The organism is Blastomonas aquatica, assembly GCF_014639875.1.
Classification (GTDB): Bacteria; Pseudomonadota; Alphaproteobacteria; order Sphingomonadales; family Sphingomonadaceae; genus Blastomonas; species Blastomonas aquatica.
This window is the reverse complement of sequence record NZ_BMGD01000001.1, coordinates 682,830-795,017: the sequence shown is the minus strand read 5'-3', so window position 1 is coordinate 795,017 and position 112,188 is coordinate 682,830. Positions and strand designations below refer to the sequence as shown.

The 112,188-nt window shown below is 62.6% G+C and carries 110 protein-coding genes, 3 tRNA genes and 1 pseudogene (2 of these 114 running past the window's edge); 55 read left to right on the top strand and 59 right to left on the bottom strand.

The genetic code is table 11. The annotated features are described in order from the left end of the window. The 4 genes from IEW00_RS03705 to IEW00_RS03690 form a co-directional block, all read right to left on the bottom strand. Positions 1-372, bottom strand: partial view of a formate/nitrite transporter family protein gene (locus tag IEW00_RS03705; protein ID WP_229736787.1) — the beginning only. Its footprint begins 420 nt before the window's first position; 372 of the gene's 792 nt are visible here — the first part of the coding sequence; it begins with the start codon at positions 370-372; the stop codon falls past the left edge of the window. A 14-nt stretch (positions 373-386) separates the two neighbouring features. After that, positions 387-2,675 carry an FdhF/YdeP family oxidoreductase gene (locus IEW00_RS03700; RefSeq protein WP_188512968.1) on the bottom strand — a complete coding sequence of 763 codons (2,289 nt, stop codon included), beginning with the start codon at positions 2,673-2,675 and terminating at the stop codon, positions 387-389. 84 nt (positions 2,676-2,759) lie between these two features. Next, positions 2,760-3,629 (bottom strand): formate dehydrogenase accessory sulfurtransferase FdhD, encoded by an 870-nt coding sequence (gene fdhD, locus IEW00_RS03695; RefSeq protein WP_188512967.1) that lies wholly within the window; start codon positions 3,627-3,629, stop codon positions 2,760-2,762. 451 nt (positions 3,630-4,080) lie between these two features. After that, on the bottom strand, positions 4,081-4,887 hold the full coding sequence (locus tag IEW00_RS03690) for a DUF1206 domain-containing protein (protein WP_188512966.1): 807 nt from the start codon (positions 4,885-4,887) through the stop codon (positions 4,081-4,083). A gap of 209 nt (positions 4,888-5,096) precedes the next feature. Between IEW00_RS03690 and IEW00_RS03685 the strand changes: the two genes are divergently transcribed. After that, positions 5,097-7,079, top strand: a complete 1,983-nt coding sequence (locus IEW00_RS03685; RefSeq protein ID WP_188512965.1) for a putative bifunctional diguanylate cyclase/phosphodiesterase — start codon at positions 5,097-5,099, stop codon at positions 7,077-7,079. A 112-nt stretch (positions 7,080-7,191) separates the two neighbouring features. Here the strand turns inward: IEW00_RS03685 and IEW00_RS03680 are convergent, their stop codons facing one another. From IEW00_RS03680 to IEW00_RS17655, 3 genes are all read right to left on the bottom strand, one after another. Continuing rightward, the gene (locus tag IEW00_RS03680; RefSeq protein WP_188512964.1) at positions 7,192-8,556 is read right to left on the bottom strand and encodes an MBOAT family O-acyltransferase; all 1,365 of its coding nucleotides are present in this window, start codon (positions 8,554-8,556) and stop codon (positions 7,192-7,194) included. Positions 8,557-8,622: 66 nt separating this feature from the next. Then, on the bottom strand, positions 8,623-9,558 hold the full coding sequence (locus tag IEW00_RS03675; RefSeq protein WP_188512963.1) for an SGNH/GDSL hydrolase family protein: 936 nt from the start codon (positions 9,556-9,558) through the stop codon (positions 8,623-8,625). Between the two features lie 38 nt (positions 9,559-9,596). Continuing rightward, positions 9,597-9,821 carry a DUF5989 family protein gene (locus tag IEW00_RS17655; protein WP_373282566.1) on the bottom strand — a complete coding sequence of 75 codons (225 nt, stop codon included), beginning with the start codon at positions 9,819-9,821 and terminating at the stop codon, positions 9,597-9,599. A gap of 44 nt (positions 9,822-9,865) precedes the next feature. Here IEW00_RS17655 and IEW00_RS03670 point away from each other — a divergent pair, with 44 nt between their 5' ends. Genes IEW00_RS03670 through IEW00_RS03660 form a run of 3 tightly spaced genes read left to right on the top strand, consistent with a single transcriptional unit; the run spans position 9,866 to position 13,167 of the window. Then, positions 9,866-10,282, top strand: coding sequence for an SxtJ family membrane protein (locus IEW00_RS03670; RefSeq protein WP_188512962.1), 417 nt, complete (start codon positions 9,866-9,868; stop codon positions 10,280-10,282). A gap of 19 nt (positions 10,283-10,301) precedes the next feature. Further along, entirely contained in the window at positions 10,302-12,131 is a 1,830-nt protein-coding gene (locus IEW00_RS03665) for a carbamoyltransferase family protein (protein ID WP_188512961.1), read from the top strand. Further along, positions 12,124-13,167 (top strand): hypothetical protein, encoded by a 1,044-nt coding sequence (locus IEW00_RS03660; RefSeq protein WP_188512960.1) that lies wholly within the window; start codon positions 12,124-12,126, stop codon positions 13,165-13,167. Before IEW00_RS03665 ends, IEW00_RS03660 begins: the two co-directional genes overlap by 8 nt. An 80-nt stretch (positions 13,168-13,247) precedes the next feature. Here the strand turns inward: IEW00_RS03660 and IEW00_RS03655 are convergent, their stop codons facing one another. From IEW00_RS03655 to IEW00_RS03590, 14 genes are all read right to left on the bottom strand, one after another. Then, positions 13,248-14,276, bottom strand: a complete 1,029-nt coding sequence (locus IEW00_RS03655) for an OmpA family protein (protein WP_188512959.1) — start codon at positions 14,274-14,276, stop codon at positions 13,248-13,250. Further along, on the bottom strand, positions 14,273-14,833 hold the full coding sequence (locus IEW00_RS03650; protein WP_188512958.1) for a hypothetical protein: 561 nt from the start codon (positions 14,831-14,833) through the stop codon (positions 14,273-14,275). The genes IEW00_RS03655 and IEW00_RS03650 overlap by 4 nt, the downstream gene beginning before the upstream one ends. A 65-nt stretch (positions 14,834-14,898) precedes the next feature. Continuing rightward, positions 14,899-16,041, bottom strand: coding sequence for a hybrid sensor histidine kinase/response regulator (locus IEW00_RS03645; protein ID WP_188512957.1), 1,143 nt, complete (start codon positions 16,039-16,041; stop codon positions 14,899-14,901). Beyond that, a complete protein-coding gene (locus IEW00_RS03640) occupies positions 16,038-16,604 on the bottom strand; it encodes a chemotaxis protein CheB (protein WP_188512956.1) in 567 nt (188 codons plus the stop codon). Before IEW00_RS03640 ends, IEW00_RS03645 begins: the two co-directional genes overlap by 4 nt. After that, entirely contained in the window at positions 16,601-17,425 is an 825-nt protein-coding gene (locus tag IEW00_RS03635) for a CheR family methyltransferase (protein ID WP_188512955.1), read from the bottom strand. The genes IEW00_RS03640 and IEW00_RS03635 overlap by 4 nt, the downstream gene beginning before the upstream one ends. Beyond that, a complete protein-coding gene (locus tag IEW00_RS03630; RefSeq protein WP_188512954.1) occupies positions 17,425-20,838 on the bottom strand; it encodes a response regulator in 3,414 nt (1,137 codons plus the stop codon). The genes IEW00_RS03635 and IEW00_RS03630 overlap by 1 nt, the downstream gene beginning before the upstream one ends. A 103-nt stretch (positions 20,839-20,941) precedes the next feature. Next, entirely contained in the window at positions 20,942-21,997 is a 1,056-nt protein-coding gene (locus IEW00_RS03625) for an SDR family oxidoreductase (RefSeq protein ID WP_188512953.1), read from the bottom strand. Positions 21,998-22,089: 92 nt separating this feature from the next. Next, a complete protein-coding gene (locus IEW00_RS03620; RefSeq protein WP_188512952.1) occupies positions 22,090-23,898 on the bottom strand; it encodes a hypothetical protein in 1,809 nt (602 codons plus the stop codon). Then, entirely contained in the window at positions 23,895-24,332 is a 438-nt protein-coding gene (locus IEW00_RS03615; RefSeq protein ID WP_188512951.1) for a GtrA family protein, read from the bottom strand. Before IEW00_RS03615 ends, IEW00_RS03620 begins: the two co-directional genes overlap by 4 nt. A gap of 25 nt (positions 24,333-24,357) precedes the next feature. Continuing rightward, complete coding sequence (locus tag IEW00_RS03610) at positions 24,358-26,007, bottom strand: NAD(P)/FAD-dependent oxidoreductase (RefSeq protein WP_188512950.1); 1,650 nt, start codon at positions 26,005-26,007, stop codon at positions 24,358-24,360. Between the two features lie 164 nt (positions 26,008-26,171). Beyond that, entirely contained in the window at positions 26,172-26,654 is a 483-nt protein-coding gene (locus IEW00_RS03605; protein ID WP_229736786.1) for a DUF1810 domain-containing protein, read from the bottom strand. Between the two features lie 138 nt (positions 26,655-26,792). Continuing rightward, positions 26,793-27,056, bottom strand: coding sequence for a DksA/TraR family C4-type zinc finger protein (locus IEW00_RS03600; protein ID WP_188512949.1), 264 nt, complete (start codon positions 27,054-27,056; stop codon positions 26,793-26,795). A 182-nt stretch (positions 27,057-27,238) separates the two neighbouring features. Continuing rightward, the gene (locus IEW00_RS03595; RefSeq protein WP_188512948.1) at positions 27,239-27,613 is read right to left on the bottom strand and encodes a hypothetical protein; all 375 of its coding nucleotides are present in this window, start codon (positions 27,611-27,613) and stop codon (positions 27,239-27,241) included. A gap of 150 nt (positions 27,614-27,763) precedes the next feature. Next, positions 27,764-28,450 carry a Crp/Fnr family transcriptional regulator gene (locus tag IEW00_RS03590; protein WP_188512947.1) on the bottom strand — a complete coding sequence of 229 codons (687 nt, stop codon included), beginning with the start codon at positions 28,448-28,450 and terminating at the stop codon, positions 27,764-27,766. Positions 28,451-28,712: 262 nt separating this feature from the next. On the opposite strand from IEW00_RS03590, the gene IEW00_RS03585 reads away from it, so the two are divergent. Then, the gene (locus tag IEW00_RS03585) at positions 28,713-29,240 is read left to right on the top strand and encodes a DUF892 family protein (RefSeq protein ID WP_188512946.1); all 528 of its coding nucleotides are present in this window, start codon (positions 28,713-28,715) and stop codon (positions 29,238-29,240) included. Between the two features lie 135 nt (positions 29,241-29,375). On the opposite strand, the gene IEW00_RS03580 is transcribed toward IEW00_RS03585, so the two are convergent. Next, complete coding sequence (locus IEW00_RS03580; protein WP_188512945.1) at positions 29,376-30,314, bottom strand: cobalamin B12-binding domain-containing protein; 939 nt, start codon at positions 30,312-30,314, stop codon at positions 29,376-29,378. A 143-nt stretch (positions 30,315-30,457) separates the two neighbouring features. Between IEW00_RS03580 and IEW00_RS03575 the strand changes: the two genes are divergently transcribed. After that, on the top strand, positions 30,458-30,928 hold the full coding sequence (locus IEW00_RS03575) for a BLUF domain-containing protein (protein WP_229736785.1): 471 nt from the start codon (positions 30,458-30,460) through the stop codon (positions 30,926-30,928). 40 nt (positions 30,929-30,968) lie between these two features. On the opposite strand, the gene trmB is transcribed toward IEW00_RS03575, so the two are convergent. Further along, a complete protein-coding gene (gene trmB / locus IEW00_RS03570) occupies positions 30,969-31,664 on the bottom strand; it encodes a tRNA (guanine(46)-N(7))-methyltransferase TrmB (RefSeq protein WP_188512944.1) in 696 nt (231 codons plus the stop codon). A 146-nt stretch (positions 31,665-31,810) separates the two neighbouring features. Between trmB and IEW00_RS03565 the strand changes: the two genes are divergently transcribed. The 4 genes from IEW00_RS03565 to IEW00_RS03550 all read left to right on the top strand — a co-directional run bounded on the left by IEW00_RS03565 (position 31,811) and on the right by IEW00_RS03550 (position 36,969). Next, the gene (locus tag IEW00_RS03565; protein WP_188512943.1) at positions 31,811-33,523 is read left to right on the top strand and encodes a long-chain-fatty-acid--CoA ligase; all 1,713 of its coding nucleotides are present in this window, start codon (positions 31,811-31,813) and stop codon (positions 33,521-33,523) included. Positions 33,524-33,646: 123 nt separating this feature from the next. Then, positions 33,647-34,072 carry a hypothetical protein gene (locus IEW00_RS03560; RefSeq protein WP_229736784.1) on the top strand — a complete coding sequence of 142 codons (426 nt, stop codon included), beginning with the start codon at positions 33,647-33,649 and terminating at the stop codon, positions 34,070-34,072. 50 nt (positions 34,073-34,122) lie between these two features. Beyond that, positions 34,123-35,469 (top strand): TldD/PmbA family protein, encoded by a 1,347-nt coding sequence (locus IEW00_RS03555; RefSeq protein ID WP_188512942.1) that lies wholly within the window; start codon positions 34,123-34,125, stop codon positions 35,467-35,469. Between the two features lie 3 nt (positions 35,470-35,472). Further along, complete coding sequence (locus tag IEW00_RS03550; RefSeq protein WP_188512941.1) at positions 35,473-36,969, top strand: DUF4403 family protein; 1,497 nt, start codon at positions 35,473-35,475, stop codon at positions 36,967-36,969. Between the two features lie 20 nt (positions 36,970-36,989). Here IEW00_RS03550 and fghA read toward each other — a convergent pair whose 3' ends face one another. Together fghA and IEW00_RS03540 are read right to left on the bottom strand one after the other, a co-directional pair. Further along, entirely contained in the window at positions 36,990-37,844 is an 855-nt protein-coding gene (gene fghA, locus IEW00_RS03545) for an S-formylglutathione hydrolase (protein ID WP_188512940.1), read from the bottom strand. Continuing rightward, positions 37,844-38,956, bottom strand: a complete 1,113-nt coding sequence (locus IEW00_RS03540) for an S-(hydroxymethyl)glutathione dehydrogenase/class III alcohol dehydrogenase (RefSeq protein WP_188512939.1) — start codon at positions 38,954-38,956, stop codon at positions 37,844-37,846. Before IEW00_RS03540 ends, fghA begins: the two co-directional genes overlap by 1 nt. Positions 38,957-39,230: 274 nt before the next feature. Here IEW00_RS03540 and IEW00_RS03535 point away from each other — a divergent pair, with 274 nt between their 5' ends. Beyond that, a complete protein-coding gene (locus IEW00_RS03535) occupies positions 39,231-41,255 on the top strand; it encodes a GAF domain-containing hybrid sensor histidine kinase/response regulator (protein ID WP_188512938.1) in 2,025 nt (674 codons plus the stop codon). A gap of 38 nt (positions 41,256-41,293) precedes the next feature. Here IEW00_RS03535 and IEW00_RS03530 read toward each other — a convergent pair whose 3' ends face one another. Continuing rightward, positions 41,294-43,558, bottom strand: coding sequence for an NADP-dependent malic enzyme (locus IEW00_RS03530; protein WP_188512937.1), 2,265 nt, complete (start codon positions 43,556-43,558; stop codon positions 41,294-41,296). A gap of 308 nt (positions 43,559-43,866) precedes the next feature. On the opposite strand from IEW00_RS03530, the gene IEW00_RS03525 reads away from it, so the two are divergent. The 3 genes from IEW00_RS03525 (at position 43,867) to IEW00_RS03515 (ending at position 46,387) form a co-directional block, all read left to right on the top strand. Continuing rightward, entirely contained in the window at positions 43,867-44,646 is a 780-nt protein-coding gene (locus tag IEW00_RS03525) for an enoyl-CoA hydratase (RefSeq protein ID WP_188512936.1), read from the top strand. Positions 44,647-44,776: 130 nt separating this feature from the next. Beyond that, positions 44,777-45,931: an acyl-CoA dehydrogenase family protein gene (locus IEW00_RS03520; protein ID WP_188512935.1), complete on the top strand. Its 1,155-nt coding sequence runs from the start codon at positions 44,777-44,779 to the stop codon at positions 45,929-45,931. Between the two features lie 21 nt (positions 45,932-45,952). Continuing rightward, positions 45,953-46,387 (top strand): acyl-CoA thioesterase, encoded by a 435-nt coding sequence (locus tag IEW00_RS03515; protein ID WP_188512934.1) that lies wholly within the window; start codon positions 45,953-45,955, stop codon positions 46,385-46,387. Here IEW00_RS03515 and IEW00_RS03510 read toward each other — a convergent pair. Together IEW00_RS03510 and IEW00_RS03505 are read right to left on the bottom strand one after the other, a co-directional pair. Further along, positions 46,384-46,965, bottom strand: a complete 582-nt coding sequence (locus IEW00_RS03510) for a YqaA family protein (RefSeq protein WP_188512933.1) — start codon at positions 46,963-46,965, stop codon at positions 46,384-46,386. The genes IEW00_RS03515 and IEW00_RS03510 overlap by 4 nt on opposite strands. A gap of 212 nt (positions 46,966-47,177) precedes the next feature. Beyond that, positions 47,178-47,552, bottom strand: coding sequence for a PRC-barrel domain-containing protein (locus IEW00_RS03505; RefSeq protein WP_188512932.1), 375 nt, complete (start codon positions 47,550-47,552; stop codon positions 47,178-47,180). A 283-nt stretch (positions 47,553-47,835) separates the two neighbouring features. Here IEW00_RS03505 and IEW00_RS03500 point away from each other — a divergent pair, with 283 nt between their 5' ends. Then, complete coding sequence (locus IEW00_RS03500; RefSeq protein WP_188512931.1) at positions 47,836-49,659, top strand: cyclic nucleotide-binding and patatin-like phospholipase domain-containing protein; 1,824 nt, start codon at positions 47,836-47,838, stop codon at positions 49,657-49,659. Positions 49,660-49,682: 23 nt separating this feature from the next. On the opposite strand, the gene IEW00_RS03495 is transcribed toward IEW00_RS03500, so the two are convergent. Then, on the bottom strand, positions 49,683-50,186 hold the full coding sequence (locus IEW00_RS03495) for a DNA-deoxyinosine glycosylase (protein WP_188512930.1): 504 nt from the start codon (positions 50,184-50,186) through the stop codon (positions 49,683-49,685). Between the two features lie 109 nt (positions 50,187-50,295). Then, positions 50,296-50,369: transfer RNA gene (locus IEW00_RS03490), tRNA-Gln, on the bottom strand. A 403-nt stretch (positions 50,370-50,772) separates the two neighbouring features. Here IEW00_RS03490 and IEW00_RS03485 point away from each other — a divergent pair. Continuing rightward, entirely contained in the window at positions 50,773-51,816 is a 1,044-nt protein-coding gene (locus IEW00_RS03485; protein WP_188512929.1) for a Ppx/GppA phosphatase family protein, read from the top strand. Beyond that, the gene (locus IEW00_RS03480; protein ID WP_188512928.1) at positions 51,813-52,619 is read left to right on the top strand and encodes an RlmE family RNA methyltransferase; all 807 of its coding nucleotides are present in this window, start codon (positions 51,813-51,815) and stop codon (positions 52,617-52,619) included. The genes IEW00_RS03485 and IEW00_RS03480 overlap by 4 nt, the downstream gene beginning before the upstream one ends. 83 nt (positions 52,620-52,702) lie before the next feature. Here IEW00_RS03480 and IEW00_RS03475 read toward each other — a convergent pair whose 3' ends face one another. Next, the gene (locus tag IEW00_RS03475; protein WP_188512927.1) at positions 52,703-55,483 is read right to left on the bottom strand and encodes a TonB-dependent receptor; all 2,781 of its coding nucleotides are present in this window, start codon (positions 55,481-55,483) and stop codon (positions 52,703-52,705) included. Between the two features lie 154 nt (positions 55,484-55,637). Then, complete coding sequence (gene pdeM / locus IEW00_RS03470) at positions 55,638-56,354, bottom strand: ligase-associated DNA damage response endonuclease PdeM (protein WP_188513101.1); 717 nt, start codon at positions 56,352-56,354, stop codon at positions 55,638-55,640. 80 nt (positions 56,355-56,434) lie between these two features. Between pdeM and trhO the strand changes: the two genes are divergently transcribed. Beyond that, positions 56,435-57,256, top strand: a complete 822-nt coding sequence (trhO, locus tag IEW00_RS03465) for an oxygen-dependent tRNA uridine(34) hydroxylase TrhO (RefSeq protein WP_188512926.1) — start codon at positions 56,435-56,437, stop codon at positions 57,254-57,256. An 84-nt stretch (positions 57,257-57,340) separates the two neighbouring features. On the opposite strand, the gene IEW00_RS03460 is transcribed toward trhO, so the two are convergent. Next, positions 57,341-58,447 (bottom strand): fatty acid desaturase family protein, encoded by a 1,107-nt coding sequence (locus IEW00_RS03460; protein WP_188512925.1) that lies wholly within the window; start codon positions 58,445-58,447, stop codon positions 57,341-57,343. Between the two features lie 177 nt (positions 58,448-58,624). On the opposite strand from IEW00_RS03460, the gene IEW00_RS03455 reads away from it, so the two are divergent. The 5 genes from IEW00_RS03455 (at position 58,625) to galE (ending at position 64,889) form a co-directional block, all read left to right on the top strand. Beyond that, the gene (locus IEW00_RS03455) at positions 58,625-59,785 is read left to right on the top strand and encodes an N-acetyltransferase (protein ID WP_188512924.1); all 1,161 of its coding nucleotides are present in this window, start codon (positions 58,625-58,627) and stop codon (positions 59,783-59,785) included. A 144-nt stretch (positions 59,786-59,929) separates the two neighbouring features. Continuing rightward, complete coding sequence (locus tag IEW00_RS03450) at positions 59,930-61,231, top strand: UDP-glucose dehydrogenase family protein (protein WP_188512923.1); 1,302 nt, start codon at positions 59,930-59,932, stop codon at positions 61,229-61,231. Between the two features lie 26 nt (positions 61,232-61,257). Next, positions 61,258-62,406 carry a non-hydrolyzing UDP-N-acetylglucosamine 2-epimerase gene (gene wecB / locus IEW00_RS03445; RefSeq protein WP_188512922.1) on the top strand — a complete coding sequence of 383 codons (1,149 nt, stop codon included), beginning with the start codon at positions 61,258-61,260 and terminating at the stop codon, positions 62,404-62,406. 94 nt (positions 62,407-62,500) lie between these two features. Beyond that, positions 62,501-63,886, top strand: a complete 1,386-nt coding sequence (gene pgmG / locus IEW00_RS03440; RefSeq protein ID WP_188512921.1) for a phosphoglucomutase/phosphomannomutase PgmG — start codon at positions 62,501-62,503, stop codon at positions 63,884-63,886. Between the two features lie 10 nt (positions 63,887-63,896). After that, a complete protein-coding gene (gene galE, locus IEW00_RS03435; RefSeq protein ID WP_188512920.1) occupies positions 63,897-64,889 on the top strand; it encodes a UDP-glucose 4-epimerase GalE in 993 nt (330 codons plus the stop codon). 15 nt (positions 64,890-64,904) lie between these two features. On the opposite strand, the gene IEW00_RS03430 is transcribed toward galE, so the two are convergent. The 4 genes from IEW00_RS03430 to IEW00_RS03415 are packed head-to-tail and all read right to left on the bottom strand — an operon-like array spanning position 64,905 to position 70,016. Continuing rightward, positions 64,905-66,323, bottom strand: coding sequence for an alpha,alpha-trehalose-phosphate synthase (UDP-forming) (locus IEW00_RS03430; protein WP_188512919.1), 1,419 nt, complete (start codon positions 66,321-66,323; stop codon positions 64,905-64,907). Further along, entirely contained in the window at positions 66,320-68,146 is a 1,827-nt protein-coding gene (locus tag IEW00_RS03425) for a glycoside hydrolase family 15 protein (protein ID WP_229736783.1), read from the bottom strand. The genes IEW00_RS03430 and IEW00_RS03425 overlap by 4 nt, the downstream gene beginning before the upstream one ends. After that, positions 68,143-68,898: a trehalose-phosphatase gene (otsB, locus tag IEW00_RS03420; protein ID WP_188512918.1), complete on the bottom strand. Its 756-nt coding sequence runs from the start codon at positions 68,896-68,898 to the stop codon at positions 68,143-68,145. Before otsB ends, IEW00_RS03425 begins: the two co-directional genes overlap by 4 nt. 47 nt (positions 68,899-68,945) lie before the next feature. Further along, positions 68,946-70,016, bottom strand: a complete 1,071-nt coding sequence (locus IEW00_RS03415) for a DNA topoisomerase IB (protein ID WP_229736782.1) — start codon at positions 70,014-70,016, stop codon at positions 68,946-68,948. Positions 70,017-70,174: 158 nt separating this feature from the next. Between IEW00_RS03415 and IEW00_RS03410 the strand changes: the two genes are divergently transcribed. Further along, positions 70,175-70,516: a SemiSWEET family sugar transporter gene (locus IEW00_RS03410; protein WP_229736781.1), complete on the top strand. Its 342-nt coding sequence runs from the start codon at positions 70,175-70,177 to the stop codon at positions 70,514-70,516. Between the two features lie 54 nt (positions 70,517-70,570). On the opposite strand, the gene IEW00_RS03405 is transcribed toward IEW00_RS03410, so the two are convergent. The 3 genes and pseudogenes from IEW00_RS03405 to IEW00_RS17575 all read right to left on the bottom strand — a co-directional run. Further along, positions 70,571-70,657, bottom strand: a tRNA-Leu gene (locus IEW00_RS03405). Positions 70,658-70,792: 135 nt separating this feature from the next. Continuing rightward, positions 70,793-71,416 (bottom strand): thioredoxin, encoded by a 624-nt coding sequence (locus IEW00_RS03400; protein WP_229736804.1) that lies wholly within the window; start codon positions 71,414-71,416, stop codon positions 70,793-70,795. A gap of 159 nt (positions 71,417-71,575) precedes the next feature. Further along, positions 71,576-71,671, bottom strand: a pseudogene (locus IEW00_RS17575) (MJ0042-type zinc finger domain-containing protein); the annotation flags it as partial. A 233-nt stretch (positions 71,672-71,904) separates the two neighbouring features. On the opposite strand from IEW00_RS17575, the gene ftsE reads away from it, so the two are divergent. From ftsE to IEW00_RS03380, 4 genes are read left to right on the top strand one after another with little or no spacing between them, the layout of a single operon-like run. Beyond that, a complete protein-coding gene (ftsE, locus tag IEW00_RS03395) occupies positions 71,905-72,636 on the top strand; it encodes a cell division ATP-binding protein FtsE (RefSeq protein ID WP_188513097.1) in 732 nt (243 codons plus the stop codon). Continuing rightward, positions 72,636-73,532 (top strand): cell division protein FtsX, encoded by an 897-nt coding sequence (locus IEW00_RS03390; RefSeq protein WP_188512916.1) that lies wholly within the window; start codon positions 72,636-72,638, stop codon positions 73,530-73,532. The genes ftsE and IEW00_RS03390 overlap by 1 nt, the downstream gene beginning before the upstream one ends. Next, positions 73,529-74,059, top strand: coding sequence for a YdcF family protein (locus tag IEW00_RS03385; RefSeq protein WP_188512915.1), 531 nt, complete (start codon positions 73,529-73,531; stop codon positions 74,057-74,059). The genes IEW00_RS03390 and IEW00_RS03385 overlap by 4 nt, the downstream gene beginning before the upstream one ends. A gap of 2 nt (positions 74,060-74,061) precedes the next feature. Continuing rightward, positions 74,062-74,778 carry a lysophospholipid acyltransferase family protein gene (locus IEW00_RS03380; RefSeq protein WP_188512914.1) on the top strand — a complete coding sequence of 239 codons (717 nt, stop codon included), beginning with the start codon at positions 74,062-74,064 and terminating at the stop codon, positions 74,776-74,778. A gap of 45 nt (positions 74,779-74,823) precedes the next feature. Here the strand turns inward: IEW00_RS03380 and IEW00_RS03375 are convergent, their stop codons facing one another. From IEW00_RS03375 to IEW00_RS03350, 6 genes are all read right to left on the bottom strand, one after another. Continuing rightward, a complete protein-coding gene (locus IEW00_RS03375) occupies positions 74,824-75,795 on the bottom strand; it encodes a ParB/RepB/Spo0J family partition protein (RefSeq protein ID WP_188512913.1) in 972 nt (323 codons plus the stop codon). Continuing rightward, the gene (locus IEW00_RS03370) at positions 75,795-76,580 is read right to left on the bottom strand and encodes a ParA family protein (protein ID WP_188512912.1); all 786 of its coding nucleotides are present in this window, start codon (positions 76,578-76,580) and stop codon (positions 75,795-75,797) included. Before IEW00_RS03370 ends, IEW00_RS03375 begins: the two co-directional genes overlap by 1 nt. Beyond that, positions 76,577-77,266, bottom strand: a complete 690-nt coding sequence (rsmG, locus tag IEW00_RS03365; protein WP_188513096.1) for a 16S rRNA (guanine(527)-N(7))-methyltransferase RsmG — start codon at positions 77,264-77,266, stop codon at positions 76,577-76,579. Before rsmG ends, IEW00_RS03370 begins: the two co-directional genes overlap by 4 nt. Before the next feature lie 9 nt (positions 77,267-77,275). Further along, positions 77,276-79,123: a tRNA uridine-5-carboxymethylaminomethyl(34) synthesis enzyme MnmG gene (gene mnmG, locus IEW00_RS03360; RefSeq protein ID WP_188512911.1), complete on the bottom strand. Its 1,848-nt coding sequence runs from the start codon at positions 79,121-79,123 to the stop codon at positions 77,276-77,278. An 82-nt stretch (positions 79,124-79,205) separates the two neighbouring features. Next, entirely contained in the window at positions 79,206-80,501 is a 1,296-nt protein-coding gene (gene mnmE / locus IEW00_RS03355; protein WP_188512910.1) for a tRNA uridine-5-carboxymethylaminomethyl(34) synthesis GTPase MnmE, read from the bottom strand. A gap of 15 nt (positions 80,502-80,516) precedes the next feature. Continuing rightward, positions 80,517-80,771 (bottom strand): DUF6489 family protein, encoded by a 255-nt coding sequence (locus IEW00_RS03350; protein ID WP_188512909.1) that lies wholly within the window; start codon positions 80,769-80,771, stop codon positions 80,517-80,519. 116 nt (positions 80,772-80,887) lie between these two features. Between IEW00_RS03350 and IEW00_RS03345 the strand changes: the two genes are divergently transcribed. After that, complete coding sequence (locus IEW00_RS03345) at positions 80,888-81,598, top strand: dienelactone hydrolase family protein (protein ID WP_188513095.1); 711 nt, start codon at positions 80,888-80,890, stop codon at positions 81,596-81,598. Continuing rightward, positions 81,595-81,993 (top strand): nuclear transport factor 2 family protein, encoded by a 399-nt coding sequence (locus IEW00_RS03340; RefSeq protein ID WP_188512908.1) that lies wholly within the window; start codon positions 81,595-81,597, stop codon positions 81,991-81,993. The genes IEW00_RS03345 and IEW00_RS03340 overlap by 4 nt, the downstream gene beginning before the upstream one ends. Positions 81,994-82,108: 115 nt before the next feature. On the opposite strand, the gene IEW00_RS03335 is transcribed toward IEW00_RS03340, so the two are convergent. From IEW00_RS03335 to hemE, 6 genes are all read right to left on the bottom strand, one after another. Next, a complete protein-coding gene (locus IEW00_RS03335; protein WP_188512907.1) occupies positions 82,109-82,480 on the bottom strand; it encodes a c-type cytochrome in 372 nt (123 codons plus the stop codon). Next, entirely contained in the window at positions 82,477-83,481 is a 1,005-nt protein-coding gene (locus tag IEW00_RS03330; protein WP_229736780.1) for a Vgb family protein, read from the bottom strand. The genes IEW00_RS03335 and IEW00_RS03330 overlap by 4 nt, the downstream gene beginning before the upstream one ends. 78 nt (positions 83,482-83,559) lie before the next feature. After that, complete coding sequence (locus IEW00_RS03325) at positions 83,560-84,237, bottom strand: TerC family protein (protein ID WP_188512906.1); 678 nt, start codon at positions 84,235-84,237, stop codon at positions 83,560-83,562. A 22-nt stretch (positions 84,238-84,259) separates the two neighbouring features. Beyond that, positions 84,260-85,516 (bottom strand): transcription termination factor Rho, encoded by a 1,257-nt coding sequence (gene rho, locus IEW00_RS03320; protein ID WP_054135170.1) that lies wholly within the window; start codon positions 85,514-85,516, stop codon positions 84,260-84,262. Between the two features lie 352 nt (positions 85,517-85,868). Next, positions 85,869-86,333: a CopD family protein gene (locus IEW00_RS03315; RefSeq protein WP_188512905.1), complete on the bottom strand. Its 465-nt coding sequence runs from the start codon at positions 86,331-86,333 to the stop codon at positions 85,869-85,871. A 55-nt stretch (positions 86,334-86,388) separates the two neighbouring features. Continuing rightward, on the bottom strand, positions 86,389-87,441 hold the full coding sequence (hemE, locus tag IEW00_RS03310; RefSeq protein WP_268235778.1) for a uroporphyrinogen decarboxylase: 1,053 nt from the start codon (positions 87,439-87,441) through the stop codon (positions 86,389-86,391). 282 nt (positions 87,442-87,723) lie between these two features. Between hemE and IEW00_RS03305 the strand changes: the two genes are divergently transcribed. From IEW00_RS03305 to IEW00_RS03260, 10 genes are all read left to right on the top strand, one after another. After that, the gene (locus IEW00_RS03305) at positions 87,724-88,590 is read left to right on the top strand and encodes a pyruvate, water dikinase regulatory protein (protein ID WP_188512904.1); all 867 of its coding nucleotides are present in this window, start codon (positions 87,724-87,726) and stop codon (positions 88,588-88,590) included. 12 nt (positions 88,591-88,602) lie between these two features. Next, positions 88,603-89,196: a Maf family protein gene (locus tag IEW00_RS03300; RefSeq protein WP_188512903.1), complete on the top strand. Its 594-nt coding sequence runs from the start codon at positions 88,603-88,605 to the stop codon at positions 89,194-89,196. Positions 89,197-89,206: 10 nt separating this feature from the next. Next, a complete protein-coding gene (aroE, locus tag IEW00_RS03295) occupies positions 89,207-90,037 on the top strand; it encodes a shikimate dehydrogenase (RefSeq protein WP_188512902.1) in 831 nt (276 codons plus the stop codon). Next, positions 90,034-90,672: a dephospho-CoA kinase gene (coaE, locus tag IEW00_RS03290; protein WP_188512901.1), complete on the top strand. Its 639-nt coding sequence runs from the start codon at positions 90,034-90,036 to the stop codon at positions 90,670-90,672. Before aroE ends, coaE begins: the two co-directional genes overlap by 4 nt. Before the next feature lie 25 nt (positions 90,673-90,697). Beyond that, the gene (gene dnaQ, locus IEW00_RS03285) at positions 90,698-91,399 is read left to right on the top strand and encodes a DNA polymerase III subunit epsilon (RefSeq protein ID WP_188512900.1); all 702 of its coding nucleotides are present in this window, start codon (positions 90,698-90,700) and stop codon (positions 91,397-91,399) included. A gap of 129 nt (positions 91,400-91,528) precedes the next feature. Then, on the top strand, positions 91,529-92,092 hold the full coding sequence (gene hpf / locus IEW00_RS03280; RefSeq protein WP_188512899.1) for a ribosome hibernation-promoting factor, HPF/YfiA family: 564 nt from the start codon (positions 91,529-91,531) through the stop codon (positions 92,090-92,092). Between the two features lie 195 nt (positions 92,093-92,287). Continuing rightward, positions 92,288-92,749 carry a PTS sugar transporter subunit IIA gene (locus IEW00_RS03275; protein ID WP_188512898.1) on the top strand — a complete coding sequence of 154 codons (462 nt, stop codon included), beginning with the start codon at positions 92,288-92,290 and terminating at the stop codon, positions 92,747-92,749. After that, a complete protein-coding gene (locus IEW00_RS03270; RefSeq protein WP_373282576.1) occupies positions 92,742-93,248 on the top strand; it encodes a PaaI family thioesterase in 507 nt (168 codons plus the stop codon). The genes IEW00_RS03275 and IEW00_RS03270 overlap by 8 nt, the downstream gene beginning before the upstream one ends. Beyond that, positions 93,245-93,598: a DUF1491 family protein gene (locus IEW00_RS03265; RefSeq protein WP_188512897.1), complete on the top strand. Its 354-nt coding sequence runs from the start codon at positions 93,245-93,247 to the stop codon at positions 93,596-93,598. The genes IEW00_RS03270 and IEW00_RS03265 overlap by 4 nt, the downstream gene beginning before the upstream one ends. 197 nt (positions 93,599-93,795) lie before the next feature. After that, positions 93,796-94,455: a cell wall hydrolase gene (locus IEW00_RS03260; RefSeq protein ID WP_188512896.1), complete on the top strand. Its 660-nt coding sequence runs from the start codon at positions 93,796-93,798 to the stop codon at positions 94,453-94,455. 210 nt (positions 94,456-94,665) lie between these two features. Here IEW00_RS03260 and IEW00_RS03255 read toward each other — a convergent pair whose 3' ends face one another. The 3 genes from IEW00_RS03255 to IEW00_RS03245 form a co-directional block, all read right to left on the bottom strand. Then, positions 94,666-95,055, bottom strand: a complete 390-nt coding sequence (locus IEW00_RS03255; RefSeq protein ID WP_188512895.1) for a UrcA family protein — start codon at positions 95,053-95,055, stop codon at positions 94,666-94,668. A 401-nt stretch (positions 95,056-95,456) separates the two neighbouring features. Then, positions 95,457-96,482, bottom strand: coding sequence for a sulfur carrier protein ThiS (gene thiS / locus IEW00_RS03250; RefSeq protein WP_188512894.1), 1,026 nt, complete (start codon positions 96,480-96,482; stop codon positions 95,457-95,459). A 73-nt stretch (positions 96,483-96,555) separates the two neighbouring features. Then, entirely contained in the window at positions 96,556-96,933 is a 378-nt protein-coding gene (locus tag IEW00_RS03245) for a MerC domain-containing protein (RefSeq protein WP_188512893.1), read from the bottom strand. Positions 96,934-97,083: 150 nt separating this feature from the next. On the opposite strand from IEW00_RS03245, the gene IEW00_RS03240 reads away from it, so the two are divergent. The 13 genes from IEW00_RS03240 (at position 97,084) to rplL (ending at position 106,532) form a co-directional block, all read left to right on the top strand. Next, positions 97,084-98,169 (top strand): COX15/CtaA family protein, encoded by a 1,086-nt coding sequence (locus tag IEW00_RS03240; protein ID WP_188512892.1) that lies wholly within the window; start codon positions 97,084-97,086, stop codon positions 98,167-98,169. Further along, entirely contained in the window at positions 98,166-98,516 is a 351-nt protein-coding gene (gene cutA, locus IEW00_RS03235) for a divalent-cation tolerance protein CutA (RefSeq protein ID WP_188512891.1), read from the top strand. Before IEW00_RS03240 ends, cutA begins: the two co-directional genes overlap by 4 nt. A 478-nt stretch (positions 98,517-98,994) precedes the next feature. Continuing rightward, positions 98,995-99,474, top strand: a complete 480-nt coding sequence (gene rplM / locus IEW00_RS03230; protein ID WP_188512890.1) for a 50S ribosomal protein L13 — start codon at positions 98,995-98,997, stop codon at positions 99,472-99,474. Further along, a complete protein-coding gene (rpsI, locus tag IEW00_RS03225) occupies positions 99,474-99,989 on the top strand; it encodes a 30S ribosomal protein S9 (RefSeq protein ID WP_188512889.1) in 516 nt (171 codons plus the stop codon). Before rplM ends, rpsI begins: the two co-directional genes overlap by 1 nt. A gap of 240 nt (positions 99,990-100,229) precedes the next feature. Then, positions 100,230-100,305, top strand: a tRNA-Trp gene (locus IEW00_RS03220). Between the two features lie 189 nt (positions 100,306-100,494). Next, complete coding sequence (gene secE / locus IEW00_RS03215) at positions 100,495-100,701, top strand: preprotein translocase subunit SecE (protein ID WP_188512888.1); 207 nt, start codon at positions 100,495-100,497, stop codon at positions 100,699-100,701. A 44-nt stretch (positions 100,702-100,745) separates the two neighbouring features. Further along, positions 100,746-101,282, top strand: coding sequence for a transcription termination/antitermination protein NusG (nusG, locus tag IEW00_RS03210; protein ID WP_054135152.1), 537 nt, complete (start codon positions 100,746-100,748; stop codon positions 101,280-101,282). Positions 101,283-101,536: 254 nt separating this feature from the next. Continuing rightward, positions 101,537-101,968, top strand: coding sequence for a 50S ribosomal protein L11 (gene rplK / locus IEW00_RS03205; RefSeq protein WP_188512887.1), 432 nt, complete (start codon positions 101,537-101,539; stop codon positions 101,966-101,968). 5 nt (positions 101,969-101,973) lie between these two features. Continuing rightward, entirely contained in the window at positions 101,974-102,672 is a 699-nt protein-coding gene (gene rplA / locus IEW00_RS03200; RefSeq protein ID WP_188512886.1) for a 50S ribosomal protein L1, read from the top strand. Positions 102,673-102,788: 116 nt separating this feature from the next. Beyond that, positions 102,789-103,583, top strand: a complete 795-nt coding sequence (locus IEW00_RS03195) for a transglutaminase-like domain-containing protein (protein WP_188512885.1) — start codon at positions 102,789-102,791, stop codon at positions 103,581-103,583. An 86-nt stretch (positions 103,584-103,669) separates the two neighbouring features. Next, positions 103,670-105,193, top strand: a complete 1,524-nt coding sequence (locus IEW00_RS03190) for a hypothetical protein (RefSeq protein WP_188512884.1) — start codon at positions 103,670-103,672, stop codon at positions 105,191-105,193. A gap of 372 nt (positions 105,194-105,565) precedes the next feature. Beyond that, complete coding sequence (gene rplJ / locus IEW00_RS03185; RefSeq protein WP_188512883.1) at positions 105,566-106,081, top strand: 50S ribosomal protein L10; 516 nt, start codon at positions 105,566-105,568, stop codon at positions 106,079-106,081. A gap of 79 nt (positions 106,082-106,160) precedes the next feature. Continuing rightward, positions 106,161-106,532, top strand: coding sequence for a 50S ribosomal protein L7/L12 (rplL, locus tag IEW00_RS03180; protein ID WP_188512882.1), 372 nt, complete (start codon positions 106,161-106,163; stop codon positions 106,530-106,532). A 285-nt stretch (positions 106,533-106,817) separates the two neighbouring features. Here the strand turns inward: rplL and dapD are convergent, their stop codons facing one another. From dapD to queG, 3 genes are read right to left on the bottom strand one after another with little or no spacing between them, the layout of a single operon-like run. Then, positions 106,818-107,672, bottom strand: a complete 855-nt coding sequence (gene dapD / locus IEW00_RS03175; protein ID WP_188512881.1) for a 2,3,4,5-tetrahydropyridine-2,6-dicarboxylate N-succinyltransferase — start codon at positions 107,670-107,672, stop codon at positions 106,818-106,820. Then, positions 107,669-108,343, bottom strand: a complete 675-nt coding sequence (locus tag IEW00_RS03170) for a pyrimidine 5'-nucleotidase (protein ID WP_188512880.1) — start codon at positions 108,341-108,343, stop codon at positions 107,669-107,671. Before IEW00_RS03170 ends, dapD begins: the two co-directional genes overlap by 4 nt. Positions 108,344-108,356: 13 nt before the next feature. After that, complete coding sequence (queG, locus tag IEW00_RS03165; RefSeq protein WP_188512879.1) at positions 108,357-109,502, bottom strand: tRNA epoxyqueuosine(34) reductase QueG; 1,146 nt, start codon at positions 109,500-109,502, stop codon at positions 108,357-108,359. A gap of 40 nt (positions 109,503-109,542) precedes the next feature. Between queG and IEW00_RS03160 the strand changes: the two genes are divergently transcribed. Both IEW00_RS03160 and IEW00_RS03155 read left to right on the top strand, forming a co-directional pair. Further along, complete coding sequence (locus IEW00_RS03160) at positions 109,543-110,526, top strand: ABC transporter ATP-binding protein (RefSeq protein WP_188512878.1); 984 nt, start codon at positions 109,543-109,545, stop codon at positions 110,524-110,526. Beyond that, entirely contained in the window at positions 110,519-111,715 is a 1,197-nt protein-coding gene (locus tag IEW00_RS03155) for an ABC transporter permease (protein ID WP_229736777.1), read from the top strand. The genes IEW00_RS03160 and IEW00_RS03155 overlap by 8 nt, the downstream gene beginning before the upstream one ends. 75 nt (positions 111,716-111,790) lie before the next feature. Here the strand turns inward: IEW00_RS03155 and phbB are convergent, their stop codons facing one another. Further along, positions 111,791-112,188, bottom strand: partial view of an acetoacetyl-CoA reductase gene (gene phbB / locus IEW00_RS03150; RefSeq protein WP_188512876.1) — the 3' portion only. It continues 325 nt past the right edge of the window; the window shows 398 of its 723 coding nt (coding positions 326-723); the start codon falls outside the window, past its right edge — the gene reads right to left on this strand; the stop codon is at positions 111,791-111,793.

The window sequence follows — 112,188 nt, the reverse complement described above, 5'->3', positions numbered from 1 at the left end:
CAACCCGGCGAGCAACAGGCTGCCGACAAGATTGCCCAGCCAGACCACGGTCCAGGCACCCAGCATCCGGCCCGCCGCCAGTTCGCCGGTGGCGACCGGAAGCACCATCAGCGTGTTGCCGGTAAACAATTCGGTGCCGACCACCATCACCAGCATCAGCCCGACCGAAAACGCTACGCCCGAAAGCAGCTGCACCGCGCCTGCATCCGCCATGTTCGATTGCGCGACCAAGGCCGCGATCGAGCCAAAGCCGATGAACATGCCTGCGAGCACCGCGAGCACCGCCATCTGCGCAAAGGGCTTCGTGGCCTTGCCCGCAAGGATTTCAGGTGCCGCCTCGGCGATCGCGTCGCCGACCGGATCTTTATGCACGGTATCGCCGATGATCAGGATTCCGCTTCGAGCCTGACCGGCACAGCCTTGCTGGCCGGGGTTTTCGAGGTCTGGTCGTGATGATTCAGCGCAATCAGCGGGTTGAGTTCGGGATAATAGCCGACGATAGTTCCAGACGGCAGATCATAGGGCACCAGTTCGAAGTGATCGATCTGGCGGTGGTGGCCATCACCCGCATCACCGACGATCCGCACCCGCTGGCCGGCGACGAACCCTGCCGCCTCGATATCGGCCGGGCTGATCAGGATGACATCGCGCTTGCCTTCGATCCCGCGCAACCGGTCGCTATAGCCATAGATCGTGGTGTTGAACTGGTCGTTGGAGCGCACCGTCACCAAACGATACCGCCCCTCTTCATCAGCCACATTGGTAGCCGCCAGCATTTCGGGCGCAGTGAACTGAGCCTTGCCGCTTTTCGTCTTCCAGATCCGTTCACGCGCGCTGTTGCCGCGATAGAAGCCGCCCGCCTCGAACATCCGCGCGTTCATGTCATGGAATTCCTCGTGAAAGGTCTCGGCGATCAGATCGCGGACGATTGCGTAATCGGCAGTCCATGCGTCCCAGCGCACCGCCGGATTGGGCGCAAGCGTCTGCTTGGCGATCCCCGCGACGGTCGCCAGTTCCGACATCAGGTGTTCGCTCGCCGGCGTTCGGTGGCCAAGCGACCCATGCACATGGCTGAAGCTGTCCTCGATCGTCACGGTCTGCGGGCCGCTGGCCTGAATGTCTTCTTCGCTGCGCCCCAGACAGGGCAGCAGATAGGACGTCCGGCCATTGAACAGATGCCCGCGATTGAGCTTGGTGGCGATCTGCACCGTCAGCTGCAGATCCTCCCATGCAGGTTCCACCCGGCCCTGATCGGGGATCGCGCGCAGGAAATTCCCGCCGAGCCCGATAAACGCCTTGGCGCTGCGATCGAGCACGGCCTCGCAGACATCGACCGTCGTCATGCCGGTATCGCGCGGCGGATCGAAATCGAACATTTCGGCAAATTTGTCGAGCGGGACCAGCTCGGGTTTCTCGGCGATCCCGACGGTGCGCTGACCCTGGACATTGGAATGGCCGCGCACCGGGCAGATGCCCGCGCCGGGACGACCGATATGGCCACGCATCAGCAGCAGGTTGAGCAGCATCGCGATGTTCTCGAAGCCATGCACATGCTGGGTCAGCCCCATGCCATAGATGCCGATGACGCGTTCAGCCTCGACATACACCCTGCCGGCTTCCTCTATGTCCGCGCGGCGCAGCCCCGATTCCTGCTCGATCCGCTCCCACGACGTTGCAGCAGCCTTGTCCCGGAACGCGTCGAACCCGGTGCAGTGCTTGGCGATGAACGCCCGGTCAATCAGCGTGCCGCCACGCGCCTCGTCCTGCGCAAACACATATTTGCACAGCCCCATGATCGCAGCGATATCGCCGCCTGCGCGCACCTGCAGGTACTGGCAGCTCAGATCGGTATCGCGGCCGGTCAGCATCTGGCCGGGGCGTTGCGGGTTGGTGAAGCTCAACAAACCCGTTTCCCGGATCGGGTTGAAGGTCACGATCTTGCATCCGCGCTCGACCGCCTTTTGCAGCGGATGAAGAAAGCGCGGGCTGTTGGTGCCGGGGTTCTGCCCGAAAAAGAAGATCGCGTCGCACTCCTCGAAGTCTTCGAGCGTGCAGGTACCGACCGGCGAGCCGATCAGCTCGTTCAGCGTCACAGATGTCGTCTCGTGGCACATGTTCGAGCTGTCGGGCAGGTTGTTGTGTCCATACAGCCGCGCGAACAGAGCATAGAGATACGATGTCTCCAGGCTGGCGCGCCCCGATGCATAGAAAACCGCCGACTTGGGATCGATCGATTTCAGCTCGGACCCAATCGCGGTGAACGCCTCGTCCCAGCTGCATTCGACGTAATGATCGCTGGCCGCATCGTAACGCATCGGGTGCGTCAGCCGCCCGGTCATCTCGAGATCATGGTCGGTCCACGACCGCAGGTCCGATACGCTGTGCTGGCTGAAAAACTGGGGCGTGCAGCGCTGCGAGGTCAGTTCCCACAAGGTCGCCTTGGCACCGTTTTCGCAGAACTCGAACGCATGCGGATGTTTCGGCTTGCCCCAGGCGCAGCTGGTGCACATGAAACCGCCGGTCTTGTTCTGTGTGCTCAGCGTACCCAGCGCACCTGGCGATGACATCTGCCGCGCCATGGTCTGAACCATGCCGCGCATCGACCCCCAGCCGCCCGAAGACCCCTCATACGTGACCGTATCGATGGTATCGTCGTTGCGGGGTTCGTCTGTCATGCTGCTGTATCCTTTGGGGTTCCCTCAATTAAGCTCCAACAGCGCTGAGGTTCCATGGCAGCAACGAGACAATCGGGCTCGGACCTATTTTGCAGCTGTCATTTCGTCAGCAGCCGGAATTGTCGTTGTAAACAGCCCGTGCGGATCGTTGAGCACCAGAACATTGTCTGCGCGCGCCAGCGACACCAATGTCAGCCCGCACGCCTTGCTGCGTTCGACCGCCAGCGACGTGGGTGCAGAGATCGTCACCAGCATCGTGACGCCTGCGATCGCTGCCTTTTCGACCAGCTCATAGCTGCAGCGCGATGACAGCAGCACAAAGCCCCGATCCATCGCGCGCCCCGACAGCAACGCCGCGCCGATCAGCTTGTCGAACGCGTTGTGGCGCCCGACGTCCTCGCGCGCCAGCTCGATAGCCCCTTGCGCACTGCACAACGCCGCCGAGTGGACGGCGCCGGTTTGCCGGTTCAGCATCTGCGCAGCCGGAAGCGCTGCAAGCGCCGCAAAGATCGCGCTTGGCTCGGCTAAGGGCGCCGTTTCGATCATTGGCAGCGGGCGTAGCGCCTGTTCCAGATTTTCCAGACCACAAAGCCCGCAGCCGCTGTCGGCGATGCGGTGGCGGATGCGTTCGCGCACCGCAGCAAAGCAATGTTCGGCGACCCGGATCCGCAGCAGCCAGCCCTGTGCGACTTCGTGCGGGGTGACATCGATAAGATCGTCCAGCGTGGCGACCAGTTTTTCGGTGAACACAAACCCCGTTCCGAACTCGACCAGACCGGCAGGCGAGGCCATCATCACCGCATAGCCAAGGCCGTTCACCTCGATCGCTACGGGCGCCTCCACCGCGATCCAGCGCTCCGCCGAAGATGCAACCTCGGGGCTCAGCCGGATGACGGGATAGGACTGCGCTTGCGCAAGGGCTGGAATCGCTGCGGAATGGGTTGCATCGGTCATCGCAGCGGTGGCTCCTGTTCGGTTCCTGGTACCGCGTCCCCAGGTCTTGGCTTGGGATCACCGCGAGGCAGGGTGTCGCGTACCAACGTTCAGCGCGCCAATCCGTTCAAATCCCGGCGTCCGGCCTTGAAGCGGTGTCAATCGGCCGCTGAATACAGTCAGACGCGCCTCGATGCGCTCGATCCTGCCCGAAGACCTGAAAACCCAGTTGTCCGCCCCTACGCTCACGTCCGACCTCTTCATCCTGCCCGATACGATGCTCGTCGCCCGGCACGCTGGTTCGCTCGGCCCGGTGGCCTGCTCAGCCCGGTGCATGGCTACACGAGCGCAGCATGCCGTCTTTCGACAGGCAGGTCAGACAGATCGACCGGCGCACAGATCATCGCTCAGTCTGCGGCCCTTTCTCGTTTGCGCTATCTCGTCGTCGAAGCCGGAGGAGTTGGTTGATGACCTAGGCGCTGCCCGCTTTTGCCTTCAGCCGGGACACTACGTCCTCGTCGCGAATGCGGCGCCACCGGGCCTCGACAAAGCTGTGCACGCCGAACAGAAACAGGCCAGATGCCACGAGCAGATAGAGCTCGGGATGATCGTTCAGCGACGACAGCGCATCGCCCAGACCCTTGACCTCGCCTGCGGCCTCGAACCAACCGGCGCGGATCAGCGAAATCCCGATGACACTGAATACGACCGCGCGGGCAACAAGTCCTGCCCGGCCAACGGGAACGACCCATTGGGGCGCGCCTGCAGCGACGCCTTCCATGAATTCGGTTGTCCAGGCCTTGGTCGCCTGATGCGCCGCAGCAGCCAGGAAACACAATCCCACCGCGCCCAGGACAGGTCCACCAAGCGGCAGATCGAGCATCATGCCCGCGGCCGCCTGTTCCTGTTTACCGCTTTCGCCCCCCGCCCCACCTGATGCGAGCCGGATCGCCCCAAAGGCCATGAGGAAATGGGCGATCCCGCTGGCAGCATAGCCAATCCGGATTGCGATGCCCTTGGCATCGTCACCCTTGCCTTCGGAGTCCATTGCCGCGCCATACAGCCTGTAGGCACCGTAAAGCGCCAGGCCGAGCGCAAGCAGGCCGAGCAGAACTGATCCGCCCGGCATATCCTGCACTGACCGAAATACTCCCTGTGGGCTTGCGTCGGATGCGCCTGCACCGGTCAGCGCGATATAAGCGAGCAAACAATAGACCACGCCGCGTGCAAACCATCCGGCGCGCGCAAAAGTCTCAAGCCGCCGCAACTTGTCTATCATGACTTTCCCTGCTCCTGTAGAAGCAAGCTTACGCGTTCGCGTTCGGGCAGTTCCAGACCGGAAACCGCGCTTGGATCCCGACCATTGCATCCGCCTGGGGCCCATGACCGCGACGAACCGCAGCATGCTCTTCAGAATTCGGTAAGCACTTCGCGATATGCGCAAGGCTGGTTATGTCACATATTCTGCAACTTTCAGGCGTGCGGGCGATGCGAAAGGTCTTTCATGACCTGTTTGCGCTTGAAATCGACGATGCCGAACTCGCACGTGCGCAGTTCCGTTCGTTTTCGAAGCAGATGCCACTCCTATATTTGATCCTGATCTGCAATACTGCGGCGGTCATGGTGGCTTTTTTCAGGCCATCGATGATTTTTCAGACATTTATCATGCCGGTGATCATCTGCACGATTGCCTTGGTTCGGGCGTCATGGTGGTGGCGGCAGGATGGTGCAAAGCTGTTCTCGGATGCGGAAATCGCCTTGCAGATTCGGCGGACCTGCACGCTGGCGGTCATCATGACTCTGACGATCGAGTTCTGGTGCATGTGGATTTACAGCAGTGGCGATGCCTATTCCCGGGGCCACCTCACCTTCTTCCTGGGCTTGACTCAGGTCAGCACCGTGTTCTGCCTTATGACCATACGAGCTGCGGCAATGCGGGTGGCGGCAACCAGTACGCTGAGTTTTGTCATCTTCTTCAGCATCGCTGATCAGGGCCAGATGATGGCCAAGGCCATCGTGCTGGGTTGCGTCGGGGTGGGCATGATGATCGTCACCCACCGCTACAACATCGATTTTTCGAAGCTGATCTGCTCGCAACGTGATCTGCGCAACCGGCAGGCAGAAACCGAAAAGCTGAGCGAGGAAAACCGCAAGATAGCACTGACCGATGCGTTGAGCGGGTTGCCCAACCGGCGCCAGCTGCTGGCCAAGCTCGATCGGATCGATGACCAGCAGAGCGATACGCTCGATGGACTGGCGGTGCTGTTCATCGATCTGGATGGCTTCAAGGACATCAACGACACGCACGGGCATCAAGCCGGTGACAGCCTGATCCGCAGCCTGAGTGCCCGCATCGATCACCTCTGCCCGCCGCATTCGATGCTCGCGCGGGTGGGCGGAGACGAGTTCGTCATCCTGGTCGAGACCCCCGGCGCTGCCGCTGTTGCCAAATCCATGGCCGAGAGCATCAGCGACGAGATTGCGCTCCCCGTACTGGTGGACCGGCATATCCTGCAGGTCGGCGCCAGCATCGGAATCGCCACCAATGCCGATGGCACCTGTTCCTCGCATGAACTACTGCGGCGCGCCGATACCGCGATGTACCATGTCAAGACCGGCACAAAGGGCAAGATTGCCTTTTACACATCCGCATTGGATCGCGGGCGGTTGCGCCGAATGGCGATCGAGGCGGAGATCAGCACAGGGCTCGCCAACAATGAGTTCGATGTCGTCTATCAGCCGGTTGTCGATGCGCACTCCGGCAAGATCGTGGCCACCGAGGCGCTGATCCGCTGGCCTCGCCGGGCGGCAGGAGCGCTATCGCCGCAGCAGTTCATCGAGGTCGCTGAGGCGACCGGTCAGATCCATCCCCTCGGGATGTTCGTACTCGAGCGTGCCTGCCGCGACGTCGGTCCGCTGCGCGACATCACGCTGAGCGTCAATGCGTCGCCCGCGCAGTTTCGAGACCCCGGCTTTCTGCGGCAGGTAGCGCATGTGCTGGAGCAGACCCGGTTCCCTCCTCAGCGGCTGCAGCTTGAGATCACCGAGGGATATCTCCTGTCGCAACCCGAAACCGCGATCCGGACGATCAAATCGTTCAAGGCGATGGGGCTGTCGATCGCGCTCGATGACTTCGGAACGGGCTTCACCAGCATTCATTATCTGCGCACATACGGCTTCAGCCATGTGAAGATCGACAAATCGCTGCTGGCGAACCTCAGTCCCGACAGCAAAGCGTCGCTGCTGGTGGCCGGAGCGATCAATCTGGCACGCGGGCTGGATATGGAGGTCACCGCAGAGGGTGTCGAAACCCATGAACAGGCAGCCTTGCTCCGCGCAGCCGGATGCGACAAGCTGCAGGGCTTCCTGTTCGGCCGTCCCATGTCGATCGGCAACCTGCGCGCAATTTACGCGCGCAGCCGCAAAGACCAGCCGCCATCGCCGATGCCGCAAGGGCTCAGGGCGGTTTGACCCAGGCATCGCGCCGATGCGCCTCCCGGTCCACCAGCACCTGCTCGGCCTTCAACCCCCGGATCACATTGCAGGCGTCGGCAGCGGCTCAGCGAAATTGCGGACCGACGTTTTAAAAGTCGAAGTAATAGAAGCTTTCCGGGCGGCCTGCCGCGATGATGGCGCAAGCGATGGTGATCGAAAGCAGGATGGGGATCGCCAGTGGTGCCGGCACGCGCGCTGCAGCAGCAACGATCCGCGGTGCCTGATCGAGATGGTGGGTCGCGAAGACCACTGCCGTCAATGCCACGACCATAGTGGCACCTTCAGGCCAACCGCCCCAGCCCCGCAAGCCCAGCATTCCCGAATAGATATCGACGGCAGCCCCCAGATCGGGTGCGCGGAACATGACCATCGTGACGTACCATGTGACCATGGCGATCATGATGAAGCTCCAGCGCGCTGGGCCGCGTGCATTGCGCGCAATCTTTGAATAGCCCGTGGAGCCTTCGACCGCCATGATGCACCCTTGGACGAGGCCCCAAAGCACGAATGTCCAGGCAGCCCCGTGCCACAATCCGGATATCGTCATGGTAAGCACGATCGACAGATAACGAGCGATGTGCAGCAGCCGGGCGTGGAGCGGGCGGAAAAGATAGTCGCGCAGCCAGAAGCTGAGCGTCATGTGCCAACGCTGCCAGAGTTCGGTCATCGATGTGGCGCGATAGGGCGACCGGAAATTTTCTGGGAGCGCAACGCCCAGCATGCCGGCCAATCCCAGCGCCATATCGGAATATGCACTGAAATCGCAGTATATCTGCGTCATGAACCCGAGCGTCGCGATAGCGGCTTCCGCGCCGGTGGTAGCGCCAGCTGCGGCATAATGCCGATCCACGATGGTCGAAATGGGATCGGCGATCATCACCTTCTTGAGCATGCCGACAGTGAAAAGCGCGAGATTGGGTGAAAAGGCCTTGGCGTCAAAACGGATCGCCGGAAGCTGCGGCACCAGATCGTTCGAACGGAGAATCGGACCAGCAATCAGCTGGGGAAAAAAGGAAATGAAAAGCGCCGTATCCCGCAGGCTGGCGGGCCGGATATCCTTGCGGCGTGCGACATCGATAAACAGAGCGATGATTGTGAAGGTGACAAAAGAAATGCCCAGCGGGAGCGGCCAATCCATGCGGGGTGTATGCAAGCCCGTGGCATCCTCAACCGTTTCAAGGATGAAGTCGGTATATTTGAAGACCAATAAGGGGATCAACGCTGCGACAACGATCAGCCCAAGCCAACCGCGATTTCGTGCAACCAGATGCGATCCTGCCCATCCCAGCAGGATCAAGCCAAGCAGCACGATCAGAAACGGGGGATACCACCAGGCGTAGAAAAAGAGGCTGGCACCAAGCACGTATTCCATTCGGACTGCGCGCGGGATCACCAGCAGCCCTGCAACGAACACGGTGAAGAAGATCAGAAAATTGGGGAGTTGGAACAGCATGGGCTACCAGATGCGAATGGGAAGGCCGGGATGCTGCTTGGTGTCGACAGGATCCACCGCGCCTTGCTAGTCAACAGTGAGGAGCGGCAAAAGGCGGTCTGCAACCAAGGTGGTCGCTGCGGCATTGAGGTGGACGTCCTGCTCGGTCACCCAATATTCCTCCGCCGACTTGCCGAGCAATGACGGCCGCAGGTCGACGAACGTCCAGCCGTGCTTCACAGCCTCAGCGCGCTGTATCTCGGTGATGAACTCGAACGGATAGTTCTGAAGGTCGTGCATTTCGGGCACTGCTGCCAAGATAACCCGGTATCCCCGGGCGCGGGCGAGTGCGGCGATCTGATCGAACCCCTTGTGCATTGCCGCAGCCCCAGGGCCGGTCGTCCATTCCTTGCGCACCGCCGCAACCATGTCATCGCGACCGGAGGCACCGCTCGTCAGCGTTGCGGCATAGGTAAACAGGATCGCACTCAGTGCGCTGTTGCGCAGGATCGGGTTGCGCGTCGGTGCCGGTTGCTGGATCGGCGCGCGAAACGATGTGAGCAGGATCACGGTGTCGACCGGAAGTCGCGCATTTGTGCGCGCCCAGTGCGCCGAGATCTGCGACAGGTTCATGTTGCCGACGCCGTCGTTCACAACATCGACATCGTCCGGGAGCGCGGCCTGTAATTGGCCACGCAACGATTCCGTATCCGAAAGACCCCAACCAAGCGCCAGTGAATCGCCGATGATGGCGATGCGTCGGTGCGCATCTGCCTTGGGCTCGGGACCGCGCATGCCAAGGCTGTTGATCGATATCTCCACGTTCTGCAGCTGCGCGGTTCGGTTCGGAACATGTTCGTGACCGATCGCCGGATCGTCACTTGGACGCTTGAGCAGCTTGGCATAGCGCCACATTTCGACGACATAATTGCGCTGGTCCGCCGTCGATATCCGCACAAGTGCTTCACCGGCACCGATCGCCAGGACCACACCCAGCAGCAACAGGCCGACGGTGCCCGCCATCCTGCGGAGTGGATGGGGTTTAGAGCCGTCCGGCAGCATCAGAAAATGGCGTAGACCAACGGTGCCCAGGCGGTTCCCTCTGAAACAGCCAGCACGCCAACGAACAAGACGAACAGCAGAAGGAACGGTATGAAAATCAGGCGTGAACGCTTGGCGAACAAAAAGCCGAACAGATCTCTAAAAAAAACCAACAGCCTAGCCTCCCGAGCTGGGCGCGCAGTACCATGCGGCCTTGTGATCGACAAGCGCGTTCGCCCTGACATCAAATTCCTCCCCTCATCTGATCGTGTATGCTAGGGGCCGCGCGATGGTTCGCGACGAAAACACCCTGGCCGAGGTTCGGTCACCCGGTTCTCCCAAGGCATTTGGCATCACCATGGCGCTGGTTGCGTCAGGATTTATGGTGCTGCCGCTGTTTGCCGGCCGCCAGCCCAATATGTGGCTGGGCGCTTTGGTCATCGGCCTGGCTGCGATCAGTTGGCTGCGCCCGGCGCTGTTGGCACCTGCGAACCGGATCTGGCTCGCCTTCGGGCAAAAGCTGCACAAGCTGACCAGCCTGATCATCCTTGGCGCAATGTTCTTCCTGGTGGTGACGCCGTTGGCGCTAGTGCTGCGTGCGGTCGGGAGCGACAGGCTCGCGCTGAAGCGTGCGCCGGCTTCGCAGTCGTATTGGGTAGAGCGCGATCCGGCTGGCCGGAAAGCGAATTTCGACCGGCCGTTCTGAGCTTGGCCGGAGCCTACGAATGACAAGCATACTCGGAATTTCCGCCCTGTATCACGATAGCGCGGCCGCGCTGGTGACCGATGGCCGGATCGTCGCTGCGGCGCAGGAAGAACGCTTCACACGTGTTAAGCAGGACGCCAGCTTTCCTGCTAACGCGATCCAATACGTCCTCGCCGAAGCAGGCATCAGTGGATCGCAGATCGATCATATTGTCTTCTACGAAAAGCCGTTCCTCAAGTTCGAGCGGCTGCTGGACACCTATTTTGCGTTCGCGCCCTCTGGATTTCGTTCCTTCCGGGAAGCCATGCCAATCTGGGGGCGCGAGAAGCTGTTCCAACGCAGGTTGCTCGGCAAGGCTCTCGGCCGGATCGACCCTGCGATGGGCGATCCAGAGAAGCTGCGCTTCAGCGATCATCACCTCAGTCATGCAGCATCAGCCTTTTATCCATCACCGTTTGAATCTGCCGCGGTGCTGACAATGGATGGCGTCGGCGAATGGACCACCACCTCGGCAGGTGTGGGGAGCGGTTCCGACCTTCGCATCGACCGCGAGCTGCGCTTCCCGCACTCGCTGGGTCTGCTCTATGCGGCGTTCACCTACCATGCCGGCTTCAAGGTCAATTCGGGCGAATACAAGCTGATGGGCTTGGCCCCCTATGGAGAGCCGCGCTTCGCGCAACGTATCTTGGACAACCTGATAGACCTGCGCGAGGATGGGTCGTTCCATCTCGATCAGCGTTATTTCAATTATTGTACAGGCCTTACGATGACGAACGCGCGGTTCGACGCGCTTTTCGGTCGCGAACGGCGCGAGCCTGAATCGCCCTTCGAGCAATTTCATGCCGACATGGCCGCATCGATCCAGCAGGTCACCGAACTGGCCGTCGTCCGCATGGCACGCGATCTTGCCCGCAGAACCGGCGAAAACAATCTATGCCTTGCCGGCGGTGTGGCGCTCAATTGTGTCGCCAACGGAAAGCTGATTGCCGACGGAGCCTTCGAGAACATCTGGATCCAGCCGGCGGCGGGCGATGCCGGGGGCGCTTTGGGCGCTGCGCTTGCCTATTGGCATCTTGAGCTTGGTGGCGAGCGACCCCAGCCCGAAGCGCATGCGATGCGGCACGCTTATCTGGGGCCGGGCTATTCGGGCAGCGAGACCCAGACCGCGCTCGACGCTGCAGGCGCAAGATATGAGCTGCTGACCGACGATCTCGTCGTGGATCGGACAGCGCAGGCGCTTAAGGCCGGAAAGGCCGTGGGCTGGTTTCAAGGACGAAGCGAGTTTGGGCCGCGCGCACTGGGCAACCGCTCGATCCTCGCCGATCCGCGCGCTCCGGACATGCAGCGGCGGCTCAATCTGAAGATCAAGTTCCGGGAAAGCTTTCGCCCGTTCGCGCCCGCCGTCCTCGCCGAGGATGCCGGCGACTGGTTCGATCTTGGCGAGGAATCGCCTTTCATGCTGATCACCGCCCCGGTGGCACAGGCGCATCGAACGGCCCATGCCGAACACCGGCGGGACCTGGCGCACGGCCTCAATACGCCACTGTCGGATATCCCGGCGGTCACCCATGTCGACTTCTCGGCGCGCGTCCAGACCGTCACGGCGGACGACAACCCCCGGTTCCATTCATTGCTTCTTGCATTCAAGGCACACACGGGATGCCCGGTGCTTGCGAATACCAGCTTCAATGTGCGCGGAGAGCCAATCGTCCAGAGCCCCGCAGATGCATTTCGCTGCTTCATGGGTACGGGCCTCGACGTCCTCGTCGTGGGGAATTGTATTATGGAAAAGCACCAGCAGGACACGAAACTGGCGCAGTCCTATGCCGAGGAGGTTCCGCTTGACTGATGCCGAGCACACCGCCGCCGAGCACGCACCGCCACCCAAGCGGGGCGCATTGGGTCGATACGGCATGTGGGCTGCACAGGCGCTGATCGTCCTGGCATTGCTCGACGGGCTGGTCGACCTGGCCTATCCCGCCGCACGCACAATCTGGCGTGCGGCCATGCCTTCGGCGGCTGATGTGGCATCGCGCCCCGCTGGCTGGACGAATTACCGCGAGCGGTCCGTTGCGGGTCTGGGCAAGATCGTGGAACCGGTATCGGGGCCGGGGCTGCAAGTCGATGCATTGGGCGTGCGTTCCACCGGAACGCCCCGGCGAGACGGCGCGCAAGGCATTCTGCTGGGATCGTCGCAGGCTTTTGGGCATTATGTGGCGGACGATGCCACCCTGGCCGCCGCGATCGAACGCAGCCGGGCTGACATCAACGTGGCTGTGATCGCGGGGCCAGCGCGGACCACTGCCCAAAGCATGCTGCACTGGCGCCATCTGGCGGCCAGGATAGATGCGCCCGACTTCGCCATCTTTCTGTTCAGCAATGTCGAGCTGTACCTGGCGTGTGAGCCTGTCTCGGCGCAGTCGGAGCATGAGCCAGCACTGATTGCGATCCCCAAGCGCATGCTCCACCGCATCGGGGCCATACCGAAGGAATATCCGTGCGCAACACCCGAAGCGCGCACCGCAGTCGTCGAACAATCGCTTTACCAATTGCGGGCTGCGCTGGAGTACGGGCGTCAACAGAACACGCAATTTGCCGTGGTGATCGCGCCGCTCCTGTACGGAAACGAATCGAATGCGGCGGGTTTGCGGGGCTCGTTGGACACGGATTTTTTCAATAGTCTCGATCTCACAGTCCGCGAGTTTCGCGCGCGGATCGCGGCTGAGAATCTGCCTGGCGTGATCGACCTGTCGGCCGCTTTCGATGGTAACGGCGACGCTTATTTCTCCGATAGCTCAAGCCATTTCAGCCGTGCAGGCGCAGACGCATTGGCTGCAAGAGTAATCGAGCGGCTTCCCGACACCTTTTTCGAGGCCAGTCGCTGAAAAATCCGCCGGTTGTCGGTCGAAACCCTATTCAAGCTCGCCGCAGTCCGTCTGTGGCTGAAGGCTCGTGCCGACCCGGTCTACCCCGATCCCGCTGCAGTGCCGCCTTGCGGTAGGATCACCTCGACCCGGCGGTTGCGTTGACGGCCCGCCTCATCGTCGGATCCGTCCGCCCCCGCATTTGCAGCCACCGGACGGGTTTCACCCAGCCCCAAGGTTCGCATGCGATCGGCCGGGACGCCCTTCTCGGCGAGATAGGTTTTTACCGCTTCAGCGCGCGCCAGCGACAGGCGCTGATTATAGGCATCATCGCCTCGGGAGTCGGTGTGTCCCTCGATCATGATGACGCCGCCTCCATTTGCACTGATCAGCTCCGCCAGCTGGCCCAGCGTCGCACGTGCATCCGCCTTGATCGATGCCTTGTCGAAATCGAAGGTCACATCGCCAGGAAGCGAAACCAACGTTCCGCGATCGGTTTCGACTGCGCCAAGTTCCGATTTGAGCGCTTCTACCGCGCGAAGGTCGCTGGACCCCTGGGTGGTGCTGCCCAGCGTCGATCCCGTGGTGCTCGCCGGGCCAAGCCTGGTCATCGGGATCGGGCGCAGGTTGGACATCGCCGAGATTTCCGGCGCCGAGCCGCCGCTTCCCGAGACGGGAAGGCTGATCTGAAAGCGCGGATTGTTCGAATAGCTTTCCAAACTGCCATTCTCGTTCAGGACAAGGGTGATATTTCCGCTGCCCGATGCAGCGCCTTCGAAGACAAGGGTCATGTCCGTTGCCCGTGTACCCGGAACGGCCAGGGTCGTATTGCCGGAGGGCGGCACGAGCAGCAGCTTTTCTCCACCATCGCCCAGAACATAACTGTTCTCACGCCCCTGGTTGAGCCGAATTTCGCGATCGCGCCCATTGATGACCGTCAGATCGACCGCAGTGCGCTCGCCATCGATCCGGATTGTCCTGACATTGAGAACCACGCCGGATGGATGGGCCTCCTGGATATCGACCGGCGTACCGTCACCGCCGCCCAATATCCCGCCGTCACACGCGGAAACCATGACCGAGCCCGCGAGCAATGCAGCGGCCACGCTGACGAACGAGCGCTCCGTCATGATACCGCGCCGGTCAGCGGCAGATCGATCCGGAAACCGGGGGTAGATGTGTGTTCGTTGTCCGCAGAGGCGTTTTCGTTGAGGATCAGCACTGCGCTTTGCACCGGAGGCAGTCGCCCAAGAAACACCAGCTCGCCCTCGAAGGTCTGGCCGGCAGGAATACTGACCTTGGTGTTGTTGGCGGGCGGCGAGAGATAGAGCCGTTCGCCGCTGTCGAGCACGATATAGCCATTGCGGTTATTGAACCGGTTGAGCTCGATGGCCCGGTCTCGACCATTGAGCACCCGGATCCCGATAGCTGTTTCCATCTGGCGCGACTGGATCGAGGTCAATTGCAACACGACGCCATTGGGATGCGCAGACTGGAGGTCGATCGATTGCTGTTCACCGCCCTGCCAGAGCGATCCGCCATTGGTTCTGCCCGGCTGGGGTTGCGCAGCCGCCGGTGCGGGCGTGTCGGGGTTGGATGCCGATGGATCGCTGGCAGGGTCTGACCCGCAACCTGCCACAAGCAGGATTGGCAGCGACAAGAGCATGAGTTGCAGGGGACGTTTCATGGGCTGGTGATCTCCGCGCAAATTGATAATTCAACCAACGCGTTACCTATATATTGGTTCAGTCGTCATCCGTCCGCCAGTGGCAACCGGACCTCAAAGGTGCTGCCTTCACCCGGCGCGCTGTGCTTGAGCACAATCTGCCCGTTGTGAAGCTCGACCAGCTGCTTCACCAGCGCAAGTCCGATGCCGAGGCCCTCCTGGCTCATCCGGCCACCCAGCGCGATCTGTTCGAAGATACCGAAGATCCGGTGCTGCTGATCGGGGGCAATACCGATCCCGTTGTCGGCGACCTCGATCACCGCGCTTGTGCCCGCGACGCTCACGAACACACGGATATCGCCGCCATCGGGTGTGTATTTGCTCGCGTTGCCGATCAGGTTGCCGATGATCTGGGTGAGGCGGGCGTGGTCGGCGTGCAGTTGGACAGGATCATCGGGAAGGTCGAGATGCAGCCTGTGACCCGCAGCATCGATGGCAGGGCGTGCCGTCTCGACGGCGAACGCGAGTACGTCCTGCAGCACAACTCTGTCTTTGCGCAGCGAGATCTTGCCCTGTTCGATCCGCGAGATATCCAGAAGGTCCTCGACCAGGCGGGTCATATGGCTGAGGCTGCGGTTCATCGCGTTGCGGATTTCAAGCGCCGCATCGGTCCCCTCGCGTCTCTCGAGCAGGCGCAACCCCGCGATCAGCGCCATGATCGGGTTGCGCAGCTCGTGCGCCAGTACCGCAAGAAAGCGGTTCTTCTGCGCATCGGCCGCCTGGAGAGATTTGCCAAGCTCGGCAAGCTCGTCGCGCTGCGCGGCAATCTGCAGCCGTTGTTCGTACAGATCGTAAAACACGTTGGCTTTCGACCGCAGGATATCGGCCTCGATCGGCTTCTGGATGAAGTCGACCGCGCCTGCCTCATAGCCCCGGAAGCGCCGCGCGGTGTCGCCTGTTCCGGCAGTGACGAAGATGATCGGTATATGCCGCGACCGCTCGTTGCTGCGCATGAACTCGGCCAGCTCGAACCCGTCCATTCCCGGCATCTGCACATCAAGCAGCGCCAGCGCATAATCATGGACCAGCATCAGCTCGAGCGCAGCCTCGCCGCTGGCCGCGGTATGAAAGACAAGCCCATCGCGCTTGAGCAGCGCCTCGAGGGCAATCAGGTTGTCCTCAAGGTCGTCGACCAGCAGGAATTTGATCTGTCCGTCGGTCACCGTCATGGGGCTGCCAGCTCTTGCAAATAGGTTGTGATCTGGTCGAAACTCATCGCCCGCGCCGAGGGGCATTGTTCAAGCGCCGCTGCGGGCATCGTCGGCACTTCGGCGGTCTCGGGCGCCTCCACGATCGCGACACCACCTGCCGCGCCGATGGCTTTGAGGCCCTGCGCCCCGTCATGGTTCGCGCCGGTCAGCACGATCCCGGTCAACGCCGGACCAAAGGCATCGGCTGCGGTCTCGAATAGCACGTCGATCGCTGGACGCGAATGGTTGACCGCCTCTTCGGAGGACAGCGAAATCGATCCATCGCCTTCCACCAGCAGGTGATAGTCGGCCGGCGCAAAATAGATCGTCCCGCCACCCAGCACCTCCTTGTCCTCGGCTTCCTTGACATCGACCGCGCACTTCGCGCCGAACAGCTCGACCAGCGCATTGTCCCTGCGGCGCGGCACATGCACGACCACCAGCACCGGGATCGAAAACCGTGCGGGAAGCGCGGGAAGGATCCGCGACAGCGCCTGCACCCCGCCTGCCGATGCTCCGATGACGATGGCCCTGGGAGTCACGGCGTCGTCCTCTGATAGATTTTTTCATCCCCGACGAACTCGGAAAACGAACCGGCGTGCTCCGAGAACCGCAGGCTTTCCTTCGAACCGATCCCGAGAAACCCCCGGCGCGCGAGTGAATCATGAAACAGGCCGATCGCGTGATTCTGAAGCTCGCGGTTGAAATAGATCAGCACATTGCGGCACGAGATCAGGTGCATCTCGCCAAAGACCGCGTCGGTAACGAGGCTGTGATCGGAAAACACGACCTGGCTGCGCAACGACTTGTCGAACACCGCGCGGCCATAATCGGCGGTATAGTAGTCCGACAGCGACGAATGACCACCCGATTTGCGGTGATTTTCGGTGAACAGCCGGATCTGGTCGAGCGGGTAGACCCCGGCTTCTGCCGCCTGCAGCGCGGTGGGGTTAATGTCGGTCGCGTAGAACAGCGTCTTGTGGGCAAGCCCTTCCTCGCGAAACAGGATCGAGAGCGAATAGAGTTCCTCGCCGTTGCTGCATCCGGCGACCCACACCTTGAGCGAGGCATAGGTCCGCAGATGCGGGATGACCTTTTCCCGCAGCGCCCGGAAATAGGACGGATCGCGGAACATCTCGCTGACCTGGACGGTGAGGTAGTTCAACAACCGCGGGAGCATCGTCCGGTCGTGCAGCACGTCCGACTGCATCGCCGAGATGCTGTCATAACCCAGCTGGCTGCGCGCATGGAGCAGCCGCCGCTTGATCGATGCCCGGGCATAATTGCGAAAGTCGTAATGGTAATGCTGATATACCGCCTGCAGCAGCAGCTCGATCTCGATGTCTTCGATGGTTTCGGTCACTATCTCGGCATCCAGACGCGGACGAGCGACAGCAGTTTGTCGACATCAATGGGCTTGGCCATATAGTCGTTGGCGCCCGCATCAAGGCAGTTCTGTTGATCGTCGGGCATTGCCTTGGCGGTCAGCATGATGATCGGCAGCTTGCTCCATTTGGACGCGTTGCGGATCGTGCGGGCTGCGGTCAACCCGTCCATCACCGGCATCATCACATCCATCAGCACCAGATCGATCGTCTTGCCGGCCTCGCCGTCAGCCGCTTCGAGCGCATCGAGCGCTTCCTGTCCGTTGCGCGCGATCTGGATCACCACCCCGCGCGGTTCGAGCACGCTGGTCAGCGAATAGACGTTGCGGACATCATCCTCGACGATGAGGATCCGGCGGCCTTCGAGTGCGGCATCGCGATGCCGGGCCTTGGCGATCATCTTGCGGTGTTCGGGCGGGAGTTCGGCGACGACCTGGTGCAGGAACAGCGAGACCTCGTCGAGTAGGCGCTCGGGCGACTTGGCGCCCTTGATGATGATCGAGCTCGAATAGCGGCGCAATCGCTGTTCCTCGTCGGCGGTCAGGTCGCGGCCGGTATAGACGATCACCGGCGGGAAGGCCTGCTCGCCATCCGCGCTCAATCCCTCGAGCAACGCAAATCCTGAGGCATCAGGGAGCGAGAGATCGAGCACCATGCAATCGAAAGACTCGTTGCGCAGCCGGTCGAGGCAGTCCGCGGCCGTTCCGACGCCCACGGTCTCGACATCCTGCGCCTTGAGCAGCTGGCCGACCGCATCGCGCTGCACCTCGTCATCCTCGACGATCAGCACGCGGCGCATCCGCGAGGCAAGCTTGGCCTGCAGCCCTGCCAGCACCTCGGCCAGCTGGTCGCGCCGTGCCGGCTTGCCCAGGAAACCGATCGCTCCCAGCGCCAGCGCGGTCTGGCCCTGGTCGGCCCCCGAAATCACGTGGATCGGAATGTGGCGTGTATCGTCGGTGTGCTTCAACTGATCGAGCACGGTGAGGCCTGATTGGTCGGGCAGCCCGATATCCAGAACGATCGCATTGGGTTTGTACTCGCGCGCGATCGCGATCGCCTCCTGCGCGGTCCCTGCGACGATGCACTGGAAACCCATCTCGCGTGAAAGATCGCACATGATCGAAGCAAACGTCGTGTCGTCCTCGATCACCAGCAGAAGCTGCTTGCCGTCGATGAGCGCGTTGCGGTCGTCTTGGGTTATCTGCAGCGAGGATGGCAGCGCAGCCTTGGAGCGCGACTTGACCGCCGGGGCTGGCGCAACATGAGACGCGGCTGCGGCCATCTGCCGGGCAGGTACCAGCGCCGGATCATACTCGACAGGGATGGTAAAGGTGAAGCAGCTCCCCTCGCCGACCTTGCTTTCCAGCCTGATCGCTCCGCCGAGCAGACGGGCAAGCTCGCGCGAAATCGAGAGGCCAAGCCCGGTCCCACCATATCTCCGGCTGATCGTTCCATCGGCCTGCTGGAAAGCCTCGAAGATGCTGTCCTGCTGTTCCTGCGCGATGCCGATACCGGTGTCGGCAACCGCGATGGCAACCCTGTCGTCGCCCGCGCGCGCCAGCGTCAGGCGCACGCTTCCGCGTTCGGTGAACTTGAGCGCGTTCGACAGCAGGTTCTTGATCACCTGTTCGAGCCGCATGCGGTCGGTTTCGATCATCGGTGGGCAATCTGGCGCCACGATGATTTCGAGCGCCAGCCCCTTCTCGTCGGCGATCGGCTGGAAGACCTTCTGAATGTCGCTCGCCAGCCGCTGGGTCGATACTGGGGCGGGCTGGATCTCGATATGCCCTGCCTCGATCTTTGACAGATCAAGGATGTCGTTGATCAGCACCAACAGGTCGTTGCCCGAGGAGTGGATGGTGCGGGCGAACTTGACCTGTTCATCGGACAGCTGGCCTTCGGGATTGTCTGCCAGCAGCTTTGAAAGGATCAGCAGCGAGTTGAGCGGGGTGCGCAGCTCGTGGCTCATATTGGCAAGGAAGTCGGACTTGTACTGGCTCGCCTGTTCGAGCTCGCGCGCCTTGAGCTGGAGCGTTGCCGAAGCGGTCTCGAGCTCGTCGCGCTGCGCCTCGAGCGTCTGCGCCTGCTCCTCGAGCTGGCTGTTGGTCTGTTCGAGTTCGACCTGCTGCAGTTCGAGCCGGGCCTGGGTTTCCCTCAGTGCAGCGCCCTGCTCTTCCAGCTCTTCGTTGGAAACACGCAGCTCCTCGCTTTGCGCTTGCAATTCGCCCGCCTGTAGCTGGGTCTCTGCCAGCGCTTCCTGGAGCCTCGAGCGGAACCGCGCCGAACGCAGCGCGATGCCGATCGCACCTTGCGACTGGTCGAGAAGGTCGAGCACCAGATCATCGACCGGGTCGAAAAAGCCCAGTTCGATGACCGCATTGACCACCTCGTCAGCCTTGGTCGGCGCGATAACGAGATGACGCGGCACATCCTGGCCAAGCGCCGAGCCGATCGTGAGATATCCCGGCGGCACGTCGTTGATCACCACCGGCGCACCGTCTGCCGCCACCTTGCCCAGCAGGCCTTCGTTCAAGGCGAAGTGCTGCGCAACATCCGCATCGGCTGGCACGCCAAACATGTTTGCGCGCTTGAAGCTTCCGTCTTCGCCCTTGAACAGCGCGCCTGCGTTGCTGCCTGTTTTCCGGGCGAGAAAGGCGAGGATCGCGGCTGCAAGATCGGCGATGGTCTTGTCGCCCATCATCGCCTCACCCAGCTCGACCTGCGCCTCCTGGAGCCATTGCTGCCGCTCGCGGCTGCGCATGTTGCGCACCAGCAGCATGAAGATCGCGATCGTCAATGCAATGCCGCTGAGGCTTGTGCCGATGGCGCTGAGAATGGCGGTTCGCGACGCGCTGGCCATCTCGCCGATGTGAACTTCGCGCAGACGCAGTTCCTCGCGCGTCATTCCGGAAATCTGCGCCCTGATCGCGTCCATCGCCGCCTTGCCGCGATCCGATTCCACCGCACTGATCGCTGCCTGCACGCCGCTTGCGCGACGAAGCTCGATCGTGTCCGACAATTCGCGCAGCTTGCGGTCGATGTTGCGCTCCAGCACGGCGAGATTATCTTTCTGGACCATGTTGTCCCGGGTGGCATTTCCAAGGACGACCAGCTTTGCGCGCGCCATGGCAACACCCTCGACATAGGGGTCGAGATAGCTTTCGCGTCCGGTCAGCAGATAGCCGCGCTGCCCGGTTTCGGCATCGAGCGTGGCAGCGAGAAGGTCGTCCAGCGTGGTGAGGACGGTATGCGTCTGACGAATTTCGCCCTCGCTCGTGCGCATGTTCGCAATGTTCAGATAAGCAAACCCGGCACTGATGACGAAGAAAGCGATACCAACGACCAGACCTATGGCGGACCACTTGCTTGCCAGACCGTTGGCCTTGGTCATATCTCGGGGTTTCTTCACTCTGGTGGTTCTCGCGAGGGGCAATGGTATGTTCCTAGCGAAGGAACATGGTCTTGTTCAAGCGCACAGAAGATCTCGGCGTGCGTCAGGGGATAAGCCGCTCGGCGCGAAGCTGCTCGAACAGCGCGAAGAACGCATCGTCGGTCGGCTGATAGGCGGTAAAGCCCAGCCGCCGGCTTTTGGACATATCGGTCACCACCTCGATCGGGCGGCCCAGATCGGCATCGGTATGCCATGGCGAGGCCAGACGCCGAAGATCGGGTTCCACGAGTTGCTCACGCCCGGCGATCGCGGACCAGACCGCGTCATCCTCGGCCATCTGTTCGGCGAGCGGCCGCACGGTCCCGTCGAAGGGCGCTGCCTCAAGACCGAACCACTCGGCGATGCGGCTCCACATCCATTCCCAGCGAAACACATCGCCGTTGACGATGTTGAACGCCTGGTTATGCGCTGCAGGCTGCTCGGTAGCCCACAAAAGATGGCGCGCGAGCTGGCCGGCATCGGTCATGTCGGTCAGGCTGTTCCATTGCGCGGCAGAGCCGGGAAAAGTGAAAGGCCGCCCGGTCTCCCGGCACAGCGAGGCGTACACCGCCAGCGTGGTGCCCATGTTCATCGCATTGCCTACGGCCTTGCCAATCACGGTGTGCGGGCGGTGGACGCTCCAGGTGAAGCCATCGCGCTTGGCGGCGGCAAACAGCTCATCCTCCTGCGCGTAATAGAAGTTCTCGATATCGAGCCGCTCCTGATCTTCGCGAAACGGGGTCTGCGGCAACGAGCCTTTGCCATAAGCCTCGAACGGGCCGAGATAGTGCTTGAGCCCGGTCACCAGCGCGACATGCTGCGGGGCTGCGGGCAAGCCCTTGAGCAGGTTGCGAACCATCGCTGAATTGATCTGGATGTTCTGCTTTTCTGTCTCCTGCCGAAGCCAGGTCGTGATGTAAACCGCATCAGGGCGGATATCCTTCAGCGCCTCCTGCGTGGCTTGCGCATCGAGCAGATCGGCTGAAACCGGGCGAACCCCGGTCTGTTCGCTTCCCTTGCGGGCGAGGGCGTAAACCGTCCATCCCTGCTCCACCAGAAGCGCAGCGGTCGCGCTGCCGCCAATGCCGGTTGCACCAGCAACCAAAGCTGTCTTGTTCATGTCAGAATTCCTGTGGGGGAGTTTTTGAAGGATCAGACCGGTTGAACGCCCCGGACGCCACTTGGGTCCGCCACGCCGCATCGAACGTGCGGTTACGGCTGCAAGACGGCGCGCGCTGCCGCAGGCGCATCGGGGAGAATGCGCCACACCCGCAGGTTACCCTGCCCGACAATTTGCACCGGCTCAAGCCAGGCAGGAGGCTGGCCCGCCTCCAGCAGCGCTGCAAGACTGGCCGACCCGCCTGCTGATCGGTAGATCGACATTTCAGCTGCGTCCAGACACACGACGACATAGTCGGCATCATGCGCGGCCATGCGTTCGCGCGCATGCGACGGATCATGAATAAAGGCGTCGATCACATCGCGCATCCCCGCCTCGGCGCGGTGATGGCTGGAGGCCACGATGCTGTGATGGGTTCCCAGCAAAAGACCAGGACCGATGTCCAGCGGTGCAAACAGCGTCGCTGCAGACAGGCGATTGAGCAGCCGCGCATTTTGGTAAATGTCGCAATCCTGGTTTGACGCTGTCGGCTTACCCTGGGCCTTGCCGGGTGCAAACAGCGGTTCAAGAACCGGGTTGAGCACGCCCGGCAGGAACGCGATGTACAGGCAGGCGGCTGCAACGAGCTTTGCAGGTAGCCCGGTAGCGCTTTGCCAGCGCGCCATCATCCGGGCGGCAAACCACCCTAGCGGGACCGCGGATAGCATTCCGGCAAAGGCGACCGAGCGGTATGTGACCAGGCCTCCGATACAGGCCAGGCCCAGCAGCACGGCATATTCGCTCCACCATGCGCGCAGATTGCGCTCGCTGCGGATTGCCAGGTGCAGCGTCACCCCCAGCGCAAAGACGCATTGCACCACCGCAGGCATGGCTTCGACAAAGGGCTGGTGCCAGATGGGCATGCCTTCGGAGACCTTGAGATACCAATAGTCACGCACCAGCGGATCGAGCCCGGCAAATGGCGGCGCCAGACAGCGCGGCGCTGACCAGCCGATCAGTGCGATCCCGGCGATAGCGGTGACGGCCAGCCCCGCCAGCAGCACAGCGCGCGACGACACCTGCATTGCAGCGAGTGCCGAGACACCCGTCGCCATGACCAGGAAGAAACCGAGGTGCGGCGGCGAAACGGCGTCACAATGGGGTGCAAGGTCCGCTAGGCCGCGGGTCAGCAGGAAGATGAGCACGAGGCCGCCTGCGAGCGATTGCAGATAGCGCGCAAGCCCCGCGCGGTGCCGATGATCGCGCATCCAGCGCCAGGTCAGCACCAGGCCAAACCCCGCCGCCATGACAACCGTTTCGAGCGAGACCATCAGACCTATCGCCATCGCCAGGCCTGCGATCATCGCGCCGCGTGCGGGGTTGCGCATGGCGATCGCCCACAATGCGACCGCGACCGTCAGCACCTGCCAGCCGTGATGATCTATACGCAAGGGTTGAAACTGGCCGGGAAGCAGCGGCAATACCGCAAAGGCTGCACAGGCAAGGATCGCAGGGAGCAGGCCAAACCTGTCCAATGCGATCTTGCCCACGGCCAGCATGGTCAGCAATAGCAGCAGCAAAGGCGTGATGAAGGCTGCAGCAATCTCGGCAGTGGGCATCGGCAGGACGAGCGCCAGCACCCAGATCAACCCGGCGATCGGCAGGTCAACGAGCCGCGACCAATGCATCAACGTGCCCTCGGGCGGGTTGAGGCGATACTGGTAAAGGTCAAACCAGCCCTGACCCGCCAGCAGATCGCGCACCTGCACAAGACGCATCGCATCATCCCCATCGGGGAAACGCTGGGCACCAATATGCGGCGATGTCAGCACGATCAGCGCGCTCACCATAGCCCATGTCAGCACGATCGCCAGCAATGGCCAGTTCGCCATACGCCAACCCGTGATCTGATCCCGCGTCATCGACGACCGTCTTTGAAAACCACCTGCGAGCGCACAAGATAAACCACAGCGAAACTCACCGCGATGGCCACAAGCTTGGCGGCACGCGGGTCCAGTCCGGCGCGGTCGGCCAGAATGACGATCAGCGTCGTCAGCGCAAGACCCGCCAGCGCCGAAATGACGAACAGCGATTTCTGCACCAGCCGGCCGCGCCCGCCGGCCGCGACAGTGTCGTTAAATACGGCCCGGCTCGACAGGAGCCAGTGCGCGATGATTCCCAGCGAATAGCCAAGCGCGGCGGCGGGACCTGGCGCAATTCCAGCCCCAAGGCAGCCAAGAAACACACCCACATCCACCGCCAACGCGCCGATGCTGACGGCAAGATAGCGCAGTACGCGAATGTCCGCGCACCGGAGGGCGCACTGGACAGCCCATTGGGCCAGAGGCCGGATCATGGCTGTCACCACACCCTCAAGAAATTCAGGCCGACTTGCGCAGGGGCTGTGCTGGCTCGGGGTCGGCTGCGATCCGCTCGGGTACCCCGCGCAGGCTGGTCAGCGCTGCCACCTGATCTTGGCTGAGCGGGCGCGTTTCAGCTGCATTGCGTGCTGGCAACGTGGCGTGATCGCCTTCGCGTCCCGCCTCATGATATTCCGCATCCTCGTTGACGCACCAGGTGTCGTAAACCCGCTTGCCTGCCAGGATATTCTCGGACGTCAGCATCGCAGTCATCATCGCATGATCCTGATTGTTGTAGCGGTGCATCCCGTTGCGGCCGACCAGATGCAGCGTCGGATGCCGGTCTTCGAGTTCGTGACGCATAGCGGCAACATTGGCGGCATAATCCTCGTCGTAAACCGGGTACGCCTTTTCCTGGCGCACCACCGTCCCGCCGATGACCCTGGCCGGATCGACCAGCCCCAGAATCTCCATCTCGCGCGTGGCAAGCTCCACCAGCTCGGCATCGGGTGCAGACCAGAGGCCATCGCCCTCGAAGCAGAAATACTCGAGTCCCACGCAGGCGACCTTGGGATCGGGTACCATTTCGGGCGACCACGAACGGAAGTTCTGCACCCGGCCGACCTTGACCTTGCTGTCGTGGATATAGATCCAGTTGTCTGGGAACAGGTCCTGGCTGTCGATCATCAACGCCACGGTGATAAAATCGCGAAAGCGCAGCCGGCTCGCCTCGAGCGTGCTGGCAGGCAGCGGATGGAGCCGTTTGGCAAGTTCAGGCATCGGCGCTGAACTGATGACATGCGCAGCGCGAATGCGCACCTTGCCGTCTGCGCCATTCGCGGTCATCGACCAGCCGCCCTGACCATCGCTGGCGAGGCGATCGAGCGAATGCCCCATCAGCACCGCGCCCTTGCCGCTGGCGACGATCTTGTCGCGCGCCGCCTCCCACATCATTCCCGGCCCCAGCCGCGGATAGCGGAACGTCTCGAGCAGCGTTTTGACCGACTGCCCGTCATTGGGTTTCCTGTTCAGCCCCAGGCTGCGCTTGACCCCGTCGATGACCGCGCCCCACAGCGACAGGCCCTTGATACGCTGGGCGGCCCAGTCGGCGCTCATTTCGTTGCAGGGCATCCCCCACACCTTCTCGGTGTAGGTCTTGAAAAAGATCGAATACAGCTTGTTGCCGAACTGGTTGGTCGTCCAATCCTCAAAGCTCCTGACCTCGCCGATCGGGAAGGCCTTGCGCCACAGATAGCTCGCCATGCACGACGTCGAGCGCAGGATACCCAGATTGCCCAGCGCCTCGAACGCGCGCAGCGGGTAGGAATAGAATTTGCCCTCGTAATAGATCCGGCTCATCCGCGGACGCTGGATGAAATCATCGGGCAGGATCTCATCCCAAAGATCGACGACGGCCTGCGACTTCGAGAAGAACCGGTGGCCGCCGATGTCGAACCGGTAACCCTCGTGCTCGACCGTGCGGCTAATGCCGCCGACGTACACCGCGTCCTTCTCGATGATGACAACCCGCTTGCCTGCCTTGGTCAGACAATAGCCAGCGGTCAGCCCTGCAGGCCCCGCGCCAATGATCGCGACATCAACATCCCACGCGCCCGCCTGGGCGGGCGATAAATCAGCACAATGCGGTGTTTCGGACCCTGTTGGCGTCATGCAAGCCCCCTGTTCGCGACGAGAGGCCAGAAAGAACCGGTTGGCCCTGCACTCCGCACATACCGGGTTGAATAAAAATGGTTATTTAAGAGTTAACGCGCCGCTATTTTAGCCGAACGGACGGTCATCGAACGCTCTCGTTCCGCTGTTCCAAATCAGCCTGTTCAGGCTGTGCCTGAACGTCCGCCACGCTCCAAGTTGGCGAGGATATCGAGAGTCGCGAGGTCGTGCTCTGCGTCAAACCAGCGGTTGAGGGCTGCGTGAAATAACACCCCACCGCCAGCTTGTGCAAACAGGGTGAGACAAGACCGCAGCTTCACCGAATCAACCGCGCCGAAAACATCGTCCGGGCTGGATTGCGGGAGATCCTGCAAGGTTTCGACGCAGCTCTTGAGCCTTGGCCCCAGCACCGGGTGCGCAAGATAAGCCCGCGCTTCGTCGAGCGAGGCAATGGCATAACACTGGGCCGTGGCGCTTCGGCCCAAACCTGCAATCTGCGGAAAGATGTACCACATCCAGTGACCGCGCTTCCTGCCACGCCGAATTTCGGCGATGGCAGCTTCGAAGACGTTCGACTGAGCCGCGACAAAGCGATCCAGATTATGGGGCGAACTGCTGATGGGCTCGAAATCGGGGGCGTTGGCCAACAAGGGGCTCCTAGCAGAACAAGTTTTGCAGCCTGCGTCTGACGCATTTACAAGCGACCACAAACAACACAGGTCAGCAAAACCCGCAGATTCTCGGTTTGCAGTATGCCCGGGTGTTCTGCGCGGCAATCATGGGTGTCAGCGCAGTTGGCTGTCCTTGCTGCCTCGGCGGTTGATCCCGACCGACCGCAAAGCCGAATCGCGGACCGTCTGACAGTCGATGCACGTGCGGCTGCCCGGCAATGCCTTGCGCCTGGCTAGTGGAATATCGTCTCCGCAATCTTCGCAATAGTCCAGGCCATTGCCTTCGAGCAGGTGTGCCCTGGCGAGTGCCACTGCATCGGTTACGGTATCGTCGATCTGATCTTGTATGGCCCCATCGGGGGCCCAGCCATTGGCCATTGCGCTTTATCCAATTATTGTAGCGTGCGACGCTCGGGGATCTGGCCAATATAGGTAAGGTGCTGCCTTGGACCAAGACGGGAGCAAACGCCGTGGTCCAAGGCAGCTATCGCCTGATTGCGCAACGAACGCGCACAGGGGATCGGGTTAGCAGAGCCGGGATCCCGGATCCGCCTTACGGATTATTGCGGTGGCGTGCCGCCACTGCTCGTGCTGGTGGTCGAGCCGGTACCGGTTCCGGTGCCGCTCGTGCCTGACGAACTGGTGCCGGTGGTGCCACCCGGTCCGGTCATGCTGCCCGATGGGTCCATCGTGCCGGTCGAGTTGCCAGACCCGTCGGTTCCCATCGTACCATCATTGCCCGTCATGCCATCACTCCCGACGGCGCCATTGCCGTTGGTTGTCGGGGTCTCTTCAGGCGCCATCATGGCGTCATCTTCAGCCGTCATGGAGCTGTCGTCGATTCCGGTTTCGGTGGTACCGTCGCCGGGTTCGTTGCTGCAAGCAGCGACTAGGGCAAGAACGGGCAGGCACAAAAGAATTGGTAAGCGTTTCATATACAGTCTCCATCAAACGTGGTGACCCTTCGACGCGATCGCACAATGAAACGTTCCGGTATGGGATGCGATTGGAGCCCGGACTTGACGCAGGCTAACGATTTCATGCTGCAATCGATACCGTGAGCGGAGCAATCGGCGATCAGACTATCAGGATAACGCGATCAGGTTCTCAGGCGTTGCCCGCGCTTCATCGTTGAGATAGCTGCCTGTGTACGCGCAGGTGGAGGCAAGTTCGGAAAAGTCGGGTATTGTGAGCTTGCGTCGTTGCAATTGCAGCAGCTTGATCCGCTTCATCTGGCGGAGCGTCCTGCACACATGGACCGCCGACATCCCGGTGAAGTCAGCAAGATGCTGCTGTGACAACGGGAAGGCGCATTCGCGGTTCGTGGTTCTGCCCGATCGATCGATGCGAAGATAAAGCTCGCAAAACAGCTGTGCCAGTCGCTCGGATGCCGAGCAGCGGCCGAGCGCGACCATCCAGGCCGCCTGTGCTTCCAGCCGCTGCAGCGAATCCACTGCCACGCAATGGGAGAAACCGGCATCGGTGCCAAGCCGCCCCTCCATCGCCTCGCGATCAATGGAAATCGCCGTGATCGGTGTGAGCGCTCGAACGGCCTGACCCGCCTCGGCAGAAACCAGCCAGCTGAGGTCACAGAGGTCGCCGGGTAGATAGAACTGCGAAATATGGCGCCGCCCGTCCGGCATCAAAGTGTAGCGCGCAGCCCAGCCCTCCTGCAGCAGCAGCACTGCGCCGGGTCGTTGGCCACACCGCACGATAAAGTCATGGCGCTTCAGACGCACCACACTTCCGGATTCACGAATGAGTTCGGTCATGGACGTGAGGCTGTCTGTTTGCGTTGGCATGGGCGATCCTTTTCTCCCTCGCCAGCAATTGTAAAAGCCTTTGCGCAGGCAGACTTTAACGCAGATTGGTGAAATACATATTTGCACCGACACAAAGCCTCGGTCGTTCGCACCCCAGGACCAATAATGCGCATGGAGCGGAGCAAAGCGAAAACGTTAACCTCCGCTAACTCGCGGAACGATCACAGTTTCCAGCCCTTGATGCTTCATCTCATATCCAAAGGGAGCAGAAATGGTCACGACCAAAGAAACGATCGACACCTGGCTACGCGACGCGCATGCCACTGAAACCCAGGCAGAAACGATGCTGCGCGGAACAGCGGGCCGCAACTCTGACTATCGGGCATTCAGTGAAGCTCTGATTGCCCAGGCCGACAAATGCGATGGCAACGCGCGATCGATCGAGGCCTGTCTAATTCTGCGTGGTTCGAACACGTCGACGGTCAAGGATGCCGCAGCAAAGGTGGCAGCTGTCGGGCAGACCTTGAGCGGCATGGTAGTTGGCGATGAAGTCATCAAGGCAGCGATTGCCACCATTACCTTTGCGCGCATGCAGGCTGCCGCTGCACGCGCTCTGGTGGCTGCAGCTACCCAGGAAGGCGACACGCAGACCACCAACAGCTGCGGCGAGTTGCTCGATTCACAAGAAGCCTTCGCCTCCGAGATCGACAGCATGCTGCCGGAGCTTACGACGGCGTATCTGATGCGGGAAACCGACAGCACCCCAAATGAACCAGCAACTGCCGGGCAAACGTCTTAACGGCGCGAGCCGTTGACCGAACACGTCAGGACCTCCTGCCTTTCGTGCTTCACACCTTAGAGCCGCTGACCCGAGGGTCGGCGGCTCTTTTTTGCATGTAACACTCGTCTGCTGCTTGCGCGGATGCGGTGGCGGCTATGCCGGCAGCCCGGTGGAAACCGAAACGTCGAACAGCATCTGGGCCGTCACCACGGCGGCCGGGGCGTTTGGCGCGGTGGCGTCTGCGCCCACCTCTTGTGCCAAGGCAGGATTTTCCGTGAACAAGGGCCCCCCAACCATGATGCCGATCGTGGGGTTTTGGGAGTGTTTGCGAAGTTGGACGATGGTACCTTTCAAGCTTTCCATCCGTTCTTCCGACGCCATCGTCAAACCTGCAACGGCAAACCATTTGCGGCTTGCCAGTTCTGCAAGCTCGTCTGCCGTTGCGGACAGTTCGGTCTGAACCTCCCAGCCAGCAGCCAGCAAAAAGCGTTCCACCATCGTGACCCCGAAGGAGTGCTGGTCGCCCGGTGTCATGGCCATGAGCACCTGGCGGCGCTGGTCCAGTGCCGGAACCTCATGCGTGCTGTTGAAACTTGCCAGGAGCTTCTGCAGCCGGGCCACTCCCAGCGTCACGTCGATGAAATCACACTCATCCCGGTCCCACATTTCGCCCAGCAGGCGGGCGGTGGGCTCAAGCAGTTCAATGAACAACGTTTCCATCGAAAGCCCGCGTTCGCGCAGAATTGCGACATAGGCAACTGCAGCCTCCAGATCGCTGCCCAGAACGATGTCGGCAAGATCGGAAATTTCGAGTCGGCCCGGAGCCAAAGCCTTGATCAGCACTTCGACCGCCGGTGCATCGATGACGACGTCGGTATGAAGGCGCAGCAATTGGGGAATCACGTTGGTCGATATGAGCCTGGCCAGCTTTGCCTGACGGGCGGCAACATCATCGCGGCGGTAGATTTCCGACGCTATGAAATGCGTTTCGAGCCGGTTAAGGCCCTGGCGATCTATCGCCGGAAACGCAGCCTTCACTGCCTGCCCCATGATGCTCCCCTCGTTGTTGCCGACCTTGCGCTCGGGATGCACAGAACATCACAATGAGGCACGTCTGTCGAGGACTGATCGCCCACCAGGCACAATCGTCCTGTAATGATCCGACAGGCCGTTATCGTGCGACGCAAAAAGCTGTCATTGCTCCAGCTTAATTTGACCAAATGGCAAACACACGCGTGCTTGATCCGGGATATTCAAACCCGTACGCTCGAATCATGGAGGCTCAATCGCCCATGCTGACACAACTGATCTACATGTCGCAGCCGTTTGGCTATGATGGCGCGACCCTCTCGGGGATATTGTCGAGCGCACGTCGCAATAATCCGCGACTGGGCATTACCGGGGCGCTGATTTGCCGCCACGATATCTATCTTCAGTTGCTCGAAGGGCCGCCTCAATCGGTGGATACGCTTTTTCAGAGCATATCGTCCGACGACCGGCATCTTGCCGTCACGCTTCTGCACCGCGCAGACGTTGACCATCGCCTGTTTCCCGAGTGGGCGATGCTGCATGATCCTGCCCATTCATGGCACTGGTCGCCCGATGAGGTCGCCAGCGGCGCCATTACCGAGGCATCACCCGAGGTTTTGAGACAAGTCTTCCAGCAAGCCGCCGCAGATACATCCGTCGCCGCAAGGCAGATCTGAAGCGCCAGTAAAGCTTTTTTCGGCCCTGCCGAACCGAGACTTATTTGCGCCTGTATCTAAAGTACCAGACTTCGTGCCCCTGCGCGCGGGCCTTGGCCTCATAGCGGGTTTCGGGCCAGCCGCCGGGCCGGGTGAGGAAGTCCCTGGGGGCCTGGCACAGCCACTCGAACGCCGGGTGGTCGTTCATCACCATCATCGCGTGCGCGACATAGATCGGGTGGTCGGTGCCGAAGCGGAACTCGCCGCCGGGTTTCAGCTTGGCGGCAATCAGATCGACCGGGCCGGAGTTCATCATCCGGCGCTTGGCGTGGCGCGCCTTGGGCCAGGGATCGGGGTGGAGCAGATAGACGAAGCTCAATGATCCGTCGGGGATCCGCTCGAGCACATCGATCGCATTGCCCATATGCAGCCGGATGTTGGCGAGCGTGTTCTCGCGGATATGCTGCAGCGCGCCGACGACGCCGTTGAGAAACGGCTCTGCGCCGATGAAGCCGTGATCGGGCAGCATGTCGGCGCGATAGGCCATGTGTTCGCCCGAGCCGAAGCCGATCTCGAAGTGCAGCGGGCGGTCATCACCGAACAGACGCCCGGCGGTGATCTCGCCCTCTTCGGGCACGGTGATCTGCGGTAGCAGTTTCTCCACCAGCTCTACCTGGCCCAGGCGCAGCTTGTGGTTCTGCTGGCGGCCATACAGCCGCCGCACGGATACGGGGTCACCGGGTTTGTAAGCGGTCATGGGGCCAAGCGCTTAGCAAGCGACGCCCGCGATGCAAGCCGGTATCGGCCCGCGCAGGTGCGATTGGCGTTTTCTATCGGTCCAGTGCGACGGTCTGAATGGGTTGCGGGTTGTGCAGCACGCAGCTCTTATTTACAGCCATGTCAATGACTGACAGTGCCCTGCCCGCCTCGCCCATATCCGCATCGACCGATCAGCCGATCTGGACGACGCACTACAATCACCCCTGCGCGTGGGACCAGCAGTTCGAGCCGCTGTCGTTGCCCGACATGCTGTTTCACACTGCCGGGCGCAAAGGTACTGCGCCGCTGCTCGATTTCATGGGCCGCAAATTCAGCTATGCCGAAACCGCGCAGGGCGCGCGCCGCGTCGCCAAGGGGTTGCAGGCGCTGGGCGTCGGCAAGGGCGACCGGATCGGACTGTTCCTGCCCAACGTGCCGCATTATGTCGCGGCCTATTACGGCGCGATGGCAGCGGGTGCGACGGTGGTCAATTTCTCGCCGCTGTATACCGCCGACGAGCTGGCGCATCAGGTCGCCGACAGCGGTACGACGATCCTGTTCACCCTGTCTGCCGCAGCATTGCTGCCCACCGCTATCAAGGTGCTCAACCAGTCAGGTCTCGAGCGGCTGGTGGTCGGATCGGTCGCAGGCGCGCTGCCTGCGGGCAAGGCGCTGTTCTACCGGTTGTTCAAGGGCAAGGAGGTTGCCGAGCGGCCCGACGACCCCCGGATCACCAGCTTTTCGTCGCTGATCGACAATGACGGCGCGTTCTCGCCGGTGCCGATCGATGCGATGCATGATATCGCGCTGTTTCAATACACCGGCGGCACCACCGGCACGCCCAAGGGCGCGATGCTGAGCCATCAGAACCTTTCGGCCAATGCGCGACAGGTCAACGCGATCGATCCGCGCAAGGACGATAGCGACGACCGTATCCTCGGCGTGCTGCCGTTCTTTCACGTCTTTGCCAACACCTGCGTGCTCAACCGCACCGTGCTCAACGGCGGCGAGATCGTGATGCTGCCACGCTTTGATGCGGTCGCGGCGTTGAAGGCGATCAACCGTACCAAGGTCACCGCGCTGCCCGGCGTGCCGACGATGTATCAGGCGCTGCTTGACAATCCGCAGATCGACAAGACCGATTTTGCTTCGCTACGTGCCTGCATCTCGGGCGGCGCGCCGCTCGCCGCCGAGGTAAAGGCGCGGTTCGAGCAGGTGACGGGCGCCAATGTCGTCGAAGGCTATGGCCTGACCGAAAGCAGCGGGGTCGTCTCCACCAATCCCTATGAAGGGCTGAACAAGCCCGGCACGATCGGCCAGCCATTGCCCGGCACGACAGTGCGGCTGGTCGACAAGGAAGACCCGACCAAGGATGTGGCCCTTGGCGAGCCCGGCGAGATCATCTTTGCAGGACCGCAGGTGATGTGCGGCTATTGGAACCGTCCCGATGCCGATGAAGAGGTGTTCATCGGCGATTTCCTGCGCACCGGCGATGTCGGGGTGATCGACGAAGACGGCTACATCCGCATCGTCGACCGCATCAAGGACATGATCTCGGTGGGCGGGTTCAAGGTCTTCCCCAGCCAGATCGAGGCGGTGCTTTACCAGCACCCGGCGGTCAAGGAAGCGCTGGTGATCGGCATTCCCGATCCCTATCGCGGCGAAAGCCCCAAGGCGTTCGTCGCGTTGCAGGACGACGAGACCATCGACGGACCGGCGCTGGTGGCGTGGCTCAACCCGCAATTGGGCAAGCACGAACGCGTCGCGGCGATCGACATCCGCGAGGCGCTGCCCAAGACGCTGATCGGCAAGCTCGACCGCAAGGAACTGCGCAGGGCCGAAGGCATTGCGGCATAATTGATCACGATCAGGTAGATTGACGTAACATTAACGTCTCTTGCCAAGCTGTCATCGCAATGACACACTCTTTTGTGTGCAGTCTGGCCTGAAGGTAGGTCGCAGAGTCTGCATGAGGCAATCATGGAGGACATGATGACCAATGCGATCGAAAAGCGGTTCGAGGCCGCACGCTACAATTCCACGATGGCCAAGACCGCCCTACCTCGAACCGGCGCACCCGAAACCCTCTGGGAAAGGCGGATCAGCAATCATGTCGCGTATGCGTTGCTCGCTTATACCGGACTGCAGATCTTCGTGGTGATGGGCGCGATCAAGGGCGAGGGCATGTCGATCCTTCCCTATCTCGGCCTTGTTGCGCTGGTCGGCATCGTCATCCCAATCTGCCGCCGGGTTGAAAAACGCTGGCAGGCGCTGTCACGCAGCGATCGCTCCGAAGCCAGCCTGACCCAGATCTATTCGAGCGACCGGCTGGGCATCTGGCTGTTCGCCATCGGCTTTCCGTTCGCGTTCGTGCTGGTGGTCAAGGGGTTGGCCGCGCTGTTTTGACCGGTGGCGGTTTGATTGACCACGCATCGCGCGAGGCCTACACGCACCTGATGCAGACCCCAACCCAAGCCAGAGACCTGGCGCAAGATCTGGTTGCCCGCGCGCTCGCCGCCGGTGCCACCGCCGCAGATGCGGTTTTCGCCTGCGATGCTTCGACCGATGTCCAGATCCGGCTGGGCGCGCTCGAAGATGTCCAGCGCTCCGAGAGCGCTGCAATTGGCCTGCGCGTGTTCGACGGCAAGCGCTCTGCCAGCGTCTCGGGCGCCGATGTCACCGCTGCAGGCCTTGCGACCCTGGCCGAGCGCGCGGTCGCGATGGCGCGGCTGGCGCCGGAAGATGCCTATGCCGGGCTTGCGCCTGAAGAGCTGCTGGCCCGCGGGCCGCTCGAGCCGCTCGATCTCGATGACGGGCTTGATCCCGACCCCGCCCTGCTGCGCGATCTGGCCGAACGGTGCGAAGAGGCTGCGCGCGCGGTCACCGGCGTCACCAACTCCGAAGGCGGGTCCGCCGGCGCGGTGCGCTCTGTCATGGCGCTCGCCACCAGCCACGGCTTTACCGGGAGCTATGGCGGCAGCCGTTATGGCATTGGCGCGAGCGTGCTTGCAGGCGGCGAAAGCGCGATGGAACGCGATTCGGCATCGCACACCGTGCGTTTTTTGAGTGACCTTGAATCGCCCGAAGACATTGGCCGCCGCGCAGGCGAGCGCGCCGTCGCGCGATTGGGTGCCGGCAAGATCAGCAGCGGCGCGATGCCGGTGGTGTTCGATCCACGCGCGGGTGGATCGCTGATCGGTTCGCTGATTGGCGCGATCTCGGGCGGTGCGATCGCACGCAAGACCAGCTTCCTGCTCGACAAGCGCGGCACGGCCATCTTCGACAGCGCAGTGACGATCCTCGACGATCCCCACCGCCCCCGTGGCCTGCGCTCGCGTCGCTTCGATGGCGAAGGGTTGCCGACGCGTCCGCAGCGGCTGATCGATCAGGGGGTGCTGACCGGCTGGCTGATGGACAGCGCCGCTGCCCGCCAGCTGGGCGAACAGCCGACCGGCCATGCCGCGCGCGGCATCAGTGGCGCGCCCTCGACCGGCCCGAGCAACGTCCACATGGCCGCCGGGCGTGAGACGCCTGCCGCGCTGATGGCGGGGATCGGCACCGGGGTCTACATCACCGAGCTCATCGGTATGGGGGTTAACGGCGTGACCGGCGATTACAGCCGGGGTGCGAGCGGGTTCATCATCCGCGATGGCCATCTGGCCGAACCAATCAGCGAGATTACGATCGCGAGCAACCTGATTGATATGTTCGCCGCGCTGATCCCGGCGAACGATCTGAGCTTTCGCTATGCGGTCAACGTCCCCACTCTGCGGATTGACGGCATGATGGTCGCGAGCAGCTGAGCGATGGCGCGGGTGTCTCGGCGCAAGGCGGGGCTGGGAATCGTCTTGGTCGTTGTTGTACTCGCAACGACCTTACTGCTCACCTATTGCGGGGGGTGGGATAACAAGGGCCGCCCACCGCGCACCGACGACCGCATCGAGGTCCAGCCTTCGCCGTCGTTGGTCACCGTGCCGGTAGAGGCCGAATTGGGTGACCTGGCCCGTGCGATGGAGCGGCTCTTGCCGCGTGTGTTGTGGCAGATCAACGAGGCTGATCAGGTCTGCATCGACAGCCAGGGCGTGGATCTGGGCATCGCCACGGTCAAGACGCCCAAGATCAAGTGCAACATCGTTGGCGAGGTGACACGCGGCCCGATCACTGTGGGCGGCTCGGGCCAGGAGCTGCGCTTTTCCTTTCCGCTCACCGCCGTGATCCATGCCGAAGATATTGGCGGCATCCTGAAGCGCGAGACCGCCACCGCCACGGCCATGGCGCATACCGCGATCAGGCTGGATCTGGATACCGACTGGACGCCGCGCGGCAGGGTTGCGCTCAGCTATGATTGGGTCAGCGAGCCGCATGTCGAGTTTCTCGGCCAGAGGATCGACCTGACCGGTCCCGCCGAGCGCGAACTGGCTCCCGTCATCGCCCGGTTGGAGCGCGAACTGCCCGGTGAACTCGGCCGGCTGGGTCTGCAGCGCCAGATCGGTGAGGCCTGGGCCGGCGCGTTCACGTCTGTCGTGCTCAACGAACGCAACCCCCCGGTGTGGATGCGCATTACCCCGCGAGAACTTCAATATGGCGGCTATGAGGTCACCAATGGGCGCCTGCGGCTGCGGTTAGGAATGCGTGCGCTCACCGAAACGTATGTCGGTTCTCGCCCGGCCCCACGCGAGGCCACCAAGCTGCCACCGATGGCGCCGCTCGAAGGCCAGCCTGGTGAACTTTCGTTTTTCCTGCCGGTATTCGCCGATTACCGCGAACTCGAGCCGGTGCTGATGCGCGCGCTTCAGCGTCGTTCGGCCCGTCCATTCGATGTTCCCGGCCTCAACCCGGTCTATGCCCGGTTCAAATCGGCGGAAATCTATGGCACCGAAAGAGGACGCATCGCAGTAGGGCTGACCTTTTCGGCGCAGGAGCAAGGCAGCAAGACCCCGACCTCTGGCACCGTTTGGATGACAGGAAAACCGGTCAACGCAGAGGATTCGAGGGAAGTGGGATTCGAGGATTTCGAGGTCACCGGCACCACCGACATGACGGGGGGCGACCTCATCCTCGATCTTGCCAATGCGCCCGGTGTCGCGCAGATGATCGCGGGTCTGCTCGCGCAGAATTTCGAGCGCGATTTTGCCGAACTCATCGGCAAGGTCGATACCGCGATCGCAACCCAGCGCACTGGCGACGTCATTATCCATGCCAACCTGAGGCGCGCGCGCACCGGCCAGTTGCAGGCAGCAGGTGCTGGACTTTTCCTGCCCGTCTGGGCCAGCGGTACCGCATCTGTCACCATCGCGCGCTGATCACGGCACATAGACCGGGGTTACCCCGCAGCGAGCCGCTCGGCGTGCCAGCGCAGATGGTCTTCCATGAAGGTCGAGATGAAATAATAGCTGTGGTCATAACCCGGCTGCATCCGCAGCGTCAGCGCGATCCCTGCCTTCTCGCACGCCTCGGCCAGCAGATGCGGCTTCAGCTGGTCCTCGAGAAAATTGTCAGCCTCCCCCTGATCGACCAGCAGATCGGCAATGCGCGCGCCATCCTCGATCAAGGCTACCGTATCGTGCTGACGCCAGGCCGCACGATCTTCGCCCAGATATCCGCCCAGCGCCTTGTGGCCCCAGGGAACCTGCGACGGCGCTGCGATCGGCGCGAACGCCGAGACCGCCTTGAACCGGTCAGGATGTCGCAATCCGATGGTCAGCGCGCCATGGCCGCCCATCGAATGCCCCATGATCGACTGGCGCATCATGTCTGCGGGGAAGCAGTCACCGATGATCTCGGGCAGTTCCTGCGTGATGTAGCTCCACATCCGGTAATTCTTGGCAAAAGGCTCTTGCGTCGCATCGACATAGAAGCCAGCCCCCAGCCCAAAATCATACGCGCCGTCGGGATCATCGGGCACACCCTCGCCGCGCGGGCTGGTATCGGGCGCGACGAAGATCAGCCCGAGCTCGGCGCAGGCGCGACGAAACTCGCCCTTTTCGGTAACGTTGGCGTGGGTGCAGGTGAGGCCCGAGAGGTACCACACCACCGGCATCGTCTGATCGGTTGCGCAATCGGGGACGAACACCGAAAAGGTCATGTCGGTACCGGTCGTCTCGGAGGCGTGACGCAGCACCGCCTGCTCGCCGCCAAAGCATTTGACCGACGACAGCGTTTCCACCGGGACCGCCATCAGAACACCACCACGGAACGGATCGACTTGCCCGCATGCATCAGGTCGAACGCGGTGTTGATCTCTTCCAGCCCCATCACATGGGTGATCATCGGGTCGATCTCGATCTTGCCGGTCATGTACATGTCGACGATCTTGGGCACATCGGTGCGGCCCTTGGCGCCGCCGAACGCGGTTCCGCGCCAGTTGCGTCCGGTGACCAGTTGGAACGGCCGCGTGGCGATTTCCTTGCCCGCTTCGGCCACGCCGATGATGATGCTGGTTCCCCAGCCGCGATGGCACGCCTCGAGCGCGGTGCGCATCACCTCGGTGTTGCCGGTGGCATCGAAGGTGTAGTCCGCGCCGCCATCGGTCATTTCGACGATCCTGGCGACGACATCCTCGCGGCTCATCCCCTTCGAGTTGAGGAAATCGGTCATTCCGAACTTGCGGCCCCATTCCTCGCGATCGGGGTTGATATCGACCCCGATGATCCTGTCCGCGCCCGCCATCCGCGCGCCCTGCAGCACGTTGAGGCCGATGCCGCCCAGCCCGAAGACGACGATGTTGTCGCCGACCTGGACCTTGGCGGTGTTGATCACCGCGCCGACGCCCGTCGTCACGCCGCAGCCTATATAGCAGGCGGGCTGGAACGGCGCGTCCTCACGGATCTTGGCGACCGCGATCTCGGGGAGCACCGTGAAGTTGCTGAACGTCGAGCAGCCCATGTAATGATAGATGGTCTGGCCCTTGTAGCTGAAACGGCTGGTGCCATCGGGCATCAAGCCCTTGCCCTGCGTCGCGCGGATCGCGGTGCACAGGTTGGTCTTGCCGCTGAGGCAGCTTTTGCACTGGCGGCATTCCGGCGTGTAGAGCGGGATCACGTGATCGCCAGGCTTGACCGAGGTTACGCCTGCGCCAACTTCGCGCACGATGCCTGCACCTTCATGCCCCAGCACGCTGGGGAACAACCCCTCGCTGTCGAGCCCGTCGAGCGTATAGGCATCGGTGTGGCAGATGCCCGTCGCCATGATTTCGACCAGGACTTCGCCGGCCTTGGGGCCTTCCAGGTCGAGTTCGACGATTTCGAGCGGCTTCTTCGCTTCAAAGGCAACGGCGGCGCGGGTTTTCATGAAGGCAGGCTTTCGTGATGGGGAAGGTATCTGCCTGGAGCTCTAGCATCGCTGAGCAAGCGCGTTAAGGCGCAAGTTCGCGCAAGGCTTACGGCGAGCCCGGCGGAGCGGCCTCGGTCACGGTCAGCACTGCCAGCGACACAGGTTGCGTCACTTGGACGCGACGCATTGAAAGTGCGACAAAAACCGGGGTCATGCTGGCTTTGGCAAGGCTTGGGCCTATATACACTCACAACCGGCGGGCAGGACCACCGCCAGACAACCGGACAGGCGCATGCTGCTCAATCTTGGCACTACCATCTTCAGGGGCGATGATGACGCCGCGCGGGTCGGCGCGCTGCGCGCCTATCAGCTTGGCCCTGATGATACCGACAACGCGCTGTATGCCGATCTGGTTGCCATCGCCCAAACATTGGCTGGCTGCGAAACGGCATTCATCTCGATCGTCGAGGAAGATCAGCAATGGTTCAAGGCCTCGCGCGGCCTCGCGCTTGCTCATGCGCCTCGGTCGATCGCGTTCTGCGACCACGCGATCCGCTCGCCCGAAGTCATGGTGGTGCTCGATGCCGCCGCCGACCCTCGCTTTGCTGACAATCCGCTGGTCACCGGGCCGCCGAACATCCGGTTCTACGCCGGTGCACCCATCATCAATGGCGACGGCTTTGCCCTGGGCACGCTATGCCTATCGGACAGCACCCCGCGCGAACGGTTCGATGAGGCGCCGCTGCTTGCATCGCTGGCGCGGCAGGTGTCGGCTTTGTTCGAGTTGCGCAAGCAACTGATCCACCAGCAACTGGCCGCCGATCTGGCCGCCGACCAGCGCGACCGGTTGTGGGACTCGTCGCTCGACATGATGCTGATCACCACCACCGATGGTGCGCTGGTGGCAGGAAACCCGGCCTGGGAAAGAGCGTTCGGCCCGGTGCCCACCGATGGCACCGCGCATGTCAGCGACTATTTTGTCGATCACGCCACCAGCCAGATCATCGAACTTTCCAGCGGCCAGAGCGAAGTCCAGGCCGAGCGCGAAATGCGCGGCGCTGACGGGCAGACGATCTATGCCAGCTGGAGCCTGGCGCGCGAGGGTGACCTGATCTTCGGCATCGCCCGGGATATCACCCGCACCCGCGCTGCCGAAGCGCAGCTGGCGCAGGTCCAGCGGGTCGAATCGATCGGCCAGTTGACCGGCGGGATCGCGCACGACTTCAACAACCTGCTGACGATCATTTCGGGCAACCTCGATATCGCGCAGAAGCGGATCACCGCCGGTCAGATCGATCGCGCCGAGCTTGCGATCGCCAATGCTCGCGATGGAGCCACCCGCGCCGCGAACCTGACCCAGCGGCTGCTGGCCTATGCCCGCCGCCAATCGCTGACCCCGACGCGAATCAAACCTGCAGACCTGATCCGCGATCTGGTGCCGCTTGCATCGCAGGCTTTGGACGAGCGCCACCAACTCAATGTCGAATGCCCCGATAGCCTGTGGCCGATCACCGTCGATGCCAGCCAGCTGGAAAACGCACTGCTCAATCTGGTGGTCAACGCGCGCGATGCGATGGAAGGTCGCGGGGAAATTACCATCCATGCGGTCAACGCCGAGCGGACCGCGATGGATGCCGATGACGGACACGATGCCCCGCCCGGCCGCTATGTCCGCTTCTGCGTCAACGACACCGGCAGCGGGATCGCCCCCGAGGTGGTCAAGCACATCTTCGAGCCGTTTTTCACCACCAAGGATATCGGCAAGGGCACCGGTCTGGGTCTTAGCCAGGTCCAGGGTTTCGTCGCGCAATCGGGCGGGTTTGTAACGCTGGATACCGCGCCGGGCGAAGGCACCACGGTCATCCTGTGGCTACCGGTTGCCGAAGACACACCCGCAGATCGCGCCGATGGAGACGTATCGGGCAGCGCCGAGCCTGCGTGCCAAGAGGATTGCACCATCCTGCTGGCCGAGGACAATGCGGCATTGCGCGCGCACGTGTGCGATGTGTTGCAGGAGGCAGGCTTTAAGGTGATCGAGGCCGAGGACGGCCAGGCCGCGCTCGACCGGGTCGCCGCCAGCGGTGTCCGGCCCGATCTGCTGCTGAGCGACGTTACCATGCCGCGGATGGACGGCAGGACGCTGGCCGCCGAGGTCCGCAAGGCGTGGCCTGAGCTGCCAATCGTGCTGATGACCGGCTATGCCGGTGGCACGCTGACCAGCGATTGCCCGCACAACCTGCTGATCACCAAACCGTTTGCGCCCGACGATCTGGTCGCGTTGATCCGTAAGACGCTGGCCGCCGCGCCGACCAACTGATCGGCGCGGCTGTATATCGTTAGCAAACGCTGGCGGTGTCAGCCCACCACGCCAGCCGAAGCCAGTAACGCCAGCGTCAGCAGGTCGCCTGCGGTCGATGACATCGCGGCGATCTGCACCGGCTTTTCCATGCCGATCAGCATCGGCCCGATCATCGCATCACCGCCCAGTTCGCGCAGCAATTTGGCTGACAGGTTGGCCGACTGCAGTCCGGGCATGATCAGCACGTTGGCCGGGGCCGACAGGCGGCAGAACGGATAGTTGGCCATCAACTTAGGGTTGAGCGCAACATCGGGCGACATCTCGCCTTCATATTCGAAGTTGACGCCTTTCTGGTCGAGGATGGTCACCGCGCCGCGGATGTTGTCCAGCCAGCGGCCCGATGGATTGCCGAAATTCGAATAGGACAGAAACGCAACGCGCGGTTCGTGGCCCAGTCGCCGTGCGACATGAGCAGTATTCTCCGCGATGCAGGCCAGTTCCTCGGCATCGGGACGTTCGTTCACCGTGGTATCGGCGAGGAACACGGTGTGGCTCTTGCCGACCATCACATGGATGCCAAACGGGGTTTCGCCGGGCTTGGGATCGAGCACGCGGCGGATCTCGCGCATCGACTGGCCGAAGGTGCGGGTGATGCCGGTGAGCATCGCGTCCGCCTCGCCCAGATGCAGCAGCGCTGATCCGAAGATGTTGCGGTCCTGGTTGACCATGCGCTTGACATCGCGCTTGAGGTAGCCGCGCCGCTGCAGCCGTTCGTACAGCACATCGACCATGCGTGGCACCAAAGGCGAGTTGACCGAATTGTGAACCTCGAAGGCCATCGGATCATCGACCGCGAGTTCCTTGAGCTTGTCGCGCACCCGCTGTTCGCGCCCGACCAGCACCGGGGTGCCATAGCCGCCATCGCGGAACTGGATCGCGGCACGCAGCACCACTTCCTCTTCGGCCTCGGCAAACACCACGCGCTTGGGGTTGGCGCGCGCATCGCTGTACACCTGGGTCAGCACCGCCGTGGTCGGGTTGAGCCTGCTCTTGAGCGAATGACGATAGGCCGCCATGTCCTCGATCGGCTTTTGCGCAACGCCGGTATCCATCGCCGCCTGCGCCACCGCTGCCGAGACCCGCTCCATCAGACGCGGATCGAACGGTGCAGGGATGATGTAATCGACGCCGAATTTCTGGGTCGCGCCGCCATAGGCTGCGGCGACCTCTTCGGGCACCTGTTCGCGCGCCAGTTCGGCGATTGCCCTGGCCGCCGCGATCTTCATCTCCTCGTTGATCGCGGTCGCGCGCACATCGAGCGCGCCACGGAAAATGAACGGGAAGCCCAGCACGTTGTTGACCTGGTTGGGATAATCCGACCTGCCGGTAGCGATGATCGCATCGGGGCGCGCCGCCTTGGCAGCGGGCGGGGTGATTTCAGGATCGGGATTGGCCATCGCGAAGATGATTGGCTGCGGCGCCATCTTCATCACCATCTCGGGTTGCAAGGCGCCTGCGGCCGAGAGCCCCAGGAAGATGTCCGCCCCGTCGAGCGCCTCTTCGAGCGTCCGCCGGTCGGTCTTCGCGGCATGCGCGGACTTCCACTGGTCCAGATCGTCGCGGCCCTGATAGATCACGCCCGAACGATCGCACATCAGCACGTTGTCGTGGCGCACGCCCATCGCCTTGATCAGCTCGGTGCAGGCGATCGCTGCTGCTCCGGCGCCATTGACCACCATCTTCACATCGGCAAAATCGCGGCCCGTCAGGTAGCACGCGTTAAGCAGGCCAGCCGCCGAAATGATCGCGGTACCATGCTGGTCATCGTGCATCACCGGGATGTTCATCCGCTCCTTAAGCGCCTGCTCGATGATGAAGCACGCGGGCGCGCCGATGTCTTCGAGGTTGATCCCCCCAAAGGTGGGCTCGAGCAGTTCGACGCACTCGATGAAGCGCTGGACGTCCTCGGTGTTCACCTCGATATCGATCGAATCGACATCGGCGAAGCGCTTGAACAGCACCGCCTTGCCCTCCATCACCGGCTTGGAGGCGAGAGCGCCCAGATTGCCGAGGCCCAGGATCGCCGAGCCGTTGGAGATGACTGCGACCAGATTGCCCTTGGCGGTGTAATCATACGCCTTGGAAGGGTCTTCGGCGATCGCGCGGACAGGAACTGCAACGCCGGGCGAATAGGCGAGGCTGAGGTCACGCTGGGTTGCCATCGGCTTGGAGGCGATGATCTCGATCTTGCCCGGACGCCCTGAAGAGTGAAAAAACAGCGCCTCGCGCTCGGTGAACTGGACGTTTGTTTTTTCGGTCATCGACAGGCCCTTATCTGGCGGTCGCCCGCCGACGCCCGCTGGTGAATTTCGTGGTGTTGTTGCCGGTTACCGGCCAGATTGTTTGAAGACGCCCCGGATGCAATCCATAGCCTTGGCGGGCGGACTTGGGCAAGCTTTTGCGCCGTTTTATGTTGCGCAGCATCCTCGCCCCAGCGACCGGCGCCCGCAATCGCTTGGGCTTACGGCCTTATCCGGCGGCGCGGGGCGCGTAGCGGCTGTAGTGAGAGAGCCTTGCCGATGCAGGATGCGCCCGATAGCCTGAGCGTGTTGCTAAATGAGGATTGCATATGCCGTTGATTTTGACTGAGATCGCAGACGGCGTAGCCGTCGTCACGCTCAACCGTCCCGAAGCGATGAACGCGCTGTCCGCTGCTTTGCGCGCCGAGCTGGCCGACGCGATGCGCGCGGTTGCCGATGATGACCGGGTCCGCGCGGTGGTGCTGACCGGCGCGGGAACACGCGCCTTTACCGCCGGGCTTGACCTCAAGGAGCTGGGCGCCAGCACTGCCGGACTGGGTGCGGCCAACGCCACCGATCCACGCGACAATCCGGTCAAGGCGGTGGAACAGTGTGCCAAGCCGGTGATCGGCGCGATCAACGGGGTCGCGATTACCGGCGGGTTCGAACTCGCCTTGGCGTGCGACGTGCTGATCGCGTCCGACAACGCGCGTTTTGCCGATACCCATGCCCGTGTCGGCATCATGCCGGGCTGGGGGTTGTCGCAGAAGCTGCCGCGGATGATCGGCCTGTCCCGCGCCAAGGAATTGTCGCTCACCGGCAATTTCCTCGATGCTGCAACCGCCGAGCGCTGGGGGCTGGTGAACCGCGTGGTGGCGGCTGATGCGCTATTGCCCGAAGCGATCGCATTGGCGCACGATATGGCCGGCATCGATCCGGTGATGGTCGCCGCCTACAAATCCCTGATCGACGATGGATATGACCTGCCCCTTGCCAATGCGCTGGCATTGGAAGCAGAACGGTCGGCCGCTGCCAACGGCCAGGTTTCGCCCGATGCGGTCGAGCAGGCGCGGATCGCGGTGATGGCGCGGGGGCGCGATCAGGCTTGAACAGGGCAACCAGTGCAATGTTAACCGATCGATTAAATAGCGATTGACGTTCACGTCAACGCGGCGCTAGACCTTGTGAGGTGCTGCGCGGCATGAATCGCGCGCAAAAAGATGAACCGGAGAGATGCCCATGTCGCTCGATGCCCTTGCACGTACTGCGTATAACGAAGATCACCAGGCTTTCCGCCAGACGGTCCGCCGCTTCATGCAGGAAGAGGTCGCCCCCAATGCGGCCAAGTGGGACGACGACAAGATTGTTCCACGTGAAATCTGGCCCAAGGCGGGCGAGCTTGGCATGCTGTGCCCCACCGTGCCCGAAGAATATGGCGGCCTGGGTCTCGATTTCGGCTACAACGCCATCGTCAATGAGGAAGCGGCCTATTTCGGTGGCTCGCCGCTCGGCTTCTCGCTGCAGTCGGATATCGTGGTCAACTATCTCGTCCAGTACGGTTCCGAAGAGCAGAAGCAAAAGTGGTTGCCGCGTCTGGTTTCGGGCGAGACAATCACCGCAATCGCGATGACCGAGCCGGGCACGGGCTCTGACCTTCAGGGCATCCGCACCACCGCGAAGAAGGATGGCAACCACTATGTCATCAACGGATCGAAGACCTATATCACCAACGGCCAGAACGCCGACCTGATCCTGGTCTGCGCCAAGACCGATACCGAGGTTCAGCCCGCCTGGAAGGGCGTGTCGATCATCCTCGTCGAAGGCGACCGCGAAGGCTTTGCCCGTGGCCGCAACCTCGACAAGATCGGCCAGGATGCCGCCGATACCTCGGAGCTGTTCTTCAACGACGTGCGCGTGCCCATGACCAACTGCCTGGGTGAAGAGGGCAAGGGCTTCATCTATCTGATGAGCGAACTGCCCCAGGAGCGCCTGTCGATCGCCGTCAGCGCGCAGGCCTCTGCACAAAAGGCGTATGACGACACCGTCGAATTCGTGAAGGACCGCAAGGCCTTCGGCAAGACGGTGTTCGATTTCCAGAACACCCGCTTCGTGCTCGCCGATCTCAAGACCAAGCTGCAGGTCGGATGGGCGCATCTCGACTGGGCGCTCAACCGTCACGCGACCAAGGAACTGACCGCTGTGGAAGGCGCTGCCGCCAAATTGTGGCACACCGAACTGCAGTGGGAGGTCATGGACAAGTGCCTGCAGCTGCACGGCGGCGCCGGTTACATGAACGAATATCCGATCGCCCGGGCCTGGCGCGGTGCGCGCGTCACGCGCATCTTTGGCGGCACCAGCGAAATCATGAAGGAGCTGATCGGTCGTTCTCTTTAAGGGCGGACCGGAACCTACCCTATGCCCAAATCAGAAGCCTGGCAGCGCGATCCGGAAAGTTATCCGTTCAGCACGGTTACCGAAACGCGCTTCCAGGATCTGGACCCGCTCGGCCATATCAACAATGTCGCGATGGCGGCCTTGTTTGAAAATGGCCGGGTGCGGTTCAACCGCAATCTGGGGCTGGAACGCCGTCAGCCTGGCGAGCGCTGGCTGATTGCCTCGGTTTCGATCGATTACGTCGCCGAGGCGCATTTTCCCGATCCGGTCGAAGTCATGAGCGGCATCGGGCGCGTGGGAACATCAAGCTGGGACATCTTTTCCGCAGCGTTTCAGGGCGGGGCGTGCGTCGCCACCTGCGTGTCGACCCTGGTGCTCACCGACAAGACCGGATCGATACCGATCCCTGATCCTCTGCGTCAACGATACCAGGAGCTGATGGTCCGTCGCGGTTAAAGGACGAATTTCAGCGCGACGAAACCGCCGACGAACAGCACTCCAACCACCGAGGTTGCCAGCGCGAAATGCCGGTCGATCCAGTCCTGCATCGGCTGGCCGAATTTCCACAGCAGCGCCCCGACGAGGAAAAACCGCGCCGAGCGCGCCACAATCGAGGCTGCGATCAGCACATACAACGGCATCGCGGTCGCGCCAGCCGCAATGGTGATCACCTTGAACGGCAGCGGAGTAAATCCCGCCAGCAAGACGATCAGCCATCCCTGCTCGTTGAACGAGGCCTTGAACGCCTCGAACTTGTCGCCCAGCCCATAAAAATCGAGAATCGCAGCGCCGATTGTCTCGAACAGGAAAAAGCCGATCGCATAGCCCAGCAGCGCGCCCAGCACCGAGGCTACGGTGCAGATCAGCGCATACTGAAACGCGCGCTGCGGGCGCGCGAGGCACATCGGCGCCAGCATGACATCAGGCGGGATCGGGAAGAAGCTCGATTCAATGAAGCTGATCGCGGCGAGCCAGTAAGGCGCCTTTTCGTGCGCCGCCTTGGCGAGCGTCCAGTGATAAAGCCGTTTGAGCATCGACGAACCAACCTTGCAAAAAGGAGCGCTGCCATCTGCGGATGCAGACGGCGGACAGGGCGCCGCGCCGCTTATGACCAGCGCCGCCTTGAACGCAAGGCCTTTGCTGCCGGTGCATTCTGGCGACCGACCACGCCCACCATGACGAAGCCGGGCCGGAAAGCGTGTGCTCCCCGGCCCGGTTTTAATCTATGTGACGATCTGTCTGAGGATCACCAGTAAGGTTTAACCGCCCAATAGTCATAGACGCTGGTCTGATATTCCGGGTTGGTCGCGCGGTCGCGATCCGAATCCGAGAAGCTGGGGGCGTCCTTGAGTTGGTCTGCGGTCACGTTGACCAGATAGCCGCCGAGTTCGGTTTCATAGCTGAGCTTCGACCAGGGCAGGCTGTGCAGTTCGCTGCCGATGCCTAGGAAGCCGCCGACCGAGATGATGACGTCGGTAACGCGGCCTTCGCTCTTGCTGATCAGCATGTTGGTGACTGTACCGATCTTCTCACGGTCGCTGCCATAGACTGCGGTACCATCGACCTGATCGCTGGAAATCGATTCGTTGCCGCGTGCGAGTGTGGAATCGTGCGTGTTCATAGGAATGATCCTTCTGCATGTCCGCCTGTCGCCTCGCCCGGATCTGGCCGGTGTAGAAGCGTGCTGACCGAGCCAAGAGGCGGTTTGGGGGCGGCCCGGCCAGCCCCCCACCAAAGGTTGAAACACGAAACGGTTGCTCGGCTGATCGCAAAGCAAGAGAACCCTGCCGATGGGCTTCTGTTTTGACAGCCACTGCGCTAAACCCACAACGTCACCGAGACGCCAAGTGCCAGCAAGTGCGGCGATATCGCCTCAGCACATCTGCAACCAGACAGGGGTGGGAATGGGGGAGGCTGACGAACTCAACGCAGATGGACCGCTGCGCGACTGGATGCAGTCGGGCCTGTTCGCCAATGTCGATCAGGCTGCGATCGATGCGCTGAGCCGCCAGGCCCGGCGCCATGACGTCGCCGCGGGCGCGACGCTAGTCAGGCAAGGCGATACCGCCGATACGCTTTACTTTCTCGAAACCGGCCGCCTCAGGGTGCTCATCGAAACCCCGGCGGGCAGCAAGGCAGTGGCGCAGATTGAGGCGGGCGAACCGGTAGGCGAGCTGGCCTTTTTCGGCGGCGGCACCCGCACCGCGACGCTACAGGCCAGCCGCGACAGTGTCGTGATGGCGCTCGACCGGGCCTGCTATGACGCCGTGGTAGCCGCCTATCCGCAGCTTGTCCCCGCGATCCTCACCGCGGTAACCCAAAGGCTCGCTGCCGTCACCGCCAAGACCCCGCCGATGGAGGCGCGGCTGCCGCGTGTCATCGCGGTGGTTCCTTGCGGCAGCAGCCGTATCGACCCGGCGTTGCTCGATCGGCTTGCCAACGCCATCCGCCGGACGATCCCCGATGACCGTCATGTCATGCTGGTGCGCGAGAGCAATGCGCCCCCCGGGGCTGCAAGCGCCTATCAGGCGTGGCTGCGCGAGCAGGAGGCCCGGCGCGGGTATCTGCTGATCGATGCCAGTGGAGACCCCGAATGGGGCGCGCTGGTCTGCCGCAATGCCGACGGGCTGCTGATGATCGCTGATTCCACCGCAGCCAGCGCGCTCACCCCACTCGAAATCGCCGGTTGCGCCGCGATTGAACCGCCCAACCGGACGTTGCTGGTGGTACGTGACCGAACCGACCAGACGATCAGCGGAACGGCGACCTGGCTGGCAGGGCGCGATCCGCATCTGCACCACCACGTCGCGCACGACAGCGAGGCAGATTTCGAGCGGGTCGCACGCTTCTTGACCGGCCGCGCGGTCGGACTAGTGCTCGCAGGTGGCGGCGCGCTGGGCTGCGCGCATCTCGGCATCGTCCGCGGCTTGCAGGAGGCTGGCATCCCGATCGATCTGATCGGCGGGACCAGCGCAGGCGCTGCCATGGGCGGCGCGATCGCGCAGGGGCTGACGGTGCCGCGCACGCTCGACCAGATGGAAGCGATGTTCATCGATGCCAAGGCGATGCGCCGCTTCACCGTACCGATCCATTCACTGCTCGATCCTGCGGTGTTCGATGCCGAGCTCGAGCAACGATATGGCAACGCCGACATCGCCGACCAGCCGATCAACTTTTTCGCGATCTCGACCAACCTGTCGACCAACGACCTGCACGTTCACCGGCGCGGGCCGTTATGGCATGCGGTTCGCGCCTCGGGCTCGCTGCCGACGATCCTGCCCCCGTTCATCGACGACCATGGCAATATCCTGGTCGATGGCGGGGTGCTGGACAATGTGCCGGTCGTGACCATGCGCGCGCTCAAATCTGGCCCCAACATCGTGGTGACATTGGGGGAGGCAGGCCAGACCTGGCGGATCAAGGCGGCGTATCACTCGCTGCGGCGCAGGGGCCAGCTGATTCGCGACCTGTTGCTGCGCCGCAAGTCAGACAGTGATTTCCCGTCGATCGTCGAGATCATGCAGCGATCGATGGTGGTCGCCAGCCGGATTGCCTCGCGATCGATGCTGCGCGATGGCGATATCCTGCTCAGCCCGCCGATCGTCCAGGGTATGCAAATTCTCGACTGGCATCTGGGCCGCAAGCAGGCCGAAGAGGCTGCGCGCTATGTGGCAAACGAGGTTGCGGCAAATTCCGCGCTTGCAGCCTTGCAGTCGCCCGAACGCTAAGCGCAGCGCCCCGCATCAGCTATTCACGCAACCGGTGGCGCCAGATACGCCGCCAGCGCCTGCCAGCGGTCCGCCTTGGCGGCAAAATTGAGCGTATAGGCTGGGCTGCTCGATGGCAGCGCGAGCAACGGCAGCTCTGATGCTGCCAGTTCGCGCATTGCCAACCGTGCCGCCAGCGCGCCGTTGCACGCCACCGCACGCAGGTCCGGCAGTTCTGTGATCAGCGTGGCGAGCGGGTTGCGAACCGCCTGCTGGATATCGCCATCCAGGCTGGAGGCGCGCCGCGCGGTAGCGATGACGTCCCACAACCCGATCCGGTGCCGTGCCAGCACGCCAAGCCGGTCATCGTACGCCAGCCCCTGCAGCGAATCGCCCGTTACGCGCTCCATCAATCGCCAGAACTGATTTTGCGGGTGCGCATAATATTGCTGCGCCGCCAGCGAACGGTTGCCCGGCAGGCTGCCCAGCACCAGCAAATGGCAGGGCGCGGGAAACACCGGAGGCAATCCGGTGACTAGAGGGGCCATAGCCAGGGTCACCAGGCGCACCGTGCAGCGAATCGCAGCGCGGCACCAGACCGCTCAGCGAAAATCTGCCGATTCCGCAGGCTGGCGGGGGTGATTGCAAGGATGAGGATGGATGCCCCCCGAGGATTCGAACCTCGATTAACGGAGTCAGAGTCCGTGGTCTTACCATTAGACGAAGGGGCAATGGAGCGCCCGCCATTAAGCGTGTCGACAAAACCGGTCAAGACCCAAAACGTACAGATTTGGCGGCATGCTTGCGCGTTTGCCGCAAATTGGCTAACCTTGTCTTCAAGTACCGGCGATGCGTGGGCGTTTTGGCTGCGCGGGAGCACCGGATGAGAAAAAAGAGCAACTTGGCATGGTGGAGCGATCGACACCGTTGCCGCAGGCTGAACCGTTGGCGTCACACTCTGTCGATCCAGAGTCAGCCCCGGGGGAACTGGCGAAACCCGCCATCAGTGGCCGAGACGCGGCAGGACAGCGCAGCACGAAACAGGCCGATCCGGGTCATGGCCTGCCCGGCGGATCCCACAGCAACTCCCACGGCAGCAAACCAACCGGTGGTCGCAGCGCCACGCGCGGCCGGATGGCCGACCGGAGCAGCTGCAACACCCGCCGGGCGTACGCAGCGATCGATCTGGGCACCAACAACTGCAGACTGCTGATCGCCAAACCGGCGGCGGACGGCTTTGTTGTCGTCGATGCGTTTTCACGCGTCGTCCGGCTGGGCGAGGGCCTTGGCCAGTCCGGTCGGCTGAGCGATGCCGCGATGGACCGGGCGGTGGCTGCGCTTTCGATCTGCGCCGACAAATTGCGCCGCCGCCATGTTGCGCTGGCGCGATCGGTCGCGACCGAAGCCTGCCGCAAGGCGAGCAACGGTCCTGATTTCATCGAGCGCGTGCGCCGCGAAACCGGGATCGTACTCGACATCATCACCGCCGAAGAAGAAGCGCGTCTCGCGGTGCTGGGATGCCACATCCTGCTCGAGCCAGGCGATGGCCCCGCGCTGATCTTCGACATCGGCGGGGGCTCGACCGAGCTGGTGCTGGTCGACAGCTCGGGTCCCGTCCCCGATATCCTCGACTGGCTGAGCGTGCCCTGGGGCGTGGTGACACTGACCGAAAGCGAGACTTTCGATCCCGAGGACGCTGCTGCGCGCGATGCGGCCTATCGCCGGATGCGCGAGCGGGTGATGGCGGGCTTTGCACCGTTCGCTGCACGCCTGCCGGTATTGCCCGACGAGGAACGCAGGCTGCTGGGGACCAGCGGCACCGTGACCACGCTGGCCAGCCTGCACCTCGATCTGCCATGCTACAATCGCGATGCCATCGACGGGTTGATCGTTCCGTCGAGCTCGATGCGCGCGATCAGCACAAGGCTGGCCGGGCTCAGCCTCGACCAGCGCCGCGAATTGCCCTGCATCGGCAAGGAACGCGCAGATCTGGTGGTGGCAGGTTGCGCCATCCTCGAAACGATTCTCGATATCTGGCCGGCGGTACGCTTGGGCGTTGCCGATCGCGGCATCCGCGAGGGCATATTGCGCGCACTCATGGGCCGCGATGCGCCGCTGACCTCTGCCCCGGCAGACCCGGCCATTCACGGACACGCAAATCACGGAAACAAGGCATGAGCAGCGGTAACGACGGCAAGAATGGCGGCGGCAAGAGCGGCGGCGATACCTCGGGCAGCGGGGGCGGCAAAAAGGTCCCCGGTTCGAGCGCGCGCAAGCCCGTCGGGCGCTATGGCGATGCGCTGCATCAGCGGGTCAAGACCGCCAAGGGCCGCACCGCCTCGTCCAACCGCTGGCTTTCGCGCCAGCTCAACGACCCGTATGTGCGCAAGGCCAAGGCCGACGGCTATCGCAGCCGCGCCGCCTACAAGCTGGTCGAGCTCGACGAAAAGTTCTCGCTTGTGCGCAGAGCACGCCACATCATCGATCTGGGAATCGCGCCGGGCGGCTGGGCACAGCTAATCCGGAGGATCAACCCCAAGGCGGCGGTCGTGGGCATCGATCTGCTGCCGGTCGATCCGATCGAGGGCGTGACCATCTTCGAGATGGACTTCATGGCCGATGCAGCGCCGGACACATTGATCGAGGCCCTGGGCGCACAACCCGATCTGGTGCTGTCGGACATGGCCGCCAATACCGTCGGCCACAAGCAGACCGACCATCTGCGCACGATGGGCCTGGTCGAGGCCGCCGCGCACTTTGCAGTCGAGCATCTGGCCGAGGGCGGCGCGTTTGTCGCCAAGGTGCTGGCGGGCGGCACGGACAACGAACTGCTCGCCTTGCTCAAGCAGCATTTCAAATCAGTCAAGCACGCCAAACCGCCTGCCAGCCGCAAGGGCAGCAGCGAATGGTATGTCATCGCGCAGGGCCGCAAGCCGCGGGTGGCGGCCCCAGCCAGCGCGAGCGATACCGACGACGTATAGCCTCCGCTCGCAGCTCACAGCAAAAGGCCCCGCTTGCGTCCTGCAAACGGGGCCTTTTTGTTGGGTTGGGTTGGGTTGTCAGATCAGAAGCGGCTGCGCAGCGTCACGCCATAGGTGCGCGGTTCACCCAGAAACGCCGAGAAGATCTGGCGATTGCCTGGGAACTGCGGGTCGACGAAAGGAGCCGAGGTGCCACCAGCCTGGAACGGGCTGTTGAACGCGACCTGGGTGAAGTCTTCGTTGAACAGGTTCTGCGCCCAGAGCTCGATCGCCCACTTCTGGTCGGGTCCGCGCAGGCCGACACGGGCATTGACCATCACGAAGCTGGGCTGCTCCTTTTGCGGGAACAGGTCAGAGCCGGTGTTGAAGCCTTCGGTCACGCGGGTATCGACATAGACAAGACCCGAAAGGCCGCTGTCGCCGATATCCGGGGTCCAGGCCATCGATCCGGTCAGCGTCAGTTCGGGGGCGTTCGACAGATTGTCGCCCGGGAGCAGACGCAGCGCGGGGTCAAGCGGGCTACCATTGCGGTTGCCCACCAGATTGTTGCGATATTTGGTCTGGGCATACGTGACGCCGCCATTGATGGTGAAGTTGCGCGCCGGGTTGATCGATGCCTCAAGCTCGACGCCCTGCGCCACCACGCCATAGGTCGTATCGCCCGGGGCGCAGGCACCGGTCAGCGCGGCATTGGCGTTGAAGTTTGAACCTGCCGGCGACAGATTCTGGTCGCGATCGGCGCCGCCCAGATCGGTCGAGCAGCCATTGACGGTCTGCACCAAGAACACGGTTCCGTTGAACGTGTTGAGCTGGAAATTCTCGAACTGCTGGCGGAAAACAGCAAGGTTCACGGTCAACGGGCCGCTCGAATATTTCACGCCCAGTTCGAAGGCATCGACGATTTCCTGGTCGAACTGCAGGTTGCGGACCAGTGCCTGGGCACCGCCAACCGCAGCGAAGGTTGTGGTGGGAATTGCACCCAGCGGCGCAACGATCGGGCCCTTCAATGCCGAACGGTCTAGGTTGAAGCCACCTGCCTTATAGCCGCGCGAGGCGCTGCCATAGATCAGCAGATCGTCGGTGGCCTTCCACGACAGCACCGCTGTTCCGGTAAACTCGTTCTCGCTGCGGCGATCGTTGATCGACACACCGTCAAGCTCGGCGGTCGAATTGCCCTGGCACGACAGGCCAATAATGCCGCCTGCAACCGCAGCCAGGCCAGGATTGGTCAGAAACGGGGTGAGCGCTGCCTGATTCTGGACGCAGGCAACGTTGTCGTTGCTGAATGTCGCGTTGAAGCGCTTGCGTTCGTTGGTGTAGCGCAGACCCAATGTCAGATCGAGCCGGTCGGTGATGTGCACGATGTTGTGCGTGAAGAACGCATAGTTGCGGCTGTTCTGGAAATACCGGTCGCTGATCGAGCCGCGATTGTTGATCCCGTCAAGCCGGTCGAGCGCACCAAAGATGATGGGAGACGCTGCACCGAACAGTTCCGGGCGCGCCGCGACGCAACCGGGCGACGTCGGCGAATACAGGCCTGCCAGACCGCCGCCAGAGATCAGACGGCAGCTTGCAAAGCGACCATATTGATTGCCGAAGCGCAGGTTGTCGCGAACGGTCAGATCTTCGTCTGCGTAATACGCGCCGACCAGCCAGTCGAGCTTCCCGTCGAACGCCTCGCCCTGCAGCCGCAGTTCCTGGGTAAAGGTCTTGAACTGGCGGAACTGGGCATCCTCGTCGTCACCGCGATAGAGGATATCGACCGCACTGTAATCGATGTCGCCAGCCTGGCTGTTCTTGTATTCGCGGTAGCCGGTGATCGAGGTGAACGACGCGCCGCCCATATCCCAGTTCACCTCAAGCGAAACCCCGCCATCCTTGGTGCTGCCGTTATAGTTGCGGCCGGCGGTAACGTTCGCCTGGCGATTGAAAGGGTTGTTGAACGAATTGAGCGGCTGGCCAAGATCACGCAGCACGTTGATGATGTTGTTGCCGTTGGCCTGGAGCGGGGACACCGGCGTCGACGGGTTGTTGAGGTCGCCGATCAGGGGGTTGAAATCGCGGCCGAGATAAACCGCGCCGCAGCAGCGTTCGTCGCGGTTGGTGTAATCGGCGATGAAGCGGAACGACACGTCGTCGGTCGGCTCCCACAGCAGCTGGCCCTTGACGAAATAACGATTGCGGTTGTTCAGATCGATGTCGTTGGTGACGTCCTGAAGGAACCCATCGCGCCGTTCAAACACGCCATCAACGCGCGCGGCCAGATCCTGGGTGATCGGACCAGTCAGGCCGGCCTGCAGGCGAACATTGTCATAGTTCCCGTAAGTCGCTTCGCCAAAGCCGCCGAATTCGAATTCCGGCCGTTTGGAATAGATCGAGATGATACCGGCAGAGGCGTTGCGGCCAAACAGCGTGCCCTGAGGTCCGCGCAGAACCTCGACCCGCTCGATTTCGCCCAGTTCATTCAGGCCGATGCCCGAACGCGAGCGATACACGCCATCAATGAACACCGCGACCGAGCTTTCGAGACCCGGGTTGTCGCCGACGGTGCCGATGCCGCGGATACGCGCCGAGCCGTTGGCTTCGTTGCCGGTCGACGACACAAGCAGCGAGGGTACGACCTGGTTGAGCTGGCGGATGTCATTGGCGCCGGTATTTTCGAGCGTTTCGGCGTTGACTGCCGACACCGCGACGGGAACATCGGAGAGCAACTGCTCACGGCCCTGCGCGACGACGACGATGGTGTTGCTGTCGTTGATGCCTTCGCCTGCCGCCTCTTGAGCGAGGGCTGGACTGGCCATGGCGACGAGGCCGGCGGAAAGCATGAGGGACACACGGCTGGAATTGCCGAAACGCTTGGGCATATCTCTCTCCTGATATTGGTATTTCCGCGACGGTCATTTTGCCGTCTTGACGCTTACGTTAAACCAAATCGGCCCTAATTCCAGCGATTGCGCGGGTCCCACGCAAAAATGCAGGGGATTGTCGCAAAAACGCAACACCCAGCCAGAAAGCGCCTTAGCCGCGCAAATCTGCCGTTTTTTGCAAGTTGAACGCCAAGGCCTTGCTTTCCGTAGCGACAACCGCCTGGGGGGTGTCACCCATGACCCGCAAAATGGCAGGGTCGCCTGCGTCCATCCCTCCGGTCAACGAGCCGAAGGCGGGCAGGATCAGCCGCTTCGAACAGCGCACAAAGCAGGGCCGCGAGACCATCCGGCCGCGCAGACGGACCCGCAACCGGGGATGAAAATGGCCTGAGAGCTCGGGCGCGCTGCTATGTGATTCGGCGCTAGATCCAGCGCAAGTTTCGGCCCAGGTTTCGGCGCGGTGGCGCAGCGCCAGCCCGCCCAGCACCGCCTCGTCCACGACTTGTCCGCCAAAGCCCGCATCGAGCTCGCTGTCATGGTTTCCGGTGATCCAGTGAAGGGCGACACGCTGCGACAGGCTTTCCAGCCGATCGGCGAGTGCACGATCGAGCCGCTGCGCGCCCCGGCTGTCGTGGAAATTGTCGCCGAGGCACCAGAGGCTGGTGGCTCCGCACGCCGCGATCGCGGCTTCGAGCCGGTCTAGCGTCGCGGCGCTGTCATAAGGCGGCAGCATCTGCCCCGAGGCTGCATACCAGCTCGCCTTCTCGAAATGCAGATCGGCAACGAACAACGCCCGCTGTGCCGGCCAGTACAGACCGGCGCGGTCGACGATCGTGAAATCCTGTCCGGCGAACGAAAGGTGAACCATGTCCTCGCCATGCCGCAGTGTGGTCCGGCTTGCAAGCAGGACCATTGGCATCGGGGGGCGCAGTGGCTTATGGGCAAGCTATGACCGACTTTGCCGACCTTGCCGACTATCCCGTGACCGTTGCCGCGCTGTATCACTTCGCGCGGATCGAGGACCCTGCCGCTGTGCGCACCCCGGTGGAAGCATTGTGCGCGCAGCACGGGCTGTGCGGAACGCTGCTGCTGGCGCATGAGGGCATCAACGGCACGATCGCAGGACCCGCCGAGGGTGTCGAGGCGGTGATTGGCACTATCCGGAGCCTGCCGGGGTTCGACGCGATCGAGGTCAAATATTCGGGCGCGCGCTCCGCGCCTTTCCGCAGGATGAAGGTGCGGCTGAAACGCGAGATCGTCACCATGGGGGTACCGGACATCGACCCCGTCCACGGCCAGGGGGCGTATATCGATCCAGCCGACTGGAACGCGCTGATCAGCGATCCCGATACCGTGGTCATCGACACTCGCAACAGCTTCGAGGTCGAGCAGGGCAGCTTTGCCTATGCGATCGACCCTGGCACCGAGCGGTTCAGCGAATTTCCCGCGTGGTTCGATGATCAGGCCAAGGACTTGCGCGAATCGGGAAAGAAGATCGCGATGTTCTGCACCGGCGGCATCCGCTGCGAGAAGGCGACGGCCTATGTCCGCGCGCAAGGTTTCGACGAGGTCTACCACCTCAAGGGTGGCATTCTCAAATATCTCGAGGAAGTGCCTGCCGACGAGTCGCTTTTTTCGGGCGGCTGCTTCGTGTTCGACGAGCGGGTGGCGTTGGGTCAGGGACTTGCGGTGCTGGGCGATCCGGTCGCGCCCGAAATGGTGGATCGCAAACGCAAGCCCCGCAAACGGGGCGTGGGTTCGATCGACTGACCGTTCTCCGGCGAAAGCCGGAGTCCAGGAGTCAGATAGTGCTGCAGCCGCCCTGGATTCCGGCTTTCGCCGGAAAACAGCAGACTATCGCGAACTGTTGGTGCGAAACGTGCTGCGAACGAGCCGACCGATCAAACCTGACAGGCTGCGATAGTTCGCCAGCGCATACGTCGATGAACCCAGTTCGCGCGACAGCCGTCGGTGCGCCTCGGGCAGCGCGTGATAGGGCACGCCGGGCAGCAGGTGGTGCAGCGCGTGATAGCGCAGGCCCACAGGCGCCCACAGTTCGGGCAGCAGCCCGGGCGGCGGCACGTTGACGCTGTCGAGATATTGCGCGGTGACGCTCATCACCTGCTCCTCGTTCTCCCACAGATGCGCGACGAGGGTACGGATCTGGTTAAGCACCATCGTCCCCGATGCGACCGCAAGGCCGATCAGGAAGGCGCGCATTGGGATGGTCCCGGTCGCGACCAGCGCGATCAGGCTCATCGCCCACGCGCTCGCCAGCACCTCGAGCACCAGCCAATGGCGGCGCGCCCGACCTTCGGGCATTACCCGGCGGAAGGCAGGGTTGATCACCAGTCCCGAATAGCGCTCGACGACGATGCGGCGCAGCGGCGCGATCAGCGCCGACAGCGGCGAGAGCACGCCATAGCGGATGATCAGGCCGACAGGTCCAAGCGCCGCGACCGCAACGAATAGCGGCACCGTCCACGGCTTCATCAGCGCGAGCGGAAGATATTCAGGATCCTTGGCGGTGCCATAGCGGGTGCGCTGATGGTGCAGATTGTGCACGCCTTCGTACATGAAACTGGGGATCAGCAGCGGGATGCCTACAAAAGCGTTCCACCCGGCGTTGAAGCCGGGGACCGCATCGGGCCGCAAATGGGTGAGTTCGTGGATAAAGCTGCCGGCGCGGTACAAGGCCAGAACCGCGATCACGCCGCTGAGCAGCGCAAGCGCCAGGCTTGGCGCCAGCACTGCCCCGGCAAACGCACCATAGCCGATCGCGACCGAGGCCAGCAGATCCGTCCAGTAGATCGCCGGACGCGCTGCGTTGAGATCACGTGTCAGCGTTGCGGCTGCACGGATCATCTGCATGTCATCGGGAACCTGTCCGACAACCCGAGCGCTGGTCGTACCGTGCGCGCCGGAACCATCCGCGCCGGTCAAAGGAAAGCTGCTTGCCATAAATATCCTGCTTGTGATTGCCTGTATTAGCCTGATCAAGATGGCAGCAACATGGCAACATCTGGCCCGCATTTCCTTGACACAGATCACGGGCAGACGACAAAGAACGCTTCGAACAGGGCTTGGTCCGATCGAGGCGCGGCCTGATCAAGGTGTGGCCCATACAAGGAAACGGTGTTGACGAACCCAGGTGAAATAAGGGTCAGCCCGGTCAATGACAAGGCGGGGCTCAAGGCATTCATCGAAATTGCCTATACGCTGAATGCATCGGACCCGAACTGGGTGGCGCCATTGCGCGCCGAAGTGCGCGAGATGTTCGATCCGGCGAAGAACCCGTTTTATGGTCATGCGACCGTCCAGCCGATGATCGCATTGCGCGGCGGCAAGGTGGTGGGCCGGATTTCTGCGCACATCGACCACCTGGCTCTTGCCCAGCCGGTCGAACAGGGCATGGGCCCCGGCACCGGCAATTTCGGCATGTTCGAGGCGGCTGACGGTGACGTGGCCGCGGCGTTGATCGCAGCTGCCGAAAGCTGGCTGCGCGAGCAAGGAATGACCCGCGCGCTGGGGCCGATCAGCCTGTCGATCTGGGATGAGCCGGGGCTGCTCACCTCCGGATTCGAGACCCCGCCGATGGTGATGATGGGGCATCACAACCGCGCCTATCGCGGCTGGATCGAGGCGGCAGGCTATAGCGTCGCCAAGAAGCTGCTGACCTATGAGCTGCCGATCGTCGAGGGGTTTTCGCCGCTGATCCAGCGGATCGTCGCCACTGGCCGCCGCAATGAGCGGATCCGCCTGCGCAAGGTCGACAAGAGCCGGTTTGACGAGGACGCCGCGATCATCCTGGAGATCCTCAACGAGGCCTGGGGCAACAACTGGGGCTTTGTGCCGATTACCGATGCAGAGGTTGCCTATATCGGCAAGAAGCTGCGCCCGCTGGTCCGCGAGGACCTGATCATGATCGCCGAATATGACGGCAGGCCGGTCGCCTTCCTGATGACGCTGCCAGATATCAACGCCGTGATCGCGCCGCTCAAGGGATCGCTGCTGCCGTTTGGCTGGGCCAAATTGCTGTGGTGGCTGCGCAACTGCCGCTCGCCCAGCGTGCGGGTCCCGCTGATGGGGGTGCGCACCGAACTGCAGAACTCGCGCCTTGCCGCGCAGATGTGCTTCATGATGATCGAGACGATCCGGGTGGAGGCTGTCGGCAAATATGGCGCGGTGCGCGGCGAGCTTGGCTGGGTGCTGGAAAACAACCAGGGGATGGTCGCGATCGCCGATGCGATCGACAGCAAGGTCAACCGCGAATACCTGATCTACGAAAAGGCGCTCTGATCAGGGTGGAGCGCGGCTTCGGCCGTTCAGATCATTGCAACATTCTGCCGCTATCAGGACGCATCGTGACCCGATCCTTGAAAATTTGACGCCCGCCATGGCGGCAACTAGACGGGGCAAAGACGCTCTGGAGCTTTTCCTGACATGAAGATTGCAATGATTGGTTCGGGCTATGTCGGCCTGGTATCGGGCGCCTGCTTCGCCGATTTCGGCCATGACGTGGTGTGTGTCGACAAGGATCCGGCCAAGATCGAATCGCTGCTTGCCGGCATCATGCCGATCTTCGAGCCGGGCCTCGAATCCTTGGTCGCCAAGAACGTGCGCGCAGGACACCTGTCGTTCTCGACCGATCTGCCCAGCAGCGTCGCCGATGCCGATGCGATCTTCATCGCGGTGGGCACGCCTTCGCGGCGCGGCGATGGCTTTGCCGACCTGAGCTACGTCCGCGATGCCGCGCGCGAGATCGCCGAATCGATTCAAAAGCGCTGCGTGATCGTTACCAAGTCGACCGTTCCGGTGGGCACCGGCGACGAGGTCGAGAAGATCATTCGCCAGATCGCGCCCGATGCGCAGTTCGAGGTGGTCTCCAACCCCGAATTCCTGCGCGAGGGCGCCGCGATCGGCGACTTCAAGCGCCCCGACCGCATCGTCGTGGGCACCGAGGTCGAATGGGCGCGCGACTATATGCGCGAGATCTACCAGCCGCTCTATCTCAACGAATCGCCGATCCTGTTCACCTCGCGGCGGACGTCCGAGGTGATCAAATATGCGGCCAACGCGTTTCTCGCGACCAAGATCACCTTCATCAACGAGATGGCCGACCTGTGCGAGAAAGTGGACGCGAACATCCAGGACGTATCGCGCGGGATCGGGCTCGATGGCCGCATCGGCTCGAAGTTCCTGCACGCTGGCCCCGGCTATGGTGGCAGCTGCTTCCCCAAGGATACGCTGGCGCTAATGAAGACCGCGCAGGACCATGAGGCCCCGCTGCAGATCGTCGAGGCGGTGGTGCGGGTCAACGACCTGCGCAAGCGGGCGATGGCGCGCAAGGTGATCGCGGCGATGGGCGGCGATGTCGAGGGCAAGCGGATCGCGCTGCTCGGCCTGACCTTCAAGCCCAACACCGACGACATGCGCGATGCGCCCGCAATCGTGATCGCACAGGGGCTGATCGATGCCGGTGCCGAGGTCGTCGCCTATGACCCCGAGGGGATGGAGGCCGCCGCCGCGCTGATGCCCGGGGTAACTATGGCCAAGAACACCTATCAGGCGCTCGATCAGGCCGATTGCGCGGTGATCGTCACAGAATGGGATGTGTTCCGCGCGCTCGACCTGCCCCGTGTGCTTCGCACAATGCGCGGCGATACGCTGGTCGACCTGCGCAACATCTACAAGCCAGAGCAGGTCAAGGCTGCGGGCTTCACGTATGTCAGCGTCGGTCGCTGAAGCCCGATCGACCGCAGGAGACAGCGATGGCCAAGCGCATCATGGTGATCTTCGGCACCCGGCCCGAGGCGATCAAATTGTTCCCGGTGATCGCGGCGTTGAAAGAGGCTGACGGGCTCGAGCCGATCGTTCTGGTCACCGGCCAGCACCGCGAGATGCTCGATCAGGTGCTCGAGATCGCAGGATTGGTCCCCGATCATGACCTCGCCTTGATGCAGCCGGGGCAGAGCCTCGACGAGATCAGCGCACGGCTGCTCACCGGCATCGGCGGCGTGCTCGATTCCGAAAAGCCCGATATGGTGATCGTCCAGGGCGATACCGCGACCGCAATGTGCGGTGCGCTCGCGGCCTATTACCGCAAGCTTCCCGTCGCGCATGTCGAGGCCGGCTTACGCTCGGGCAACATCTATCACCCCTGGCCAGAAGAGGTGAACCGCAAGATCATCGGCGGTTTTGCCGATCTGCATTTCGCCCCGACCGAAACCGCCGCCCATGCGCTGCGCCGCGAGGCGGTGGCCGACGACAAGATCCTCGTCACCGGCAACACCGTGGTCGATGCGCTGCACTGGGTCACGGCCCGGCTGGCCGAGGATCCGTCGCGCGCGGCCGTGATCGCGCCGGTCGAGGCGCGCTTTGCCGGTAAGCGGATCATCGGCGTCACCACCCACCGGCGCGAGAATTTCGGCAGCGGTATGGACGATATCGCGCATGCGATTCGTGACCTGGCGGCGCGCGACGATGTCGCGATCATCTTCCCGGTGCACTTGAACCCGCAGGTGCGCGCCGCGATGCTGCCGATCCTGGTCGGGCTGGACAATGTCGCGCTTCTCGAGCCGCTCGACTATCTCAACTTCACCCGGCTGCTGCAGATCGCCGACCTGATGCTGACCGACAGCGGCGGGGTCCAGGAGGAAGCGCCCGCCTTGGGCAAGCCGGTGCTGGTGATGCGCGACACCACCGAGCGGCCCGAAGGCGTCGTTGCAGGCACAGCCAAGCTCGTCGGTACCGACCGCGCGACGATCGTGGCCGAGGCGACCCGGCTGCTTGATGATTCCACAGCTTATGCCGCCATGGCGCAGGCGCACAATCCGTTTGGCGATGGCCACAGTTCGGGCCGGATCGCCCGGGCCATCAGCGGTTGGTTCAGCGCGCCGGAGCGCCACCAATCCAATTGAGTTTGCCGCGCTTTGCCGATAGTGCCGCAGCAACGGTTCGCGCCCCAAAACGTCTTATGGCTGACACGCCTGACATTTCCGGAAGACCATCCCCATGACCCATCAGTTCGATCCCACGACGTTGCGCGAATACGATATCCGCGGGATCATCGACGAGACACTGAGCGACGCCGATGCCTATGCGATCGGCCGCGGCTTTGCGACGCTGATCGCGCGCGCGGGCGGTACCTGCGTCGTCGTCGGCTATGACGGCCGGGTGAGCTCGCCGGTGCTCGAAACCGCGCTGATCAAGGGCCTCAACGACAGCGGCATCGATGCGATCAGCGTCGGCATGGGCCCCACCCCGATGCTGTATTACGCCGAGGCGGTGCTAGAAGAGGCGGATGGCGGCATTCAGATAACCGGCAGCCATAATCCCGCCAATTACAATGGCTTCAAGATGGTCTTTCAGGGCCGTCCGTTCTTCGGCGCGGATATCCGCAAGCTGGGCGAGATGGCCGCGAGCGGTGATTGGGACGCCGGCACCGGGACCCGGCGTCAGATCGACATTCTGGACCGCTATATCGACCGGCTGGTCGAGGATTTCGGCGGCACCGCGGCACGGGTCGGCTGGGACTGCGGCAACGGCGCAGCGGGCCCGGCGGTGGAACTGCTGGTCAAGCGTCTCCCGGGCGAGCACTTCACACTGTTTACGGAAGTCGACGGCAATTTTCCCAATCATCACCCTGATCCCACCGAGGAAAAGAACCTCGCCGACCTCAAAGCGCTTGTCGCCGAGAAGAACCTCGATTTCGGAGTGGCTTTCGATGGCGATGGCGACCGGATCGGCGCGATCGACGGCCAGGGCCGCGTGATCTGGGGCGATCAGCTGCTGAGCATTTACGCCGAAGCGGTGCTGAAAGACATTCCCGGCGCGACGATCATCGCCGATGTGAAGGCCAGCCAGGCGCTGTTCGACCGGGTCAGCGAACTGGGCGGCGAGCCCTTGATGTGGAAGACCGGGCACAGCCTGATCAAGTCCAAGATGAAGGAAACCGGATGTCCGCTGGCGGGCGAGATGAGCGGCCACGTCTTCTTCAAGCACCGTTATTACGGCTTTGACGATGCGCTGTATGCTGCGGTCCGGCTGATCGAGGCGCAGACCCTGCTCGGCAAGTCCGTAACCCAGTTGCGCGGCGAGATGGCACCGATGATCAACACCCCCGAGATGCGCTTCCAGGTCGACGAGACCCGCAAGTTCGCAGTGGTCGAAGAGGTGCTCGCGCGGCTGTCGGCCAGCGGCGCGACCGTCAACGCCACCGATGGTGCGCGGGTCAATACCGATGACGGATGGTGGCTGCTGCGTGCATCGAACACGCAGGACGTTCTGGTCGCTCGCGCCGAAGCCCGCGATGCCGCAGGGCTCGAGCGGCTGATGGCGCAGATCGACGAGCAGCTCGCGGCCTCAGGCCTCGTCCGCGGCGAGCAGGCCGGGCATTGAGCACCAGACGATGACCGCTCCCGACAACTTCAAGCGCGATCACACCATCCTCGTCACCGGCGGTGCGGGTTACATCGGCAGCCATGCCGTGCTTGCGCTGAAGGACTCGGGCTGGAAGGTCGCGGTCATCGACAATCTGGTCACCGGTTTTCGCTGGGCGGTGCCCGATGATGTGGCATTTTATGAAGGCGACATCGCCGATGGCGACCTGGCGGCCCGGATCATCGCTGAGCAGTCGATTGGCGCGATCCTGCATTTTGCAGGCTCCGTCGTGGTGCCCGAATCGGTCAGCGATCCGCTAAAATACTACAGCAACAACACCGTCAAAAGCCGCGCATTGATCGAAGCGGCGATCACTGGCGGCGTCAAGCACTTCATCTTCTCATCGACCGCAGCGACCTATGGCACCCCCGAAGGCGATGGCCCGATTGCCGAATCCGATCCGCAGGTGCCGATCAATCCTTATGGTACATCCAAGCTGATGACCGAATGGATGCTGCGCGATTGCGCCGCGGCGCATGATTTCAATTACTGTGCGTTGCGCTATTTCAATGTTGCAGGCGCCGATCCGCGCGCGCGCGCGGGCCAATCGACAGCCGGGGCGACGCATCTGATCAAGGTCGCGGTCGAAGCGGCCTTGGGCAAGCGTGAGACGGTCGCGGTATTCGGCACTGATTTCGACACGCCTGACGGCACCGGGGTGCGCGATTACATCCATGTCAGCGATCTGGCGCATGCGCATGTGCTGGCGCTCGAGGCACTGATCGCCGAGCCCGCGCAATCGCACACGCTCAATTGCGGCTATGGCCATGGCTATTCGGTGATGGAGGTGCTCGATGCGGTCGACCGGGTCACCAATCGCAAGATCGAGCGCGTGCTCTCGGGCCGCCGCGCTGGCGACCCCGCCTCGCTGACCGCCGACAACACCGCGATCCGCACGCGTTTCCGCTGGACGCCGAGCTACGACGATCTCGACACCATCGTCACCCACGCGCTCGCCTGAGCGCAAGCTGGGCGGTTAGGGCTTGCTCGAAGCCAGCGCAAGCTTGGGACGGCTTTCCTGAGGTTCCTCGCCCGATAGCGCCTCGATGAACTTTTCGCTCCACCAGCGCACGTCTTCCTCGATCACCGACTTGAGCATTGCCGCGTGGCGCTCCTTGCGCTCTTCCAGCGGCATCGTCAGCGCACGGGCGATCGCGTCGGCCATGTCCTCGCTGCTGTGCGGGTTGATGATCAAGGCAGCATTCAGCTGCACCGACGCGCCGGCAAAACGCGACAGCACCAGCACGCCAGGGTCTTGCGGATCCTGCGCGGCGACATATTCCTTAGCGACGAGGTTCATGCCGTCGCGCAACGGCGTGACCAGCCCGACCCGCGAGGCCCGGTAGATGCCAAACAGCTCTTCGCGGGCATAGCCCTTGTTGACATAGCGCACCGGAACCCAGTCGATCGAGGCGAACTCGCCGTTGATCCCGCCCGACAGGCTGTTGAGATCGGCGCGGATCTGCTGATAGCTCGCGACATCGCCGCGCGAGGGCGGCGCGATCTGCAGCATGAAGACCTTCTCGCGCAGGTCGGGCCGGGTGTTGAGCAATTGCTCATAAGCCAGGAACCGCTCCTGCAGACCCTTGGAGTAATCGAGCCGGTCGACCCCGACGATCACCTGCCGCCCGACCGCGCTGGTGATCAGCCGCTGCTCGGCCTGCAGCGCAGCCTCGGTACCTTGGGCGGACATGAATTCGGTCGCATCCAGCCCGATCGGGCAGATCAGCAACCGGGTCATCCGTCCATCAAGATGCGCAAATTCCCCCTCGATCCGGGCATTGAGATGTGTGGTGATGTAGTCGATGAACGAATCGCGCCATTCGGCGGTGTGAAAGCCGATCACGTCATAGCTCAGCAGGCTGGCGACCAGCTCGCGATGGTTGGGCAGCGAGACCATCAGGCTGGCGGGAGGCCAGGGGGTGTGCAGGAAAAAACCCAACCGATTGGCAAAACCCCGGTCGCGCAGGCCCTTGCCCAGCGGCATCAGATGGTAATCGTGCACCCAGATCAGGTCGTCGGGCTCGAGCAACGGAGCCACGGTGTTGGCGAAGCGCGCGTTGACCCGCGCGTAGCCGCCTGCAAAATCGCGCGCGATCTCGGTCAGGTCGAGCCGGTAGTGAAACAGTGGCCACAAGGTGCGGTTGGCAAAACCGTTGTAGTATTCATCGATGTCCTGGGCTTCGAGGTCGATCGTCGCAGTGGCCACGCCTGCTTCGCGCCGGAATGTGATCTGGCCGGAGAATTCATCGGTTTGCTCGCCCGACCAGCCGAACCAGATTCCGTTGCTCGTCCGCAGCGCTGCCGAGAGCGCGACTGCCAGACCGCCCCGGTTGGAGTTTTCGCCGGCCTGCGCGGCCTGCACCCGGTTGGATATGGCGATCAATCGGCTCATCGTGCGTCGCTCCAGGGCCGCGAGAGCATGCCTGCGCACTGGATCAGCCCAACCAGTGAATAGGTTTGCGGATAGTTGCCCCACAGAGTGCCGGTGCGGGGATCGATATCTTCGGACAGGAGCCCGGCAGGCGTCCGCCGGCTCAGCATTTCCTCGAACAGCGCTCGGGCATCGCGGTTGCGCCCCGTCGCATGCAGCGCCTCGATCAGCCAGAAGGTGCAGACGTTGAACGCGGTTTCGGGCAGGCCGAAATCGTCCTCCTCGGCATAGCGCAGCATATGGCTCCCCCGGCGCAGGCCCTCTTCGATCGCCGCCAGCGTGGTGATGAAGCGCGGGTCATCTGCCTGGACGAACTTGAGGTCGAGCAGCTGGAGCAGGCTGGCGTCGAGCGTCCGTTCGCCCAGCACCGCCGAATAGTGGTCACCGTCGTGGCTCCAGGCGTTCTGGTCGATATGGGTGCGGATCGTGTCGGCGCGATGCTGCCAGAACTTTGAAGCATCGCTGCGGCCGATCGCGTTGGCGGCATTGGCCAACCGGTCGCACGCGGCCCAGCACATCGCGACCGAATAGGTATGGACATGCGCACGCGTGCGCAACTCCCACAGCCCGGCATCAGGCGTATCGTACATCTTGAATGCGCGGTGGCCGATCGCCTCGAGCGCCTCGAAATCCTGCACCGTGGCGGTACGCAGCAGCCGCTGGTCAAAGAACGCCTGCACGCTCGACAGGACGATCTGGCCATAGGCGTCGTGCTGGATCTGCTCGTAGGCCTGGTTGCCGCAGCGCACCGGCCCCATCCCGGCATAGCCCTTCAGCGCGGGCATGATGTGTTCCTCGATCTGCGCCTCGCCGCCGATGCCATAAAGCGGCTGGATATGCCCCCCACGCGCGGCATCGACGATGTTGCGCAGGTAGTGCAGGTATGATTCAAGGACGTCGAGCGCGCCCAGCCGGTTAAGCGCTTGGACGGTGAAATAAGCATCCCTGATCCAGCAGAACCGGTAATCCCAGTTGCGCCCCGAATCGGCGTGCTCGGGCAGCGATGTCGTGAGCGCCGCGACGATCGCCCCGGTCTGCTCGTACTGGCACAGTTTGAGCGTGATCGCCGCGCGGATCACCGCCTCCTGCCATTCGAGTGGCAGGTGAAGACCGCGGACCCAATGCTGCCAGGTCGATACGGTCTTTTCGAGCATCGCCTCGAGCGTCGCGCCCAGATCGGCGTCGAACCCCTCATCGGGGCCGAAATAGAAATATAGGTCGCTTTCAACCCTGAACATCGTCTCGTCCCTGATCCACCCCAATGGGGCATTGCAGGTCAATCGCTGGGTATGGTCATCGAGGATATAGCGTATGTGATTGGAGCCCGACGTCTGCACCGGCTTGCCTGCGCCCCAGTTGTGCGCCGGCCGCAGTCGCACGGTGATCCGCGGTGACCCGCTGATCACCCGGATGATCCGGGCGATCGCCATCGGGCGGAACATTCGGCCATGGCGCTGATAGCGGGGCATAAAATCGACGATTTCGATAGCATTGCCGCCCTCGCTGCTCATCCGGGTGACAAGCACCGGCGTGTTGCGGATATAACGCTGCTCGATCCGGCTGCAGCCCTCGAGCAAAATGTCCCAGAAGCCGTGATCCTCTTCGGGCTCGAGCAGCGAGCAAAACACCGGATCGCCATCGAAACGTGGCAGGCAGCCCCATGTGATCGCCGCCTTGGAATTGACCAACGCCGCGATTTCGCAATTGCCGATCGGCCACAGGTTCATGCCATCGGGATCGACGAAGCCGGAAGTTGCCAGGCCGGGTTCGGGCACAGCGCTCATGCGGCAATCTCGCCGATCCGGGTGAGCACAGAAGCGACATCTGTGAGTTGCTCGTCGGAATGGTCTGCGGTGCGCGGCCCTACGCTGATCGCGGTTCCACCCAGCGCCTGAACCGCGTGAAATGCGGGAATATCGGTCAGATCATCGCCGATGAAGATCGGGGTGCTGCCCTGAAAGCGATCAAGCGCCATGATGGCGCGCACAGCATCGCCCTTGTCCGAGCCACGCGGTCGCAGTTCGAATACCATATCGCCTTGCTGCACCAGCAGATCGCACTCCTCGGCCATCGTTGATGTCCATGCCGCAACCCGGCGCTTGTGGTGCGTGCCCAACCGATAATGCACCGCAAGACCAAAGGTTTTCTCCTCGATCACCACCCCCGCGGTATCGCCGAACTGTGCTGTCGCGAGGGACGCAAGCCGGGTGAACAGATCGGTATGCACCGGACCGTCCACAGCGCCTTCGACCTTGAGCTCCTGGCCGTGGCTCCCGGCAATCACCATATCGGGCATCGCGCCCGGCCATAAATCTTCGAGCTGTGCAAGCGACCTGCCGCTGACAATCGCGACCCTGCCATCCAGCCGTCTGGATACCCCAGTGATCACATCGACCAGTTCGGGGCCGACTTTGACCGCGTCGGGCGTGCTGCGGATATCGACCAGGGTTCCATCGAAGTCGATCAGCAGCGCGGTGCGCATATGGGGCCGCCGTTCAAGGTCGATGGTGGTAATCTGCGCAGGGCTGTCTCGCACGCGTAAGGGTCTCCCGATGGCTGGTGTCCGATGATGAAGGATATCTCCTACCCACGCTTTGTCGTCGGTTTCGTTCCTTGTTTTCCTTGGTTTTCGGCGGCTCGCAGCAGGGCTAGCACCTGCTCCTCGGCATCTTCGCCGGCCATTTTGGCAAACAGCGCCTGGTCGATGCTGTAGGTATCGAACACCGCTGGATGGATATAGGATTTGCGGCAGATCGTCGGTGTGTTCTGCAAGGCCTGAGATGCTGCCAGCACTGCCAGCTTGATTGCGGCAGCAACCTTGGGAGGCTCTTCGAGCTGATGCAGTTCCGCCAGCGCGACCGCTGCGGTCACCGTACCGCTCCAGGTTCGGAAATCCTTTGCTGAGAAATCTTCGCCGCCGATCTCGCGCAGATACCCGTTGATGTCGTCCGACGTGATCGCGCGGACGGTGTCGCCATCGAGATAGCGGAACAGCTGCTGGCCGGGCAGGTCCTGAAGCCCGCGGATCACCCGCGCCACGCGGCGGTTGCGCAGTGAAACATCCCATTTGCGCCCGCCCTTGCCGGCAAAACGAAAGCGGATGGTCGATGATTCGAGCGAGACATGGCGATGACGTAACGTCGTCAGCCCATAAGATCGGTTCTGCTGGGCATACATCGCGTTGCCAATCCGGATCGCGGTCGAATCGAGCAGCAGGATGATCGTCGCGATCACGCAGCGCCGCGATGTGCTGCGCGCGCGGAGATCGGCATCGAGCTGGGCGCGGATCGCCGGCAGCGCTGCGCCAAACAGCGCCAACCGTGAAAACTTGGCCTGGTCCTGCGCGGCGCGGTAATCGGGATGATATCGATATTGCTTACGATTGCGTGCATCACGCCCGGTCGCCTGGACATGCCCGTTGGGCTTGGGGCAAATCCACACATTCTGATAGGCAGGTGGGATCGCCAGCATTCGGATGCGATCGAGCGTCTTGTCATCCTTGATCAGCGCACCATCGGGCCGATGATAACTGAACCCACGCCCGCGCTTGACCCTTGTGATCCCGGGCGTGTCATCCTGCGTATAGACCAGGCCGCCTTCAAGCACCGGCACCGCTGCGGGATCGCCGAGCCCATCCTTATCGTCTCGCGCCACCGTATCATCACTTTCACATGCTGCCCCATATCACTTCGCCGGTCAGAGCGTTGATTCCGGTGGGCAGGTACCATTATTGGCACTCTACGCGCGTCATCGGGCAACGCTCCCGCGCGGTAAGCCACGCGCGTCTGGCCCGGACGCATATTCTGCAACCGATGCACGAAACCCGCAGCGCGCAGGCGCGTACAGCCGATATGACAATCGACTGGATTAGCGTGGCAGGAACCATCGGAGCGGTGGCATCGGTTGCCAGCTTCACCCCGCAGGCGTGGAAGATCATCCGCGACCGGTCGACCAAGGGCCTGTCGCTGGGCATGTTCGCGCTGACCTGCCTTGCGTTTGCCGCCTGGACGACGTTTGGCGTGCTCAAAGGCGAATGGGCGCTGATCATACCCAACACGATCTGCCTGGGCTTCGCGCTGTTCATTCTGGGCATGATCGCCCTTCCTGAACGCAAGACCGAGGAAGTCGCCGAAACGCTAGACCCGGTCACCTGACCAAGAGTTTAGCTCATATCCGGGGTGTTTGGCGGATCATTCCGGCCGGGTGACTGGTGCGGTCAAGAAGACTCGAACTTCCACGGGCTTTCGCCCACAACGACCTCAACGTTGCGCGTCTACCAATTCCGCCATGACCGCACAGTCCAGCAATTTTGCGGGATTTACGACGGAACAAAGCCCGCCTGCCCGCTTGGCAGGCCGCGCCATTAGCAAAGCGCTTGACGCATAGCAACACGGATTATCCCGAAGCGGTGGTCCCGCGACAGCGGGTGGTCAACGGCGCTTGGCCCAGGCGATCTCTGCGGAGCTTGCTGAGCGCGGAACATCGACCATGGCCTGCCGGAAATCGGCCGATTGTCCGGGCTGCAACGTATCAACTGGCGGGTTGATTATCCAGTTGAACACCACCCGGTCCTGGGAATCGCGCAGCACCACCAGCATCGGCGGTACGTCCTGCGCCGACTTGCTGAGATTGCGGATCGTGCCCGAGGCCGAGAAATATTCGGTACCGTTGGGCAGCGTCCGCCGCTCTTGCTTGGCTGGGGGGAAATCGATCTGGAGATCAGGTTCCACCTCGGCAAATGGCAAAGTGTAGTCGGTCACTACCCCGGGAAGCCCGAAGGTATAGATCGCCGCAGCCGTGCCAGATGCCACCAGCGCAAATGCGACCGCGCCAATCATCCAAAGTTTCGCCGGATTGCGACGCGGGCGGAATGGCGGCTCGTGGCTGAAGCTGCTGGGACGCTCAGCCAGCGCATCATCGGCATAGCTTGCGACGATCGGACGGCTAACCTGCGGTACGGGCCGCGGCAATGGCGGCAGATTGGGCTCGGGCTCAGGCTCGGCGGCGAAGGGCGCGGGAGCCGGGGTTGGCGCAGGATCCGGGGCGGCTGCCACGGTAGGTGCAGGTTCAGGCTGAGCAACAGGCGCGGGTGTAGGCGTGGCTGGAGGCGGTGGCGGTGGCGCAGCAGATTCGGCTTGAGGCGCAGCAGCAGGCGCAGGTTCGGGTGTTTCGGCAGGGCGCGCGATATCCGGGCCGTGCTGGAACCAGCTATGGGAGCATTTGGCGCACCTGACCGATCGGCCGTCGATACCGATGGCAGTGTCCGGGACCGCATAGCGGGTGTTGCACGCGGGGCACGCAATAATCATGCTCGGTTTCTAACCACGCCGGACGAATCGCCGCAAGGGCCTTGCATCGCCTGCAACCTCGCGCTGGCTCTTTTTCCACCGGAGTTTGGCCGCACTGTCGATTTTTCAACGGGTTGGCCTTGGGACAACCCGCGTTGTCCGTTGGTGCCGAACAGCCGATCCTGAGTCGATGCGCATTCCGGTTGCCTGCCGCAGCCACCGCGCGCTATCGCCATGCGATGAACAGCGCGTCCATGGATAGCATCGTCCAGTTCGAGAATGTGGGCCTGCGCTACGGCACCGGGCCCGAGGCGCTATCCGACCTCAGTTTCACGCTGTTTTCCGGCCAGTTCTACTTCCTCACCGGCCCCTCGGGCGCAGGTAAATCGTCGCTGCTCAGGCTGCTGTATCTCGCGCAGCGCCCCAGCCGCGGGATGATCCGATTGTTCGACAGCGATCTGGTGACGTTGAGCCGGGACCGCATGCCCGGATTCCGCCGCCGCATCGGGGTCGTGTTTCAGGATTTCCGGCTGGTGCCGCATCTTTCGGCGTTTGACAACATCGCGCTGCCGTTGCGCATCGCGGGGATGCGCGATGCAGATCTCGCCACCCCGGTGCGCGAGATCCTCGATTGGGTCGGTTTGAGCGCGCGCGGCGATGCGCTGCCTGCAACTTTGTCCGGCGGCGAGCAGCAACGTGTCGCCATCGCCCGCGCCGTGATCACCCGGCCCGACATATTGGTAGCCGATGAGCCCACCGGCAACGTCGATCCCGAAATGGCGGTCAAACTGCTTCGGTTGTTCGAGGCGTTGAACCGGATGGGCACCACGATCATCGTCGCGACCCACGATATCCACCTGATGACCCGGATCAAGCGCGCGCAGATGATGCGGCTCGAAGGCGGGCGTTTGTTCGACCCGACCGGTGCCTTGCGTTATCCGCCCAAACCCTCCGATCTGCGCGGTTGGGAAGAGGACAAGGGCTGATGCTGGGCGCATTTTTCCCCACCCGCCACGATCGCAGGCTGATCCCGCAGGCACGGCTGACCGGGCCGATGCCGTGGGTGATCGCGGTGATGCTGTTCCTCACTTTGCTCGCAGCCGCTGCCGCGCTCGCACTGGGCAGCGCGGCAGACCAGATCAACGCCGATCTTGCCGGGCGCGCTACGGTTCAGATCGTCAACGCCGACAGCGATGCCCGTCAGCGCCAGGCCAGCGCCGCAGAGGCGGTGCTGCGCTCCGATCGTGCAGTGGCCGTCGTCACCCGGGTCAGCGATGCCGAAGTACGGTCGCTGCTTTCTCCCTGGTTGGGCAGCAGCGCGTTGAGCGACGACATCCCCCTGCCCAGCCTGATCGATGTCGATTTCCGCCGGAACGCGAGTGACGCAACACTCGGCCGATTGCGCGATGCGCTGGCTGAAGCGGCACCCGATGCACGGATCGATGCGCACGGCCAGTGGCTGCGCCCGGTGTTCGAACTGATCGGCACGCTGCGCTGGCTGGCGATCGCGCTGGTTGTGTTGCTGGCGCTGGCGAGCATAGCCTCGGTGATGCTGTCGGCGCGCAGCAGCTTTGCCGCGCATGCCGAAACGATCGATATCATGCACCTGCTGGGCAGCACCCATCAGCAGATCGCGCGGCTGTTCCAGCGCCGGATCGCGCTCGACGCGGCGCTGGGCGCATTGATCGCCTGCCTGCTCGCTGCCCCAGTGCTGTGGCTACTGGGCCGGGCGGCAACGAGGCTCGACTCGGGGCTGGTATCTGCCGGATCGTTCGGGCCTTTCGACTGGCTGTTGCTTGCAACCGTGCCGATTGCAGGTATTGCGCTTGCAGTGGTTACCGCGCGCATGACGGTGCTTGGAGCGCTCAGGAAAAAATTGTGATTGTCCGCCTTTTGTCATCGGTGTTGCTCGCGTGGATCCTGGGATTTGCCTGGTTTGCGATCCTGCTGCCGCAGCCGCTCGGCGCGTTGCAGACCGATGCGGTGGTGGTGCCGACCGGGGGCCCCTTGCGGATCGACCGCGGGCTCGAGGCGCTGCGCAACGAATGGGCAGACCGCATGTTGATCTCGGGCGTCGATCGCGATGTCCGCCCGGCCGAACTCAGCGCGCAATATCCCGGATCCACCCAGCTGTTTGATTGCTGCGTCGACCTTGGCTTTCGCGCTTATGATACCCGCTCCAACGGGATAGAAACGGCACGCTGGGCCGAGCAGCGCAAGGTGACATCAGTTCGGTTGGTCACCACCGACTGGCACATGCGCCGCGCCGAATACGAGCTGCAACGCGCACTTCCAGACAGCATCGCGATCTACACCGATGCGGTGGCAAGCAAGCCCAGCCTGATGACGTTGTGGCGGGAGTATAACAAGCTGGTGGTGCGCTGGCTCGCGGGGCTGTTCGGGGTTTGACGATGCGGACGCTGCTCGCCCTGATCCGAACGATCCTGTTCGCCATCGCCTTTTACGGCGGATCGGTGCCGATCGTGATCGTCGCCTTCATCATCCTGCCTTTTTCCGAATACCGGCTGCAAAGCATGGCGCGGTTCTGGGGGGGCTATCATTATGCGTGCGCGCGCATCCTGCTGGGGATCCGCTCGCATGTCGATGGCACCATCCCGCCAGGCCAGGTGCTGTACGCAATCAAGCATGAGAGCTTTTTCGAGACGATCGAACTGCTCCGAATCTTCAACCGCCCGGCCGTCGTCGCCAAGATCGAGCTGTCGCGCATTCCGCTGTGGAGCCAGATCGCGCGGACCTATGGCATGATCTTCATCGATCGGGCGGGCGGCGCGGTCGCCCTGCGTGCGATGATGACCGAGGTCCGCCGCTTCGTCGCAGAGGGCCGCTCGATCGTGATCTATCCCGAAGGCACCAGCACCCCGCCCGGCGAACAGCCGCCGCTGCAGGCAGGCTTTGCCGGACTGTACAAGCTCGCCAAGCTGCCGGTGGTGCCGATCGCGCTCGACAGCGGGCATTTATACCCCCGCCGCGGCTTCATCAAATATCCCGGCGTCGTCACCTACAAGTTCGGCGAGATCATTCCAGCGGGCCTGCCGCGCGAGGAGATCGAGGCACGGGTGCACGCGGCGATCAACGTGCTCAACGACCCGAGCCGGAACCAACACTAAGCGCCACCTGTGCGCCGGCAAAATTCCGTTAAGGCATTGTAAGTATTAAATAATTTCGCCTGACAGCCGTTGGCAGATCAGATCTAGTTGATCGAGGTTACCATAGCGCACGGTCACGCTGCCACTGCGCTGGTTGGCATCGGTCATGATCTTGACCTTGAGCCCAAGCAGATCTTCTAGGTGCCGTTCGACCGCAGCAATATCGGCATTGCTCGCTGATTCATCATTGCCCTGTGCCTTGCGCCGCGCGCTGGGTGGCTTGCCTGACGCATCGCTGCGCGCGCGGCGCACCAGCTTTTCGACATCGCGCACCGACAGCCCGCGATCGACGACATCGGCGGCGATGCTCTCGGCATCGGGCACGTTGATCAGCGCACGGGCATGCCCCATGCTCAGGCTCTTTTCCGCGATCATCTTGAGCACCGGCTGAGGCAGCGCGAGTAGCCGCATCAGGTTGGCAATGTGGCTGCGCGACTTGTCGACCATCCGTGCGACCTCGACCGGGGTATAGCCCTGATCGCCTACCAGCCGCTGATAGGCCTCGGCCTCCTCGACGGGGTTGAGGTCTTCGCGCTGGATATTCTCGATCAACGCCAGTGCCAGCGTATCGGGGTCGCTGAGCTCGCGGATGATCGCAGGGATCTCGTGCAGCCGTGCGCGCTGCGCCGCGCGCCAACGCCGCTCGCCCGCGACCAGTTCATAACCTCCGCCTTGGCGCGGGCGCACGATCACGGGTTGGATGACACCGCGCTGCGCGATCGATCGCGCCAGGTCATCTAGCGCTTCTTCATCGAACCAGCGCCGCGGCTGACCGGGATGCGGGCGGATTTCCGACAGCGGCAGCGTCCGCAGCCCGGTCACCGGAGCGCCGGGCGCAGATGTACCATCCTCGCGCCGCACCAGCGGCTCTTCACGCACCGCTTCGCCGAGCAGCGCGTTCAACCCACGGCCGAGGCCGCTGGGACGCTTGCGCCCGAGAGCCTTTGCGACATCGGGCAGATCGTGTTCGTCGGCCATCAGGCGGCTTCCTCTTCGACCCGGGGCATCCGGGAAATGAACTCTCGCGCCAGCGCGATATAGGCTTCGGAGCCGACGCAACGGTGATCGTAGATCAACGCGGGCATGCCATGGCTGGGCGCTTCGGACAGGCGGACGTTGCGCGGGATCACCGTGTCAAACACAAGCTTGCCCAACACCGCGCGGACATCGTCGGAGACCTGATCGGTCAGCCGGTTGCGTCGGTCATACATCGTCAGCACCACACCGATGATCGACAAATCGGGATTGAACCGCTGCTGCACGCGTTCGACCGTCTGGAGCAACTGGCTCAAACCCTCGAGTGCAAAAAATTCGCACTGGAGCGGGACCAGGACCTGATCGGTCGCAACCAGCGCATTGAGCGTCAGCAGGCCCAGCGAGGGCGGACAATCGATCAGGCACACCTGCCAGCGATCCTGATGGGCGCTGTCCATCGCCATCTTCATCCGGTGGGTGCGGTGATCGAGATCGACCAGCTCGATCTCCGCGCCCGACAGATCGACCGTGGCAGGGACGATATCGAGCCCCGGGATCTGCGTCGGGACGCTGCACTGCTCCAGCGAGCTTTCATTGGTCAGCAGATCGTAGCTCGAAAACTCGCGGTCGTTGCGCGCGATTCCCAGCCCCGTCGATGCATTGCCCTGGGGATCAAGATCGATCAGCAATACCTTGAGCCCGGTCGCTGCCAGCGCGGTGGCCAGGTTGATCGCGGTCGTGGTCTTGCCCACTCCACCCTTCTGATTCGCAACCGCAATGCGGATCATGACCTGCTCCTGTTTCTGCGCGACGGCCGCTGGGCGATGGTGCGCTGCGGGTGGATCTGGGGAATGGTTCCGGTTCCAACGAGAATCGCAGCGTCGGGGTCGGTCAAACTTCGTTCCACGTGAAACAGAGATTGCCATGCCGGCAATACGCTTTCCAGTTCGCTGCGCGCATTTCGGCCCTTTGGTAGCAACCATCGCGTGTTTTCTGTGGAAAACCTTGCGGCACCTTCCAACAGTCGCGGCAACGGTGCGAACGCGCGAGCCGAGATGACGTCAGCGGTTACCGTCGGCATCCGTTCAAGCGGCATGCCTGCTACGTCAACGCGATCACTCAGGCCCAGATGCTCGATCGCCCGCTCAAGATAAGCGATCCGAAGCCCGCGTGATTCGACCAGCGTGACCTGGCAGGGCGCGATCAGTGCAACGACGAGTCCAGGAAATCCCGCGCCGCTGCCAAGGTCGATCCAGCGGCTAGTTGGCGTTGGCGAGGCAAACATCAGCAACTGGGCGCTATCGACAATATGCCGCTGCCACATCTGGTCCAGGGTCGATGCCGAAACAAGGTTCTGCCTCTCGGCCTCTTCGCGCACGAACACGTTCAGGCGCTCGAGCTGGTCCATTGTTTCACGTGAAACACCCCAACCCTCGGTCAGCCACCGCTTGGCGCTGATTTCGTCGGTGATCATGACCATGGCTCAGGCCGCACGGCGGCGGGCATGGACCAGGATCGCCGCGAGCGCCGCAGGGGTTACCCCTCGCACACGCCCAGCCTCCGCCAGCGTTTCGGGTTGGGCCAAGGCCAGCCGTTCGACCATCTCGTTCGACAGCCCGGTGATCGCGCGATAGTCGATATCCGGTCCCAATGCGATCCGCTCGTTGGCGCGCAGATCGCGGAGCTCGGCGTCCTGTCGCGCGAGGTACGGCGCGTAGACCGCATCTTCCTCGATTTCGGCAATCAGGTCATCGGTAAGACCGGAATAGCCTTCGATCATTGGCGCCAATGCACCCAGCGAAATGGACGGGAAGCGCAGCCAGTCATAAAGGGTTTGCCGGGTACCATCCGCCTTGACCGGGAGCCCCAGCGCGGCAAGCTCGGCGCAACTCGCGGTTCGCTCGAGCTGCCCCAGCATCGCAGTCTTGGCGTGCTGGCGCGTCTCGAACCACGCCCTGCGCGGTTCGCTGACACAGCCGTTGCCAATCGCGAGGTCAGTGAGCCGATCGGACGCATTGTTGGCGCGCAGCCTTAACCGATACTCTGCCCGCGCGGTGAGCATCCGGTAAGGCTCGGTCACCCCCTGCAGCACTAGGTCGTCGATCATCACCGCAAGATAGCTGGTCGCCCGATCCGGCAATACAATCTCACGCCCGAGCACGTTGCCTGCTGCTGCTATTCCCGCAACCAGACCCTGCGCGGCGGCCTCTTCATACCCCGTGGTGCCGTTGATCTGGCCCGCGCAGTACAATCCCGGCATCGCGCGCACCTGCAAGTGATGATCCAGGGCGCGCGGATCAATATGATCATATTCGACAGCATAACCCGGAACAACGATCTCGGCGCGTTCAAGCCCCGCCATCGAGCGAACGAAAGCGAGCTGCACATCTGTCGGCAGCGAGGTCGAAATCCCATTGGGATAGACCAGATGCGTATCGAGGCCCTCGGGTTCGAGAAACACCTGATGGCCGTCGCGATCACCGAAGCGATGGATCTTGTCCTCGATCGACGGACAATAGCGCGGACCCTGCGCCCCGATAGCGCCGCTGAACAAGGGCGAGCGATCAAGATTGGCGCGGATGATATCGTGCGTCCGGAGGTTGGTCCGGGTCATCGCGCAGAAGACCTGGGACACGCTGCGACCCTTGCTCAAGGGTGACATCGTCCAGCCATCGGTATCGCTCGGCTGCTCGTCGAGCCGCGCCCAGTCGATCGTGCGTCCGTCGATCCGCGGCGGTGTCCCAGTCTTCAACCGCGCCATGGGAAGCTCTGCACCACGAAGCTGCTGCGCGAGGAGACTGGCACCCGGTTCGCCGATGCGACCGCCCTCAAGCCGTTCCTCGCCGCGATACAGACGCCCACCCAGAAACGTCCCGGTCGCAAGAACGACCGCGCCGGCAGCGATGCTCGAGCCATCCGCCAGATCGACACCGGTCACGTTGCCATTTGCAAGACGCAGCGCAGCGACTTCGCCCTCGACAATCGCCAGATGGGGTTCGGCCGCCAGCATCCGCTGGATCGCAGCTTTGTACAATTTGCGGTCGGCCTGCACCCTGGGGCCTTGCACCGCGCTGCCCTTCGAGCTGTTGAGCATGCGGTAATGGATCGCGGCTTCGTCGGCTGCGCGCGCGATCAAGCCATCAAAGGCATCGACCTCGCGCACTAGGTGCCCCTTGCCGAGACCACCGATCGCAGGGTTGCACGACATCGCGCCGATCGCATCGCGGGTGAAGCTCACCAATGCCACGCGCGCGCCCATCCGCGCGGCCACCGCGGCAGCCTCGCACCCGGCGTGACCGCCGCCGACAACCAGAACATCGAATTGCAACATGCACCGCGCATAGCGCAGTTGGCGGATTCGGTCGAGGGATTCAGGTGGTACTACGCTCCGCGCGTAGCGGCAGCACCGATGTCTATTTGCCGATGCAGAAGGCGCCGAACAGTGCATCGAGCATATCCTCGACATGGGTGCGACCGAGCAGCCGATCGAGCGCCAGCCTGGCCATCCTCAGCGCTTCGGCGCGCAGCAACAGTTCATCCTCCCCGGCTGCCTGACGCAAGGCATCCGTACATTCCGTCAACAACCGATGTTGCCGGGCATTGAGCGCCACATCGCCAGCCGCCGGTAACAGTGTCCGAGCAGCATCAACCAGATCGGCGATCAGCGCATCCAACCCCTCCCCCGTGCGGGCCGAAATCCGGTGCCGGGGCTGCGTCTTTGTTTCACGTGAAACATCGGCCTTGTCGATCTGCGTTTCGATCTCCCAGGCGGTCCGTCCACCCTGCCCCTGCGGCCCGAGCCAAAGCACGATATCTGCGCCAGCCATTGCATCGCGCGCGCGGTCGATGCCGATCGCTTCGATGACCTCGGCTCCCTCATTGCGCAATCCGGCCGTGTCCGTGAACACGAACGGCACTCCGCCCAAGGCAACCGGGACTTCGATCAGGTCGCGGGTCGTTCCTGCGATATCGGAGACGATCGCCGCCTCGCGTTGCACCAGAGCGTTGAGCAATGTCGACTTGCCGCTATTGGGTGGTCCCGCCAGAACGATGCGGATGCCGTCGCGCAGGCGTTCGGCGCGGGGTCGCGCCAATGCCTCGCCGATCACCAGTCCAAGCGCAGCTATGCCCTGCCCTGTTGTGTCTGCCGCATTCGGTCCGACATCATCCTCATCCGAAAAATCGAGCTCGGCCTCGACCAGCGCCGACAGCCGCAGCACCTCGTGCCGCCAGCCTTCGACCTGACGCGACAGATGGCCGCTCGCCATCCGGATCGCGGCAACCCGCTGGGCTTCGGTTTCGGAAAACAGCAGATCGGACAGACCCTCGGCCTCGGCCAGATCCATCCGCCCGTTGAGAAACGCCCGGCGCGTAAACTCGCCAGATTCGGCCAGACGCAATCCGGGTATGCGCGCCAGCACGGTTTCCACCACCCGGACCACCGCGCGGCCGCCATGCAGATGCAGCTCGGCGAGATCCTCGCCGGTCGCAGTTGCGGGGCCCGGGAACCACAGCACCAATGCGCGGTCGAGCAGAGTGCTGTCGTCGGGATCATGAAGCGCGCGCAAGGCAGCGCGGCGCGGGGGTGGCAGTCCCCCGCACAGCGCTGCCAGCGCATCACCGGCCTGTCGGCCGCTTATCCGGATAAGGGCGATGGCAGCAGGCGGCGCGCCGCTGGACAGCGCAAAGATCGTATCGCCTGCGCGCATAGTATCAGATGCGGATCAGCTGCCGCTCTTGGGCTTGCCGCTGGCACCCGATGCAGCGGCTTCCATGATCTGCTGGAAGAAGCGCAACCCCATCTCGCCCATCGGCGCGATGTTCTTGGCCATGGTCTGCAACTGATCGACGTTGCTGGTGCCCTTCATCGCGTTGACGACACCATCGACATAGGTCTTGTTGACATCCGAGACGTCGGGAAGCCCAAGGAAACGGCGCATCTCTTCGGGGGAGCAATCGACTTCGACATTCACTTTCATGGCATTCCACCTTGTTGCAGCGCAAAGGCCCCCAAGCCCCAGTTTCACGCTTATCAGCCCTGCCAAAGTGGGTATAAATGGCCACCAAAGCAAATGAATTGATGATGGAGAGTATAATGGGTTCGACGCACAGCATCCAGACCTTCGACCACGAAGCCGAATTCGGCGCGTATGTGGCAACCCCCGAAGGCACGCCGAAGGCCGCGATCATCGTGATCCAGGAGATCTTCGGGGTCAACGAAGGCATCCGCAAGAAGTGTGATGGCTGGGCCAGCCAAGGTTATCTCGCAGTCGCACCGGATCTGTTCTGGCGGATCAAGCCGGGAATCGAACTCAATCCCGATATCGAAGTTGAGCTTCAGGAAGCATTCGGCTATTTCGGCAAGTACGACGCCAATGACGGCGTCAAGGACATCGAGGCGACGATCCGCGCAATCCGCGCCGGGATCGGCGAACTGGGCGGCGTGAGCAAGGTCGGCGCGGTTGGCTACTGCCTGGGCGGCAAGCTGGCGTTCATGGTCGCAGCCCGCACCGATATCGATGCCAGTGTCGGCTATTACGGCGTGATGATCGATCAGATGCTCGATGAATCGCACGCGATTGCCAATCCGCTTATGCTGCATATCCCCACGGCGGATCATTTTGTAGGGCCCGAGGCGCAGGCTGCGGTGCATGCCGGGCTGGACGATCATCCGCGGGTGACCTTGTACGACTATGAGGGGCTCGATCACGGGTTTGCTGCCGAAATGGGCAATCGCCGCGATGAGGCAGGCGCGCAGCTCGCCGATGGCCGGACGGTGACATTCTTCGCCGAGCATCTTGCATGAGCGCGGCACAGGCAGGGGTCGCCGCCTGGCATGATTACATGCACGGCGGATCCGAGCCCGAAAAGCTGAGCGCGATGCTCGCCGACGATGCGGTGTTCCATTCGCCGGTGGTGCACACGCCGCAGGAGGGCAAGGCCAAGGTCTTCGCCTATCTCCACGCCGCATCGCACGTGCTGGGCAATGACAGCTTTCACTACGTCCGGAAGATTATCGATGGCGATAATGCGATGCTCGAATTCGCGCTCGAACTCGACGGTATCCAGGTCAACGGGGTCGATATCATCCGCTGGAACGACGATGGCCAGATCGTCGACTTCAAGGTGATGGTTCGCCCGATGAAGGCGATGAACAAGGTCTGGGAGAAGATGGGCGAGATGCTGGCGAAGGCAGGTTAGAATAAACTCTGCGGCCGTCATTCCCGCGAACGCGGGAATCCCGCTTGAGCGCAACGTTGGCTAGAAAACGGGACCCCCGCGTTCGCGGGGATGACGACATGGATAACCAGTGTGGTTACCTCTCTCCCAGAATATACGCGACAATCGCCGCACGCTCGTTGGCCTTCTTCAGCCCGAAAAAACCCATATCGGTGCCAGGCACAACTGCTTGCGGATCGGTGAGAAACCGGTCCAGAAGATCGGGCGTCCAGCGTGGGTTGGAGCTTGCGAACTTCCTGAAAGCCTTGGAATAATCAAAATCGGAATCGGAAGCGATCGCGCGGGCGGAGAGGCCTGCGAGATTGGGGCCGCTCAGCCCCTTCTCGCCCCTCGTGACCGAATGGCAGCTATAGCAGCGTTGGAAAGCACGCTCACCTATCTGGTTATCACCTTGTGCGAAAGCCAGCGTTGGAACCACAAGCATCACTGCGCCCAGCCAACGGATCATTTGCCGTCGGTCCGCACCACCATCATCCGCTCGGTGCCCGATTCTGGCAGCATCACCTCGCCCTTGCGACCAAGGATCTGACGGACATTGGCGCCCTCGCCGCTGCCGGGATAGCGCGCGGCGAATTTCTCGGTTCGCGGGTCGAACACCCGGGTGGAATTGTCACCGAAATCGCTGACCCACACCATATCGCGCTCGTCGACATAGACCGCATAGGCCTTGGGCGCATTGCCGGGTAGCTGCCAGGTCTTCCAAGCCTTGGTCGAGGGGCGGTAGCGATAAAGCTCGCCACTGTTCCAACCGGTAATCCACAAATCACCCCGGCTATCGGACCACACCCGGCGAAGGCCCGCGCCCGGGGTCGGTGGTTCGATTACGCTGATCTCGCCGCTGGTGCTGTCGATTTTCGCGAGGTGGCTGCCGGCAAGCGAGACATACCACACCGTACCATCTGGCGCGGTGGCGATGCCATAAGGGCCGCGGCCCTTGGGATCCTTCCAGACGTCGACTTTGCCGGTCGTCGCATCGACCCGGCCATAAATGCCGTTTTGCCCGGTGAACCAGTGCACGCCCTTGCCATCGAACGCGCCGGTATTGAGATTGGTGTAGCCGGTGTCCTCAGGCAGTTTCCAAACATCGATCTTGCCGTCTGCCGGATTGTAACGAACAATTGCGTTCTGCCCGCCATCGGTGATCCAGGCCATGCCATCGGGACCCTGGATCACGCCATGCGGCGAAGATTCAGGTCCAAGGGGCACCTGCACCACCTTGCCGGAGACCGGATCGAGGATGCCGAGCGCGCCCTGGCGCTGCGCGGTGTACCAGATCTTGCCGTCTGGTGCGGGTGCGACGTCGTGCGGACGCGATCCCTTGGGAAGTTCGAACAGGGTGACGTTGCGACCAATCTCAGCCGATGCGGCGATTTGAGTGCTCGGCTGAGCGCTCACCATTGTTGCCCCCAGCGCAGTGAGCGCGACGGTAGCCAGCAATATCCGTATCATTGGCGGTTCCTCCCCATGCATTTTTCCTATGCTAACAGGGACCAAACACTTTCGGGGAGGAAATGTTTCACTGAGCGGTCAGCTGAAAAGGGTGGTCACTCCAACCGTGGGATCGACAAAACCGTCGTAGATCATCTTGCCCGCGACATACAGGATGACCAGCAGCCCCAGATAGGCAATCCAGCGGAAACGCTCGATATACTTGGCGATGAAGTTCGCCGCGATACCCATCAGTCCAACTGCGAGAATCAGGCCGACGATGAGGATTCCTGGGTGTTCGCGCGCTGCACCGGCAACGGCCAGAACATTGTCGAGGCTCATCGACACGTCAGCCACTGCAACCGCCCAGGCGGCTGAGGCGAAGCTTTTGGCAGGCCGAACGCCGCTGTCCTCGTCGCCCTCGATTTCGGGCGATCCCGGCGAGCCTCCGGCAGGCTGAAGTTCGCGGTACATTTTCCACGAAACCCACAGCAGCAGCAGGCCGCCGGCAAAAATCAACCCGACGATCTGCATCAACTGGGTCACCACCAGGGCAAAAGCGATACGCAGGACCAAAGCGGCGATGATGCCGATCAGGATGACCTTGCGGCGCTGATCAGCGGGCAAGCCCGCCGCGAGCGCGCCGACAACAATCGCGTTGTCGCCGGCCAGCAGGATGTCGATCATCAGCACCTGACCGAACGCAAACCACGCCGCAGCGTCGCCCGCGAAAAGGCCGCCAAAGTCCATAACGATGTGTGACCAGATATCGCCCATCTGCGTACTACCCTTTAGACGCTTACTGGTTCATCGAGTCGAAGAAATCTTCGTTGGTCTTGGAATCCTTCATCTTGTCGAGCAGGAATTCCATCGCATCGATCGTTCCCATCTGCATGAGGATGCGGCGCAGCACCCACATTTTCGACAGGATGTCCTTCTCGACCAGCAGCTCTTCCTTGCGGGTGCCGGATTTGCCGACATCGAGCGCAGGGAAGATGCGCTTATCCGCGACCTTGCGGTCGAGCACGATTTCAGAGTTGCCGGTGCCCTTGAACTCTTCGAAGATGACCTCATCCATGCGGCTGCCGGTGTCGATCAGCGCGGTGGCGATGATCGACAGCGAACCGCCCTCCTCGATGTTGCGCGCAGCACCGAAGAAGCGCTTGGGACGCTGCAGCGCATTGGCATCGACGCCGCCGGTCAGCACCTTGCCCGATGACGGGACAACGGTGTTGTAGGCACGACCCAGACGCGTGATCGAGTCGAGCAGGATGACGACATCCTTCTTGTGCTCGACCAGTCGCTTGGCCTTTTCGATCACCATTTCGGCGACTTGAACGTGACGCTGCGCAGGCTCGTCGAAGGTCGAGGAGATAACCTCACCCTTCACGCTGCGCTGCATGTCGGTGACTTCCTCGGGCCGTTCGTCGATCAGCAGCACGATGAGGAAAACCTCGGGATGGTTGTCGGTGATCGCCTTTGCGATGTTCTGCAGCAGAACCGTTTTACCCACGCGCGGTGGGGCCACGATCAGCGCGCGCTGGCCCTTGCCCTGCGGGCTGACGATATCGATGACACGCGCCGACTTGTCCTTGACGGTCGGGTCGAGCGTGTCGAGCCGCAGCTTTTCATCAGGATACAGCGGGGTCAGGTTGTCGAAGTTGACGCGGTGACGGACCACATCGGGATCGTCGAAATTGACTGCGGTCAGCTTGGTCAGCGCGAAATAGCGCTCGCCATCGCGGGGTGCGCGGATCTCGCCTTCGACCGTGTCACCGGTGCGCAGGCCGAAGCGGCGCACCTGGTTTGGGGAGACGTAGATATCGTCGGGCCCGGCGAGATAGTTCGCCTCGGGGCTGCGCAGGAAACCGAACCCGTCGGACAGCACTTCGATGGTGCCGAGGCCCATGATGAGCTCGCCATCGTCGGCCAGTTCCTTGAGGATCGCGAACATCAGATCCTGGCGGCGGAGCGTCGATGCGCTCTCGACCCCCAGCTCTTCGGCCATGGTGACGAGTTCAGCGGGGGTTTTCTGCTTGAGTTCTTTAAGATGCATGAGGTGCAATAGTCCGTGAAGAAAAGGTGCCGCAAAAAAATCAGACGGCAGTCATGGGAAAATCTGTGGGACGCCCAGCCGGTAATCCGGTCACTGGTGGATAAGGGTCGTCGACGGTCCCGGACGGGACGGTGACCGATCTAGGCGGGGCTTGCGGGAAAGTCAATCAGGGCTGCGGTGAGGTGAGGGGGGAGGGTTGAGCGATAGATATCTCCCCTACCGCTTTCGCTACGGCCTCCTCTTTCAATCCCCTGCGCAGGCAGGGGTCCTTCTCCGAAGCCTGCATCCAGGCGCACCGGCAGGAGATGGGCCCCCGCCTTCGCGGGGGAACAGGAAGTTCAATATTGAAAAATCAGAACGGCTTGACGATCACCAGGATCACGATGATGGCAGCAGCGATCCCCGGAACCTCGTTAATTAGCCGCAATTTCTTGCCGGTCATCTTGCGCTCGCCTCTTGCCAGCTTCTTGGCATAGCCGATCATCCAGCCGTGATAGCCGCTCAAGAGCAGCACGAACAGCAGCTTGGCGTGGAACCAGCCTTGCGCAAACGCACCGATCTGCACCGCGAGTACCAGCCCGAGCAGCCAGACGACGATCAGCGAAGGGTTGAGGATGATCTTCTTGAGCTTGGCCTCGCGCTCGACCCAGAGCGCCGCCTCGGGCGAGCCGGCGGCGGCTTCCTGATGGTAGACGAAGAACCTGGGCATCATGAACAATCCCGCCATCCAGAAGATGACGAAAATGAGATGCGCCGCTTTGAGCCAGAGATAGAGCATTGAAAGGACGTAATCCGTTGTCAGGAGGAGCTCGTTCATGGTGCCATGCCGTGTGCGCGAGCAGGAGACCCCACTCGCTCGTTAGGCAGCGCGATTATGCGCCCTGCTTCACCAGTGTAAGCAGTGCGTGAACATGTTCAATGGGCGTCTGCTGCAATATGCCATGGCCCAGGTTGAAAATGTGCGGCCGCCCCTCGAAGGTGCGGATGATATGGCGGACCGCACTTTCCATCTGCTCGCCGCCTGCCAGCAGCGCCAGCGGATCGAGATTGCCCTGCACTGGCATGTGCGCAGGGATGTTCGCTGCGGCCCAGACCGGATCGATCGTCTCGTCGAGGCCGAGCGCATCGACGCCGGTTTCGCGGGCATAGGCGGCCAATTTTTCGCCTGCGCCCTTGGGGAAGCCGATGACGGGAATGCCGGGGCGTGCCTCGTGGATGGCAGCTGCAATCCGCGCGTTGGGTGCAATGACCCAGCGCTCGAACTGCGCCGGCGAGAGCGAGCCCGACCAGCTGTCGAAAATCTGCACCGCATCGACCCCGGCATCGATCTGGCCGATGAGATAGGTGATGGTCAGATCGACGATCGCGTCGATCAGCACCTGGAAAGCCTGCGGATCTCTGTAGGCATAGGCGCGGGTAGCGTGCTGGTCCTTGCTGCCCTCACCGTTGACCATATAGGTCGCGACCGTCCAGGCAGACCCTGCAAAGCCCAGAAACGCCTTCTCAGGCGCAAGATCGGCTTTGACCAGGCGTACGGTCTCGTAGATCGCATCGAGCCGCTCATGGGCCGGAACAAGGCTCTCCAGCGCATGATCGACCAGAGTGGGAGAAAGGTGCGGACCTTCGCCGACCAGGAACTGCAGGTTCTGGCCCATGGCGTATGGCACGATCAGGATATCGGAAAACAGGATCGCAGCATCCATCTCGAAGCGCTTGAGCGGCTGCAGCGTGATCTCGGCGGCGGATGGGCTGTCGTATACCAGCTCGAGGAAACCGCCCTTCTCTGCCCGCAATGCGCGATATTCGGGCAGATAACGCCCTGCCTGGCGCATCATCCACATCGGTGGCGTTGGATGAACCTTACCTGCCAAGCACTCTAGCAGCGGCGCGTTGCGCACTGCGGTCTGAACTGTATCCCCGCCCATACTTTATCTTTTAACCTTTAATTAGGAATCTGTTGAAGAAGGCCGCTTGATAACCGGCATGACGCTTTCTTGCCTTATGTATCGACAGATTGACAGTCGGCAAATGGCCATGGTGCAACGAGTCGGAAAATTTATCCCGCTTATCAACACCCTGTCGATAAGCTTGTCAGCTGTGGACAAGGTGCCGCATGAATTTGCTCCTAGGGGGGAGCGTTTGTGTCCCCGGTTTTGCCCACAACATCATGCCTTGATTTATCCCCGCACAACCCACAGACCATCGCCATGAGCCGTCTCCACCTCCATCTGCTGTCGGATTCCACCGGGGAGACGCTGGAAAACATCGCCAAGGCCGCGCTGGCCCAGTTCGATGCGGTCGAGATCATAAAACACTTCTGGCCGATGGTGCGTTCAGAAACGCATCTTGATCGCATCCTCGACGAGGTCGCGGCCAATCCCGGGCTGGTGCTGTTCACTTTGGTCAATCCCGATATCCGCGCCAAGCTGGAGCGTCGCTGCCGGGTGTTGGGCCTGCCGACGGTGCCCGCGCTGGATGCGGTGAGCGATGCGCTGTCCAATCTTCTGGGCCAGGCGGCCAAGGCACGTCCGGGGCGCCAGCATGTGCTCGATGCGGCCTATTTCGCGCGGGTCGAGGCCATCCAGTTCACCATCGCGCATGACGATGGGCAGAATTGGGAGAACTGGGAAGCGGCCGAAATCGTGCTCGCGGGGGTGTCGCGCTCATCCAAGACACCGACGTCGATCTATCTTGCCAACCGCGGCTACAAGACCGCCAATATCCCGATCGTGGTCGAATCCCCACCGCCCAGGTCGCTGTTTTCGCTCAACCGGCCGCTTGTCGTCGGGCTCACCACAAACCCCGAAAGGCTGATTGCGGTGCGCCGTAACCGTCTGTTGTCCTTGAATCAGGCCCCGGAAACCGACTATGTCAATGATGACAAGGTCAAGGCAGAGCTTGCTTTTGCCCGACGGATGTTTGCCGATAATGGTTGGCCGGTGATCGATGTGACCCGCAGATCGATCGAGGAGTCGGCGGCCGCTATCATCAACCTGTTCAACGCCCGCGAAACAGCGCGCGAAGGCAGGAAGCAGGCAGGGCTGGCAGAAGGGTTGGCCGCAGATGAAGCGTAAGGACGAAATGACATGCTGATACTCGCATCGCAAAGCGCATCGCGGCGGACGATGCTGGACAAAGCCGACGTCCCGTTTTCCGTCGTTGCGGCGCACATTGATGAATCGGCGATCCGTGCCTCGCTGCACGCGGAAGGCACGAGCCCGCGTGACATCGCCGATGCACTGGCCGAAGCCAAGGCGATGCGCGTCGGCACCAAACGACCCGAGGCGATGGTGCTGGGATCGGATCAGATCCTGGAAACCGAAAGCGGCGAAATGCTCAGCAAGCCGCAGACCCCCGAGGATGCCATCCGTCAGCTTGAAACGCTGTCGGGCAAACCGCATCGGTTGTGGAGCGCAGCGGTCATCGTCGAAGGTGGTCGACCGATCTGGCGGCATGTCGATAAGGCGGTGATGCACGTGCGCCCGCTGGGCAGCGCTTTTGTGCGCAACTATGTGGATAAGCACTGGGAATCGATCGGATACACCGTGGGTTGCTACGAGATCGAAGGCGCAGGCGCCCAGCTTTTCAGCCATATCGATGGCAATCATTTCGCCGTGCTCGGAATGCCGCTGCTGCCCCTGCTCGGCTTCCTGCGCGAGCGCGAGCTGATGCCATCCTGAGCTGCGCGGCATGAGCTCCACCACCGGCGGCGCAAAGCCCTATGCCGAGGTGATCGGTGATCCGATCGCGCACAGCAAATCGCCTGTGATCCACTCCTTCTGGCTCAAGCAGCTGGGGATGGACGCAGATTATCGCGCCGCGCATGTCACGCCCGACGCGCTGGGCGCCTATATCGAAAGCCGCAGGTCCGATCCGCTGTGGCGCGGGTGCAACGTCACCATTCCGCACAAGCTCGCGGTGATGGAGCATGTCGCCGATCCCGGCGATGTCCGCGCCAGCATCGGTGCGATGAACACCATCGCGCGTGACGACAAAGGCGACCTGTTCGGTACCAACACCGATGCCGGCGGATTTTATGCGCCGCTGGGGCAAAGCGATTTCACCGGCGCCGACGTCGCGATTATCGGCGCGGGCGGTGCTGCGCGCGCGGTGCTGTTCGCGTTGTCGCGAATGAATGTCGCCAGCGTGACCATCCACGCGCGCAATGCTCTCAAGGCAATGGGACTGCTCGCCAGCTTTGGGCTTAAGGGCCAGGTGCGCGGGATGGAAGATCCGCTGGGTGATGTCGGCCTGCTGGTCAACACCAGCCCGCTGGGGATGAAAGGCTTCGATCCGCTCAATGTCGATCTGTCGCCCTTGGCGCAAGGCGCGGTGGTGTATGACATCGTCTACGCCCCGCTCGAGACCGCGCTGCTCAAACAGGCGCGGACGCTGGGGCTCGATACCGTCGACGGGCTGGAAATGCTGATCGGACAGGCGGCGCTGGCGTTCGAGATCTTCTTCGATGTCGCCCCGCCGCGGACCCATGATGACGAACTGCGTGCACTGCTGAGCGCATGACCGCGCACGTCAAGCGGCTGCCCCCTCACCATCGTCACCGCCCGATGGTGCTGGGCCTGACCGGGTCGATCGGCATGGGCAAGTCGGCGGTCGCCAAGATGCTGCGCGCCGAGGGCGTTCCGGTGTTCGATGCCGATGCCGAGGTATACCGGCTGCAGGGGCCGGGCGGCGCGCTGCTGCCGCGGATCGAGGCGGCTTTCCCGGGGACCACCGGAGCGAACGGGGTCGACCGGGCAAAGCTCGGCGCGGCGGTGTTCGGCAATCCGGCTGCACTCAGGACGCTCGAGCATATCGTCCATCCCGCCGTCGGCCGGTCGCGCGCGGCGTTCGTCCGCGCCCATCGCGCGCGTCGGATCATCGTGTTTGATATCCCCTTGCTGTTCGAGAAAGGCGGGACGCAGAACGTCGACGGCATCATCGTCGTGTCCGCCGCCTTGTGGCAGCAGCGCCAGCGTGTGCTCGCCCGGCCGGGAATGACTGCGGCGCGGTTGCGGCACATCCGCCACCTGCAGATGGCGGATCATCACAAACGCGCGCATGCCGACTGGGTCATCCCCACCGGAGGGACCAAACTGGCCACGCGACAGGCTGTGCGAAAGCTGCTGGGGAATTTGCGGTCGTCTCTTGCGCGCTGATCAAATCAGGCCAATAATGACTGAAATGAGAGAGATTATTTTCGATACCGAAACCACCGGCCTGTCCCCCGACGAAGGACACAGGATGGTGGAAATCGGATGCATCGAGATGGTCGGAAGGATGGCCACGGGCCGCACCTTCCACGCTTTCTTCAACCCGCAGATACCGATGCCGCCCGAGGCCGAACGCGTGCATGGCCACAGCGATGCCTTTCTGGCGGACAAGCCGCTGTTTCACGAACGCGCCGAGGATCTGCTCGCGTTTCTGGGGGATGCGCAACTGGTCGCGCACAACGCCGGTTTCGACATGCGCTTCGTCAACGCCGAACTGGCGCGGATCGGTATCGCGCCGATTCCGATGGCGCGGGTGGTCGATACTGTTGCGATGGCGCGCTCGAAGTTCCCGGGATCGCCTGCGAGCCTGGACGCGCTGTGCAAGCGTTTCGGGGTCGATCGCAGCCACCGCGTGCTGCACGGTGCGCTGCTCGATGCCGAGCTTCTGGCGCAGGTCTATATCGAGCTGACCGGTGGACGGCAGATCGGCCTGGGGCTTGCCGATGACAGCGCCGAGGGCCAGGCCAACCCCTCTGCTCGCCCCAACCTCTTCCCTGCGATCCAGCGTCCGCACCGCCTGCCACGCCAGTTCTCGGCCAGTGCAGCCGAGCTAGCCGCGCATCAGGAATTTCTTGCCAAGATCAAGCAGCCGCTCTGGCTGTCCAAGCGTTAGTCCCTCAGCCTTCCACTGAAAGGAGGTCAACTCACCATTTCCTCGAACACCCCGGGGCATAGTCCTGGGGATATCTGTCCGGCCCGTCGCGGCCCCACGCTGCGGCTGGCCATTATAATGGAGAACAACATGGACATTCGTATTTCAGGTCATCAGGTCGATACTGGCGAAGCGCTCAAGGTGCATGTCGAGGACCGGCTCAATGCGATTGTCGAAAAGTATTTTTCCAAGGCCATATCCAGTCAGGTCACCTTCGGGCGAGGGCCGCACGATCAGTTCCAGTGCGATATCGTTACCCATGTGATGCAGGGCCTGATCCTCAAGGGACAGGGCACCGCGCAGGACGCACATGTCGCCTTCGATGGTGCTGCCGAAAAGATCGACAAGCAGCTGCGCCGCTATATGGGCCGCCTCAAGGGCCGCCAGGAGCAGGTCCAGCACGCGTTGGCCGAGGAAGAAGCCGCCTACACCGTGTTCGATAGCGGGAGCGAGGAAGACGAAGCGGGCGATTTCCCCGTGGTGATCGCCGAAACCCGGGTCGATGTTCCCGAGGCGACCGTTTCCGATGCGGTGATGATGCTTGATCTGCGCAATACCACCGCGCTGTTCTTCAAGAACACCGGCACAGGCCGCCACAATATGGTCTATCGCCGGGCGGATGGCTCGATTGGCTGGGTCGAACCGCAGAAATAAGCCGTTTATTGCACGCCCATGCACTGTGCCGCTTGGTTTTTGCGGCGATCTGGTGCATGGGCGCCCCAGACAGGCGTTGGCGGGATGGGGTCAGAACCTCCCCGGCGGGAACGACGCTGGCCCTGATGGACATTCATGCACGCCGCCTCCGGCAACGACTGGGGCGGACGCACAGAACCGAGAACTTTGATTATCATGGCGTGGTTCGAACTCGACAAGCAGGCGGTGCTCATTTCTGCGCGCGTCGCCGACAAGCAGCAGGCGCTGGAACTGGCCGCCGAACAGTTCGGCCATTGTTATGGTTTGGATGCCGATCAGGTTCTGGCCTGCCTCCTCGAGCGCGAACAGCTGGGCTCGACCGGGTTCGGTCGGCGTGTCGCCATTCCGCACGGCAAGATCGACAAGCTCGATCACTCGGTCGCAGTGCTGCTGCGACTGGGCAAGCCGATCGATTTCGGTTCGATCGACAATCTACCGGTCGATCTGGTGATCGCGCTGATCTCTCCGATCGCGACCGGGGCGATGCATCTCCAGGCACTGGCGCACATCTCGCGGCTGACCCGCGATGAAAAAACCCTCGCCAAGATCAAGGGTGCTGACGATCCCGATGCGATCTTCGCATTGGTGACCGCCGAGCTGGATCGTGACGCTGCCTGATTCAGCGGCTATTGGCGCTCCTGGTACCGGGGCTGAGGCGCATTTTCGGGCGCTGGAACGGCTTTACGCCGCCGCTGCCATCAACCGGCTGTTCCCCTCGCGGCTCACTATCACCGGTGCAGGACGCGCGCGGATCGATTTCGATGTGACTCCCGAGCATTTTCACGCTGCCAGCGCAGCGCACGGCACGCTCTATTTCAAGATGCTCGACGACGCGGCGTTCTATGCGTGCAATGCGCTGGTCACCGATCGCTTTTTGCTCACCACCGCCTTCAACCTGCACTTTACAGCACCGGTACGCGCGGGCCCGGTTTATGCCGAGGGCCACTGGGTCAGCGGCAAGCGGCGGGTGTTCGTTGGCGAAGCGCGGCTGGTGGACAGCTTTGGCGAAGAGATAGCGCGCGGGACCGGCACTTTCATGCGCTCGCACATCGGTCTGTCGGGGCTTGAAGGTTACAGCCCGCCGCAGCCGGATCCGCACAAGGATGCACTTGCGTGATCGAACCGAGGCTAGCGGCGCATATGCGGATCGAGGCGCTGAAGCGGCTGACACAGGCCGTTGGTGGATTTGCGACCTTGCTGGCCAAGGGTGATCCGGTCGCCGGCGCGATTCTGATTACCCGCACCGTGCGTGGGGCAGAAAACGGCGTGATTGAGGGGATTTCGGGGCTCGATGGCGGCGTCCAGTGGCAGGAAATCTGGGACGAAGACCCTCAGACCATCGCAGCCAAGGGTACGCTGGCGGACTATATAGCGCGTCGGCGGGTCAGAGACCCCGATATATGGGTGATTGAACTGGATATCGCCAACCGCGCACAGTTCGACGCGATAATAGGTCAGCTTGGTTGACTCGTTACGCCGCCTGACAGAAGGGCGCGTTCACCAGAAACGCGCAGGCGGCCAGCCGGTTCCATTCGAAAATCCACGGGCGGAATTCTCAAGGCAAGCACGCAGACGGGGGGGAACCCATCGGGACCGGCCGGCAGACTTTTTCTGCCAGCATGTTGCCCTGATCCAGGTTGCTCACCGCACAGTTAAAGAATTTGATGAGTACGATCCTCAAGGCTGCCAGCATGGCCGCCGTTGCATTCTATTCGATTGCCACACTGACCTTTACCGACGCCTCAGCCGCCTTTGCATCGCCGCTGATCGCCGACATGATCCAGCCGGTTCCAGCCCAGACCAGCGAAGACGCCGTTTCCAGCGCATCCGATGCCGCTGTCGAGATCGTCGCAGACGCTGAAACCGCACCCCAGCAGATCGATACCCAGAACGCCGTCGCACCGCTCAAGGCCGACAGCCTCGCCCAGCTCGTTTCGCTGCACGCGATACCTGCCAATATGGACGAAGAACTGCGCTGCCTCGCTGGCGCGGTGTACTTCGAATCCAAGGGCGAAACGCTGAACGGCCAGCTGGCCGTGGCCCGGGTAGTGATCGCACGCCGTGATTCGGGCCGGTTTGCCGACAGCCTGTGCGGCGTCGTGTATCAGCCCAGCCAATTTTCGTTCGTGCGCGGCGGCAGAATGCCCACCATCCCCACGTCCAGCCGCGCTTGGGGTGAAGCGGTGGCAATCGCCCAGATCGCCATGACCGACACCTGGGAAAGCCCGGTTGAAGGCGCGTTGTTCTTCCACGCACGCCATGTGTCCCCCGGCTGGCGGATGCAGCGCCTCGCCGCTGTCGACAACCACATCTTCTATCGCTGAACCCTGCCCGCCCGCCGGGAAACCGGCAGGGAGCACGCAACAGCTTATCAGCTAGTCCTTTGGGTCGCGAAGGACAGGGGCGGGCGCAGCAATGCGTCCGCCCCGACCTGTTTGGGAAATGCCCATGCCAACGACCGACAAAAAAGGACCGATAGCCTTGGGGCTACCGGTCCAGTTCGGTCTTTACCAAGGGTGGTAAACTTGGTGAAGTCAGCTGCCAACGGCAATCCGTTCGCCTGGCTTGAACAGGTCTCCGGCCTCGGCGCGGGCGACCAGCGTGACTACGGCGCGCTTGCCGCTGGCCATGGTTTCGGCGACGCAGGCTCGCTGATTCATCTGCTGCTCGAGCGGGGCGCGCTCGGCCGCGCCGCAAACCTGGCGCGTTGCAAGCTTCAAGCGCGATTCGAGGGCGGCAACACCGTCGGCGGTGGCTAGGTCGAGATCGACAAACGGCACTTCGACGCTGCGCACGATGCGCCCGTTGCCATTATCGACGGTCTTGACCGGGCTGGCGTGGACGGTGGCGGAAAAAAGAATGGCAGACGCTGCGGCGGCAGCCAGACTGCGGGAAAAAATAGTTGCGGTTGCGATGGCGAACATGGGGCGGGGTCCTTTCGAGGCTGTAGATCGAACCGGGACCGGCAAAGCTGGTTAAGGGGCCCATCATGGCCGATCCCGGGTTGTCGCGGATGCCCGGCCTGGGGAGCTATGGACATCCGCGACATGATCTGGATAGGCGGGAGGATGCTGCAGGTCGCGCATCGCTCGACCAAATCGGGAAACGCGTCGCTCAACGACTACGGCTGTCGACGAACGACCGCACGGGATCGACCAATGTTGCGTCTGCAACCAAACTGTCACCGAATCGTGAGAGTTGTCCTGGCTGACGCTACGGAAGGCTCGGTTGCACAATCAGCCCTCCCGTCTTCCTTCGAACGCGGGGGGGTGACGCAAAGAATATAAGGATATCAGAGCGGTTCCACGTGGAACCGCGTTCGGGTTCAGATCAGTCCGGCAAGCGGGCTTGAGGGATCGGCGTATTTGCGGGTTCCCATGCGCCCCGCCAGATAGGCATCGCGACCGGCCTCGACTGCCCGCTTCATCGCACGGGCCATCCGGATCGGGTCCTTGGCCTCGGCAATCGCGGTGTTCATCAGCACGCCGTCGCAGCCCAGTTCCATTGCGATTGCCGCATCGGACGCGGTGCCGACCCCTGCATCGACCAGCACCGGAACCTTGGCGTTTTCAACGATCAGGCGGATCGTCACCCGGTTCTGGATTCCCAGACCCGATCCGATCGGTGCGCCCAGCGGCATGATTGCGACTGCGCCTGCATCTTCGAGCCGCTTGGCGCCGATCGGATCATCGACGCAATAGACCATCGGCTTGAAGCCTTCCTTGGCCAGGATTTCGGTGGCGCGCAGCGTCTCGTGCATGTCGGGATACAGCGTCTTGGCCTCGCCCAGCACTTCAAGCTTGACCAGATCCCAGCCGCCGGCCTCGCGCGCCAGCCGCAATGTGCGGATTGCGTCCTCGCCGGTGAAGCAGCCTGCGGTATTGGGCAGATAGGTGACCTTCTTGGGATCGATGAAGTCGGTCAGCATCGGCGCGCTGGGATCGGACACGTTGACCCGGCGGACCGCGACGGTGACGATCTGCGCACCCGAGGCTTCGAGCGCGGCGGCGTTCTGGGCAAAATCCTTGTACTTGCCGGTACCGACGATCAGCCGTGAGGTGAAGGTGTGGCCTGCCACGCTCCAGCTATCGTCGCTGTCCATGGGGATGCTTGCAGCATGATCGCCGCCGCCGACGAAGTGTACGATCTCCAGGCGATCGCCCTCACCCACCACAACGTCGGCCAGCGTCGAGCGCGGCACGATCTCAAGATTGCGTTCGACCGCGACCTTGGCCGGGTCAAGCGCCAGCGTGGTCACCAATGCGGCGATGCTCTGCCCGGCAGGCACGCGGCGCGGCTCGCCATTGATGTGGATGTCGATCTGGGCGGTGCTGGTGTCGGTGCTGATCATAGGCCGCAACTCTTGGCGCGGATGGCAGGCAAAGGGCAAGTGCGAATGTTAGTGCCCGGCTTGCGTGAAACACTCAGCCTTGGCGGGCCGCGCGGTAATTGAGCAGGTGCGCGATGCTCAACGCGGCCACGCCTGCGAGCGTGAAACCATATTCATAGGCGCTACCGTGCGGAACTGTCATTGCCATCAGCATCGAGGCGATGCCGACGACGCCGATCAAAAGCGGCAGTCTTGCGCCATGCGTCCGGGCCCCATGGCCGAGCGCAAGCGCAGCCATGATCGCGGCGAGGACGAAACCGATCTCGTGTACCCAAGGGGATAGCAAAACGCCGCCCAAAGACGCGAAGCCCGCCACCAGCCAGATGCCGGCGGCACAGTGCACCATGCACAACGCCGACAGCGCAATCGCTGCAGAATCGAGCTGGCCAGATTTGGTGATACGAGACAACATGCCCTGCACATAGGTGATATAATATCATTGCGCAATGTTGCTTGCGCACCCGACGATAAAAATACCACGCTGGACAAAGCCAGGGATCGCTACGCTGCGGCGCAAAAAAAGACCTTGCAAGCAGGCCTGCAGCATCCGAAATGCGACAGCATGACAAGCCTCTCGCACGCCCGTGTTCTCGCCGCGCACCCGCGCGGACGCGCCGCCCCCTCGGCCATTGCCAACTGGCTGTATGGCGTGGCGCTGTTGGTGTTCATCATGGTGGTGGTCGGTGGAATCACCCGCCTGACCGAATCGGGGCTGTCGATCACCGAATGGAACGTCGTCACCGGAACGCTGCCGCCGCTGAGCGAGGCTGCCTGGGTGAACGAATTCGAAAAATACAAACTCATCCCGGAATATACCGAAGTCAACGTCGGCATGACGTTGGCCGAGTTCAAGAACATCTATTTCTGGGAGTATATCCACCGGCTGCTCGGACGGTTGGTCGGAGTCGCGTTCGCGCTGCCCTTCCTGTATTTTGCCGTGCGCCGCGCAATTCCGCAGGGCTATGGCCTGCGGCTCACGGCCTTGTTCGCGCTGGGTGGTTTGCAGGGTGCGGTCGGCTGGTGGATGGTGTCGTCGGGTCTGTCCGAGCGCACCGATGTCAGCCATTTCCGGCTGGCGGTGCACCTGCTCAATGCGCTCTTCATCATGGCCGGGCTGATCTGGACCGCGCTCGACCTCAAGGCGCTCGCGCGCAATCCTGCGGCCAGGCCTGCCCGAATGACCGGGTTGAGCTTCGCGGTGATTGGAGTGCTGTTCGTGCAACTGCTGTTCGGCGCCTGGGTGGCCGGGCTCAATGCGGGCTATGCCGCCAAGAGCTGGCCGCTGATGAACGGGTCGTTTTTTCCGGTGGATGTCGACTGGTCGCAGGGCGTGCTCCATGCGTTGACCTATGATCCGTTCCTGCTGCACTTTATCCACCGTTGGTGGGCCTTTGCCGCCGTCGCCGCACTGGTGGTGATGGGACGGTCGGTGCGCAGGGTCGACCGGCGTATTTCGCTTGCGATTCACGCGGCGTTCGGGGTGCAGGTGCTGCTCGGGATCGCCACGGTTATGAGCAGCGTCGATCTGCATCTGGCGGTGCTGCACCAGGCGGTGGGTGCGGTGCTTGTCGCGACCACGGCATGGGGTGCGCACCGGCTGGGGCAGGTACAGGCCTACCCCGCACCCTCGCGGACCGCCCTTGCATGATCGGCGATTTGGCCAGCGACACGTCGGATCTCCGGCTGGTCTACTGTCCGTTTGCCGACGAGGAAGAGGCCCGGACGATCGCCCGGACCGTGGTGCGTGAGCAGCTTGCCGCCTGCGCGAACATCTTGTCGCCCACGATTGCGATCTTCCACTGGCAGGGATCGCTTACCGAAAAGGCCGAGGTGCCGGTGCTTTTCAAGACCGCACTGCCGCAATCCAAGGCGCTGGTCGCACGGATCGTCCACCTGCACAGCTACGACGAGCCTGCGGTGCTGGTGCTTCCGGTCGAATACTGTCCGCCGAGCTTTCGCGCCTGGGTGCTGGCGCAAACGCTGGCGATCGATTGATTCCACTGGGCACGGTGGCGCCCAGGCCCAGTCTGTGACCACCTTTGGCGGGCTCCGGCTGCTTTTCGATCCTCGCGCGAATCGGCATGCGAGTGCTGCCATTGTGGCCCTGGTTGTGCGGTCAGTGCGCAAGCCTGCCCGGCACAGCTACTGGCGCCACTCGGTTAACCTGACCTGCCAGGCTCGCCCATCGGTCGGGAACGCTGCCAAAAGTCGCAACGCAAACCGACGCAATTCTCCCGCGAATCGTACCTTGCGCATTCGCTCGCAGCACGGCCAAAACTTCAGAGGTATTATGCTACCCCTTTGCAATCCCCCCAAAATGCTTGACTTGCGGGGGTCCCAACGTCATTAGCCGCGCTTCGCTCGGGCCACTCAGGGTCCGTTCGTCTCACAGAAATGTGTCCGCCGCTTGTTGTGTGTCCCTCTCCAAAGGGACCCTGCAATGACCGGCTGATGTTTTGGAAGGTTGAAGGCCATGAAGGCTTTGCTCAAGACCACCAAGTCGATCAAACCGGCTGACGTGGAAAAGAAATGGCATATTATTGATGCCGACGGACTGGTGGTCGGCCGCGTTGCGGTGATCATCGCCAACATCCTGCGCGGCAAGCACAAGCCGAGCTACACCCCGCACGTCGATTGCGGTGACCATGTCATCGTCATCAACGCCGGCAAGGTGATGCTGACCGGCAACAAGCGCGACAAGAAGGTCTATTACAAGCACACCGGTTATATCGGTGGCATCAAGGAAGTGACCGCAGCCAAGGTGCTCGACGGCCGCTTCCCCGAGCGCGTGCTTGAAAAGGCGGTGGAGCGCATGGTTCCCCGTGGTCCTCTGGGCCGCCAGCAGATGCGCAACCTGCATCTCTTTACCGGCACCGAGCATCCGCATGCAGGCCAGAAGCCTGAAGCGCTCGACGTTGCCTCGCTCAACCGCAAGAACAAGGTGGGTGCATAATGTCTGATACCGTGCAATCCCTGTCCGACATCAAGGACATCGCCGCCGACATCGAAACCCCGATCAACCCCGCCCACACCGGCGGTGGCGGCGCACCCGCGCCGATCCGTGAGCAGGAACTCGACAAGCAGGGCCGTGCCTATGCAACCGGTCGCCGCAAGGATGCTGTGGCCCGCGTATGGCTGAAGCCCGGCACCGGCAAGATCATCGTCAACAAGCGCGACCAGGAAGTGTACTTTGCACGTCCCACGCTGCGTCTGGTGATCAACCAGGTGTTCGACATCACCGATCGTCGTGGTCAGTATGATGTCATTTGCACCGTCAAGGGTGGTGGTCTTTCGGGCCAGGCCGGCGCCGTCAAGCACGGCATCAGCCAGGCGCTCAGCAAGTACGAGCCCACGCTGCGCAGCGCGGTCAAGTCGGCCGGGTTCCTGACCCGCGACAGCCGCACCGTCGAGCGTAAGAAGTACGGCAAGGCCAAGGCGCGCAAGAGCTTCCAGTTCTCGAAGCGCTGATCGGCTTTGTGTTCCGGGTCCTTTTGGGGCCTGGTGCATACCGGCTTTGAATTCACACGGGGTGATCGCCCCCATGACAGCGCCTTTCCGGCGCAAATCATGGGGCAGCGGTCGCCCCGATGTGCGTTCGGGCGCTGGAATACGCACAGCAATGCTTGCCCAGCGCCTGTAATGCTTGCCCAGTGCCTGTAATGCTTGCGAAGTGCCTGTGCAGCCGCTAATGGCGACGGCCTGCCGCGTAGGAGTGTAGCTCAGCTGGTAGAGCGTCGGTCTCCAAAACCGAATGCCGGGGGTTCGAATCCCTCCACTCCTGCCAGCGGCCCTTCCCCAGCTTTCTGAATCCCCCGGGTTTCTGAATCCCCTTGCCTCTGCGGCTTTGCGAGGTTATGGGGCTGTCTTTCTCCGACAGGGCGCATATATCGTGTTTCAGCCGGGCAGGGCTGGCGGCGATGTGCCTGCAGCATGATGATGCCCCGCGAATCGGAAACAGGAAAGTTTGAAGGCCATGGCCACTGAGCGAAAGAAGACCAGTCCCGGCGAGTTCGTGAATCAGGTCAAGACCGAGGCATCGAAGGTCGTCTGGCCGAGCCGTCAGGAAACGATCACCACCGCCATCATGGTGTTCATCATGATGACGATCCTGGCGATTTTCTTCCTCGCGGTCGATTCGGTGTTCGGCGCTGTCGTCAAGTGGTTGCTCACGCTCGCGTGATGCCAGGCCGGTAATTTGGCCCGGAAATTTTGAAAGAGAACTGAATGTCGCGCTGGTACATCATTCACGCTTATTCGGGCTTCGAGAACAAGGTTCGCGACGCGATCTTGGCCGATGCCGAGCGCATGGGCCTGTCGGCTTTGGTCGAGCAGGTCGAAGTGCCCACCGAGACCGTGACCGAAGTGCGTCGCGGCAAGAAGGTGCAGACCGAGCGCAAGTTTTTCCCGGGATATGTGCTGGCCAAGCTGGCGATGACCGATGATGTGTATCACGTCGTCAAGAACACGCCCAAGGTGACCGGCTTCCTGGGCCCCAACGGCAAGCCGCAGGCGATCAGCGACGCCGAGGCTGCCCGCATCCTCAACACCAAAGAAGAAGCCGCCAACGCGCCGCGCCAGCGGATCGATGTCGATTACGAAATCGGCGATTCGGTCAAGGTGCTCGAAGGCCCGTTCGCAAGCTTCAACGGCATCGTGGAAGAACTCGATTTCGACAAGGCCCGGGTCAAGGTCTCGGTTTCGATCTTCGGCCGTGCGACCCCGGTCGATCTCGACTTCGAGCACGTCGAACTGGCGAAATAAGGTTTACCCTCTCCCTTTACGGGAGAGGGACAGCTTCGCGTAAGCGAAGCAGGGAGAGGGCTGGGAGCACAATTGGCCCCCGGACAAGCCCTCTCCAACTCCGCCTAGGCAGCGAAGCTGCCAAGGCTCCGTATCCTCTCCCGTAAAGGGAGAGGATGAAGTTGCGGGAGGCTCACCCAGGTGGGCTGTCTGACCGCTTAATTTGAGGGCAACCGGCATCCGCTGATCGCCCGACAGAATGAAGGAGTGCCATCGTGGCAAAAAAGATTGAAGGCTATATCAAGCTGCAGGTGCCTGCGGGCTCTGCCAACCCCTCCCCGCCAATTGGCCCGGCTCTGGGTCAGCGCGGCGTGAACATCATGGAATTCTGCAAGCAGTTCAACGCTGCGACGCAGGAAATGGAAAAGGGCACGCCGCTGCCCACCGTGATCACCGTGTTCGGCGATCGCAGCTTCACGTTCGTGACCAAGACCCCGCCTGCCAGCTATCTGATCAAGAAGGCCGCTGGCCTGAAGAGCGGATCGAAGCTTCCTGGCAAGGAAACCGCCGGAACGATCAAGCGTTCGCAGCTGGCTGAAATCGCGCAGACGAAGATGGCCGACCTCAATGCCAACGACATTGAAGCGGCAACGAAGATTATCGAAGGCTCGGCGACGTCGATGGGCCTTGAAGTGGTGGAGGGCTGAGTATCATGGCAAAAGTGACCAAGAAGGCGAAGACTCTCGCCGCCAAGCTCGACGCTGAAAAGCTGTATGGCGTTGATGAAGCCATCAAGACCATCAAGGAACTGGCAACCTCGAAGTTCGACGAGACCATCGAAGTCGCGCTGAACCTGGGCGTTGACCCGCGTCATGCCGACCAGATGGTTCGCGGTGTCGTGTCGCTGCCTTCGGGAACCGGCAAGGACGTTCGCGTCGCCGTGTTCGCACGTGGCGACAAGGCCGAAGCAGCGCTTGCTGCCGGTGCCGAGCGCGTCGGCGCCGAAGACCTGATGGAAGAAATGCAGAACGGCAAGGTCGACTATGACCGCGTCATCGCCACCCCCGACATGATGGGTGTGGTCGGTCGTCTGGGTAAGCTGCTGGGTCCCAAGGGCCTGATGCCGAACCCCAAGCTGGGCACCGTCACCCCGAACGTCGCTGAAGCGGTCAAGGCTGCCAAGGGCGGCCAGGTCGAATTCCGCGTCGAAAAGGCCGGTATCATCCACTCAGGCATCGGCAAGGCGAGCTTCACCGATGAGGCGCTGCGCGCCAACTTCGATGCGTTCGTCGATGCGATCGTGCGCGCCAAGCCTTCGGGCTCGAAGGGCAAGTACCTGCGCAAGATCTCGGTCAGCTCGTCGATGGGCCCCGGCCTGAAGGTCGATCTGGCTGAAGTCCACGCTGGCTGATCGTCACAATCTGCTGCTAAGCCCATTAAAGGGGCCGGGGGGAACCTCGGCCCCTTTTTGGTGTCTGGTGTTTGCACACCTCGATCCTTTTCCCCTCGCCTCCGGAGCCTGCCCAGATGACCCTCGATCTGCACATCACGCTGACCTACGACATGGACGTGCCGACCGACATCCTGCTGCAGGTCGAAGCCGCCGCGATCCCTGAGCAGGTGATCGTATCAGCCACGCTCGATGCGCCCGCCTGCGACCATTTCGTCCGGGTGGCGGCGCATGACGGTATCGGCGAGCGGATCTGGCTGCGCCCTTCGGGCCGGCTGAGCGTCGATTATCGCGCGCGGGTGACCGTCCAGCGGCTGCTCGCAGATATCGCGGCGCTGCCGCAGATCGCGCTCCATCTGCTGCCGGGCGAAACCGTGCAATATCTGTTCGATTCGCATTATTGCCCCGCCACCAAGTTCCACAGCTTCGTCGAGACCGAGTTCGGCGATCTGCAGGGCGGCGCGCGGATCGCGGCGATGCGGGACTGGATCGCCGAGCATTTCGTCTATCAGCCTGGCAGCTCGGATGGATCGACCACCGCGCTCGACAGCTTCGTCATGCGCCACGGGGTGTGCCGCGATTACGCGCATGTTATGATCGTGCTCGCTCGGGCCTCGTCGATCCCTGCGCGTTTCGTCAGCGTCTATGCCCCCGATGTCACCCCGCCCGATTTCCACGCGGTGGCAGAGGTGTTCCTCGCCGATCCGGCAGGCGATGGCGGTGCCTGGCATCTGGTCGATCCCACCGGGATGGCGACCGCTGGCGAAATGGTGAAAATCGGCGTCGGCCGCGATGCGCTCGATGTCGCCTTCCTCACCGCCTTCGGCACCGTGACGCTGGTCGAACAGAACGTCAGCGTGACGCGGGTATGACGCGACCGCGCATTTGCCCGCAACGCTGGTGGATGGAGTGATGCCGCTGTGATACGGATTGCTGACAAGCGGAGTTTGGCGTTGGCATGTATCAGGCGCATGAAATCGAACGTTGGATTGCGGATGTAGAAGCTGCGACAGCCAAGCGTATTGATTCGGTCGTCACCAAGCTCAGGACAGAGCCTGCAGTCCGCGGACAAGTGCTGGCACGGCCGGATGCCAAGGAGCGGGTTTTTTCCGCGCTTTTGACGGGGGATTTCGAATATCTCCGCAGCCGGGAGGCCAACTGGACCTCATGGGTGGAGGGAGATCCGCCCTATCTCTTGTTGCTGATGCATGAAGGCGTGGTGGTCGATCTTGGGCACCCTCGCTTCGGTCGCGCCGGATTTCTGCAGACATTCGGCTGTTCTCCGGAACAGTTGGCCATGCTGGTTCGCCATCGCCCCTATGATCGTCCCGGGCCGTTGTTCATCAACATCAGAGATGATGACATCGAAGGCTATTGCCAGCCCGACAGGCTTGGGATTGTCGGGCCGATCCTGGCGATGACGGGGGAGTTTCCGGAGCGCTTTTACCGGCTGCACCTGATCCGGCGCGCTGCGTTCAGAATATTCGGTATCGATTATGATGAAATGGAAAGGTTCGGGAGACATAAGGCCAGCAGATTTCAACCGCCGGCAAGCTCCGCCTATCGCGATGAGGACCTGAAGCTGATCACCCGCAGCGCCGAATGGCCAAATGTAAACCAGCTTGGCTCCAGAATCGGCTATTATCTGATCGCCAAGCAATTGTGGGGCGAGGAAGCTGCTGATCCGCTGATCGATACATGGATAGGAGGGTCTGCGGACCCCATCGACTTCAGCCAGTCCTCGGCAGACGATCTCACCATACCGTTTAGCCGGCTGTATGTGCGCCACCACACATTTACCGCCCCTTTGACGGGGGCTTTGGGTGCCCAGTATACGATGCGGGCGCGTGAGGCGAACGCGATTTTCCAGGTATTCGGCGGCACTGACTCCGTTTCTGACCCGGAGCCGATCAAGAAGGTTGCACGCCGAAAATCCGCAGGTGGACATATCGGCATCGCGACATGGATGTTTGAACAGATTTCCGGCATGGACGGTGATGCCGTCAACATCAGCCAAAGTCCATTGCGGCGATTACCGGAAGATGACGAGTGGCGCCAGTTTCTTGGCCGGGTCGATCGAAATCGACTGGATGTCGTCGCGCATGCAGCAGCAAATGTTTCGGCGCTGGAGAAGGCGCTGGAACGGCTTGAGCCGCGGTTGAAGAATGGGGTTCTGGAACCTCATGAAGAGGCAGAGCTGGTGCGGGTCGCTATCTCGGCGGGGTCTAGAGGTGGCTTTCGGGGCCTGAGCTTCTTGTGCGCAGGCGCTGAGGCCGCTTCTGCAGGGGGCGCGGGTGTCTTGTGCAAATCCGTGGTGGAAGCGCTCAACATCCTCGTCAAATTCACCGAAGCAGTGCCTGCCTTTGATAGCAGCCGAGAAAAATTGGCCCAGTACGTCAATTCCTTCTGCGCAAAACGCATTGCGGGCACGCTGATCACGCGATTCGAGGGCCAGATGGATCGGCCAAGCAGGTTGAACTAGCCGGTCCGCATTTTTGAAATGCCGCAGCTGCTCGCCCGCCTTGACTCTTTCCCGCTATCTGCTAGCAGCCTGCGCTGACCGGAAACGCTGCAAGGCGCGACCGATCGCCGTCCGAGACAGTTGGTGCGGGGGATTTTCTCCGCTTAATGTCCAGCCTAGACGGGGAACTGTTTTTCACTGCCCCTGATTCTGTCAGGGCAGACGCTGCCATTTTAGCCCCCAGTTCATCGAACGGGGCAACGGCTCGGCAAACACCCCCACGGACCGATCTGCAGTGCTTGACCCCCTAGGGCAAGGGCGCTGCGCAATGAACCGGGCGCACCGGACGGGCTCATGCCCATCACCGTTGCGCTCATGTGGAAGGAGACCAGCATGGATCGTGCTGATAAAAAAGCCGCTGTTGCCTCGCTGAACGCAACCTTCGGTGAAGCCGGTGTGGTGGTGGTGACCCGTAATCTGGGTCTTACCGTTGCCAAGTCGACCGAGCTTCGCACGAAGATGCGCGCAGAAGGCGCCAGCTACAAAGTCACCAAGAATCGCCTGGCCAAGCTGGCTGCGGTGGGCACTCCTTACGAGTCCATCGCCGACCTGCTGACCGGACCGATTGCCCTTGCCACCTCGACCGATCCGGTCGCGGCTGCAAAGGTTGCGGTGAACTTCGCCAAGGACAATGAAAAGCTTGAGATTGTCGGCGGCGCAATGGGCGACACGGTTCTGGATGCCGATGGAATCAAGGCGCTTGCCTCGATGCCTTCGCTCGACGAACTGCGTGCCAAGATCATTGGTCTCGTCAATGCCCCGGCAACCAAGGTTGTCCAGGTCATTCAGGCACCGGCTGGGCAGCTTGCCCGCGTGTTCGGCGCCTATGCGACCAAGGAAGACGCATAAGCTTTTCAAATCCTGCCGCGTTCTGCCCGTCACGGGCAGGTGCGGCACCTATGTTATGAATTAGAACTGGAGACTTAAAATGGCAGATATCGCAAACCTGGTGGAAGAACTCTCGAAGCTGACCGTTCTTGAAGCCGCTGAACTCTCGAAGGCCCTCGAAGAAGCATGGGGCGTTTCGGCTGCTGCTGCTGTCGCTGTTGCTGCACCTGCTGGTGCCGCTGCGCCGGCTGCTGAAGAACAGACCGAATTCGACGTCATCCTGACCGGCGACGGCGGCAAGAAGATCCAGGTCATCAAGGAAGTCCGCGCCATCACCTCGCTCGGCCTGACCGAAGCCAAGACCCTGGTCGAGAGCGCTCCCAAGGCGATCAAGGAAGGCGTCAGCAAGGCTGAAGCCGAAGAAATCAAGGCGAAGATCGAAGCAGCCGGCGGTACCGTCGAGCTCAAGTAATCGCCTTTCCTGGGCCCTTGTGGCGTAGGGATGAAAAGAAAGGGCGGTCTGCTTCGTGCAGGCCGCCCTTTTTTTGTCTGGGGTGGGAAGAGGGTTCACGCGAAGACGCGAAAAGGAAGACATCGCAAACCCGTTCTCCGGCGAAAGCCGGAGCCCAGGGACGGTATGAAACATCAGCCGCCCTTGTCGTCACCCCCGCGCAGGCGGGGGTCCCGCTACGGCGCTGGAGTATCGGTAGAAGCGGGATTCCCGCTTTCGCGGGAATGACGGGAGCATGCTCGGAGGTTAGCTGCGCAGCAGCTCGTTGATTCCGGTCTTCGATCGCGTCTGCGCGTCCACCGTCTTGACGATCACCGCGCAATAGAGCGAGGGCCCGGGGGTGCCATCGGGGAGCGGCTTGCCGGGCATCGCGCCGGGAACGACCACCGCGTAAGGCGGGACCTTGCCGTAGTGCACCTCGCCGGTCGCACGGTCGACGATCCGGGTCGACGCGCCCAGATACACTCCCATCGAGAGCACCGCGCCCTCGCCGACGATCACGCCCTCGGCGACTTCGGAGCGCGCGCCGATAAAGCAGTTGTCCTCGATGATCACCGGGCCCGCCTGCAGCGGCTCGAGCACGCCGCCGATGCCGACGCCGCCCGAGATGTGGACGTTGCGGCCGATCTGCGCGCAGCTGCCCACAGTGACCCAGGTGTCGACCATCGTGCCTTCACCAACATAGGCGCCGATATTGACGAAGCTGGGCATCAGCACCGCGTCCTTGGCGACGTACGCGCCGCGACGGACGATCGAGCCGGGGACCGCGCGGAAGCCGGCGCTGCGGAAATCGTCAGCCGACATGCCGTCGAACTTGCTGGGAACCTTGTCCCACCATTTGGCCCCACCAGGGCCGCCGCTGATCTCGGCCATCGGGTTCAGCCGGAACGAGAGCAGCACCGCCTTCTTGAGCCACTGGTTGACCTGCCAGCCTCCCTTGCCATCGGGCTGCGCGACCCGCGCGGCGCCGCTGTCGAGCAATGCGAGCGCATCGGCGACATCCTTGGCGGCCGCGCCTTCGGGGCTGGTGTCGAGGCTGTCACGGCCATCCCATGCAGCTTCGATGCGGCTTTGCAATGCGGTGTCGGGGGTGGGGGTCATCGTGCAGTCTCCTGTGTCAGCGCTGCGAGCCAGTCGCCCAGCGCGGTAATCTCATGGTCGATAAAGTCGTGTTCGTGATCCAGCGTACCGCCATCCGAGCCGTTGTTCATCCACACAGTGGTCATGCCCAACTGCTTGGCGGGCTTCAGATTGCGCGCCAGATCGTCGATGAACAGCGCACTGTGGGGATCGATGTCGAGCTGGCTGATCAGGCTTGCATACGCTGCGGCATGCGGCTTGGGCTGGTATTGCGTCGCGTGGATATCGTGGATCGCTTCGAACTGGTCGCCCAGCCCCAATTTGTCGAGCACGCGCCCCGCATAGGTGACATCGCCGTTGGTGAAGATCAGCTTGCGCCCCGGCAACTGTGCCAGAGCAGTCGCGGTGACCTCGCAGGGGCGGATGCGGCCCATGTCGATGTCGTGGACATAATCGAGGAAGTGATGCGGATCGACACCGTGGTCGAGCATCAGCCCGGCCAGCGTGGTGCCGTGCTGATAATAATAGGCCTTCTGGATCCGCCGTGCCTCGACCAGATCGACCTTCATAAGATCGGCGACATAGGTGCCCATCCGCTCATCGATCAGCGCGAACAGATTGGTTTCCGCCGGATAGAGCGTGTTATCCAGATCGAAGATCCAGGTGCGGACGTGATCAAAGGGCGGGCGCATGATGGAATTGCGCCTAGACGGGCTCGGGCGCGTCGGCAAGCCGCCATTCGGCTGCGACGTCCGCGTCGCGTTCGTGCGGCATGCGGGCGGCATGCTCGGCCTGCCAGAGCCCGGCATCGAGCTGCGCCAGCGTCCACACCGCTGCGCCGCGGACTACTGGCTCAGGATCGTCCAGCAACGCCGCGACAGGCGCGACCAGGGCAGCATCGCCGCTGTTGCCCGCCGCGATGAGGGCATTGCGCACCATCCGCACCCGCCCGCTGCGCTTGATCGGCGATCCGGAAAACACTGCGCGGAACTGCGCGTCATCGAGCGCCAGCAGATCAGCCAGCGCGGGCGCAGCCAGCTCGGCACGCGGCAGAAAGGCACGGTTGGCATGCGCGGCGGCGGCAAATTTGTTCCACGGGCAGACCGCAAGGCAATCGTCGCAGCCATAGACATGGTTGCCGATCCCGCGCCTGAGGTCGGTGGGGATGGGCCCTGCATGCTCGATCGTGAGATACGAGATGCAGCGCCGCGCATCGAGCCGGTAGGGGTCGGGAAAGGCATCGGTCGGGCAGACGTCTTGGCAGGCGGTGCATGATCCGCACAGATCCTGCCCTGCGCCGCTCGGCGCGAGCTCGAGCGTGGTGTAGATAGCCCCCAGGAACAGCCAGCTGCCGTGGCGGCGGCTCACAAGGTTGGTGTGCTTGCCCTGCCAGCCCAGCCCCGCCGCCATCGCCAGCGGCTTTTCCATCACCGGTGCGGTATCGACAAACACCTTTACCTCGGCGTTTTCGGACTGATCGACGATCCAGCGCGCCAGCGCCTTCAGGGCAGTCTTCACCGTCTTGTGATAATCGCCGCCCTGCGCATACACCGAAATCCGCCCCCGATCTGGCGTGTCTGCCAGCGCGAACGGATCGCGGCCCGGCGCATAGCTCATCCCCAGCATGATCACCGAGCGGACATCGCTCCACAAGGTCGCAGGATCGGCGCGCTGGTCGCTGCGCGCCTCCATCCACAGCATGTCGCCATGGAGACCCTCGGCGAGCCACTGCTGCAGCCGCTCAGCGGCCTGCGGCCCCAGGCTGGCAGGTGCGATCGCGCAATCGGCAAACCCCAGCCGGGAGGCCTCCTGCGCGATTGCCGCTTCAAGGTTTTTCTTGCCGCTTACCATGTTTGTCCGCTACCCGATTAACACCTTCCCACCAAGACCGATGGGCCAACCTTTGACCGCTTTTGCCCAAGGACTGACCGTGACCGCCAATGCCATCGAAGCGCGCGGTCTGGTCAAGATCTTCGGTAAGCAACGCGCCGTGGATGGGGTCGATGTCACCGTACCTGCTGGCAGCATCTTCGGCATCCTGGGCCCCAATGGCGCGGGCAAGACCACCACCTTGCGGATGCTGCTGGGCATCGTCGATCCCGACGAGGGCACCCGTACGCTGCTGGGCACCGATCGCCCGCTCGATGTCGCGCGCCGGGTGGGCTATCTGCCCGAGGAGCGCGGGCTGTACCCCTCGATGAAGGCCTATGACGCGATCGCCTTCATGGGCGCGCTGCGCGGGCTGCCGCTGGCCGAAGGACGCAAACGGGGCCGGGCGATGCTCGAGGAGCATGGCCTGGGCAAGGCGGCGGACAAGGAGGTGCGCACGCTCTCGAAGGGCATGGCGCAGACCGTCCAGCTGCTGGGTACACTGGTGCATGACCCGGAACTTATCGTGCTCGACGAGCCGTTTTCGGGGCTCGACGCGCTCAACCAGGCCAAGCTCGAGCGCTTGATCCGTGCGCAGGCCGACCGCGGCGTCACCGTGATCTTTTCGACCCATGTCATCGCGCACGCCGAGCGATTGTGCGAGCGCATCGCGATCATCGCAGGGGGGAAGGTGCCGTTCACCGGTTCGGTATCGGAAGCGCGCGACCGGCTGCGGCCGCAGGTGCGGCTGGAAACGCGCGCGCTCAATGGGCCCTGGCGTGCGGCACTGCCTGCAGATGCCGCGCCCGAGGGGCATTTCTGGCACTTCACGCTGCCCGAGACCGGGGTCGAGCCTTTGCTGCGCGCGCTGATCGAGGGCGATGCGGGGATCCAGTCGCTGTCGATCGAACGCCCCGGGCTGCACGATGCGTTCGTCGCGATCGCAGGGGCCGATGCCGCGCGCCAGCTCGAGGAAGAAGCCCAGCAGGAGATGGCCGATGGCTGAATTGCTGCGTGCATCCTGGGTCATCGCCCGGCGCGATTTTGCCGCGATCATCTTTTCCAAGGCGTTCTTCTTCTTTTTGCTTGGCCCGGTGTTTCCGCTCGCCATCGGTATTGCTGCGGGCAGCATCGGTGGCCAGGTGGCGCGCGATATCGATCGGCCGAGCTTCGCGCTGGTCATGGCCGCACCCGATTCGGACGCCGCGCTCAAGGCGCGCGACGCGCTGGCGGAGCAACTGGGCGAGGGCAGGGTGCCCGCCTTGGTCGCGATGACATCCGACAATCCCGAACGCCTGCTCGGTGCGCAGCAGGACACGCGCTTTCTGGGCGTGCTGACCGGCAGCCTGCGCGATCCGCAGCTGATCGGTACGGCGGCCGAGATCGAGCGCTGGCGCGGGCCGCTCGAGCTGCTGGTCGAGCGCGCGCGCGATGGCAGTGCCGCAGCGCCCGCCAGGCTCGATACCCGCGCGGTCGCGCAAAGCTCGGGCTCGCGCGAACAGGGGCGGCTGGTGACCGCACAGGTCGGCCAGGCGCTGCTCGTGCTGCTGACGATGCTGCTCGCAGGGATGGTGCTCTCCAATCTGGTCGAGGAAAAGACCAACAAGATCATCGAGATTCTGGCCGCTGCGGTCCCGATCGATGCGATCTTTCTGGGCAAACTGTTCGCGATGCTGGCGATGGCGTTGATCGGAATTGCCTGTTGGGCCGGGTTAGCGCTGGTGGCGATCCTGCTCGCGGGCAACGGCTTGCCTGCGCTGCCGCCGCCTGCGACCGGCTGGCCGCTGTTCCTTGGCTTAGGGGTCGCCTATTTCGCGATGGCGTATCTGCTGCTCGGCTCGCTGTTCCTCGGCATCGGCGCGATGGCGAGCACGGTGCGCGAAGTGCAGACGCTGTCGATGCCCGCGACCATGGGGCAGTTGCTGTTCTTCTTCCTTGCGTCCTATTCGGTCACCCGGCTGGGCGAGCCGATCGAGCTGGTGGCGGCGGCGTTTCCGTTCAGCTCGCCCTTTGCGATGCTGGCACGCGCGGCGCAGCAGCCCGACATCCTGCAGCACCTTCTGGCTCTTGGCTGGCAGGCGGCCTGGGTGCTGCTGCTGATCCGCTTCGGCGCGCGATTGTTCCGCCGCAACGTGCTCAAGTCCGGCGGCGGCGTCAAGCGCGGGCTGATCGCGGGATTGTTCGCCAAACCCTGACCAGGATAACGCCCTGACAGCAAAAGGGCCGCGCATCGCTGCACGGCCCCTTGGTGATCTCTGCCCGGCGGGCAATCAGTACATGTGCTGGCCGCCGTTGATCGACAGCGTCGATCCGGTGACGAATGCGGCTTCCTCTGCGGTCAGGAACACCACGCCGCGCGCGATTTCCTCCGCTTGGCCCAGCCGTCCGACCGGGATCTGCGCCACGATCTTGTCCATCACGTTTTGCGGGATGGTCGAGAGCATTTCTGTAGCGATATAACCCGGCGCGATCGCATTGGCGGTGACGCCATAGCGCGCGCCTTCCATCGCCAGCGACTTGGTGAAGCCGTGGATACCGGACTTGGCGGCGGCATAGTTGACCTGGCCGATCTGACCACCCTGGCCATTGACCGATCCGATGTTGACGATCCGGCCCCAGCCGCGGGTGCGCATGCCGGGGAAGCACGCCTTGGCCATGTTGAAGCAGC

What these genes read in the sequence shown, in the direction of transcription:
- IEW00_RS03700 (WP_188512968.1), bottom strand. Translation starts at nt 2,675, where the DNA reads ATGACAGACGAACCCCGCAACGACGATACCATCGATACGGTCACGTAT.
- fdhD (WP_188512967.1), bottom strand. Translation starts at nt 3,629, where the DNA reads ATGACCGATGCAACCCATTCCGCAGCGATTCCAGCCCTTGCGCAAGCG.
- IEW00_RS03690 (WP_188512966.1), bottom strand. Translation starts at nt 4,887, where the DNA reads ATGATAGACAAGTTGCGGCGGCTTGAGACTTTTGCGCGCGCCGGATGG.
- IEW00_RS03685 (WP_188512965.1), top strand. Translation starts at nt 5,097, where the DNA reads ATGCGAAAGGTCTTTCATGACCTGTTTGCGCTTGAAATCGACGATGCC.
- IEW00_RS03680 (WP_188512964.1), bottom strand. Translation starts at nt 8,556, where the DNA reads ATGCTGTTCCAACTCCCCAATTTTCTGATCTTCTTCACCGTGTTCGTT.
- IEW00_RS03675 (WP_188512963.1), bottom strand. Translation starts at nt 9,558, where the DNA reads ATGGCGGGCACCGTCGGCCTGTTGCTGCTGGGTGTGGTCCTGGCGATC.
- IEW00_RS17655 (WP_373282566.1), bottom strand. Translation starts at nt 9,821, where the DNA reads ATGTCAGGGCGAACGCGCTTGTCGATCACAAGGCCGCATGGTACTGCG.
- IEW00_RS03670 (WP_188512962.1), top strand. Translation starts at nt 9,866, where the DNA reads ATGGTTCGCGACGAAAACACCCTGGCCGAGGTTCGGTCACCCGGTTCT.
- IEW00_RS03665 (WP_188512961.1), top strand. Translation starts at nt 10,302, where the DNA reads ATGACAAGCATACTCGGAATTTCCGCCCTGTATCACGATAGCGCGGCC.
- IEW00_RS03655 (WP_188512959.1), bottom strand. Translation starts at nt 14,276, where the DNA reads ATGACGGAGCGCTCGTTCGTCAGCGTGGCCGCTGCATTGCTCGCGGGC.
- IEW00_RS03650 (WP_188512958.1), bottom strand. Translation starts at nt 14,833, where the DNA reads ATGAAACGTCCCCTGCAACTCATGCTCTTGTCGCTGCCAATCCTGCTT.
- IEW00_RS03645 (WP_188512957.1), bottom strand. Translation starts at nt 16,041, where the DNA reads ATGACGGTGACCGACGGACAGATCAAATTCCTGCTGGTCGACGACCTT.
- IEW00_RS03630 (WP_188512954.1), bottom strand. Translation starts at nt 20,838, where the DNA reads ATGACCAAGGCCAACGGTCTGGCAAGCAAGTGGTCCGCCATAGGTCTG.
- IEW00_RS03625 (WP_188512953.1), bottom strand. Translation starts at nt 21,997, where the DNA reads ATGAACAAGACAGCTTTGGTTGCTGGTGCAACCGGCATTGGCGGCAGC.
- IEW00_RS03620 (WP_188512952.1), bottom strand. Translation starts at nt 23,898, where the DNA reads ATGACGCGGGATCAGATCACGGGTTGGCGTATGGCGAACTGGCCATTG.
- IEW00_RS03615 (WP_188512951.1), bottom strand. Translation starts at nt 24,332, where the DNA reads ATGATCCGGCCTCTGGCCCAATGGGCTGTCCAGTGCGCCCTCCGGTGC.
- IEW00_RS03610 (WP_188512950.1), bottom strand. Translation starts at nt 26,007, where the DNA reads ATGACGCCAACAGGGTCCGAAACACCGCATTGTGCTGATTTATCGCCC.
- IEW00_RS03600 (WP_188512949.1), bottom strand. Translation starts at nt 27,056, where the DNA reads ATGGCCAATGGCTGGGCCCCCGATGGGGCCATACAAGATCAGATCGAC.
- IEW00_RS03595 (WP_188512948.1), bottom strand. Translation starts at nt 27,613, where the DNA reads ATGAAACGCTTACCAATTCTTTTGTGCCTGCCCGTTCTTGCCCTAGTC.
- IEW00_RS03590 (WP_188512947.1), bottom strand. Translation starts at nt 28,450, where the DNA reads ATGACCGAACTCATTCGTGAATCCGGAAGTGTGGTGCGTCTGAAGCGC.
- IEW00_RS03585 (WP_188512946.1), top strand. Translation starts at nt 28,713, where the DNA reads ATGGTCACGACCAAAGAAACGATCGACACCTGGCTACGCGACGCGCAT.
- trmB (WP_188512944.1), bottom strand. Translation starts at nt 31,664, where the DNA reads ATGACCGCTTACAAACCCGGTGACCCCGTATCCGTGCGGCGGCTGTAT.
- IEW00_RS03565 (WP_188512943.1), top strand. Translation starts at nt 31,811, where the DNA reads ATGACTGACAGTGCCCTGCCCGCCTCGCCCATATCCGCATCGACCGAT.
- IEW00_RS03560 (WP_229736784.1), top strand. Translation starts at nt 33,647, where the DNA reads ATGGAGGACATGATGACCAATGCGATCGAAAAGCGGTTCGAGGCCGCA.
- IEW00_RS03555 (WP_188512942.1), top strand. Translation starts at nt 34,123, where the DNA reads ATGCAGACCCCAACCCAAGCCAGAGACCTGGCGCAAGATCTGGTTGCC.
- IEW00_RS03550 (WP_188512941.1), top strand. Translation starts at nt 35,473, where the DNA reads ATGGCGCGGGTGTCTCGGCGCAAGGCGGGGCTGGGAATCGTCTTGGTC.
- fghA (WP_188512940.1), bottom strand. Translation starts at nt 37,844, where the DNA reads ATGGCGGTCCCGGTGGAAACGCTGTCGTCGGTCAAATGCTTTGGCGGC.
- IEW00_RS03540 (WP_188512939.1), bottom strand. Translation starts at nt 38,956, where the DNA reads ATGAAAACCCGCGCCGCCGTTGCCTTTGAAGCGAAGAAGCCGCTCGAA.
- IEW00_RS03535 (WP_188512938.1), top strand. Translation starts at nt 39,231, where the DNA reads ATGCTGCTCAATCTTGGCACTACCATCTTCAGGGGCGATGATGACGCC.
- IEW00_RS03530 (WP_188512937.1), bottom strand. Translation starts at nt 43,558, where the DNA reads ATGACCGAAAAAACAAACGTCCAGTTCACCGAGCGCGAGGCGCTGTTT.
- IEW00_RS03525 (WP_188512936.1), top strand. Translation starts at nt 43,867, where the DNA reads ATGCCGTTGATTTTGACTGAGATCGCAGACGGCGTAGCCGTCGTCACG.
- IEW00_RS03520 (WP_188512935.1), top strand. Translation starts at nt 44,777, where the DNA reads ATGTCGCTCGATGCCCTTGCACGTACTGCGTATAACGAAGATCACCAG.
- IEW00_RS03515 (WP_188512934.1), top strand. Translation starts at nt 45,953, where the DNA reads ATGCCCAAATCAGAAGCCTGGCAGCGCGATCCGGAAAGTTATCCGTTC.
- IEW00_RS03510 (WP_188512933.1), bottom strand. Translation starts at nt 46,965, where the DNA reads ATGCTCAAACGGCTTTATCACTGGACGCTCGCCAAGGCGGCGCACGAA.
- IEW00_RS03505 (WP_188512932.1), bottom strand. Translation starts at nt 47,552, where the DNA reads ATGAACACGCACGATTCCACACTCGCACGCGGCAACGAATCGATTTCC.
- IEW00_RS03500 (WP_188512931.1), top strand. Translation starts at nt 47,836, where the DNA reads ATGGGGGAGGCTGACGAACTCAACGCAGATGGACCGCTGCGCGACTGG.
- IEW00_RS03495 (WP_188512930.1), bottom strand. Translation starts at nt 50,186, where the DNA reads ATGGCCCCTCTAGTCACCGGATTGCCTCCGGTGTTTCCCGCGCCCTGC.
- IEW00_RS03485 (WP_188512929.1), top strand. Translation starts at nt 50,773, where the DNA reads ATGGCCGACCGGAGCAGCTGCAACACCCGCCGGGCGTACGCAGCGATC.
- IEW00_RS03480 (WP_188512928.1), top strand. Translation starts at nt 51,813, where the DNA reads ATGAGCAGCGGTAACGACGGCAAGAATGGCGGCGGCAAGAGCGGCGGC.
- IEW00_RS03475 (WP_188512927.1), bottom strand. Translation starts at nt 55,483, where the DNA reads ATGCCCAAGCGTTTCGGCAATTCCAGCCGTGTGTCCCTCATGCTTTCC.
- pdeM (WP_188513101.1), bottom strand. Translation starts at nt 56,354, where the DNA reads ATGGTTCACCTTTCGTTCGCCGGACAGGATTTCACGATCGTCGACCGC.
- trhO (WP_188512926.1), top strand. Translation starts at nt 56,435, where the DNA reads ATGACCGACTTTGCCGACCTTGCCGACTATCCCGTGACCGTTGCCGCG.
- IEW00_RS03460 (WP_188512925.1), bottom strand. Translation starts at nt 58,447, where the DNA reads ATGGCAAGCAGCTTTCCTTTGACCGGCGCGGATGGTTCCGGCGCGCAC.
- IEW00_RS03450 (WP_188512923.1), top strand. Translation starts at nt 59,930, where the DNA reads ATGAAGATTGCAATGATTGGTTCGGGCTATGTCGGCCTGGTATCGGGC.
- wecB (WP_188512922.1), top strand. Translation starts at nt 61,258, where the DNA reads ATGGCCAAGCGCATCATGGTGATCTTCGGCACCCGGCCCGAGGCGATC.
- pgmG (WP_188512921.1), top strand. Translation starts at nt 62,501, where the DNA reads ATGACCCATCAGTTCGATCCCACGACGTTGCGCGAATACGATATCCGC.
- galE (WP_188512920.1), top strand. Translation starts at nt 63,897, where the DNA reads ATGACCGCTCCCGACAACTTCAAGCGCGATCACACCATCCTCGTCACC.
- IEW00_RS03430 (WP_188512919.1), bottom strand. Translation starts at nt 66,323, where the DNA reads ATGAGCCGATTGATCGCCATATCCAACCGGGTGCAGGCCGCGCAGGCC.
- IEW00_RS03425 (WP_229736783.1), bottom strand. Translation starts at nt 68,146, where the DNA reads ATGAGCGCTGTGCCCGAACCCGGCCTGGCAACTTCCGGCTTCGTCGAT.
- IEW00_RS03410 (WP_229736781.1), top strand. Translation starts at nt 70,175, where the DNA reads ATGCACGAAACCCGCAGCGCGCAGGCGCGTACAGCCGATATGACAATC.
- ftsE (WP_188513097.1), top strand. Translation starts at nt 71,905, where the DNA reads ATGGATAGCATCGTCCAGTTCGAGAATGTGGGCCTGCGCTACGGCACC.
- IEW00_RS03390 (WP_188512916.1), top strand. Translation starts at nt 72,636, where the DNA reads ATGCTGGGCGCATTTTTCCCCACCCGCCACGATCGCAGGCTGATCCCG.
- IEW00_RS03380 (WP_188512914.1), top strand. Translation starts at nt 74,062, where the DNA reads ATGCGGACGCTGCTCGCCCTGATCCGAACGATCCTGTTCGCCATCGCC.
- IEW00_RS03375 (WP_188512913.1), bottom strand. Translation starts at nt 75,795, where the DNA reads ATGGCCGACGAACACGATCTGCCCGATGTCGCAAAGGCTCTCGGGCGC.
- IEW00_RS03370 (WP_188512912.1), bottom strand. Translation starts at nt 76,580, where the DNA reads ATGATCCGCATTGCGGTTGCGAATCAGAAGGGTGGAGTGGGCAAGACC.
- rsmG (WP_188513096.1), bottom strand. Translation starts at nt 77,266, where the DNA reads ATGATCACCGACGAAATCAGCGCCAAGCGGTGGCTGACCGAGGGTTGG.
- mnmG (WP_188512911.1), bottom strand. Translation starts at nt 79,123, where the DNA reads ATGTTGCAATTCGATGTTCTGGTTGTCGGCGGCGGTCACGCCGGGTGC.
- mnmE (WP_188512910.1), bottom strand. Translation starts at nt 80,501, where the DNA reads ATGCGCGCAGGCGATACGATCTTTGCGCTGTCCAGCGGCGCGCCGCCT.
- IEW00_RS03350 (WP_188512909.1), bottom strand. Translation starts at nt 80,771, where the DNA reads ATGAAAGTGAATGTCGAAGTCGATTGCTCCCCCGAAGAGATGCGCCGT.
- IEW00_RS03345 (WP_188513095.1), top strand. Translation starts at nt 80,888, where the DNA reads ATGGGTTCGACGCACAGCATCCAGACCTTCGACCACGAAGCCGAATTC.
- IEW00_RS03340 (WP_188512908.1), top strand. Translation starts at nt 81,595, where the DNA reads ATGAGCGCGGCACAGGCAGGGGTCGCCGCCTGGCATGATTACATGCAC.
- IEW00_RS03335 (WP_188512907.1), bottom strand. Translation starts at nt 82,480, where the DNA reads ATGATCCGTTGGCTGGGCGCAGTGATGCTTGTGGTTCCAACGCTGGCT.
- IEW00_RS03330 (WP_229736780.1), bottom strand. Translation starts at nt 83,481, where the DNA reads ATGATACGGATATTGCTGGCTACCGTCGCGCTCACTGCGCTGGGGGCA.
- IEW00_RS03325 (WP_188512906.1), bottom strand. Translation starts at nt 84,237, where the DNA reads ATGGGCGATATCTGGTCACACATCGTTATGGACTTTGGCGGCCTTTTC.
- rho (WP_054135170.1), bottom strand. Translation starts at nt 85,516, where the DNA reads ATGCATCTTAAAGAACTCAAGCAGAAAACCCCCGCTGAACTCGTCACC.
- IEW00_RS03315 (WP_188512905.1), bottom strand. Translation starts at nt 86,333, where the DNA reads ATGAACGAGCTCCTCCTGACAACGGATTACGTCCTTTCAATGCTCTAT.
- hemE (WP_268235778.1), bottom strand. Translation starts at nt 87,441, where the DNA reads ATGGGCGGGGATACAGTTCAGACCGCAGTGCGCAACGCGCCGCTGCTA.
- IEW00_RS03305 (WP_188512904.1), top strand. Translation starts at nt 87,724, where the DNA reads ATGAGCCGTCTCCACCTCCATCTGCTGTCGGATTCCACCGGGGAGACG.
- IEW00_RS03300 (WP_188512903.1), top strand. Translation starts at nt 88,603, where the DNA reads ATGCTGATACTCGCATCGCAAAGCGCATCGCGGCGGACGATGCTGGAC.
- aroE (WP_188512902.1), top strand. Translation starts at nt 89,207, where the DNA reads ATGAGCTCCACCACCGGCGGCGCAAAGCCCTATGCCGAGGTGATCGGT.
- coaE (WP_188512901.1), top strand. Translation starts at nt 90,034, where the DNA reads ATGACCGCGCACGTCAAGCGGCTGCCCCCTCACCATCGTCACCGCCCG.
- dnaQ (WP_188512900.1), top strand. Translation starts at nt 90,698, where the DNA reads ATGAGAGAGATTATTTTCGATACCGAAACCACCGGCCTGTCCCCCGAC.
- hpf (WP_188512899.1), top strand. Translation starts at nt 91,529, where the DNA reads ATGGACATTCGTATTTCAGGTCATCAGGTCGATACTGGCGAAGCGCTC.
- IEW00_RS03275 (WP_188512898.1), top strand. Translation starts at nt 92,288, where the DNA reads ATGGCGTGGTTCGAACTCGACAAGCAGGCGGTGCTCATTTCTGCGCGC.
- IEW00_RS03260 (WP_188512896.1), top strand. Translation starts at nt 93,796, where the DNA reads ATGAGTACGATCCTCAAGGCTGCCAGCATGGCCGCCGTTGCATTCTAT.
- IEW00_RS03255 (WP_188512895.1), bottom strand. Translation starts at nt 95,055, where the DNA reads ATGTTCGCCATCGCAACCGCAACTATTTTTTCCCGCAGTCTGGCTGCC.
- thiS (WP_188512894.1), bottom strand. Translation starts at nt 96,482, where the DNA reads ATGATCAGCACCGACACCAGCACCGCCCAGATCGACATCCACATCAAT.
- IEW00_RS03245 (WP_188512893.1), bottom strand. Translation starts at nt 96,933, where the DNA reads ATGTTGTCTCGTATCACCAAATCTGGCCAGCTCGATTCTGCAGCGATT.
- IEW00_RS03240 (WP_188512892.1), top strand. Translation starts at nt 97,084, where the DNA reads ATGACAAGCCTCTCGCACGCCCGTGTTCTCGCCGCGCACCCGCGCGGA.
- cutA (WP_188512891.1), top strand. Translation starts at nt 98,166, where the DNA reads ATGATCGGCGATTTGGCCAGCGACACGTCGGATCTCCGGCTGGTCTAC.
- rplM (WP_188512890.1), top strand. Translation starts at nt 98,995, where the DNA reads ATGAAGGCTTTGCTCAAGACCACCAAGTCGATCAAACCGGCTGACGTG.
- rpsI (WP_188512889.1), top strand. Translation starts at nt 99,474, where the DNA reads ATGTCTGATACCGTGCAATCCCTGTCCGACATCAAGGACATCGCCGCC.
- secE (WP_188512888.1), top strand. Translation starts at nt 100,495, where the DNA reads ATGGCCACTGAGCGAAAGAAGACCAGTCCCGGCGAGTTCGTGAATCAG.
- nusG (WP_054135152.1), top strand. Translation starts at nt 100,746, where the DNA reads ATGTCGCGCTGGTACATCATTCACGCTTATTCGGGCTTCGAGAACAAG.
- rplA (WP_188512886.1), top strand. Translation starts at nt 101,974, where the DNA reads ATGGCAAAAGTGACCAAGAAGGCGAAGACTCTCGCCGCCAAGCTCGAC.
- IEW00_RS03195 (WP_188512885.1), top strand. Translation starts at nt 102,789, where the DNA reads ATGACCCTCGATCTGCACATCACGCTGACCTACGACATGGACGTGCCG.
- IEW00_RS03190 (WP_188512884.1), top strand. Translation starts at nt 103,670, where the DNA reads ATGTATCAGGCGCATGAAATCGAACGTTGGATTGCGGATGTAGAAGCT.
- rplJ (WP_188512883.1), top strand. Translation starts at nt 105,566, where the DNA reads ATGGATCGTGCTGATAAAAAAGCCGCTGTTGCCTCGCTGAACGCAACC.
- rplL (WP_188512882.1), top strand. Translation starts at nt 106,161, where the DNA reads ATGGCAGATATCGCAAACCTGGTGGAAGAACTCTCGAAGCTGACCGTT.
- dapD (WP_188512881.1), bottom strand. Translation starts at nt 107,672, where the DNA reads ATGACCCCCACCCCCGACACCGCATTGCAAAGCCGCATCGAAGCTGCA.
- IEW00_RS03170 (WP_188512880.1), bottom strand. Translation starts at nt 108,343, where the DNA reads ATGCGCCCGCCCTTTGATCACGTCCGCACCTGGATCTTCGATCTGGAT.
- queG (WP_188512879.1), bottom strand. Translation starts at nt 109,502, where the DNA reads ATGGTAAGCGGCAAGAAAAACCTTGAAGCGGCAATCGCGCAGGAGGCC.
- IEW00_RS03160 (WP_188512878.1), top strand. Translation starts at nt 109,543, where the DNA reads ATGGGCCAACCTTTGACCGCTTTTGCCCAAGGACTGACCGTGACCGCC.
- IEW00_RS03155 (WP_229736777.1), top strand. Translation starts at nt 110,519, where the DNA reads ATGGCTGAATTGCTGCGTGCATCCTGGGTCATCGCCCGGCGCGATTTT.